Below are 81,323 nucleotides of genomic sequence, written 5' to 3'. Positions count from 1 at the left end.
ATTTCTCCCGCCTGGACGGACAGTAGTCGGACAACTTCCACTCTCCGGCTGGTTCGCCGGACTTTCTCTTAAACGCGCGCGACGGAACATTCCCGCAATTCACGTAAAATAACATTGAAAATGCTCATTATAGTACAGACCGATCTGTACGTTTCCGACCGGCCCTAGGTACGCTGCGCAGTGCTTTCGATCACGACGGCCATGTGCACCGATCAGTTGGCTCCCCCGGGATGCTCCAGCCCCATCAGGGTTCGAGAGCGGGTGGTCCTGCTGTGGCGTCAGGTGGCCGGTGGCTCGGGACGGGCTGCTCTGGAGTGGACGAGAGGCCGGGCCCGCTGCCAGTATCGATCTTGAGTGAGTCGGGGGCGTAGATGGTGGTGAGGGCGGCGAGGGTGATGAGGGTTTCGGTGCCGTCGAGGGTGATCCAGGGGTGGTCGGAGAGGATGCGGCGCAGGGTGTGTGGGGATTGGGTGACGGCGGCGGAGAGGGCGGCGGCGTTGACGTGGAGGGTGCCGTGGCGGGGGTCATGGAGGTGAAGGGTGCCGTCAGCGGTGTCGGTGAGCGTGGGGGTGCGCCAGGCTGGGCCTGCTGCTGTGGCGGCGTCGGCTGCGGGGTCGGTGCGGTGGAGGCCGGGTAGTTCGTCGACGGCCTCCGGTAGGTGGCGCTGGATGAGGTACTGGGCGCGGTCGTGGTGGGGGTAGGTGCCGGGGAGGCGGAGGAGTTGGGTGATGGTGGCTGCGCCGTCGCGGGTGGCGGTGCGGTAGGCGTCGGTGAGCCAGGTCTGTTCGTGGTCGCTGATCGGGTCGCCTCCGCCGAGGGTGCCGGTGGGGTTGAGGAGGGCCCGGTGGGTGGCGAGGTTCTGGGCGGCGAGGCCGCTGCGTTCGGCGATTTCGGGCAGGAGGAGGGCGGCGCGGCGTATGCCGTCGAGGGCGTGGCGTAGGTCGTGGTGGGTGGGGGTCGGGGTGAGGCGGGTGGTGCCGGAGAGGGAGCGTCCGAGGGTGCGGACGAGGTCGGGGAGCTGGTGGCCGTCGATGCCGCGGGAGGTGGTCTGGCCGAGGGCGGTGCGGATGGTGCGCCAGGTGCGGGCGGTCTGCGCGGCCTGTTCGCCGGCGCGGTCGAGGCGGGCGCGGGTGGGGCCGCGGGTGAGGGTGGCGGCGCGGCGGGTGAGGGTGTGGGTGCGGTCGCTGATGCCGAGTGCGAGGTGGCTGAGGGCGAGGAGGGCCTGGTGGCTGATGAGGGCGTCGGGTTGGCTGAGCTGGTGGAGCAGTCGGCGTAGGTGGTGGATGGTGCGTTCGAGCGGGGGTGCGGCGGGGTCGCCGAGGAGCGGGCCGAGCAGGTCGAGTGTGTGGTCGCCGGTGCGGTCGAGGTGTTCGCGGGACATGCGGATGGGGCTGGCCAGCGCGGCGAGCCGGGTGAGGATCTGGGCGGCGGGGATGACGGCGGGGGCGTTCGTCTGGAACGGGGCGAGTAGGGGTGGGATGGCGCGGGCGCCGAGGGCGGCGGCGAGGGTGATGTCGGTGAGTCGGGTCATGGCGCCGCGGACGGCGACGGGGTCGCCGAGGAGGACGGCGTCGAGGCTTTGGTGGGCTCCGTGGCGGTCGATGTGGGAGGCGAGCAGGTCGTGGGCGGCGCCGAGGGTGTCGGCGGCGCGGTGCCAGGGGGTGCGGCCGGGGGTGGGCTGGGCGTAGAGCTGGTCGGCGATCAGTGTGGTGGTGACGAGGCGGTTGACGAAGGGCGTGAGGCGGCCTCGGCCGCCGAAGGGGGCGTCGAGGAGTTTGCTGTGGCGGCCGGCGGTGGCGAACAGGCGGCCGATGCCGTCGGCGTGGTCGAGGATGTCGCTCAGGCGGGCGCTGGGTCGTGGTGGGCGGGTGGCGGCTGCGGTGGCGATGCGGGCTGTTTCGTTGGTGAGGGTGCCGTAGGTGAGCGGTTCACGCATCGCTCGGCGCTGTCGAGGTGTGCCGGGTCATCGCCGTGCTCGGCCGGGCGGTAGGCGGTCCGGTGGGCGGATCTCCGTCGGTGGGGCGGGCTGCCGCCGGTTCTGGGACGGCGGCGGGGTTTCCGTGGCGGCATTGAGGCCGAGGGCGTCGAGCAGGTCGATGGTGCGGACGCGGTAGAGGCGGCCGTAGCGGCGGACCGGGCAGGGGAACTCGTCGGCGCGGACCAGGTCGTAGGCGAGGGTGCGGCCGATGGTGAACAGCTTCGCCGCGCTGGGGAGGTCGACGACGGGTGGCAGGCGTTGGAGCCGTGCGGTGTGCCAGGCGGCCCAGGCGGGTCGGTCGAGGCCGAGGGTGTCGAGGATGTCGGCGGTCCGCACGCGGTAGAGGCGGCCGTAGCGGCGGATCGGGCAGGGGAACTCCCCTGTCTGGGCGAGTTCGTAGGCGAGGGTGCGGCCGATGCCGAAGAACGGCGCCGTGGAGGGCAGGTCGTGGACGAGGGGCAGGCGTCGGAGGCTGTCGGGGGAAGCCGTCGGGTTCATGGATCTTCTTCCGGAGGGGTGATGTTCGTACGGGACATCGCCAGCGGGCCTGAGGGCGGCCGGCTGCGCTCGGTCGACTGGTCGGCCGTGGTGATCAGAGGGCTGGCGGTGCCGGCCCTGGCCAGGGCCGCAGTTCGAGCGGCGTGATGTCCACCGCTGCCCGAGGTGGTGTCCGCCGGATGTCGTCGACCGGCGCCGACTCCGGACGATCCAGGGGCGCCGCAGAGCTGACCTGCGGCGAGGGCGGAGTCGGGTGGGGGCCTGCTCGTGGTGTGGCGGGGAGGCGGAGCCGCTCGGGGTCGACGACGAGTGCTCGGCGGAGCACGCGGTCGGGGAAGCGGACGAGGAAGGCGACGGCGCGACTGGGGTGCGGGGTTATAGGCCAGCCGGCGAATTGGGCGTGGGCTTCGCGGGAGGCTTCACCGAGGAGCTGCCGTACCTGCGTGGCGTCGGCGGCGGCCGGGTCCCAGCGGAAGGTCCGGGCGTCGAGGTCGACGTCCGAGGGGGCGACGCGGTGCAGCGCGTCCGCGAGGGCGGTGCCGTCGCCGTGCGCGAGGCGGGTGCGGACCTCGTCGGTCATCGCGGCGGGGAGGGCGCGTTCGACGACTTCGCGGTGGTGGCGTTCGTCGGGGGTTCCCAGCAGCCATCCGTTGCGGTCGCAGATCGCTTTCAAGGCCGTGTCGGTGAGGTCGACGGGGTGGGCTGGGGGTGGGAAACGGCGGCCGAGTTCGCGCAGGTCGGCGAGGCGTAGGTTCCCGGGTCCGCGCAGGGCGAGCTGTGCGGCGAGGGTGGGGTGCGAGGTGTGCAGGACGCCGAGGGCGAGTAGGACGGCGTCGCTGCCGCCGCGTCCGGCGCCGGCGCGGGCGAGCCAGCGGCGGCCTTCGGTGGCGGTGCGGACGGTGGCGTCCAGGTCGCCGAGGGCGTGCCGGATGCCGTGCCAGCCGAGGAGGTCGGTGCGCTCGGGCTGGAGGGCGGCGTCGGGTCCGTGGACCGTCGCGGGCATGGTGAGGATCGCCTCGACGGGGATCCCGTGGCGCAGCGCGTTCGCGACCATCCAGAGGCGGGGAAGGTCGGGGTCCGAGAACGCTGCGATGTCGCGCAGGTGGGCGCGGGCGAGATAGGTGTCGAGCGCCAGCGGGAGGTTCGCCCGGGACAGGGCGTCCAGGCTGGGTCTTCCGCGGGCGTCGGCGGCCCGCCGCCCGGTGCGAGGGCTGTCGCTGGTGGCGCCCAGGCCGCGGGCGATGAGGGTGCCCACGCCGTGCGCGACCCCGAGAAGCGTGCTGGGATCCAGATGGTGGTCGTGGGCTATGCGGTGGATGGCCGCGAGCTGCGCGCGGGCCGGCTGCCCCCGTGTCGCCGCCGCGGTCTCGTGAAGTAAGGCGAGGAGCGCCGCGGGCGGCGCGGTCGGTCGCAGCGGGGTCGGGCGTGGGAGGCGGCGCAGCTCGTTGATGATGTCGGTGGCGCGGCGGCGGACGTCCCGCTGGCGGGTGAGCGCCGGCGGGGTGTGCGCAGGCCACATGCTCGCCACCTGGCCGAGACCAAGGGTGCGGTCGTGGACCGTACTGGCGCCAACGCGGCGGGGTCTGGTGCCTGTCCACGGCGACCGGGCGCGGGCGAGGTCCCGCTGCCCGCGCGGGCCACCCTGACGGTCGAAGAAACCGTGGTCACGCCGCCCGAACTCGGTGCTGTCGGCGTCACGCGAGACGGCTCGGCCCGGCGGTGGAGTGTCGTCGCCGCTCATGAGCTGTCCGGAGTGCCGGGTGACTGGGTGGCCGCGCGGTCACGAGCGAGTCGGTGGGCGCGGATCCACGCGGCGGCGGCCAGCTCCCTGGGTTCCGGTTCGGCGCCGCTGTGCACGAGGAGCCAGCCGTCCGCCAGCTCACGTACCTCGAAGACCACGCCGGCGGTCCGCAGCGCCACGACTCCGCGGTGCGCGAGCCAGGCAAGAAGCCGGGAGGCTGCTTGTGCCCTCGCAAGATGGCGTTCGACCGCCCACGCGGCCACGACGATCATCGGGTCGGGATCGCCGTCAAGCTGCACGGGGACGCGCAGAACGATGGGGCGGGCGAGGACGCTGACGTCCCAGGCGGGCTCGGGGGTGGTCATGGTGGTCCGTCCAGGTCAGGTCCGGTGGGCGGCGGAGCGGCCGCCGACGGCGCTGGCGGTGGCGGCGCGGCCGGCGAGGGGGCTGACGGTGAGGGGGCTGGCGATGGTGGGCGCGGCGGCGCGGACGTGTGGATGGTGGGTAGGTCGGGCAGGTGCAGGGCGGCGAGTGCCGCGAGGGTGGCGGGGGGTTCGTTGCCGTCGACGCCGAGGTTCAGCGGCCGCAGGGCGCGCAGCAGGTCGTCGGTACGGAGGGTCAGCGCGGCGGCCAGGTCGTCGGAGTCGACGTGGAGCCAGCCATAACGGGGATCGCTGACGGTCGCGGTATCGCCGTGCCAGGTCACCGACACCGATGCGGGCGGCTGGGCGGGTTCCCGCCAGGCGTGGTCCCTCCCGGGGTGGGTGTCGAGCCTGCCCGCCGGGCCGCGGTTGGCCGCGGCATTCTCCGCTCCCTGGGACCAGACCTGGGCGGCGAGGGCGTGCTGGGCGGCGGCGTAGGCGGCGGGCAGGGTGGGGTGCGGGCCGTGCAGGACCAGCGCTCCGCGTTCGACCGCGTGCAGGTACCCCCACCAGTCGACGACGTGGACGGCGGACGGCGGTGACACGTTCGGCTCGGCGGCCGGCGCGGGTTCGACGGTGAGCTGAGGTCGGGTGACCGCTCGGAATCCGACGACGTCGCCGAGGTCGATGATCTGTGGAAGCTGAACCCCGCGGCCGTGCGGCCCGCGCTCCCAGTACACGAACGCCCATCCGTTCGCCGCGGTCGGTTCGGGCCAGAAGGTGGCCACGTGGACCGCGGCGCCGGGTGGGGGCGTCATCGGCATGTCGAGGAGCAGCCCGCTGGGGTGCAGGCGAGCCACCTTGAGTCGCGGCCCGGCAAGATCGGCCGTCCGGGACCTGGCCGGAGGGGGTGTGCTCACAGATCCAGGTCCCCCCACGAGTCGAAGTCCGGCGTGTCGGGAAGCTCGGGAAGGCTCGGAGGCGGCGGCTCCGCGGTGCCGAACGGATCCAGGGCGGGGAGATGGCCGGGGAGTCCGTCTGCTGGGACGACGTCGACGGCGGCGGACGGCGTGTCGGGATCGAGGAGCCGGTCGGGAGAGTGCAGCTCCTGGCGGACGAGAGCCGCCGGGACCATGCGTCCGCTGTAGGGCATCATGGCGATCTCACGGAGCGTGACGAGAATCTCGCCGGGGACCAGCGCGACGCCCGCCGCCGCACGCGCTTCGAGCAGCCGGTCGACGGTCGGCCAGGCGGTGCCGCTCAGCGGAATCACGTCGTCGACGTCAAGCCGGTAGGAGGCTCCGCGGTTGTTGTCGGGCTCGACGTCGTAGACGAGCAGTCCATCGTCGTCGACCGCGCGCAGGACCCGGCCACGGTCGAAGCGGGGATCGTCGACGGAGGCGACGGTCGCACCGAAGGTGAGGACGACTGGCCCGCCCTGGCCCTCGATCGCGGTGTCCTTCGCCGCCAACGTGTCCCGCACCCGCGTGCCCTCGGCGTACCGCAGGTAGTCGGGATTGCGGTATCCGGGATGGCCGGGCAGGTCGGCGACGTCCGGGCGCCACAGGTAGCCCGTCGTCCGGCCGTTCCGCACGACCGGGCCGCGGACAACTCCCGTCGCGGCCATCCCACCCTGGAGGTCGACGCGGACCCGGCTGCCCGGCGAATACGGCGGGGCCAGGCCGAGGGTCCGCAGCGCCAGGCGTTCCCGCTGGACGTCCAGGAAGCTCTGCTGCACGTACGTCAGGTCGCGGGGATCGCGCGGGCGATCGAGAGCCTGGCGGATCACCTCACGGACAGCGTCGTCCGACCCGCCAGCCAGCTCCGACGGGATCGTGACGTCGTCGCCGGCGAAGACAACCCTGTCCCCCAGGCAGATCCGGTAGGTGAGCTGTAGCGGTTCAGAGTCGAGGACCGGATTGTCGCGGTACGCGCCGACGATCTCGACCATGTAAGGCTCGTGCTGCCAGGAACGCAGGGGCCGGTCGGAGTGCATCCTCCGGCCATAGGTGGTCTGAAATCCGCCGGCGTTCACCCAGCTGGCCCGCCATGGCTGGTCCGCCGGGTCGAGACCGACGTCCACCAGCAGCTGGCCCTGGGCGGCCCGCCAGCCGCCGTCCGGCCAGGGCAGCACCAGATCATCGCGGGGCTGGCCATGGTGCAGCAGTCCTTCGACCGTCGCCGGGAGCCGGAACCCGAGCGTCTGCTCGAGGTCCCACACGGTGCGGCGGACCGCGGTGACCACCAGGTCAGCCGATGCGTTGTCGGCGTTCCAGCGGACCAGCTGCGCGGTCACGGAGCCGGCACCGTCGGCTTCCCTGGTGGGGAGGAACCGCCACCAGCCACTGGGCACCGTGATCCGCACCGGCGCGCGGTCGGCGGCGAACGCCCGGTAGGCGCGCGGGTCCTCGGAGTCGCGGCTGCTCACCCGCCCACCTCCGGCACGCCAGGGCCAAGATCCGCAATGGGCAGCGACGACCCGGACGGCAGGGGACCCGACGGAGAGGCGAGCGGCTCGTCGGGGTGCGCGCCGAGGACGGGTGGCGCAGGCAGCAGGCTGGCGCGCACGGCCAACGCGGGACTCACGAATCCGCCACGCACGTTTCCGCCGGGGCCGCCGTGGCCGCCCAGAGGCCAGGCGGCGTCAGGTATCCACTGGTAGGACCGTGCCGTCCCGTCGCTGCCCGGGACCGCGAAGGCGACCGTGCCGGTGAGCAGCCGCCCGTCGGGCAGCAGCACCTCGACCCGCTCGCCCGCTCGGAACGGCCCCGGGTTCTCCGCGACCAGGCTGAGCAGCTCGTCGCGGCGGCGAAGAACAGTCTCCTGACCTGTATTCAGGGGCAGGTCGTCGTCGGGGCTGGTCAGCATCGCGATCAGCCCACGGATCGTGTTGCTGCTGCGCACTTCAAGGTCTGCGGGCACCTCGATGTCGTCGCCGGCCGCCAACACCTGGCCGTTCAGCGACAACCGGTAGACCAGCTCCCGCCGGCCGTCGCGCACCACCTCGCCGGCCGCGACGACGTCCAACCGGAAGACGCTGGAGGGATCCTCGAGACCGCCCTGCTCCCACCGCAGCAGCACGTCCGACCGTGCCAGCGACGCTGCGTAGGTACACGGCGGTGCCCCGGGCACGCGAACCAGATCCGACGCCCGCGGTGCCCGGGACTCGTCGATGCTCGGTCGATCCGCCCCTCGCGCCGCGACCAGGACATCGCCGACCATCACCCCCAGCGGCATGGTGACGGTCTGCGCGCGCAGCGCCCGATGCACGTCCTCGCCGAACGGGACGCCGAGCGCCGCTTCCAGCTCCCAGCTCGACGCGGCCGTGACCGTGTACGCCGCGATGTCGAACAGCGCACGGTTCGGCTCGGTCGGCCGGTGCACGGCCACGCACAGCCGGGTCGCCGGGTCCAGGCCGATCAGCCACTCCCCCGACGGCGTCCCCACCCCGACAACCCGCCGGCGGCCATCACGATCTCGACCATGCCCCTGGTCGCCACTGAGGTGGCTGTCACCGTGCGGGTCGCTCGCCGCCCGGGGCACGTCGAACCGCGTCCGGGGGAGCGTGGAGGTTCGCGCCGGATGCGCGAGACCGGCACGGTGAACTACGGCAGTGGACATCCAGCGGCGCGTCCAGAACCCGGTCTCCGGCGACCCAAGCACTGGCTTCGCAGGCCGCGAGGCGGTCGCGATGACGGCGATCATCCACCGGCTCCGCGCCGGTCATGCCAGCGTCGCCACGCCCGGCTCATCGTTGCGGCCAGCGTCGAATGGCTCTGCGGATACAGGGCCCACGGGCGGCGGACGTCGCCCTGGTCCTGCCATGGGTCCGGCTCGCCGTTGGCCAGCGCGCGCAGGGCCGGGTCGCGGAACCAGTACCGTCCGTGCAGGTGGATCGGTGGCAGGGTGTTGTGGAGCAGCAGCGCCTGGCCGGGCAGGACTTGGCGCAGCAGGTGCGCGGGGAGCAGCTCCAGTCTGGTGGGCGCGTCGTTGATGCCCTGCCGTCCGCCGCCCGGCGCGTTGTCGCTGGACACGCTGCGCGCGACGATGTGTTCCTGCCCGAGCAGGGAGGCGGCGTAGTCCAGCGTTGACTTGTCCGACAGCCCGGAGAAGAAGACCTTCGTGACCGCGTTCGACACGACCACGTCGGCCTTGTTGCCGTAGGCGGCGTCGATCTGCGACTTCGACTGGTAGACGAGCATCAGCTGAATGCCCATGCCCGCGCAGGTGGAGATACGGCCGGGCAGGTTCTTCATCGGCCAGTTCCCCGCCTCGTCGATCACGACGAGCAGCGGCGGATCCAGCGGACGGTCCGTCGCCCCGACCCGGGCGTACACCGACCGGATCAGATCATCGATCAGGCCTCCGAGCACCGGCGCCAACCGCTCGGCGCCGTCGAGGTCCGCACAGAGGTAGACGGTGTTCGCGCGTCGCTGATGGGGGTCCGCGAGCAGGTCAGGTTCGTCGACAGGGTCGTCTCCGATGGTGGGGATCGGGGTGTCGGGCTGTTCGTCGAGCAGCCAGTCCAGGTCGATGTCGGAACCGTCCGCGGAGCGGCGCACCGACGGCTCCTGCCACGGGCGGACCATCTGACGGGCCACCAGGAAGATCGACGAGATCTGCTTCGGGTCCGTCTTCCACACCGCGGTCAACCCGGCCAGCACCTGCTCGCCGTCCGCCCTGATCATCGGGTCCGCGTGGCGGGCGAACGCCTGCGCGAAGCGCATCACGCCGTCGCGATCCATGCCCGTCACCCAGCCGACCACCGCGCCCATGCCGAGCCCGGCCGTGGCCGCCACCCAGAACAGCAGCCCGAGCAGGTCCTCCCCCGCGGCCGTCCAGAAGCTCATGTCCGACCCGGACGACGTCCAGTCGGTACCGTTCGCGAGCGACCGGGCCGCCAGCCGCGCCCCCGCCAGGTCCACGGACTCCGCCAGCGGCGACCACGACGCCGCCACCTGTCCGGTGATCCCGGTCGGGTCGAAGACCCGCACCTCACCCAACGCCCGCCGCCGGCGGATGGTCGCGGCCAGCAGATCGTTCTTCACCGACAGGGCGATCAGCGGCCCCTCCCACTCCAGGATCGCCGGCACCGCCAGCGCCGCCGTCTTCCCGCACCGCGACGGGCCGATGACCAGCACCGCACCCCGATCCCCACGACGCCGGACGACCGCGCGCCGTAGCAGCCGCGGCACCGACTCATCCACCGGAAGGGATGCGTCCTCGGTCGCGAGCAGCCTGGTGACCGGGCCGTAGCGGGCCCGGCCGAGGATCACCCGGCCACGCGTCGGCCGGCGGACCCACATCGACGCGCTCTCCCACAGCCGGGCGAACCGCGCCTCCGGATCCAGCCCCATCCGCCGCCGCCGCGCCACCCCGACCTCGCCCTGCAGCAGCAGATACAGCACGGCGCTGACCAGCAGCGCCCCGGCCACCGGCAGCGCGGTCCCGAACCAGTAGCCGGTGGGTCCCGGCAGCACCCACCGCTCATCCGCGGGCCAGGCCAGCGCCGGATCGTCGGAGTGCAGGACCAGTAGCGGTATCGCCAGGATCGTCGCACCCGGGCCGACCGACATCGGCGCGTGCGCCCCGAACAACAACGCCGCGACCTGCGCGCCCGCCCACACCCCGCCGACCAGCGGCGCGACCATGGCAACCAGGACCAGCGCCTTGGGATTGGCCAGCCAACTGCCATCCCACTCGCTCGGCGGAGTCACGACGCCCCGCTTCCGGAGTCGGTCTCCCGGACGACGACGTCCAGACGGGACAGCTCGGGGAGAAGAGCGGCGCGCAGCGCGCGCACCGCCGCGTTCCGGCGCAGCCGCACCGCGCGATCACTGATCCCCGCGCGTGTCGCGACCTGCGTCTGGGTCAGGCCGACCAGCGCCAGGTCCGCCAGCAACCGCAGCTGGGCCGGGTCCACCCCGCTGGCGACGCCCTCGGCGAGGACGTCGAGCAGCTCGGCGCTCGCGCCCCGGCGAAACGAGCCGACGGCCGGTCGTCCGTCCAGCTCAACCGGCGTGTCCGGCAGCAGGTCCCAGCAAACCGTGGCCCGCTCGATCCGCGGCCGGTATCCGAACACCCGGTAGACGGCGTCCAACACCACGTTCACGGCGATCTTGCGTGGCCGGCGGTCCAACGGAAACGAGCAGATCACCAACCACGCGGCCCCCACCAGCTCGGTCAACACCTCACCGAACCCCGTGGTCTCCCCCGCCGGTCCGAGGTGCGTCGCGCCACGTGCCCGACGGGCCTTCGTCGCGGCCTGCACGGTCAACGCCGGCATCACCCGCTCCAGCACGACCCGCGCCGCCGCCCGGTCCCCCGCCCGGGCGAACGCGATCAGCGCCGCCAGCCGCCCATCCGCCACCGGCACGGCCACGGCCCGATCCCGACCGCACGCCGCCAGCACCTCAACGACCGACCCGCAGTGCCCCGCCAGAAGCGGATCACCCGACCAGCGACGAAGCCCCGCCGCCGCCTCCGGCCCGACCGACCAGCTCTCCCAATCCCGCTGCCAGCGCCGAAGCGCCACCGCCCGCGGCTCAAACCGCCCGCGACCAGCCTCCGAAGACCTGTGACTCGACATGGCACCCGACGGTCCGAACCCGCACCATCCACCACGTCATCGCCGCCGTCATCGCCCACGTCATCGCGACACCGTCCCCATCGGCGACGTCATCGGCTGTGTCCTGACTCGCAGCGCGTCCACGACACCCATGATCACCAGCACTCCGGTCGATCCGCAGATTCGCCCAGCCACAGCGACACACGATCGGACTACTGCCCGCGGGGGTCCTTAAGCGTGAGCAGCAGAATGGAGCCGTCAGGCGCGGCAGCATGGGCGCTGTCGTCTGAGCTTTTAGCAGAGGGCGAGTAGCTGCCTGCGTGTTGCTCTTCGGCGAACTCGGCCTGCGCCTCGACGACGTGCTGGATCCGATCCGACCCAATCTGGCGAAATTCGCCCCGATCCGCTTCCATCCGATCCAACGTGATCATGGCTTCGTAGACGGACGCTCGGATCGCGTAGGTCACCCACAAAGTCCGAAGACCAAAGGGAACCGGGAAGCTGGTTCCCAGCGCGGAACCGTACGGGGTTTCGTATCGGACGGGCTCCCCGCCGGAACGCGGCTGGTCCCGCGTATCCCCTGGGGCCCAACGAGAGGCCAGGCCCGGGTCTCCGCAGAAGTCGGCGAGCGTCGACAGCGCGCCACGCAGCGACCGATCAAGGAGTTCCCCGAGAATCGGGTCGCCAGACCGGTAGATGCCCACGTCGACTCGCCCGTATGGATCTGCGAGCGTGCTCGGGTCAGCTACAGGTAGGCATTCGAGCGCCTTGTAAAGAACCTGATCGCTGGACGTGATGGTACTCACCGCCAGGCCAGTGCGGGCACAGCCGGCGACTGTGGCGGCGCCAAGCTGTTCCACGGCGGAGGCAAGCTGTTTGTCGGCGCGCTTGCCGTCGATCGTGCCCTTGCATTCGAGAACACGGACGTAGTGACACCCGAGAGACGGATCATATGCGTGGATCAGGTAGTCGGGACGCCGCGATCTGTTTCCTGCGCTCTTCGATTGGAGCTTGAGCAAGCAGGATTCAAGCGCTACATCGACATCGATGATGTTGATCGCGCCATGTGCGATGCCGGAGTGGCGGAGCCAGTGCCGGGCGAGGAGGACACCGAAGCCGATACCGAGATCCTCGGAGGCGACGCTACGCTGGCGGCCGACGATCGCCTGTCCAGCGGGGCTGACCCGCAACGCCTTCTGGCCCGATGCCTCCTCGCTTGAGGTCTCAAAGAAGCCGAGATAGCGCAGCAATCCCCACCACAGATACATGCCGAGGACGTCACGTCGGTAGCGAGGTCGGGTCGCGACCGCGAGCTGGAGCAGCGCATCGACGGGGCGTAGACGGGGCAGCGCTTCCGGATTGTCGAGTCCAGCTGCGGGGACGATGACAGCCGCGGTCCTGCCGGGATCTTTAATCCGCTCGACAAGCGCCTTGTCGCTCCGTCCCGGAAACTCGACTTCTGTGTTAGCAATCCGCAGAGCGTCGCCAAGATTCACGGCTCAATGATGACATCCGCGGTTTTCGTCCCCGCAACAGGATGCCCCGAGCATCGCAGTCTTGAGACGACCGACCCCGGGTCGACCTCCCCGAGTGGCCGCCGTCTCATCCCAGCGCCATCGCTCTGTGGGGAGTTCGCCCGGCGAGACGTCAGGGCGCAACCATGCGACCGCGCGGCGACCTGACGCGCGACTCGGCGGTCAGCTGGGATGGGTCGCGCCAAGGGGCAGTTGTAGGTCTCCGGCGAGGAGGTGGGGGGCGAGCAATTCCTGAAGGCGTGCGGTGACCTCGCCGATTTGGCGGTGAAGCGCGGTCACGTCGTCGCAGCTGGCGAGGGCGTCGACGATGGCCTGTTGGGTGTGGAGGGGCGGCAGGGGGATGGTGAGTCGGCGGAGGCTGTCGGCGCTGATCGCGCGCAGCGCGGCCCCGCTGCTGCGGCGGGTCAGTTCGTCCTGCACCGTGCGCTGCCCGAGGTAGTAGTGCAGGTAGTCGGCCCTCAGGTCGGCGCTGGGCCGCAGCCTCGTCAGGGAGGTTCCGAACGCCCATCCGTGCTGGCCGGGTCCCACGACAGCCCGGTATCCCAGGCCTTCGATCCGGCTGAAGACCAGGTCGCCCGGCTGCAGCAGGTACTGCGTCAACTGCTTCTGGGCCGTCTGCAGGTCGATCGTGTCGAGGCCGCTCGTCGCGATGCGGTGCGCCTTGATATCCGAGGGCCGCAGCAGCGGGACAGCGTCTTGCTGCTCGCTTCGGAGAAGCCGCTTGTTGCCGGACGGCCCAGTCTTCACCTCGCACACGTCTCCGAGCGGTAGTGACGGCCATCCGTCCGCTGTGGTAGAAGCTGGTGTCAGCCCCATGAGTATCTCGGCGAGCGCGAGGTCCGCGACCTGGGCGCGCCACTGGAGCTCGGTCAGCTCGTCGCGCAGCTCGCCGATCTTCAGTGTGATGTCCCCGCTGTCTGGCACGAGCAGCGGCAGAATCGGGAAGTGGACTTTGGGGTCCAGCCGGTCCTCGCGAGCCTTGATCTCATCCCGGGTCGCGGTAGTCGCCGTCCCGGCCTGCCCGTTGTAGCTGCCGGGTGGGTTCGCCATCCATTCGTGGTAGGCGCTGACGATCGTGGCGTGCTCGTCGTCGCTGAGCTGGGCCCGTCTGCGTTCGGCGGCCGGTCCGGTCCCCATGCGGCTGGCATCGATGAACAGCACCTCGTCGCGGCCAGGATTGCTGGGGCGGGCGAGTATCCAGAGGCTCACGCCCACCGTGGTCGCATGGAAGAGGTTTCTCGGTAGGTCGATCACGCAGCTGACCATCCCCCCGTCGATCATGCGGCTGCGGATGTCCCATTGCTGCCGTTGCCGGTGGTCCGTTCCGGATGCGGCGCTGTTGGGCATGAAGACGGCGGCGCGACCCCCGTCGTCGAGCAGTGACAGACAGTGCTGGAGCCAGGCGAAGTTGCCGTTGTGCCGTGGTGGCTGTCCGAACTCCCAGCGGGATGCCTCGACGGACTCTCCTCCCCAGCTCGACTGGTTGAAGGGCGGGTTCGTCAGGACGACGTCGAAAACCCGGCCTCCCGCCGAGCCGTGCCGCATGAGCGGGTTCTCCGGTCCTCCGCCGAGGTCGACAGAGATCCCGTGAATGCCGGCGATCAGCCGCGTCATCCGCCAGGAGTGGGTGCCCCGGGCCCGGCCGAGCAGGACGGGTCCGGGCTCGGCAGCATCGGTCTGCCCGCCACGGGCGCGCAGGCCCGCAGCAATCAGCAGCTCACCGGAGCCACAACAGGGATCGTAGATCCGGTCGCGTAGCTTTGGCGCGAGCAGGTCGGCGACCAGGTTCGTGATGGTCGGCGGGGTGACGAAATCGGTGTCGGTCCGGTCACGCTCCCCAGCGTCCTCCCCAAGTGCATACCGGCAGATGGCCGGTGCGATCTCCACACCCGTGACCCCGCCTCGGTGCAGCCTGCCGATGGCCTGTTCCAGCGACCTGACCGTGGGCGCGATCGACCTGGCTGGCAGTTGGCCGCCGAGGACGTCATCGACGAGGTCGGCGAGGTCGCCGGTGCGGACCTGGTCGGCCCGCGTGACCGCGTCGAGGCGGGCCGGGGCTTCTCGTGCCGAGGCGCTGCGCAGCGGGGCCCAGTCCTGTGGGTTCACCTGACGCAGCCAGACCAGGGTCAACAGACGCTCCGCCCAGCTGCCGATGCTCGCGGTCTCCCAGATCGTTGACATCTGCTGCCGCAGCGGGGAGAGCAACCGCCCGGTATCCACGTCCCGAACAGGAACGCGTGCAGCACCAGGCGCCGGGGGGAGCCGGAACGACGCGCGGAAGCGGTCACCGAACGTGGAACCTGGCATTTCCTCCGGCCGCAGGCGCGGGCGGTCGATCGCGCGCGTGTCCAGCCAGGCCGCGACCTCGACCGCGGAGAACCGCAGCGGGCTGCTCCAACCCACCTGAGGCGGAAAACCGTCATGCCGCTGGCGCCAAGTGCTGACCGCCTGCACCGTCACCCCTGCTGCCCAGGCGATCTCATCGCGAGATACCAGCAGCTCACCGTGATCCGCGCTCATCGACCCTCACCACGCCGCGAGCGAAGCAGCCGCGCCAGTCGACGGGTGCGAGCGTCACTACCGACCACCCAGGTGAGAAATCCGACGACAGTCACGGCGACGAACACCAGCGCCACCGCGACAGCCAGCGACTGGCTCCACCCGATTCCCAACGCAGCTGGCGCCGACCGCAGCATCCGCCCATGTCCGGGCCCCTGTGCCACCCGCCCTCGCAGCGGCCACCGCGACCCCGGCGCCCCCGAACCCGTTGATCTCATACGGGCAACAGTCGCAGACCACGTTCGCGAGGTCCAGTGCGTAGCGTTCATACGCCAGAACTGTTTCCTCCACGACTCCCGTATCCGCCGACAGCGCCAACCTGTCCGAGCCAGTCTCGACGCCGCATCAAGGTGCGACCGGTAGATCCACGGCCGCGGCAGACGGCCCGTCGGCCGCTCCCACCCGACCGTGTCGGCCCGCCCGCTGGACCGAGCCATCGACCCGACGGCGGAGACTACCGAACGGGAGAACGATTCTGTCACGTCCCGTTGCCATAGGTGGATAGTTTGTGACCGTGGCTGGGGTTCCTGCGGAGGTCGCCGCTGAGCTGGCGCGGTTGCGGGTGGAGAACGCCCGCCTGCTGCGTCTGCTCCAGCTCACGCCGCAGCAGGCCGCGCCGCCCGGCCCGGCGCAGGCCGGTCTGTTCGAGGCGCCGCCGGGGCCGGTGCACAACCAGTCTCCGCCGGCGGCGAAGGTGGCGTTCTTCGGGGCGTTGTTCGCCGCCCGCACCGACGTGTACGCGATCCGGTTCGACAACTCGCGCACCGGCCGATCGGGCTGGGTCCCCGCGGTGCGGGGAGGATGGCGCAAAGGCGTCCGGCATGAGGACCGTGACTACCTCCCCCTCACCGCGGACGTTCTGGCCGCCCACCTGACAGGAGAGGTGCACGTCGGCCTGTATCCGCTGCTCGACGGCGACCGGTGCGCGTGGCTCGCGGCGGACTTCGACGGCACGGAGGCGATGTTCGACGCGCTGATGTACGTCAAGGCCGGCCGCGCGGCCGGCATGCCCGTCGCGTTGGAGGTCTCCCGTTCCGGCACCGGCGCGCACGCCTGGGTGTTCTTCACCTCGCCGGTTCCCGCGGAGGCCGCCCGCCGCCTCGGCACCGGGTTGCTGCGCGAGGCGATGGCGCTCCGCGGCCGGCTGAGCCTGGCCAGCTACGACCGGTTGTTTCCCTCCCAGGACCTGCTTCCCGCCGGCGGCATGGGCAACCTGATCGCCGCACCGCTGTTCAAACCGGCCCGGCGCAACGGCGCAACCGTCTTCCTCGACCTCGCCACCCTCGAACCCCACCCCGACCAGTGGGCCTACCTGTCCACCCTCGGCCGCGTCACGCCCCAGGAACTCCGGCGGGCCATCGACCGCACCGGCAAGGTCGCCGTGGCCGGCGAGGTGACCACACTCGTCTCCCCCACCTCGACCGCGACCCGGCCCGCCGCCGCCCGCGTCCTGCACGCCCGGCTCGGCGCCGGCATCCGGATCGAACAGTCCGAACTCACCCCAGGACTGGCCGCGACCCTGCGGCACGCCGCCTGCCTGCACAACCCCCTGTTCCACGAACGGCAGCGGATGCGCGGCTCCACCTACGGCATCCCCCGGTTCCTGCACAACCACGACGAAACCACAGACGGCGCCCTCATCCTGCCCCGCGGCATGCTCCCCACCGTCACCTCGCTGACCGAGCAGGCCGGCAGCCAGCTGGACCTCACCGACGAACGCGCGGCCGGCACCACCCACGACTTCACCTGCACCGCCACGCTCACCGCCGCCCAGCACGACGCCGTCGCCGACCTGGTCGCACACGACCTCGGCGTCCTCGTCGCACCTCCGGGGTCCGGCAAGACCGTGATCGCCTGCGCGGTCATCGCCGCCCACCAGACATCCACGCTGATCCTCGTCGACCGCAAGACGCTCGCCGACCAGTGGCGAACCCGCATCGCCGAGTTCCTCGAGACGAAGGCCGGTCAGCTCGGCGGCGGCCGCAGCAAACTACGCGGAAGCATCGACATCGTCACCCTGCAGACCCTCGCCCGCCGTCAGGACATCGCCGAGCTCACCGCCGGCTACGGCCTCGTCGTCGCCGACGAATGCCACCACATACCAGCGGCCGCCTTCACCCACGCCGTCAAACAGATCCCCGCCCGCCGCTGGCTCGGCCTGACCGCCACCCCCTACCGGCGCGACAAACTCGACGACCTCATCAGCCTGCACCTCGGCCCCGTCCGCCACACCATGAGCGGCCCACGCACGGCAGGCGACGGAATCCCCACACTGCCGGGCACCGCCCCCGACCGCCGACCCGAACCGGTACTCCGCGTCCATCCCACCGGCTACCACTACACCGGCGACGCCGACCCGTCCGCCCCAGGCGGAATGACCCGGATCTACCGCGACCTGATCGCGGACGACCAGCGCACCCGCCAGATCATCGCCGACGTCACCACCGCGCTCGGCCAGGGCCGCCACTGCCTGGTCCTCACCACCTGGACCGCCCACCTCACGGCACTCGCCGACGCGCTGCGCGACCAAGGCCACGACCCGGTCGTGCTCCGCGGCGGCATGGGCGCGACAGACCGCGCCGCTGCGCTCGCCCGGCTCCAGCCACAGCCCGGCGGACCACCCCTGCTCGTCGTGGCCACCGGCCCCTATGCCGGCGAGGGGTTCGACTGCCCCGCGCTGGACACCCTCTTCCTCGCCGCCCCTGTGTCCTTCAAAGGACGCCTCGTCCAGTACGCCGGCCGCATCCTGCGGTCCCATGACGGCAAGACCACCGCCGAGGTGCACGACTACCACGACGAACTCACCGCCGTGCTCGCCGCCTCACTCGCCAGACGCGCTCCCGGCTACACCAGCCTCGGCTTTCCCGACCCCAGGCGCCTCCCCCACACCCCCAGCGCGCGCCTGCCCGCCCAATCGATCAGTCCGATCGTCGGACAGCAACAACCAACCACGGGATCCTGATAGCAGCCAGACGCACACCGTGACAGCCATGGGAGAGCTGGCCAGGCCAGCGCACCACCCACGGGGATGAGGTCGCCGTGACGCAGCCTTTCGACCCGGCCGCCCAGGTCGGGGACAACACCAGCCCAGGACGCGTCGCCGGTTCTCCTCCCCCGTCCCAGGTCGCGCTGTTCGTGGACTTCGAGAACCTGGTCCTCGGCGCCGGCCGCGGACTACCCGGGCACGCCGCGGACCCAGTCCCCACCGCTGCCCTGACCTGGCTGTGCCGCGGCTACGGCAACGCCTCGATCCGCCGCGCCTACGCCGACTGGGGCCAGTACCAGTTCGGCCGTTACCAGGAGGCTCTCGCGACCAACGGCGTCGACCTCGTCCAGATCGCCCGCTTCGGCGCCGCCCACAAGAACGCTGCCGACGTCCGCATGGCCGTCGACGCCATGGAAACCCTCATCACCCACCCCGCCGTCGCCGTCTTCGTCCTCGTCACCGGCGACAGCGACTTCTCTCCTCTCGTCCACCGGCTCCGCGAGTTCGGCAAGCACGTCGTCGGCGTCGGCACCGAAGCCAACACCAGCTCCCGCCTGGTCGCCGTCTGCTCCGAATACAAGTTCTGGGGCACCCTCGTCGCCGACGTCGACCCCACCGCCCGCGCCGCCGTCGAAGCCGTCTTCGACATCACCACCGCCGAACAGCTCCTCATCCGCGCGTTCGACAGCATCCCCACCGACACGCCCACCGCCGGCACCGTGAAGAACAAGATGCTCACGCTCGACCCCGCCTTCGACGAACGGAACTACGGATGTCGCCGCTTCCGCGACTTCCTCGCCCGCCTCCCCCACCGCGTCCGCACCGTCGGCCAGTCCGGCGCCGACATCACCATCCAACTCACCGAGGCCCCCACCCCCACCAGCCCTGCCCGAGCGTGACGTGAGCCGCCGGAAGATCCAGAAGTGATTTCTGCTCCGCCTTCCGGACGCGGCCGTGCCTGTTCACACAACTCCGGTAACCCCTTCTGCTCCATAAGGAGGCAGCGAGGTGACGACAGTCGACCGTGAGGCCGTTCTCGACCGCACCGACCTCGCCGCCCTCGCCACCGAGATCTGCGGCGAGCCGCAGGGCCTGGGCCGCAGTGCACGCTGGCACTGCCCGAACCCTGCCCATCCCGATGAACACCCCTCCATGGGCATCTACCAGGGATTCCAGGGCCGTTGGCGGTGGAAATGCCACGCCTGTGGAGAAGGCGGCACCGCCGTCGACCTACTTACCTCGGGCGCCGGCATGACTGTGCGCGAGGCGCTCCTGGACCTCGCTGACCGGGCCGGTATCATCCCCCGCCAGCCGCCCATCAGATCACCCATGCGGCCAGCAATCCCACCTGCGCCCACGCCGCTCGTCCCACCGCCGCCTCCCGCCCGGCCGAGCCCCGCGGTCAACGAGCTGGTCAGCGCCGCGGCCGATCTCCTCTGGCAACCGGTCGCCGCCGGCGCGCGCCGCTACCTGCACGGACGCGGCTTCGCCGACGAGCTCCTCATCGCCAACCGAATCGGCTTCGACCCCGGGCCCCGCCAGCTCCCCCGCCCTAACGGGCTGCCCCACGCAGGGCCCGGCATCGTCTTCCCGGTCCTCCACCCAGAAGACCACCGGCCGGTCTACTACCAGATCCGCTACCTGCGTCCTGGTCAGCGCCGCTATGACCAGCCCTCCCAGGGCCTCGCCCCCAACCCGAAACTCGCCCACCTGTTCACCGCCGGCCCGGCCGTGCCAGGGATGACGATCGTCTGCGAAGGATTCCCCGACGCTCTCACCGCCGCCCACTGCGGATTCGCCACCGTCGCACTCCTCGGCACCGCCCACGCGAGCGCCACAGGCGCCCCCTCCCTCGTGAGCCGTCTCATCGAGGAACGCCCCGAGTCCGCGTTCGTCGTCTGCTTCGACGACGACACGACCCTGAACCCGGACAAGCTGCCCGCCGGGCAGAACGCCGCCATCCACCTCGCCGACGCACTCGCGCACCACGGGCAGATCGTTCTCAACATCCAGACCCCCGCCGGGATCAAGGACCTCAACGCCTGGTGGCAGCAGAACCCCGACGCCGTCCGCGCCGCCTTCCGCAGCTTTCCCGCGCTTCTCGGACGGCCGGCCCTCGCCCCTCAGGGAGCCGGGCCCCGGCCTGCCAGGCCGTCGCTGGACTATCCAGACGCGCCGGAGAGCGTTGGGAAGGCCTCGCATCGCGCCGGCTCCCCCGACACGATCAGCCCATCGCTCGCGAATCCGACCGTCTGACCAGGGCCTATGGCGTCGACGTAATGTTCGCCGCCCCCGATGATCGCACCCGCCGCGTTGAAGCAGGCGATGCTGACATACACCTGGTGCACCGGCTGCTGGTAGTGGCTCACCACCTCACCCAGCACCTTCGCCGAATGGCTCGCGACGCTGCCCTGGAGATGTACACCGACCGCGGCGAAGGTGGAGTTCGGATGCGTGTCCTTCTCCGCCAGGTTCTCCAACGGGTTCACCGTCGCCACGACCTTGCCGATCTGCGACCCCGCGGGAACCTCGACCTGCGTGCCCACGACCATGCGGGTACCGGTACGCATGATCGGCGCGGACGTGCTCGACTGCCCGATCACCGAACCCGCCGGATCGTAGACAGCGAACGACGCCGTCAGCGCCGTGACCATCGGCGTTCCATTGGTGACCACGGTCGCCGCCCAGACGTAGTCCGGCAGACCCATGCTGGCGTCCGACCGCGAGACCCCGAACCCGGTCTCCCCGGAGACGAGCTTGCCGCTCGACGCCGCCGCCGTCGACCCCGCACCGCCCTCCGCCTGGCCCGGCGGCAGACTGGCCGCGCCGCCGCTGCCACTGCCGCAACCGCCGATCAGTGCCGCCACCACCACGCACACCATTGGCATGGTCCAACCCCTGCGCATCGCCACGCTCCCCCCAGCGTTGATCGAGGCCAGATCCTCGCACAGGCATCGATGACCCTCTTCGCCTGGTCATGATCGTCGACGGCAATCCACCGAGACCCGGCTCGAGAACCCTGTACGCATCTCCGTGCGCTCTTGCGGGCCTCGTAGTGAATCAACATTCTGAACAAAGACATCGAGGCGTCGAAGAGCGCGAACTGCCGCCGGGGAGGCTCGCCTGCAAAGCGGGCCCCACGCGTGGATGACATGCTGTGTCGGCTCTGTTCGAGGTTCCGCTGCAGGCGCGGGCGTGGGCGGAAGGGGTCTCGGCGGTGGCGGTGGCGAGGTGGTCGGGCCGGGAGACGCGAGCGCTGCGTGAGGCGCGGCGGATGAGTGTCCGCGCCTTCGCCGCGCATCTCGGGGTGGCTGCCGCGTCGGTGTCGAACTGGGAGCGGCGAGGCCTCAGGATTCGGCTGCGGGACGAGACCCAGGAGATCCTCGATCGGGATCTCGGCCTGGCGGATACGCAGACCCGTGCGCGGTTCGATGCCGCCCTGGCCGGCTCGCTCGTCGGCAGTGCTGACGCGCCGACGCCCGTCTTCGGCCTCGCCCTGGCTCTGTCGGATTCCTCGGGCGTCGCGGAGCCGGACCACGCCACGCCTGGCGATCTCAGCATCGCCGGGAAAGTCGAGGTGACGCCGACGCCACCAGACCTGGGTGGTGAAGAGAGCGTCGCCGAGGTGCTGGGGCGGATGCATCGTCGAGGCCGCAGCGTGGATCCGGATGTCGTCCGGCAGTTGCGCGATGACGTTCTCGGCGTCGTCTCGCGGTATGAGGAGCTGGACCACGCCGACTTCGTTTCCGAGCTGCGCAGTCAGCGGGCCTGGCTCGAGGCGCTCATCGAGGAGTGTGGTCGGCCGGCGCAGCGCAGGGATCTGACTGGCATTGCGTGCGCGGCGTCCGGCGTGCTCGGCTACGTGGCGGTCGGGCGGGGCCGGTTCGCGCTGGCCAGGGCATACAGTGCGGAGGCGTTCCAACTCGGCGAGTTCGCCGAACGGCCGGACCTGATGGCGTGGGCTCGCGGCCTCCAGAGCTTCTGCGCCTATTACCAACAGGACTACACCGCGGCGGCGGAGCTGGCCTTCGATGGCCTGCGCCACGCCGTGGGCGGACCGCAGGTCGTGCGGCTCGCCGTCAACGGGGCGGCCCGGGCGATCGGCAGGCTTGGGGACGCCCAAGGAGTGCATCGCCTGGTCGGACAGGCACAGGACATGCTCACCGGCCAGGAGGTGCCGCCGGGGATCGTCTCCAGCATCAGCTTCGGCTGTTACAGCGAGGCGCAGGTGGCGAGCAACGCGGCCACCGCCTACCTGTCGCTGGGAATGCCGGAGAAGGTACGGCACCATCTTGATGTGGCCCTGCCCGACATCAGCGCCTCCGGTTCGCCGTGGAGCCGCGCGCTGGTCACGATCGATCTGGCTACGGCGGTGGCACAGTCCCGCGAGGCTGATCTCGACCAGGCCTGCGGGCTCGTGCTGACCGCGCTGGAGACCGCGAGGGGACGGCCGGTCGTCTCGATCCAGCAGCGCGCCGCCGAGTTCGTCGAGGTCGCCGCGCAACGGTGGGAACACGCCAGTGAGCTGGACGTCATCAGGGACGCGTTGGCCCACGCGGGGGCAGGGGCGGCGGGTGTCTGATCGCGCCGACCTTCCCGTCGCGGGAGGCGACACCGGCAGTAGTCCGGCTGACGGGTTCTGGCTGCTGGACCGCCTGCATAACCACTGGGCCCGCCCCGGCGAAGACCGTACCTGGCAGTGGTATCTGACCTTCGAGGACAGTCCGGACCTCCACAACCTCACCGCGCGCTGCCAGGACGCGGTCACCTGCGGCTTCTACGACCTGGTCTCGCCCGACGTCCTGCACCTGACTCTCGGCCGGGTCGCGACAGCCAGGGAGATCAGCGGCGAGCAGCTCAGCGCGGTCGCCGCGACGGCCGGCCGGGCCTGTGCCGCCCTGAGCCCGTTCGAGATCGCGGTCGGCGCTCTGGGCGGGACCGCGGGTGCTCTCGGGTTCGCGGTCGCGCCGTCCCGGCCACTCCGCCAGCTTCACGAGACGCTCCGCGCGGCCACCCGGGCGGCCCTGCCCGAGCTCCTCCCGATGAGCCGCCCATTCGTGCCGCACGTGACCATCGCCTACTGCAACACCGACGACGTCCCGGCGGCCCACGCCCACGCCATCGTGAAACGCCTGCGCGATCTTCCGCCCGCCGCGGCGACCGTCACTGCGGCCGTGCTCGTGGACCTGGAGCGGCGCGAACGCGCCTATGTCTGGCGCCCCGTCGCCAGAATCCCGCTGACGGCCTGAGGTCGCGCCCGCGCGACGTCCCTCGCGAGCGGCCGATCCGGCGTAGGCGGGCCTTCCTCCGGGCGGGTCGAAGACGAGGACAAGACCGGTACGCGGCCCGCTACCCACCGGCGGTCACCCACGGAAAGATCTCATTTACATCCGGCAGGCGCGTAGGGCGTACTCCGTGACGGTTGTCTCTCGTTACGCCCGGGCCTGCCCTGTCCGAAGGGAGCTCTCATGTCCACCACGACGTCGCCCTCGCTGCCCGCCATCGCGCCCCCCGCCACGGCGGGTGGGAGCGAGGACTTCCGCCTCGACGTACGGATCGTCGAGCGCGGGCCGGTCGCGTCGGTGCTGCTGGGTGACACCGACGACGGCTGCGACACGGTGCGCGGCAGCGACTGCTGACGTGTCATGCGGCCCGTCCCGGGATCAACCCGGGACGGGCCCGCCGTACAGGTGGTGCCGGGCGAGACGACGGGAAGGTGGTGACGGTCCGGTGGACAGGCACGGCTGGTACCGGCCGGTCGACGCGGCGCTGCTGCGCGCGAGCGTGGGCATCAACCCTGACGAAATCCCGAGCTGGCCCGATGGCGACGACATCCGCAGCGGCCCCGACGCAGATGCCTGGCGGGCGTGGATAGGCGAGGTCTGGGCGATCGGCACGGTGGCCGATGCGGTGGCGGTGGCGAGCCCGATGCTGGCGGACCGGGTGGCGGCGGTGCGGGCCGGCGAGGTCGTCGAGGTGACGCGGTTGCGGCGGATCGCGGTGTCGCTCGCCGGTTACCTCGTTCGGGTAGGCGGACGGGCGACGCCCTTCGGCCTGTTCGCGGGAGTCGCACCGCTGCGTTTCGGCACGCCCACCCGATGCCTGGGGTTGGAGCCGGTCGAGGGGCATCAGCCAGCGGTGCGAGCCGATGCCGCATGGCTGGCGGCGGTGATCACCTCGTTGGAGTCCGCGTCCAGCCTCCTGGACCGGTTGACGGTGGTGGCCAACGATCTCGCCGAGGTGCGGGGCGACCGGATCGTCGTGTCCGGGCCGGCGCCCGCGGAGGCACTCTCGGCGTCACCCACGAAAGCCTCTGACAGCATTGCCTCAGGCCAACGCACCGTATCGCTTCGCTTCACGGCGCCGGTGCGGCTCGCGCTGCAGGCCACGCGGTCCCCCGTTACGGTCGCCGACCTGGTCAGGGTGCTCGCCGCAGACTTCCCCGAGGCGGGGACGGCCGAGGCGCGTGCGCTGGTCGAGACGTTGGTGAGGGCCGGCGCGCTGATCACCAGTCTGCGTCCGTCGTTGACCACGGTCGACGGACTCGGCCACGTGATCGCCGACTTGGCGGCGCCGCGGGCAGGTGACATGCCAGGGCCGGAGACCGCTCAGGTAGCTGGCGAATTGACGGCCATCCACCGCGCGCTGGCACCTCGGCTCCTTGCGGCGGAACGCTCCGAGAGGGCCGGTCTGACGGATCGGATGCGCGCGCTCGCCGACGTCGACGGTTCGCTGCTCGCGGTGGACCTGCGGCTCGGGGATGACGTCATCCTGCCGAGCGGCATCGCTGCGGAGGCGGCATCGGCGGCGAGTGCGCTGGTCCGGCTCAGTCCGCATCCCGAGGGCCCACCGGCCTTGCGGGACTACCACCGCCGTTTCCTGGAACGGTTCGGGCCAGGGGCGGTCGTGCCGGTCTCCCAGCTCGTCTCGCTGACCACGGGACTGGGGTATCCCGATCGAGATCTTTCGGCGGGCCACGGACGTCAGACGGCGCGCGGCGCGCGGGACGAGTGGCTGCTGGCCCTGGTCCAGCAGGCGGGCTTGGATGACGTGCGCGAGGTGGTGCTGGATGACAGCACGATCGACCGGCACGCACCCAGGACGCCCGCCCCGATGTACACGGGCGGTCACCTCTCCGCACCACGCCTGCCATCACATCTGGATCTGTGCGTGCAGGTGCTGGCGACCTCGGCCACCGCGATGGAGGACGGGGACTTCCGGCTTCGGGTGACCGGGATCGGCCAGTCCGCGGTGGCGACCAGCGGCCGGTTCCTCCCGCTGCTCTCCGGCGCCGACCGTGCTCGACTCGTCGAGGCGTACGTCTCGTTGCCTGGGGCGGTGCGCGGCGCGCTGCCGGCGCAGGTGTCGTTTCCACCGTGCCGGGCCCGGGCCGGCAATGTTCTGGCTGTCCCCCGGGTCCTGCCCGTGACCATCAGCGTCGGTGAACATCCGGGCCACGCGTCCGGCGACCTACATCTTGACGATCTTGGCGTCACGGCGGACCTGAACCGGATGTATCTGCTGTCGCTGTCACGGCGGCGGGTGGTGGAACCCATGCTCGTGTGCGCCGCCGCGCGCCAGGCCGTGCCGCCGCTGGCTCTGCTTCTAGTGGATGTCGCCCGCGCCACGTCGGCCGCCGTGGGCCTGTTCGACTGGGCCGCCGCCGGTCTGCCTTTCCTGCCCAGGCTGCGTTACCGACGCACCATCCTCGCCCCGGCCCGCTGGCGCGTACCGCGAGCGACGCTGCCCGACGCGAACGCGCCGCTCCCAGCCTGGATGGCCGCGGCCGACGAGCTACGCAAGCGGTTACGACTCCCCGAGGCGATCACCATCGGTACCGCGGATCGCCAGCTTCGGCTGCAGCTGGCGGAGTCGATGGACGTCGAACTCCTCCGCGCACACGTACGCGGTCTTGACCAGGAACATGCCAGGAAGGACGCGATGGTGACCCTGACCGAGGCGCCCGCCGACGCCGAGCTCGGCTGGTGCTCCGGGCGCGCCCACGAAGTGCTCATCCCGATGGCGAGCACGGCGACACCCGGACGCGCCCCCCAGATCCTGGACCGGTCAGGACCGCTACCGCTGGTCAACCAGCACGACGACGTACTGCCGGGCGCGCAGCTGCTCTACGCGAAGGTCTATGGCGATCCGGACGGATTCACCGCGATCCTGGTGGAGCACCTTTCCGCGCTGCTCGCGGAGTGGGACACCACGCCAGGATGCTGGTTCGTCCGCTACCAGGACCCGAGACCTCACCTGCGGATCCGCGTACGGACCACCGACTACGGTGGCGCCGCCGCCCGCACCGGCGCCTGGGTGGCAGAGCTACGCGGTCACGGCCTCGCCGACACGCTCACCTTGGACACCTACCGCCCCGAGCCGGCCCGTTACGGCCGCGGTGCTGCCTCGGCCGCCGCCGAGACGTTGTTCGCCGCCGACTCCGCCGCCGCAATCGGCGAACTCGCAGCCTCCACCACGATGGACACAGTCGCACAGCAGGCGATGACGGCGGCCAGCCTCGCGGATCTCGCCGGTGCGATCCTGGGCAGTCGAGCCGCCGGGATGGCCTGGCTGCTCGACCAGCGTGAGAGCGGCGGAGCTGGACCGGTGGATCGCGAGACGCGACGTCAGGCGCTCCGTCTCTCGGCCGCCTATCCCGATCTCGACGCCACCGCTCCCCCGGCATCGGCCCTCGCGGAACGCATGGCCGCGGTGGCGGCGGCCTGGCGGGCACGCCGAGACGCCGCGATCGCCTACGCCGATCTTCTGCGGGCCGACCAGGCGGGCGTCACGCCGGCCGGGGTGGTCGGATCGCTGCTGCATCTGCATCACAACCGGATCCACGGGCCCGGCGCGGAAGCCGAAGCCCGCACCCATCGGCTCGCCCGCGCGATCGCTCTCGCCGACGCCGCCGGGGCGCGACGATGATGCAGCCCGCCCCCTCCCAGCTCGACCTACCGCGCCTGCGCCCCGGCGACGCCGAGCGGGCGCGCACGCTCGCGGCGCGCATCGCGAACGAGCTCGCCACCCCGCCGACCTTCGGGAGCCTCGACCGCGCCCCGAGCGCCACACGATGGCATCACCAGTCCCTGTCCAAAGGCGCGCCCGGCATCGCGCTCCTCCACGCGCTGCACGCACACTCCGACCACCGCAGCGAGGTGGTGCATCGATGGTTGCGCCACGCGACTGGCAGCGATGGTCTCAGCGTCGGGCCGGGCGCTGGTCTGTGGTTCGGTGCCCCGGCTCTCGCCTTCGCCATCGCGATGACCTCGCCGGAGCGATATCCAGATGCGCTCGCGACCCTGGACGCTGCCGTCACCACGCTCACCGAGACCCGCCTCGCAGCGGCCCGGACACGCATCCGCGACGCGCGCCGGCCCCGACTCGCCGAGTTCGACGTCGTCCGCGGAATGTCCGGCCTCGGCGCGTACCTCCTGCGCCGTGACCCGGCGGCCCCGCTCCTCCGCGAGGTTCTGGCCTACCTGGTCACGCTGACCCGGCCACTGCGCGCCGCTCGCGACGCCGCCGGACCCGGCGCTCCGGGCTGGTGGAGCAGCGACCCGCCTCCCGGCAGGTCCACCGACAGCGGCGGTCACGCCAACCTTGGAATGGCCCACGGCATCGCCGGCCCGCTCGTCTTGCTCGCCCTGGCCGTCCGGGCGGGCGTGACCGTTCCCGGGCAGGCCGAGGCCATCGATCAGATCATCGACTGGCTCGACGCCTGGCGCCAGAACACGTCCGCCGCTCCATGGTGGCCCGAGCAGCTGACCGTCGCGGACCTGCGAGCCGGCCGACCCGCGCAGGCCAAGCCCGGCCGACCATCGTGGTGCTACGGCCTGCCCGGACTCGCCCGCGCCCAACAGCTCGCCGCCATTGCCCGTCGCGATCGCATCCGGCAGGTCATCGCGGAGGACATCCTGACCGCCTGTCTGCGCGACGCCACCCATCTCGCCCGGCTCACCGATCTGACCCTCTGCCATGGCTGGGCAGGCATGACGCTGACCGCCTGGATGGCCGCCGCCGACAGCGCCACCACCAGCGGGCTCGCCGCGCTGCTCCCCGACCTGACCCACGCGTTCCTCAACCACGCCTTTCGCGACCCCGCCGCGGACAGCGCCCACCCGGCGTCCGACACCTCGCCCCCTGGGCTCATCGATGGCCGCGCCGGCATCGCGCTCGTCGCCCACACCTTCGCCGAGTCCGCCAGCGACCAGCTCCCCGCCTGGCCCTCCTGCCTGCTGCTCATCTGACCCGCCGACGACAGGACACCCCCATGACCACACCCCCGATCAGCAGCTGGCGTCAGCTCAACCTCTCCTGCACCGACTGGCAGGCCGCCGAACGGATGGCCTCGACGCACCTGCGGCCCCTGCTCGCCGACGCCGAACACGCCGGAACCGTCGACGCCTGGTGGTTCGTGCGCAAGGGTGACGTCTGGCGGCTCAGGCTCCGCCCCGCCCTCGGGACGACGGCCAGTCAGCTCGCCGAAACCCTCCTCGGCGCCGGCGCCGTCCAGTCGTGGACCGAAGTCCGCTACGAGCCCGAAACCCACGCGTTCGGCGGCGCCGTCGGCATGAACCTCGCGCACGACCTGTTCAGCGCCGACAGCCGACACCTGCTCGACCACCTCGCCGGCGCCGGCCCGCGGCTTCGTCGCGAGCTGCCCATCGTGCTCGCCAGCAGGCTCCTGCGCGCCGCTGGCCTTGACCAGTACGAGCAGGCTGACTGCTGGACCCACCTCGCCGCCCACCGCACACCGACCACCGCCGCCACCGAACCGAGCCGGCAGACACTCCTGGAGCTCCGCAGCCTCCTCACCGCCGGCGCCGACAGCCCCACAAGCCCCCTGAGCTCCACCCCGGGTTGGCCCGTCGCCTTCGAGCACCTGGGCCGCAGCCTCGCCGCGCTCGCCGCCGCCGGGTCGCTGACCCGTGGCCTTCGCGCCGTCCTCACCCACCACCTCCTGTTCTTGTTCAACCGGCACGGCGTCAGCGCCGCCGATCAACACACCCTCGCCGCCGCCGCCAGCTCGCTCGTCTTCGGCCCAGCCGACACCGTCGCCAGCAGGTCCGAGACCGTCGACCCGAGCACAGGCAAGCTCGAGGACTTCACCGACGACGGCGGTAGCGTTCGCACCGCCGAGTCCGCCGACGGCGAGGAGCCGCGGGCGACGACCCTCCGCAACGCCCTCACCGACTACATCGCGAGCTTCCAGACGTTCCGTACGCCTCAGATCGAAGCGGCGTTTCGGACCGTGCCGCGCCACCGGTTCCTCCCAGGCATCGACCTGGACGTCGCCTACGGACGCAAGCCGATCGTCACCCGGCGCGCCGCGGACGGCACCTCCCTGTCCTCCGCCTCCAGTCCGAAACTCGTCGCGACGATGCTCGAACAGCTCACCCCCCAGCACGGCGACCGCGTCCTGGAGATCGGCACCGCGACCGGCATCAACGCCGCCCTGCTCGCCGAACTCGTCGGCGACACCGGCGAGGTCGTCACGATCGAACTCGACGACGACCTCGCCGCCAGCGCGGCCGACCATCTACGCGCCTCCGGCTATCCGGAGGTCACCGTCGTCTGCGGCGACGGCGGCCTTGGCCACCCCGATCGGGCCACCTATGACGGACTGATCGTCACCGCGGAGGCGACCGACATCACCCCAGCCTGGTGGGATCAGCTACGCCTGGGCGGGCGCGCCGTCATCCCACTGCGGCTCCACGGCAGCGGCCTGGCCCGCGCCATCGCCTTCAAATACCAGGCCCCCGGCCACATGACCAGCACCTCCGCTGTCGTCTGCGGCTTCGTCCCTATGCGCGGCGGCACCGAACACCACTCCGGCCACGTCCGCCTCGCCGACGACGTCATCCTCAAGATCGACGCGACCGAGACGGAGGATCACCCCGCGCTCACCGAGGCGCTCCACCACCCGCGGCGGCGACAGTGGACCGGCATCCACGTCCGTCACGACGAACCCGCCGAACACCTCGACCTCTGGCTCGCCACCGCCACCGACCGCCCCTTCGGCCGGCTGTCCGTCAGCACGGCCGCGCGCGCCGCCGGCCTCGCCGACCCCGCGCTGCGCTGGGGCGGAGCCGCCCTCCACAACGGCGACAGCCTCGCCTACCTCACCGCCCGCGAACCAAACGATGACGCTCTCGAACTCGGCATCACCGCCCACGGCCCGAACAGCGACAAGCTCACCGCCCACCTCGCCGAACTGCTCGACATCTGGGCAGGACAACGGCCCAGCCAGCCCACGATCGCCGCGTACCGTGACACCACGCTGGCGCCCGCGGACAGCGGCGCGACGCACATCCGGCGTCCCCACACGCTGTTCACGATCAACTGGTGAGCAGCATGACCGCCATCCACAACAGCAACATCCTGTGCGAGACCACCGCGCCGGCCTCTCAGCCCGACCATCCTCCGGATCACCGCCACCGTCCCGAGCCACCGGCCAAACGGCAGCGAGAGGCGGTTCTCCGTATCCTCTCGCAGCGCTTTCCCTTGCTTCCACGGCCGAAGCCCCCGTGCGGATCCCTCACCGCACGCCTCGACCGACTACGCCAGAAAGCAGCCGCCGCCGGCGAGCAGGACGACAACGCCCTCCTCCACGCCGCCGAAGCGCTCAACCTCGCCGCGCTCATCGCCAGCGACTGCGCCATGCCGACCCTCGCCCGCGACCTGTGCTGGCGACAGATCTACCTCTTCGCCACCGGCCCCGGACCCTACGAACCGGCGACCGCGAAACTCGCCCTGCAACCCCTCATCAACCTCGCCCGCCTCCACGCCCGCGACGGCAGCCCCAACACCGCCTACCACCTGCACGAGGCACTCCTGCGCGCCGCCCGCTCCCGCGGCGACCTCCACATCGACGGCCACCTCGTCCCCCTCAGCACCCTCATCGCCGACAGCGACGACCACGCCGCGCTCGTCCAATGGCTGTGGACCGTTCTGCTCTCCAGCGGCCTGCACGCCCTCTGCGCTGCCGGCCGCTGGTCCGACGCCCACCAGCACGCGGCACACCACAACGGCATCGGTCAGCGACTCCTCGACGGCCGCCAAATCGCCATCATCGACCACGCCATCACAGGCCGGCACGCCGACGCCGAAGACCTGCTCGACGGCAGCGAGACCGCGGAGGAATGGGAGCATGGAATCGCCACGTCGATACGCGTTCTCACCCGCATCCTCGCCGGCCACAACGTCGAGCGCCTCGCCGCGACGATGACCGCCGCCTACCTCGCGCTCAACCCCGACCCCCGAACTACCACCTTCCGCCTCCGACTGGGACTGACCGTCGCGGACCTCGTCCACACCTCCCACCAGACCCCACCGCCCATCGCCCTCGAAGAGCAGCTTCTCGACGACGCCTGTCACGACGCCTATCTGGCCCGCGATCTCCTCGCCGCCCAGTCTCACGTCTCGCTTCCCACCGCCGTCCGCCGCCAGGCTCACGACGCCGTCCACCGGGCCAGCCTCGGAACACCCCTGCCAGCCGCCGACCTTGCCACGCTGATGAAAGCCGTACGCCGAAGCGAAACCGCCCTCGCCACCCAGCTTCAGCGTCCCTGACAACCTCTTCGAGTCGCCAGCCTGATTCTGGGGACCGATACGGGAGAATGGCGAGATGGCGCTTCACCAGGTGGCGGGCTGCGACGACCTCGCGACGTGCCCCGGCGTTTTCGTCGAGGGAGACGATGTTGTCGTGCAGGGCTACCAGATCAGCACCGACACCCGCGCGCAGCTCACCCTCGCGGCCAACGAGACCGCCGTGCGGCTCCCCCGCCAGCTCATCCTCGACGCGGCCGCCCGCCTGAGCGAGGGCGTATGACACCCGCCGAGCTCATGGCGCTCTACGGCAGCTTCACCGCCGAAGCGATCCGCCTCGAATCCCGCCAGTACTACGAGGTGCCCGGCGACACCGACCGCCAGCGCGCCTACCGCGAGGGACACCCCCTGCCGGACCGTCCCGCGAAGACCGCGACCGTCCAGATCATCCGCGACGCCGTCGCCGCCGGAAAGACCTTCGGCCGCGTCCACATCGTCGACGAGCCGTTGAGCGACTACGTCCGCTACGAACTCGACGCCGCCTACCCCGAGAACGTCGCCGCCGGCGAACAGGTCTGGATCGTCGACCGCGCCAGCCACCCCGACCTGGCACCGGTCCAGCGGGACTTCGTCCTGTTCGACCGCGGAACCGACCACGCCAGCGTCATCTGGTACGACTACACCCCTGACGGCACCCTCACCGGCTACACCCCCGGCACCCCGACCGACCTGGCCGCCTGCACCGAACTGCTCGGCCTCGCCCGCACCCACGCCCTGCCCCTGGCCGACTACATGACCACCCGATTCAGGACATCCCACTGATCCACGCATGACCGGTTTCGGCACCCCCGCCCTGCGCGAACGTCTCGGACGCTCGCTCGGCCGCCTACGCGCCGCAACCGGACTGTCCCAACCCCAGCTCGCCCGCCAGCTCGGCTGGTCACAGCCCAAGATCAGCCGCGTCGAAGCCGGGAAACAGCGCGTCACCCTCACCGACGTCGACCAGTGGTGCCAGGCCACCGGCGCCACCGAGGCGCAACGCGACGAGCTGCGCACCCTCGCCGAAGAAGCCCTCCTCGGCCCCACCTCCTGGGAAGCCGCCGGCGACCCCGCCGCCCTGCGCCACAGCACCGCCGAGGTCGAAGCCAAAGCCGGCCTCATCCGCGGCTACCAGCCCGCCATCCTCCCCGGCCTGCTCCAGACCGCCAGCTACGCCCGCCACGTCCTGTCCGCCGGACCCGACGGCCCACCCCCCGACCTCGCCGAACGCGTCCTCGCCCGCCTCGAACGCCAACGCATCCTCTACGACACCACCAAACGCCTCGAATTCGTCATCCCCGAAGCCGTCCTCCGCTGGCCCTTCGGCCCACCCGCCGAACACACCGAACAACTCGCCCGCCTCGGCGAAATCCTCCACCGCCCCAACGTCGACCTGCGCATCCTGCCGCTGAGCGCCGCACCCGTCTGGCGCACCAGCGGCTTCGTCCTGTTCGAAGACCTCCCCGACACCGACCCCTTCGTCCACCTCGAACTCCTCACCCGACCCATCACCATCGACGACCCCACCCAGGTCGACACCTACCGCCGCGCGTTCCTTCAACTCCAGAAGGCATCAGCGTCCGACAGGCAAACCGAGAGTCTGATCACTGGGGCGAGCGCGGGCAGACTATGACCCGACCGCCGCGATCGCGACTCCGGCGATCGCCGCCAAAGCAATACACAAAGTGAGCGCCGCACGGCCGCCAGCGCGCACGGCGGTCGAGAATGAGGCGCCGTCGGCGCGGTGCAGAATTCCCGCGAGCAGCCCGGCGATGAAGCACAGCGAGGTCGCCAAGAGCGACACGAGCACCGCAAGAATCATGGTGGGCATCTTCACCCAGCCCCCCTTCTCCAAGATCTCCTCGCTGGGGAGGGTGCGACTCAGTCCCACCCTCTCGTCGCATCCCCTGCACCCTCGCCGGTGACAGCACTCCGTCCGTCCGCAGCGCTACGGCGAGCAGTCGGCCAGGCGATCAGCTCGGCTTGACGCAGTACCGAATCGTCACCCAAACGGCTCAACGATGATGCCTCCCGTCGTTCTTGGCGACCGTGTGCCTCTTGGAGAGGTCGGCTGGCCCGTACCGAATGGATCTACCACTGTTCCCGTCGCGGAAGGCGGCTTCGGCGTCACAGTGCGAGTTGCCCTGTTTGTGCCGGATGACCTCGGCTGCGCCAGGGGCGACGTCACTGACGGCGGGGGTGTCGAGGTCGACGGCCGAGGCGGCAAAGTCGGCGGCGAGGGTGGCGACGACGTCGACGACGGCGAGGACGACGCAGGCAACGACGACGGCGAGGACGAGAACGAGGACGACCGCAGCGGAGACGGCGACGGATGACCCTCTGGCGATGCACCCCTCGGGAGAAGGAACACGCCAGCGAGACCGCTCGACGCCAGCGTCATGGCGGCGAGGCTTGGCGCCACGTAGCGCCACCAGTTAGATCTACGCACGTCGGCGCTAGCGTCCCCGCCAGAGCGATCTCGAAGTAAGTCGCCGGCGTGGGCCGCCTCAAGCTTGCCGGTGGCCGGCACCGCCACTCCCCACACCTTCTCCGGCAGGTGCAACGGCATCCCGGTCGCGGCAAGCCAGTCGGGGCCGTGCACCGAGACGGACGCGACGGCGAGGTCACAGGCGAAGGCTTCGGCGTCAGGATGGCGATCTCCGGGAGTCTTGCAGAGCGCGCGCATCACGACGGCAGCGAGCGGCTCAGCCACATCCGGTGGTGGTGGCGGCATGGTGGACAGCGTCTGCTGCCACATCAGCGGTACCGACTCCGCACGCTCGAACGGCGGCTGGCCGGCCAGCAGGTGGTACAGGAGTACTCCAAGCGCGTACAGATCGGTAGCCGGCCCGAGGCGCCCTCCGATGATCTGCTCGGGCGCCATGTACATCGGGGTGCCGAGCTGCCCAGTTCCCGTGACGCCGCTACCCGAGAAGATGCGCGCGATCCCGAAGTCGGCGACCTTCGGACAGCCGGCCGCATCGAAGATCACATTGTCCATCTTGATGTCCCGGTGCAGCACGCCCTGGGCGTGTGCGTGCGACAGCGCCGCCGCAACCGCAAGTCCCGCCGCGCAGGCCTGCGGCTGCGTCAAGGTCCGCCGGCGCCGGGTCAGGGTGCCGCCGGTCAGGAGCTCCATCACGATCAGCCCGAGACCGTCGGTCTCCTGGTAGTCGAAGACCCGCACGATGTGCGGATGGTCGAAGCCCGCAAGGATCCGGGCCTCCTCAGCGAACCCCGAGACCGCAGTCGACTCGCTGGCGACCATCTTGATCGCGACGTCACGCTTGAGCTTGCGGTGCCGGGCGGTGATGACCATTCCGTAGGCCCCAGCACCCATCGGATGGCCGAGCGTGTAGCCCGGCAGCGCCGCGGCCACCCGTTCCTGCTCGTCGAGCAGCTCCGCCGGCTTGCGCCACCCCCGCGCCACCCTGCCCCCTCATACTGGCCCGCGCCTCACCGATCGCCTGAGGTGGAGCATGTCACACAGGAGCACACAAGTGGTCACGCAGGGGGACGCCCGCGTGACACATGGGAGGATCGGGCTCTGAGCCTGACACGGGCACTTTGTCGGTGATGTCCACCAAAGCGCGGCGGGGCTTCTTTCTCTCCTACACCTCGGCGAAGCGGTTCCCAGGCGTCGGACCGAGCCCCGGCTGCGAGGACGCAGGCGGGGGAAGTGATCACGGCAGCCAGAGCGCGCGCTAGACCTGTTTTCCGCACGTGCGTGCGGTGGGACAGCTGCTTGATCTCTTGACTGGATCGCGTCGGGCTGATCGCGATCTGTAGTGACGGCTCTGGAACGGTTCGGGGCTGTGTCGGTCATCGCGGGTTACGGGCCGCCGAGCGTCGAGAAGCCGCTCGGCGCGCTCCCTGTCGTGCGTGACTACCTGGCCCGCCTCGATCTGGCGGGCACGATCGACCGGCTCGCTCCGATGCGCGAGGACGTCGGCCGGGTCAGCCACGGGCAGGTCATCGCCGCGCTGGTTGGCAACCGGCTGACGTCGCCGACCCCGCTGTCGCACGTCGTGGCGTGGGCGCGGGAGTGGGCGGTCGAGGAGATGTTCGACCTCCCCCCGGACGCGCTCAACGACGACAGGGTCGGCCGGGCGCTCGACGCGCTCGCCCCGGTCTGCGAGCAGGTCGTCGGTTCGGTCGGCGCGGCGGCGATCGCCGCGTTCGGCCTCGACGTGTCCCGGATGCACTGGGACATGACCTCGATCTCGCTCTACGGCGACTATTCCGAGATCGACGGCGACTACGCCGCCCCGAAGTACGGGCACCCGAAGGACCGCCGGCCCGACCTCAAGCAGGTCCAGGCGGGCCTGGCGACCAGCGGCGACGGCGGGGTCCCGCTGGTCCACCGGGCCTACGACGGCGGCGCCGGCGAGGTCTCCCAGGTGACCGGCGCGCTGCGCGCCCTCGTCGAGCTCGCCGGCCCACGGCCGTTCCTGCTGGTCGGGGACACGAAGCTCGTCTCCTACGGGAACCTGGCCGCGCTGACCTCCACGCCCGGGGTCACGTTCCTCGCGCCGGCCCCGAAGACGGTCGTGCCCGCCGACGTCCTCGCTGCCCAGGACTGGGCCACCGCCACGATCATCGAGTTCGTCGCGGCCCGGGACCGGGACAGGCCGGTCCACGAGCGGGCCAGCTACCGTGCCCGCGAGGGCGTGACCGTACTGCGCGGGCCGCGGAAGAAGGACCCGCCGGTCACCGTGCGCACGGTGTTCATCTGGTCGTCGGCGAACAACCAGGCCGCGAAGAAGGCCCGCGCCCTGAAGCTGGACCGCGCCCGCGAGGCCCTCGACACCCTCACCCGCGCCGCGGGCAGCCACCATCTCTACCGCACCGAGGCCCAGGTGAAGGCCCGCCTGGCGTTCCTTGCGACGAAACACCGGGTCTCCCGCTACCTGACCGCCACGACCAGCGTCGACCCGGACACCGGGAAACCCGCCCTGGCCTGGCAGTTCAACCAGGCCGTCCTGGACGCCGAGGCCGCCACCGACGGCTGGTACGCCCTGCTGACCAACCTGGACGACAGCGTCGGCCCCGCCGAGGTCCTCGCTCGCTACAAGGGCCAAGAGGTCTCCGAACGCCGCTACGGCGCGTTCAAGGGCCCGCTCGCGGTCGCGCCGATGTACCTGCGCTCCAACCAGCGCATCCACGCCCTCATCCACGTGATCTGCCTGGCCCTGCACGTCTTCTCGCTCATCGAGCGCCAGGCCCGCCTCGGCGCGGGCCCCGACGGGAAGATCCCCGGCCTCTACGCCGGTCGTCCCGCCCGCCCCACCGGGGCACTCATCCTCGCCACCCTCAACAGGCTGCGCCTCGTGCCCGCGCAGGGCGACCGACCCGCCTACATCCCCCGCCCACCACACCTGCACCAGCACCTCCTCGACATCCTCGGCGTCGACCCAACCCGACCACCTTGATCGACAATCGGGCCGGTCAACGCATCGAAACCCCATGTGCGAAAGACGGGACTAGAGCGCTCCCGGCGGCTGACCTGCATGCATGGCGGTGTTGGTGTCCGCGAGGGCCCATTCGTCGTCGGTGATGTGGTGATCGACGAGGGCGCTGTGGGGGCCGATGCGCCAGAGGGCGGTGAAGGGTGGGAGGTCGCCGAGAATGGCGGCTTCGGTGCTGGTCAGGCCCATGGTGGCGAGGAGGTGGCCGACCTGTTCGGGGTTCTGGTGGAGGAAGACCCGGACGGAGGTGGTGTTGAGAAGGCCTTCGGCGATGCTGGCGGTGGCGCTTCCAATGTCGACCTGGGACTGCAGGTCGGCGATGGCGTGGGTGATCAGGATGTTCGCGGCGCCCCACTGGCGTCCAAGGCGCCACTGGTCCTGGAGGAATCTGACGATGGCGAGGTCGTCGAGGGCGATCCACGCCTCGTCGAGGATCGTGACCTTGTGCTGGTGGGTCTGGCCGTACATGACGGCCTGGAGCCAGCCGGCGGCGGCGGTGAGGACGAGGCGCAGTGCTCGGCGGTGGGTGAGCAGGGCGGACAGGTCGAGGATCAGGCCGGGGGCGTCGTCCCAGAGGCCGGGGGTTGTGGGGCCGTCGCAGATGCCGCGCAGGTCCTGCTCGAGCATGGTGGCGCAGGCGTCGAGCAGAGGGCGGCGGCGGTCGAGGAGTTCGGCGTGGGTGGTGTCGAGGTCGGCGGCGAGCGTCTGGTTCGGGTGGGCGAGGAGCCGGCGAACGTCCAGGAGGGTCGGGGTGGCCGTCTGCCGGTTGGTGAGGTGGCGGGCGACGGCGGTGAGCAGGCGTTGTTCGCTGACGGGCAGGTCGGCCTGGCCAAGGGCGACGGTGAGCAGGGCTGTGAGCACGGCGGCCCGGCGAGCGGTCTGATCGTCGAGCCCGGAGTCGGCGGGGGTTGCCAAGGGGATGCCGGGTCCGACGTCGAGCGGGTTGACGCGCAGGTCGCCGCCGGGGCGTAGGCGCAGGGTCGCGAAGCCCAGGCGATCACCGAGGAGGGTCCACTCACCCTTGGGGTCGATGACGGCGGTGAACCGGGGCCGGCCGCGCAGGGCGGACAGCGCGGCGGCGCGGTGGACGTAGGACTTGACGATCGCGGACTTGCCGTAGGCGCCGGCGCCGGAGACGACCATGTTCGGGCCCTGGATCAGCCCGGCTTCGTAGGCGTCGATGATGTCGAAGTGGAAGGCGCCGCCGGCAAGGCGGTTCGCGCCGAGGAAGACACCGTGTTCTCCGAGGCCGGCCTCGATCGACCAGGGGTTCGCCACACACAGGTGTGCGGTGGTGGCGACGTTCCAGGGCAACGTCAGGCGCCCGCCGCCTCGCCACCCGCGGCGCCCGCGTCCTCGGTTGCCTCGGGCGGGAATGTCAGGCATCAGGGGGCTCCGGTGGCGGACTGGCGGGGCACGAGGCCGAACGGGAGGGTCGCGGCCCAGGCACGGTGGTGACGGCCGTGCAGGGGGCGCAGGTCGACGATGCCGCAGCGGGCGGCCAGGTCAACGATCGCGGCGCAGGCGTCGTCGAGCTCGTCGCGGCTGGGCGCGGCCACGTCGATCAGGCCGAGGTAGGCGTACTCGGGATAGCCGGCGCTGAGTTCGGCGTCGCGGCGGTCGATGTCGTCGTGGGCCTGGGCGAGGCCGACGGGGACGCGGACCGCGTGCCGGTCCCGCAGGTGCACGGCCGTGTCGATGGAGACGGTCTCGCTGTTGATGCGCCGCCGGGACGCCCTCCATGGCACGGGTCGCATCGCGACGGTGAGGGTGCGCACGCACGGCACCTCATGCAGCAGTGGATCGAGCCAGCCGGGATGCAGCGCGCCCGTCGGCCAGCCGGCTATCCAGAACACCCGATGCCAGGTCGCACCAATCCGCATCGCGTCCCACCAGACCTGTGTCCCGAGCCCGTCCAGCGGCACCCGACGGCGGCGACGCGCAGGGCGAGCCTCCGCGAGTCGGGCACGAGCCGCGAGCCCCGGGACGGAGACCGCTTCCTTCGACGCGTCCAGTCCGAGTCCCGGCCCGGTGTCTGTGAGGCTCGGCGGGACGGCGTGGTCGAGAAGGGTGTCGTGCAGATCGGCGGCGCTCAGGATGGCGTGAACGCGCAGGCTGGCGGCGCCACACCGCGCGGCCAACGCGTCCGCGGCGGCGAGCGCGATCATCCGCGGATCGGCACGGCGATCTCCCCGCATCGGGCGCACCGTCAGCCACAGACGAAGGTCATGACGGGCGAGGAACGGCGCCGCCTCGGCGAGCGTCTGGCGATACGCCCGCACCTGCTCCGCCGACGAGCGCGCCTTCGCGCGTGACCGCGCTCCCGACGTTGCGGCCTCCCCCGGCCGCAGAAGCGTCTGGGCAGGTATCGCGATGGCGGTTCCCGGTCCGGACTGCACGGTCCAGCCGAGGTGGACAACTGGCGTCTCGCGCGCGAACTGGGTAAGCACCCGCGCCCACTCGACGACGCGACGGTCCCGGCCCGCGCCGTCAAGCAGCCCGAACGGGCCACCTCGCACATCAAGGACCGCGGTGATCGTCCCATTCCGGCGATCAAGGATGAGGCCGGGGGCTTCCCCGGTCCGCGTCGAAACACCGGCCTGGCCCGGCGCCGTCGCCAGTTCAACCGATGGCGGAAGGCCAGGCAGATCCGGCCGACTGGGCTCCCTCTTGCCCTCGCCTCGTGCGCCGCGCGTATCGATCAGGAAGGCGATGACGACGGGCAGCAGGTGGACGAGGGGTTCGCCGCCGGTCCGCATGAACGCGAGCAGCAGGCAGAGCATGAGCACCCCGGCTCCCGCGACTGTGCCAGCACCAGCGCCGAGCACCGCTGGGCCGATGGCGACGCTGCCGGCTCCGATACCGAGCAGGACCACCTGAGGCACGCTCGCTCCGAACAGCGCCGTCCCCGCCCGGCGAGGCACAAGGTGATATCCAGACCCGCTCATGTCCCAGGCCGATCGCCAGCTGGTGTCGCCGCCCCGCCCGGTGCGGTGGGTCGAGTGCGTGGCCGGCGTCGCCAGCCCGGCGGCGTGCCGGGCACCTGAGGCTGCGAGCGCCCACCGCCGTCGGCGGCTGGCGTCCCTGTCGGACGGGCCGGTCCCTCGCTGTCCGACGCACCCGAGGGCGCCTGCGGATCGCCTGATGCCGCGCGCGGACGGGCTGACCCTCCAGGTGTCCCGGGACCAGGTCGGCCTGGCTGCCCCGCCGGGCCCGGCGGCCCGCTGCGGCCGGTGGACCCCGCCGACGTGTGAGCCCGATCAGCGCCCCTCGGAGACGGCTGGCGCTGCGCGTCGGCCCTCGTCTGACGGCCACCCACGTCGGAGCGACCGCGTTGATCGCCGGTCGACGCGGGGCCATCGTTTCCCCCTCCGCCCCCGCCTGGCCCGCCATCGCCGGGTGTCGGTACTGGCTGCGGTGGTCCGGCCTCGGGCGGCCGGCGACGCACGTTCCGCTGTCGCCCCGGGTCCGGCAGACTCCGTGGCTGGCCTGGATTGCCCGGGCCCGGAGGATCCGATCCGCCGGGCCCGTCCCCCTGCGGAAGCCCGTTCCCTCGACCGCCGCCGTTTCGTCCCCCGAGGCCGCCCCGGCCCCCGCCAAGACCACCTCGGCCGGCGAGCGCCTGCGCCCAGTAGGCGCTCTGGGCGACCTGCATCGCGCCTCTGAACGGCGCGCGGGACACGCCCTGGGCGACCGCGTACGCTTCCGCGATCGGAATCAGCCGCCACACCACGAACGGCATGAACACCGCGACCCCGAGCACCGCCATGCCGGTGAGGTACCGACCCCACCCTCCCGGAGTCAGCCGATGCTGATCCTGCGCGATCAGATCGACGCCGATCCGAAGCGCGACGAAGATCGCCGGTTTCGCGAAGGCGATGGCCACCGTCATCTTCACCATCTGGCCTGCGGACGGCCGCGCCGCAGGCATCGTCATTCCGGCGAACGACAGCGGTGCCAACGCCGTCACGATCATCGTGAGTGCATTCTGCACCACGAGCTCAAGATATATCAGCACAATGGCCAGGAACACCATCATGGTAACCATCAGGCCGGCGATGTCACGCGACGGGGGCAGCGAGACGATGTCTTCGATCTTCTTGACGCTGTCCTTTCCGGGAAGGATCGCGTAGGCGATCACGTCCGTCAAGGTCACGAGCTTGTCGACGAACCAGGGGAATACCAGTATCGCGAGCACCGCGAAGGCAAGATCCCGCACGATCCGCGCGAGCGCCTGCCCCGGTTCCCCCGACAACACGGCCGCCGCCACCCCCAGCGCGGTCGCCCCGACGAGCAGCAGGCACGAGACCGACGCCACCGTCTGGTAGGCGCCGCCCTTACCGACGAAGAACGCGGCTCCCACCTCAGGCCGTGTGGAGGTTGTGAAGAAGTCACCGACCAGCGCCTTCGCCTGCTCCCCCAGGGAGTCGACGAGCACGCCGATGATGATCTTGACGCCAGCCTCGCTGATCGCGAGCGTACCTTGCCGAAAGAAATCAAGAAAGATCACTCCATCGTCTCCACGCCAATGCTGTTCACGCGGCCCATCTCGCGCGGATACAGCGGGAGAACAAAGAAGATGGCATGATTCATGGCGTGTTTCACTGAGCCAGCCACGAGATCAGGTCGGGCGCGTAGACGATGATGATCGCTCCGCCTCCCCCACCGAGGAGCATCGCCGTTCCTCGAATGCCCGATGGCGCGGACCCGGTCACCTTTCCTATTCCCAGCGCCGCGCCACCGATGATGGCGACAGCGACGCAGCACACCAACGCGAGCTGCGACAGGGTGTCGAGCAGGCCCATGATGCGTTCCTTCGCCGGCAGGTCATGCCAGTCGGGCGTGACCTCGATCGGCTGCGGTATCCGCGACGTCTCCGTCGGCGTCGGCGTCGGATCGGCCAGGATCAGCACCGACGCGCCTCTGGCGATCACCGGTCCGGCCCCGGCAGTCCGCACCGGCTCCACCGCAGCGGACGCCGGCACGCCGACGCCGACAAGCAGGCCGGCAGTGATCGCAAGCGCCACCACGCCCGATCGCCACCACGAGGGCAGGTGCGATCGCGGGCGGCCTCCGCGTCGACGGCGCCGTGATCTGCCACGTCGATTGATCATCAACGCCTCCGGGAGTGCGTGGAACATTCGCACTCCGGCTGTGTGAATCAGCGCGCGTGAACCGGAAGCCGCTCGGGCTACCACCTCCGCCTGGGTTGCGGCCGACGACGTCTGATCGCCGGAGGCGCACCCCCGCTGACTTCGCTCAGCTGGCGAAACGCTCGTCCGGGCGCTGGCCGGGTTGGCGGAGAAGGGCGCGGTAGAGCCTCTCGATGTCGGGGTCCGTGACGCCGTCCCAGAGGGGATCGGCGTGCTCTGCGCGTAAGTAGGCGTCGTATTCGGCGCGGACGGCGCTGCGGTCGCCGGCCGCGGCGTAGGCGCGCAGGCGCTGACCGAACAGGCCCGGGTGCGCGGGTAGCAGGGCCAGGCCTCGGCGCGTGGTGCCGAGCACGGCGGCCGTATCGCCGCGGGCGAGGTGATGGTCGGCGAGCAGGAGCGCGGCGCGCACGGCGGTGGTGGTGAGCTGGGAGCCGAGTTCGGCGTCGAGCCAGGGCTGACGGGCGGGCGTGCCGCGGACGAGGCCGAGCCCGTCGGTGAGCGCGGCGATGGCGATCTCGGGATGGTCGCGGTGCGCCTCGGCGTGTTCGACGTAGCCGTGCAGGAGATCGAGGTCGGTGATGACGGCAGGGTCGAGGGTGATCGTGGTGCGGCGGGTCGGGAGCCACTGCCGGGCCTGCTCGCCGGCGACGCTGGCGAGCAGGCTGCGGGCCCGACCGAGCTGGTTGTTGATGGAGCGGGCCTGGGCGCCGGTCGGCCAGATCGCGGCCTCGAGGTCGGTGCGGGTGCGGCCGCGGTGGGTCGCGAGCCAGGCGAGGACCTCCAGGGTGCGTTCCCGCACGAGTTCCGGGGGTGGCCTGCGTCCGTCGCGGGCGACGATGGTCAGCGGCCCGAGCAGACCGATCATGACCTGCCAGTCGGGGCCGGTGTAGGGCTCAGGGTCCGCCTCGACGGGTGGCACCGGGATCGTTTGGGGTGGCTGGCCGACATCCTCAACGGCGAGGTGGAGGTCACGCAGTTCGTCTGCGGCCAGTTGTGCGGGTACGACGCGCAGACCAAGCGGGTCGAGTCTCCAGACGGGCTCTCCACCGACCTCTCCGGCGCCGTCGTAGACCAGACGCCACGAGTCCTCGTCGATCTGGCCTGATTCTGGGAGCAGGTCGGTCACGATGGCGAGGCCTTGTCCGCCCCCGCCCGTGAGTTCGGCCAGATCGTTGCTGGCCTGTCGGTTGTCAGCGCTGGAGTGAAGGCGCATCGTGACGGCCGCGGTCGCCTCCCAGGTGATCGTCGGGGCAGCCGCGCGGGCGGTGAACGTGGAGGGATAGCCGGCGAGGGCGAGCTCGTCGTGCAGTCTCTCCAGGCCAGGGGTGATCTGCTCGACAAGATCGGGAAGATCCTCGGCGATCACGACCTGGTCCTCGGCGAGCAGTCCAAGGGGGTCGAAGCCGATCACCTCGACGCGGGCTCCCCCGGCCAGGGGAGACAACGCCAACGTGGCCAGCAGCGCGCGGCCCAGCGCGCGGGTTCCTTCCCCTCCGGCGCCACCGGGATCGATATGGAGAACGCCCAGGGCTTCCAGGTCGACGTACAGCTCCGCGCCGTCGGCGTCGCTGCCGAGCTGGACGAGGAGCGGACAGGGTGACGGCATCCCAGGCAGCGGCGGGACCGGCGCGGCGGCGGGCAGGATCCAGATTCGGCCGTCGGCGTCCGCCTCCCACGGAGACGGCGGGTAAGGATGAGGATCGCGAAGGTAGACGTCGATGGTGTCGTCCGGTCGAACGAGCACAACGAGCGGTTCGGGACCGCTGACGACGGCGACGGACTTGGCGGTGGCGGCGGGGACGCTCTGGAGCGCGAGTGCGCGCAGGGCCATGTCGAGGCGGGCAAGCCCCTCGGAGTCGGCGTTTGCGAGGACCGCGGCATGCAGTGCGGCGGTTCGTGGGGCCGGCGGGGGCGGCGCGCTGCGCTGGCCGACGGTCAGGTCACGGCGGTGACGCCGCGCGCTGATCGTGGCCGCGACCGCGGCAGTGAGCATGCCGGCGGCCCCGACCCAGATCGGGACAAGCTCCGGCCTGCTCGTGTGGCGGCTCTGGCCACGGTCGACGGGACCTGGCGAGAGCTGCGGCGCGGGCCTGAGTGATCCGGGCGCCAGCAGGGTGGGCCGCACGATCGCCGGTGGGCTTGAACCTTTCGGAGTCGACGTTGGCCTTTCGCCGCTCCGCGAGGGGGGCGTGCTTGGCGTCCCTGCGGGTGCGGACTGTGCGCCGCCGGCCTCGGGCGGCACGGTTGGAGCGGAGGTACCGGCCGATGTCGCGAGCGTGGGTAGCCGCAGGGTCATTCCTGGATTGAGGATGTTCGGGTCGTGGAGGTGTCGCCCGTCGGCATCCGTGGCGCCTTCGTTGGCGCGGAAGACCTGCCCGACCAGCGACGAGAGAACACCTCTCCGAGCCGTCGGGTAACCGGTCCGGACGATGCTCCACAGCGTCTCGCCGGGACGAACAGCATGTGTGCTCTCGATCGGCGCGAGCACACCCGGGCCGGATCGGCCCGCGTCGCCGGTGGCCGCCGCACCCCCGACGGTCGCGCTCGCCGGAACCGGCGGGCGATACGCCCCGGGCGCGGCCGGACCGGCAGCGAGAGCAGCCCGGGACGAGAGCAGCCCGAAGACCAGTGAGGCGAGCGCCACCCAGCGCGCCGTCGCGCGCCGCAGAGAGCGCGGCGCGGGCGGGCGCCATCCGACGCGCGCGCCGGGGCGGGCGCGACCGCGTGCGAACTCGGCCTCGGCGCGGCGCTGGCTGCGGAGGAGCTGCGCGAGCACCTCCGTCGCGATGCAGAGGCTCAGATACGCCCAGACGAGCCAGGCCAGCGCGGCGATGCCGTTGGGGAGGAGGTCGGGGTCGAGATAGCCCCGGCTGGCCAGCATCGCCCACCGACTCGGCTCCCAGGTGCCCGGCAGCGGATTCCCGCGCCAGGTAGCAAGGAAGGCCGGCACGGCGAGCAGGAAGAGGAGCAGGCTGAGCAGAGCACCGAAGCCGAGCAACGCCTGCCCTGCCGAACGCGCGACACCGGAGTGTCCGCCCGCCCGGCGGCGATGGGCCGGCCCACGGCGACGGGCCGGCCCACGGCCCGGCGGCGCCCCGGATCCGAGCTGGTGATCCACCGGGTGCGTGGGATGGCGTATGGCGCTGCGCTGGGGCATGGCGGGCGCTCCGCTGGATTACGGGCCGCGCAGGGCGACGGCGGACCGGGTCTGGACAACCGTTGCGCCGTTGCGACCGGAGACGGCGAGCAGGACATAGGTGATGTGGGTCTGGACGGTGACCGTCACGGTGTCGGCGGCGACGGAGACCACGCCGCCCACACCATGGCGATCGAGGTAGGCACGGGTGGCCGCCGTGGCCGCGGCGGGATCGAGGACAGGCGCGCCGGCGCGCAGACTGGTCGGCGCTATCTGCTGCGCGCCGACGCGCGCGGCCTTGCCCGCGAGGTCGGAGGCGTCGGCGTTGGCGTACAGGACCCGGCCGGTGTCGACGAGCAGGCCGGCCAGGAGAACCGCTCCGGCGAACAGCACCGCCAGCAGCAGGCTGACCGACCCGCTATCACGGTACGAATCCGATCGGGAGACGGTCATGATCGGTCCGGCAGGCCGCCGCGGTACCGATCGATGACCTCGTCGCTGCTCGCCTCCGCCGTCCGCGAGGGGCCGAGGACGACGCGGATGCGGCACCGGACGGTGACCGCAATGATCCCGCCGGCGCCGAACTCACTGACATCCACGGCGACGTTCTCGCTGTCCGCCGCGCAGGCGCCACCGGCCAGCACGCGGCGCGCGACCGCGTCGGCCTGCTGCCGGGCAGCGTCGGACGTCGCCGCGAGCGACGCGGCTCGTGCGGCTTCCCGGGCCGCGTCCCGGACACCGCTGCGGGCCTGCTCGGTCTGGAAAGCGACCACGACGATCGCCACCGCCAGCAGGAAGATCGCCCATCCGGCGGCGAACTCGACTGCATAAGACCCCCGATCCCGGCAGTCCGGCTGCGGCTGCGGCTGCGGCTGCGGCTGCGGCTCACCGTGGGGCATGGGCCTGCAGCACGAACCGCAGCCGCGGCCCGCTGGCGGACCGGGTCACGGACGTGCCAAGGATCGAGGTGACGGTCACAGCGACCCTCACCTGCTCCGGTCCGACCTGCATCGACGTCGTCACGCTCCTGATCGAGCGGGTGGAGGTAGCGAGGCGGCCCGCGACGGCCGCCGCGTCGTTCTCCGTTCCGTCCGGGCTCTGCAGGATCTCCAGGGCACGTTGCGCGGAGGCGTCCGCGGCCTGGACAGCGAGCCATCGCACGCCCAGCGCGAGGGTGACGACGAGCAGGACGAGGACACCGCCGAGCACGAGCACGAGCTCCACCGGGCTACTGCCGGCATCGGCGCGCCGGCGCGCGGCGCGGATGCGTGTCGTTGGCATCGTGCCGCCTACTGGCAGGTGGTGGGATCGGCGCTGGTGCAGATGTGCTGGGCGATGCTGGTCGCCTTCCCCCGCAGAATTATGATCACCGCCACTGCGATCACCACGAGGCCGAGCGTGATGACCACGGTCGACAGCGCGTCGCCTCGATCGCGGTCGTCTTTCGCGCTTCGCAGTGGCAGATCCGTCCACCACAGGTGTGCCTGGGTCAGGAGGACACCGAGTCGGCGCATCGTCGTCACCATCCTTTCGATCTGTCTGCTGGATTCCGTGTCGTCTGGTCCGCGCCTCGGACCGGCATCTCGAGCGGCCGGCGGCCCGTTCCGCTGGGCGTCGACGTCCGGCCGCGGCCGGCTAGTCCGTAGGGGCGGGGCGGGTGTCATGGGGTCGGGTCGATGCCGGTGAGGATCGCCAGGAGCGGAACGGTGAGAAAGGCGACGAAGGCCAGCGCCACGACGACCGCCGGCAGCTCCATGGCCGCGTCCGCGGTGGAGGAGGCCAGGCGCGCCTGCGCGCCTTCGACCGCCCGCATGTGGGCGCTCTTGCTGCGCAGCGCGAGCACAGGAGACGCGCCGCGCAGGGCCGAGCTGACTGTCAGCCGAAGCTCGGCGAACTCCGCCACCGGCACCTGCCGGGCGAGCCGTTCCAGGCCAGCGTCGGGCGGCGACTGCCGGGCTCGCGCCCACCGCAGGGCACCGCGGATCTGCGCGAACGCCCAGCCGTGGCCGGTATCGGCGGCCGTCTGCAGCGCGGAGTGCAGCGGTAGGCCGCCGACCAGCAGGATCCGGACCAGATCAAGGTAGGCGGCCACCGCCAGCCGCGCCTCCTGCCGCCGCGCGTTTGCCCGGCGCCGCAGCGGCCGGTCCGCCCACCCGAGCCCGATCAGTCCCGCGAGGGCACCGCCCAGGGGCAGCGCCATCACAGGCACAGCCAGCCCGTTCACCACCGCGGCCAGGTCCAGCGCGACCATCGCACTCCCCGCGAGCGACACACGGATGACCCTGGTGACAAGGTGCGAGGCAGGATCGACGTCGAGGATCTCAAGATCGTCGGCGAGGAGTATCCGCCGGGACCGTTCCGGCCCCGCCACCCGGATGACTCCCCTGGTGACCGCTTCGGCCCACCGCCCGCCCGTTGCGATGCCGGTCTGCCGGCCGCCTGGCATCGGCCTCGCGTACAGGCTCCGCACGAGGGCGTAGAGGCCGGCGCCAGCGAGCGCGCCGCAGAGCGCCGAGACCGCGCCGCTGTCGAAGGTCCCGCTCATGGCTCGTCCCTGAAGAAGTCAGGGACCGGACCGGGCCGTGACATCCGAAGCAGGGCACGCATCGCCAGGCCCACGCATCCCGCGAGCAGGACGACGATCACCTGCCCCCACGCGGTGCGGTAGGGAGCGAGCATCACAGGCCACAGCGCCAGAACCACGACCACCGAGGCGGCGAACATGCCGAGGATGAGCGCCATGGACCGGCGGTAGCGCGCCCGAGCGGCATGCAGATCGCGCAGCACGGCGACCCGGTGCCGCGTCGACTCGACCTGGTCGGCCATGAGCCGGGCGAGGTCGCCCGCGCCTCGCCGGTAGGTCAGCGAGAGGACGGTGACGATCTCGCCGACGAGCGGGTGGGGCACTGCGGCCCGAAAGCCGGCCAGCGCCACCGGAAGCGGTTCCCGGTCGAGACAGACTCGCAGCCGGCGAAGCGGCTCGGCGAGCGCGGTCGGAGGCAGCTGGCAGGAAGCGAGGACGGCCGCTCGCAGCGGCTGCCCGGCGTCAAGTTCCTGGCGTACTGTCTCGCCCCAGGTCGCCGCTGCCTCGCCGAGCTCGTTCAGCTCGGCCACCTTGGGCTCCCTGCGCATGTCCTGCATCAGCGCACCAACACCGAGACCCACAACGGCCAGCACCGGCACTCCGGCGGCCACGCCGAGCACCAGGCCGACAAGACCGCCGCCGGCCACCGGCCACAGGAGCTCCGGACGCCGTCTCACCCGCTCGACCTCCCCAGGCCGGGTATCCGGTCTCCGGGTCGGTGCAGCAATGCCGGCCCTGGCCGACCGCGTCCGACCGCCGCCAACGGATCTTTTCCACAGTTGAGTGATGAGCAGCAGCCACAGACCCAGTCCGGCGAGTGCCCCGGCGAGCGCCTCGACGAGGGGGCGCAGCTGCGCGTTCACCAGGCCGCCCTCGTGCGGCGGCGGGGGTCGATCACCATCGGGTCGACTCCGGCGGACCGCAACTTCGCCGCCAGCGGATCGGAGAAGTCCAGGTCCGTGCGCACCGCCCGACCGGTTCGCGGCCCCCACCGCCACAGTTCGGCCGAGGTCACCCGACCCTCACGAACCTCGCCCACTTCCCGCACGCTCGTGACCAGCCTCTGGCCGTCCACGCTCGCGACGTGCACGATCAGGTCAATCGTGGAGGCGATCGTCTCCAGCACCGCCGGCTCCGGCACACGCTGCGCCTCGAACGCGGCGTAGGTCCGCAGCCGGGCGACGACGTCGGCGGCGCTCGGCGCGTGAATGGTCGTCGCGACACCCTGCGCGATGCCCTGGCCAACCGCCAGCAGCAGCGGCAGAACGCCGCCGTCCGGACGGAGCTCGCCAAGTAGCACCCGATGCGGCGTCTGGCGCCGCAGGTCTTCCGCGAGATAGCGCGCCATCGAGTACTCCCCGCGGCCATCGACATTGCGCTCGCGGGCCTCGAACTCGACCAGGTTGCGGAACCGTCCCCGATCCAGGCGGAGCTCCTGCTCGTCCTCCACCGTGACAACCCGGTCGAGGACCGACGGCTGCGGTGTCGCGTTGGCCCACGCCCGCAGCAGCGTCGTCTTCCCCGCCCCCGTCCCCCCGGAGATGATCAGGCCGAATGGTTGCCGCAGCGCCGCAGCACCGGCGAGGAGGTCGGCGAGGTCCGCGCCGATCATGCCGACATCAGCGAGGCCGGTCAGGGTGTCCAGACCGGGCGAGAACAGGCGGCAGTCGATATGGGTCACGCGTGTCACCCGCGACACCGCATGCACCCGCACGCCGTTCGGTAGCCGGAACCGCACGGACGGGTTGCTCTCGTCGAACCGCCGCCCGGCCGCAGCGGCGTGCTCCGCGACCCACTCGAACGCCTGGGCGTCACTAACGAACGGGGACCGCCCTTCAATCCGGTCACCACTGCCCCGCTCCGTGAGCACCAGGTTCTCCGCGCCGTTGACCTCCACGTCGGAGAACCGGTCCGCCACGAGGAGAGGCCCGAGCGGCCCGAGCGGGGAGTGGGCCTGCCGGACGCGTAGCCGCACCTCGTTCTCTCCGGCCGCGTCGAGCTGGGAGCCGTCCGACGCGCCGCGCCGGAGCTCGGCCAGCTCGCGGGCAAGCAGCTCCTCAGCGAGCGCCGCCCGCTCCACGGTCGTGAACCGCCGGCCACGGCGACGTCCCACCGCTACCTCACGTTGCACTGCGGCGTTGATCGACTCGGCAGCCGTCTCGACGAGATCGACCTCGTTGCCCTGCCCGGAGGCATCAGGCCCAGAGCGGATGCCAGCCGAGGGCGTCGCCTGCGCCATCACCTACTCCCCTCTCCGCCGCCGATGCCGAGGAGGCGAACGCCGTGCTCAGACATCGCCGCCGACTCCACAGCCCCCACGGCCTGCTCCGGCAGGGTGAGGTAGACGACGATCGCCTCCGGGCGGCTCCCTTCCGCCTGCGATCGCACGCCCGCGACGTGCGCATCGCGGACGAGCACCGCCGCCTGGCCGGTCACCGGATCCGTCCCCAGCACGCCCACGACGTCCCCCGGACGAACCGAGGCCCCAGGCAGGCCCTCCGGCGGGACCGTCACCCCGATCGTCGCCTGCCCGGCGGGCACCGCCACCGAGCCGACCATCTCCGGGCTGAGCAGGGTGCCGGCCGGCAGATCCAGCAGCACGGGTCGCCCCACGAGTGCGCCGCGCGCCAGCTGCGGAGACGCCAGACGAACCGGGCCGCCACGCGCGTCCACCGCCACCACCGCAAGGTCCGCCGGTGTCACGACCGCGCCGCGCGCCAGCGGACGGGCCAGCGCCACGACGTCCATCCGGTGCGGGCCGTCCGGGGACAGCCACAGGGCGCCGGCCGCGCCGAGAAGCATGAGCAGCAGCGCCGCCGCCGCGCTCCCCCACCGTCGGCGCGGCGCGGCGCGCTGCGGGAATGAGTCGAGCTCGTCCGGAAGCCATTCCTGATCGGTGGGTTCCGGTCGGCCGGTCATCGCCCTGCCCTTTCGACCGCTTCGATTTCCCGGACGACGACCGGCACCTGCGTCTTCGTCGTGAGGCCGGCGAGGTCGCCATGGTCGCCGTTGCTCGCGGCCCAGGTCACCGTCCAGTCGACGGCCAGGGTCGCCGGCCAGGCCTGGCCATCCGGCGCGACGGTAGAGGCACTTCGGTAGGTGTAGGAGCAGGCCGGCGGCCGGGAGGGCTCGGGCATGCCAGGGACGAACACGGGCCCCGGCCCAGCACAGGAGACCGACGGCGAGCCGTCGCCCGGGTCGAACCGCAGCACGGTCGGCGTCGCGGTCACGGTCACCGACGCGCCCGGGACCTGCGCTGACACGGACACTGTCGACCACTGCCCCGGCACGGCGAACCACAGCGGCAGCCGCGCCACCGCCCCCACCGTCAGGTCCGGCGAGAAGCGACCACGCGGTGCCGGAAGACGGCGCCGAACCTCCGACGCCACCGACGCCACCGCGTCGCCGACCCGCGCAGTTCGCAGCCACTGCCACGTGACGATCTGGTCGCCGCAGACCCGCGCGTACAGCCGGGACCGGCTACCGTCCGGCTCGACGCGATCGATCGCGATCAAATGGGTCGATTCCGGTCGCAGCTTCAGCAACTGGTCGGCAGCCGCATAACCGGCCTGCCAGTGGCACGCAACCGCAGCCGCGGTTTCGCGCGCCCTGGTCGGACTCCGGCCAGGGTCCGCGGCTTCCACCGAGCCGACTATGCTGCGGCTCGCCTGATCGGCGTCAGCGGAACCGCGTACGTCGCCTTCTCCACCTGTCCAGCCCAGCGCGGCGGCGTACGCCGTCGGAGAGAGAAGAACCATCAAACACAGGACGGCACCGGCCATCACGAACGCTTTGATGGCGGGCATCCGTCTCGCCCCTCCCACGTGTTCAGGACCTGCGCCGCGTCAATCTGCCACGTGTCACGTTTCACCCAGGTGAAAAGCGTCCGCTGGCTCAGCGGCACATCGTCGACGACGATCTCCGACCCGTCAGGCGCCTTCTGCCGCGCGTCGAAGATGACGCCGTCGTCAAACCCGCAGACCGTCGCCACCACGCGTTCCGGATCGGCCGCGACGGCGTCGATCTTCTCGATCACATAACGGTTCTCCAGACCGGAGCGGGCGGCGAACCCACTGTCCGCGAGATAGCGCAGCCAGGCACGGACTCGGCGGGCCGGTTCGCCGGACGCCGTATAGCTGGCCAGCAGGCCCTCGACTCCACGTTGATCGCCGGGATGCGCGACAGCGACCTGGAACGACTGGTAGTACCTTTCCTGCGCCGCCGTGATCTCCCGAAGCACGGCAGTCGCCGGATCCGACGCGCTGGGCAGCGAGGTGGACGGCAGGAGCTGGCGCGGTACGGCCGTGCCAGCCGACGTGGGAGTGAGCACGCCCTTACTTACATCGGGCCCGCCCCGTGCGCCCCCGCAGGCACTGAGCGAGACGAAAAGGAACAGGACAACAGCAGCTGGCAACGGACAGACGAGACGGGAACAGGGACTCGCAGACATCGGGACCTCCGGAAGACGAACTCCGGCGATGAGCGGATCCACGGGCCCGGCTGCACGTCAACCATCACGACTGACGCCACGCCAGATCCCCGAAGATCCGAGAGAATATACGGCCGCACGTTGACCACCCGGCAACCATGAGACACCGCTCGGCCGCGCAGCCAGCCTCCCCTCACACCTCGCGCGATCCGGCACTATTCTGATGAGCTCCGGTACACACAGACGTTGATACCACAGCCCACTGACAGCGAAAAACCGTCGACAACCATAACCGCAAAGAAAAGAAAGGAAGGTGATGGCAGTCCGTGATACCCGGCGAGGATCACACCGGCGCGGCCCACGACGCGACCGTCGCGACGCGTGCGAACCGACCTATCGATAGAAGCAGCGCCGCCAGCCCGGGCACCGGGCCACCGACGGCATCGACCAACCCAGGGAGTCGATCATGACTCACATCCCCAGCCCCCTGTTCACAGCAGGTGGGGGGCACGCCACGGTCACCCTGCAGAACCATCCCTCAGCCCTGCCGGGCGAGCCGACCCTGCTGCTCAGTGTCACCTCGCCGCGCACCGGCATCGCGACCGCACACCTGTCCCCACGGGACGCCCGAGCCCTCCTCGCAGCCCTTCACGCACACCTCGCCGCACCCAGCACCGACAGTGATGGTGATATGCATCACAGCAATCTCGGTCACCGGCCCCCCACCACCCACACCGACGACCTCGACCCCTGGGGTGGCCACGCCCCAGGCCCCGCCTACGTCACCGACCCCGGCCCGCTCGACATCGACCCCGCCCAGACAGCCCTCACCCATGCGACCCGCGAACGCGATCACGCCGCCACAAGGTTCGCCCGCGTCCACTGTCATCACGCCGCCCACACGGTCATCCGCGCCTTCCCGACCGCCGCATGGATCACCGTCGACGTCATCTCCACCGACCACGGCAACCCCCAGGCGATCCTCCACGCCGTCCTCGACCTGGCCGGCCTTCCCCTCGCTGATCAGGCCAACACCGACCCCCGGTTCCGCCCGGTCGCGGACGCGGTCAACCTCGCACTCCAGACCGCCCTGACGATCAACCCGAACCTCTTCACCTGGTCCGGCCGCCGCAGCCTGCACCTCAGCCACCACGCCACCTGGTAGACCACCATGCCCCTGATCACCGGCACGCCCACCCCCTCCTCGGCAGGCCTGATCGGCACGATCAGCCCGCCAACGACATCCACACCGCCGGCCCCCGGCACGAAGTCCGACGGTGGCTCGCCGCGCCACGCCGCGCCACATGAACGCGCCGAGCATCCGACTCCCCCGCACTCCCCCACCACCGACAGCCGCCCATCAGAAGAAACGCAGGCATCGACACCGGGGGCGTCTCCAACGCCGCGCGCCGACCGCGCGAGCCGCACCGGCTTCACGCCCCCCACCGTGCCAGCGCGTCCACCTACCCCGCCCGCACGAGCCGCCGGCGCGGTCACCGCCGCAGCAAAGCCGCGGCGCCAGGACCCGACAGCTCCGGGCCACAGATCGCGATGGCGAACAGGCGACTTCTGGATCCGCCTCGCTACCGTCACCGCCGTTCTCGGCGTCGCCGGCATCGCCGCCGTCGTCAGCTACCGCCACATGCGCGCCGTCGCGATCCTCCACGGCGAGGACCCCACCAACTCGGCGATCATCCCGCTCTCCGTCGACGGCCTGATCGTCGCCGCCTCCATGACCATGCTCGCCGACAGCCGCGCCCACCGACGCCGCTCCTGGCTCGCGTACACCCTGCTCGCCCTCGCCTCCGCGGCCAGCCTCGCCGCCAACGTCATGCACGCCCAACCCGACCTCGCCGCCCGCGTCATCGCCGCCTGGCCCAGCGCCGCGCTCATCGGCGCCTACGAACTCCTCACCGCCCAGATCCGCGCCGCCGTCAGCGCCACCGCGCCGCAGCGCTCACGTGTCTCGGTCGCGCCGGCCGACTCACCGGCGGGGTCCGAGGATCCGTCACACGCGCAGCCTGCCGACTCAACGGTCGGCAGCCCCGTGGCTGACTCCTCTAAGACGGCGGACGAGATCGGCCGGCCCAGCCCGCAGCCGGCGAAGCCAGGCTCGAAGAAGGAAAGGCTCGCGCAGCTCCTCGCCGACCTCTCCCCTGACGACCCGAGATCCGTCTACGCCCTCGCCAAGGACCTCGCCCCCCTCATCGGCCTCCATGAGGGCACCGCCCGCCGCTACATCCCTCACCTGCGGCTATGAAGCGGGTGGGGGTGACCGGGCCCATGTTGGAGTATCAGGCGATCGGGCCTCTCGCCTGGATCAACCCGCTTCCAACGGCCAACCAAGCATTGCCGAAGGCATCAGGCGGATGGGGTGCCTGGCTTACCCACCGCAGCGGTTCCCCTACGATGCTCGGTCACTACGGGGAAATCGGGGGATACACGATGAGACGAATGATTGGCCTTCTGGCGACACTGACTGCCTCCGCGATCTTGATCTCCGGCTGCGGGTCGTCGGCCGGCGAATCCGCTGCCCCCGCGGCTGGCGGCGCAGGGGCGTCCGCAGCCTCGGTCAGCGAAGGCGGAGCCAGCCAGCCCGCGCTGGAGGCAGCGGTCAGGGCGTACTCGGACGCCTACCTGACCGGGCAGGGTTCGGCCGCGTACGGGCTCCTCTCCGAGCGGTGCCAGCAGCGCATCAACCAGGCGGAGTTCACCGGCCTGACTCAGGCGGCACGTGTGCAGTACGGCAGCCAGCCCATTGCGGCGCTCACGGTGGACAGCCTCGCCGGCACGCTGGCCCGCGTCACCTACACCTATCCGACATCTGCGATCAACCAGCAGTCGGAACCCTGGGTGTTCGAGAAGGGCACCTGGCGCCAGGATGACTGCTGACCTTCGCCTGGCGAACGGACGCCACGAGGCCCGCGTGTCCGCCTAGGCATGCATCGCGCGATGCAATCCTCTTCGGCGACGCTGCTCGCCCTCAGAGGTCAAACGTGGGGGCATATGCCCTGCTCAGGGCCCGAATCTGATCGTAGCCAGCGGCTGCGGTGGGGTCCGTGGGCCGGCCGCCGACCGCGCGCCGCAGAGGGTTGGTTTCCTCCGCGGCACTGGCCGGCGTGCCGTAGGGCAGGCCAAGTTCACAATGGCGGAAGCGCTCGACGATCTCGGCCCTGTTGTCCCACCCAGCGGCGCCGGATTCGGCGGAGGAACGGTCGCCGAGGACTCCTGTCAGGTATTCGGTGGGTTCGATGGCGGCCCGGAAGATCGCGCGGGCGATCTGCTGCTCCAGGGCTGCCTCGATCAGCGCGAGCGCATCCTGCGCTCCGGCTGCCGGCCCGGTGTTGTCGGACGGATCGACGTCGCCGAGCGGCGCCGGCGTCGCACTGGCTGCCGCCGCCGTTCGCAGAAGGCGGCGGCGCTCGGCGGCGAGCTGGGCGGTGGGTCGCCGGGCCAGGTGGTGGATCTCGCAGGTGCGGAGGACGTCGACGAGTTCCTGCCAGTCCTCGTGGGCGGGTCGCGGCGGTGGGAGGAGATAGTCGGTGGGGCTCAGCCCCTCCTGCTCGCAGAAGTCGGTGACCCGGTGGTCCAGCACGGCGGCGCCGGTGCGCACTGTCGTCTGTTCGTGGCTGGTGAGGGCGGCCAGGAGCGTGTCGGGGTGGTGGCCGTGGTCGAGGAGGGCATGGATGCCGGCGATCGCGCGCGCTCGAGGTACCCGTTCGGCCTGACCATGCATACGGGCGCGAGACCGGTGGCGAGGCAGTCCGTCGGACCAGGCGCGTGCGATGCGCACCGCCTGGTCATGCTGCAGCATCCACTGCGTTCGCAGGGTTCCGGCCGGCTCAGGCCCGGACGGCGGCGGTCCGGGGTCGTCTGCGGGGCCGGCCTGCTGGTGTCGGGCGTGGTAGACGGCGAGGCCACCCACGGCCCGGTCCCACAGGATGCGTTCGCCGCCGTCATCGGGTCGCGGTCCGAGGCGAGCGACCAGGGCGGCGGGTGGGTTGGCGACGGCAGCCGCGGCGAGGGCGGCCTCGGCGGCGAGTTCGGCGCGGCGGGCCACTGGGGGCGCTACGGGGTCAGCGCCGAGGGCCGCGTCGGCGCGTTCGGGCGCGGTGCGGCGCGGATTCGGCGCCGTCGGCGCGGGCATGTCGTTGGTTCGCGCCGCGCCGCTGTGGTGCCCGCCGGCCGGGGCGCCGTCGCTGGGCGAGTGAGGTCGGGTGGCGCGGTGCGCGTCGGGCGAGGTGGGCGCGGGGAGTCGGGCGAGGTCGGCCAGGGTGTGGGAGCGGCGCAGCCGGTGGGCCGCATGGGCGAGTGGGTCGAACTCGCGCGCCAGGCGCTTGGTGCGGGACTGGGCGAGGTGTTCCCCGAGGCGTTCCAGGGGGCCGGTCGGGTCGCGCAGCACGGGTAGCCAGTCTTCTTCGTCGAGGTCGGCTTCGAGGTCGGGGCGGCGGATGACGTAGGCCGCGAGGTCGGTTCGGGCGCGGGAGAGCATGACGTAGAGGCCGGCGCGGCTGGTGTCGTCGGGTGCGACGGCGCGTGCGGTGGGCATCGAGGATCCCTCGGCTTTCGCGGCGGTGATCGCGTAGGCGTAGCCGAGGCCGCCGTCGCGGCCGTCGGTGAAGCGGTGGGTGAGGTACGTCCACGGCACCCGCACGCGGCCTTTGCCTGGGAAGTGCGCGGTGAGGGCTTGTCGGTCGGGGTGGTCAGGGTCGGGGTGGACGTCGACGATGCGGCCGACGGTGCCGGTGCGGATGTAGGCGGAGGCGGGCTTGCCGTCGGGGATGAGGGTGTGGCCGGCCTGGGTCAGGGTGATGACCTCGTCGCCGGCCTGGAACTCCCGGCCGGCAACGGTCAGGACCGGGCCGGTCAGGGAGCCGTCAGCGGCGAGCCGGGCGCGGGCGGCGCGGGCGAGGAGATCGACGTCGCGGGTCCGCTCTGCCATCATGTGCAGCGGTGCGGGTCGGGGCCGCGCCGGTCCCCCCGAGCGGCGTCGTCCCCGGTCCCCCGCCTGCCCTTCGCTGACGCCCGCCCCTCCGGCGCTTGCCGTGTCGCGGGGTGCAGTGGCCGTGTCGTGCAGAGCGGCGCGTTCGGCATGCCAGTCGTTGACGACCTGGTCGAGGAGGGCCTCGCGGGAGTCGAACAGGCGGATGCGACCGGCGGCGGCCAGCATCTCGAGCGCCTTGCGCGCCGACGCGCCGGTGTCGGCGCGAAGGGCGCCGAGCGCGGCGCGGACCGGCGCGAGCGCCGCGCCGGCCTGACGGTGCAGCGCGCCGAGCGCCGGCACGTCCGGGGTGACGGTGACGAGGTGCGCGTACCAGCCGCCGGCACCCACCGAGCCGAGCTGGGCGGGGTCGCCGAGCAGGATCACGACCGTCCCGGTCTGGGTGGCGTAGCGCAGCAGGCGCGCGGCGTCGCGGGTGGAGACCTGGGTGGCCTCGTCGACGATGAGCACGCTGCCGGCCGTCCACACCTGGCTCGGGTTGTCGGTGTGGTCGAGCAGCGTGAGCCAGCCGGACACGACCCGTCCGGGGACGGCGATCCGGTCGGTGAGTTCCTCGGTCTGCCGGCCCCCGTGCGCGGTCGCGAACACCGTGCCGCCCGATGCCTGCACGATCCGGGTGAGCAGACGCATCGCCTCGGTCTTACCGGAGCCCGCCGGTCCGACGACCGGCCGCACCAGATCCCCCGAGCTGAGCAGTCGCCGCACAAGCGTGACCTGCTCCGCCGCCAGCAACGGCCCGGTAGACGCGCCTTCGGGCCGTGCGGCCTCGCCTGGGCTCCCTGCTGCCGCGGAGCCGCCCGATGGCAGTGGCTGGCAGGCGTCGGCAAGGTGTGCCTCGAGCGTCGCCTGATCGACAAGAATCCGGGGCGGCGCACCGGCGTCGACCCGTCCCTGCCGGCACAGGGCCAGGACCGTGTCCTCGGCCTCCAGGAGTTCCTGCGTCGTGTACACCGGCGCGGGTGCCCTGCGTGCCCGGGACGTGTCGTGCCCAAGCAGGACAACGCGTCTGTCCGCGAGCACCTGGTCGGCGAGCTGCTCGATCTGCTCGGCCGGCAGGCGGTCCACGGCCCAGGACGCGACCTGCCGCACGACCGCCTGCCGATCAAATGTCGCGTTGTGCTCGGTCAGCCCGGTCGGGCCGGTCAGCGTCTCGCACAGTTCGGCCACGTCGTCGCTGCTGACCGAGGACGGGCGATCCGGGGCGGCTGTGGCGAGACTGCGAATCCCTTCCGGCGTCCACCCCGCGGCCGTCAGCCGCTCAAGCTGGATGCGGCGAACCTGTGCGTCGGCGAGAACTTTCTTCGCCGCCCGGGAACCGCGCTGCGCGGCCGCGGCCGTCACTCCGCCCGGGGTCATCCCCTCCGCGACAAGTTGGGCGTACTCGGCCTGAACCTCGCCGTGCCGCGTGGAGAACGCGGCCAGGAGCTCCTGCGGGAACGCGGCAAGCTCGGCGACTCCGTTGCGCACCGGCCCCCAGCGCAGGCCCCGCCGTCGGGTCAGCTCGTGGCGTAGCGCCGCCGCGCCCACATAGCCGGCCGTCTTCACGTGGGCGAGGAACTCCTCACCGTCCAACGCCCGCCAGTCCACCATGGGCCGGCCCTCGCCATCGACTGCCGGCCGGCCGTGCTCGTCAATGTCGGGAACGGCGATCGCGTTGACCACGATGGAGTGCACATGAAGATGCGCCTCGTCGCTGCGCGACACCTCATGCAGATAGGACGCCACCGCCAACCCGAGGCCGGGACGATTCCGCCCATTGATCGTGCCGACCGCCGCGTGACGTTCGAGATAGCCGAGCATCGCGTCCACGCCTACGTCCATTGCCGCGGCCACATCCCGGCGGATCTCCTCGTCGCCGAAGGCCCGCAGCAGCGAGATCGCCTTGGGCGCCGAGGCCGTCACGTCGTATCCCAGCACCACCGCCGGAGGCACCCTCTCAGCACGGAACCGATCCACCTCCGCCGCGCTCACCACCCACCGCCCGGTACCCGCCTCTTTAATCGCCGCCAGGTGAGGACCCCGGCTCGTGACGGCCTCACCAGAAGCGGAACCCTCCGGCCAGCCCGCGCCGAACCCATCCGCATCCGCCGAACTCCTGTCTGTGGTGCGGACGGCCAACTGGCGCAGATAGGCCGCGCTCACACCAATGCGCCGCGCGGCCTCTTCCAAGGTCAACAATTCATTTCCTGCCCCGACCCGGGGCCCGCGATCTCCCGCTGACAGCGCGCGCCCCGCGGAGCCCGAGGCCGCCAGCAACGGCCGTTCGGTCACCGCATGCTCGCCGCGCAGCAACCGCTCCAGCTCAACCCCTGACACCGGCCGCCCCGCAGCCAGCCCCACCAGCTCTGCCGCCGACCCCCGCGCACGCCCGGGCGCCAGCCCCTCGCCGTAGTACCGGCGCAACGGAGACATCTCCCGTGGCTGCCCACCCTCCACATAGGCACTCACCGCCCGCGCAGCCCGGGCAAGATCCGACCCACTGCGCGCCCGAAGTGTCAGCACCTTCACCGTAGCGATCATGAAAAGTGCCCCCGGCAGTGAGCTCGCGGCTGCCGACGGCAAACAGTCGCGCCGAAGACCAACGCCCGCGCGCACGGCAGATCAGGGAACCACCGTGGCCGCAGTGAGCACTGGCGATGACCTCCGCGGACACCTCCGACGCGACATCCCGGCCGTCACGCGCACGCCAGCACACGGCAGCACGGTCCCGCGCCGCAGACCGGGCGCCACCCACCGCACACCCGAGATCGACACCGCCCACGCCAGACGCCCACCACAGACATCGACACCAGCAGACAGGCGAACAGGCGGAACCGTCGGACCACCGTCAACCAGACAGGAACCAGGCACGACGCGCCGGCCTACAGGTAAAGATTCCGATCAAGAAGGGCGGGTCTCATGGCGTCGCGCGGCGACACCCAGGAACACACCAAGAATTCGTACCGCATTTCTACAACAAAAAGAATCCAGAAGGAGGGAGATAGGGAGCTCGAGGAAATACAGCGAGTGGACCTAAGCGCACACCAATACAGAGAGCACGATCTCTAAGGAAACGGCCAGGACAGTTGGAAGATCCCACCCAATTTCACGTCGCGCGAGATAGAATTAGAGTGCGGTCCGGGAATCGTGAACCATTACCCGACGGGGATGGACAATGCAATCTGACGTCGCGCTCGACAAGATCCGCAAGTTGCTGGCGATGGCCGAGGCCGAAGGGATCACGGACGAGGCCCGCGAAAGCTACAACCAGAAGGCGACGGAGCTCATCGCCCGCTACGGCATCGACCAGGCGCGCCTCGACGCCAGCAAGAAGCGCCCCACGTCGGCCGGCGACGTACTCATCACCATCGACGCACCGTACGCCCTGGACAAGCTCGGAATCATGTGCGCCGTCGCCTTCCCCCTCGGCTGCCGGATCGTGTCGAGAAAGAGCACCACACCCGGACGCCCCGGCCAGGAAGCCCACCTGTTCGGAATGGCCGCCGACCTCGACCGCACCCAGATCCTCTTCACCTCCCTGCTCGTCCAGGCCACGTTCGGTCTCGCCGCCACCCCCCTGCCCACCGGCGAGGACCCCCGCGCCTTCCGCCGAAGCTGGCTCGCGGGCTTCGCCAACGCCGTCAGCCGGCGCCTCACCGCCGCCGAGAGAGCGGCGAAGGCACGCGCCGCCCAGGAGGACAGCACCACCACCGGCCCCTCCACCGCGCTCGTCCTCGCCGACCGCGCCGCCCTCGTGGAACGTCGCGTCGCCGACGCCTACCCCAGGCTTCGCAGCGCGCGAACCCGCCAGCTCTCCGGCTCCGGACGCCGCGAGGGCTACCGCGCCGGCGAACGCGCCGACCTCGGCGGCACCCGCCTGACCACCACCCGCCGCCCCGTCCTCGGCAGCTAACTCCCAAACGCACACCCGAAGGGCCGGCCCACTCCCACCGGGAGGCGCCGGCCCTTCGCTATGCCACGGCGTCTGAAGCGCCACCTGAAGCCCCTCCGCAGGCCGCCGGCGAAGGCGGCCCGTGGCGAGCTGGGCGCAACCAGCCGAGACGCAGTCGGCCGCACCCGTCACCAAGAGCGAACTACACCCCGAGAAAAGCACGACACCCGGCGTCACCAACCTCCGTCGGCACATATGGAGCTTGCACTACGCGCAAGCTCCCAGGAACCACGACTGGCCGTTGAGAACGGCCTGCCGTGCGCCCGCGTGACGCGAGCACGGCAGGCCTCTCACCGAGCTGCGCGCTCCCACGGAAGATCAAGCGCCGAGGAGCATCAGTTCTTCGGGGGCGGCTCCCGGAAGACGAGGGTCACCTCGACGTCACCGAAGTGTTCGGTGAAGCGAGCGTCCACCGGCAGCGTGGCCAGCGCCGCGGACACCTGCGCCACCGTCGCGTCGGGATCAACCGTCAGCCCGTGATCTACCACTGGCGCGTGGACGATCGTCGCCACGCGAACAGGCTGCGACGAGAGAAGCGGACCACCGATCGGATCAGGGATCGGGTCGAAATTCATGATCTACGGCCTCCTGGTAACCAGGGCCCGCCGCCAACCTTCGCGACCGGCGGGACCGTCAGTGACGCACACCATCCGGCGCAGTCGTCAATTGACAACCATCCCCCTTCACCCCCAGGTTGTCAATTGACAACTCTCTATGATCACCTCGTGGCACCGCCGGTGATGGGAACCCGCGAAGTCGCCGACCGCCTCGGCGTCTCCCGCCAGTACGTCCTCCGGCTGCTACGAGACGACCCCGCCTTCCCCCGACCGATAGCCGAGCTGTCCGCCGGCCTCATCTGGAACACCAGCGACATCGAGGCCTACGCCGCCACTCGCAGAAAAGATCGTGGCGCCCCCTCTTGATCACACTGTGAATCGAACCCGGGTGCATGCCGGGCCCGGCCCGCGCCTCGACCAGACGGTCAGGCACGCGGCACTTGGCCCTTCCACAAGAGACATCGCCATCGCATCCGCCAGCCTCGGAACCCGAAGCGGTTCGCCGTCTCTCGGTACCTTCCGAACCCAAAACCGACATAACCGGGCAGAATCACTGCCATCTTGCGGACGCGCCGGGAACAGGCGTCCGAAATATGCTGCTCGGGCAGGGCAGCGTCGGGCGTCCGCGCCCGACGAGGGTCACAACGTCCTGGGCGACGCCGCCGCGAGTAGCCCTCAGGAGCAGCGCCGGACGCCAGACTGCCGCACATCCTGCAATGAAATCTCGAGGAGCAGCTGGGCAAGCTGGGCGTGGACGACACGGACCAGGACGACTTGCAATGCGATGCGTGCATCAGCCTGGCCGCTGCCGCGATGACTTCCGTGAGGTCCTTGGCGGTGTCCTTGCCTCCGATCTTGTCGCCCATGACGGAGACAAGGCCACCAGCAAGGTCTGCGGCAGCGCTACCCGATTCCGGCGCGCCAGGGTCCGCGACGGGGGAGCGGAGTCGAACGGAGTGTGGGAACAGCGACGGGTCTCCCAGAAGCGCCGGCCATTCGCTGGGTTCGGCGAATGGCGTCTCGGTAGGGGAGGCAGTCCGGTTGATCCCACCGGAGACCCCGCCCGTCATTACGCCGGACGTCGCGCGGCTGCTGCTGCGTATCCTGTACGCAGCACGGGCCAGTCGCCGCTCCTCCGAGACCCGTCGGGCACGGGGTGGGCCGCCCCGCGGCGCATCGACCTGATCGGTCTGCGTCCGACCACCCCGAAAGGCAGAGCCCATGATCCGGTTTGCCTTCTACGGCCGAGTGTCCACCGAGGACCAGCAGGACCCGGAAGCGTCGCGCAGCTGGCAGCTCGGGCGGGCCCGCGCCCTCACCGACGGCCACGGGCAGGTCGCCACCGAATACTTCGACGTAGGCCAGTCCCGTTCCCTGCCCTGGAAGCGTCGCCCAGAGGCCGCGCGTCTGCTTCAGGACCTCCCGCATTCCGACCGTGGATTCGACGCGGTGGTCATCGGCGAGCCGCACCGGGCGTTCTACGGCAACCAGTACGGCCTGACCATGCCCGTCTTCGAGCACTACGGAGTCACCCTGTGGGTTCCAGAAGTCGGCGGGCCCATCGACCCCGCCTCCGAGGCCCACGATCTGATCATGTCCGTGTTCGGGGGCATGTCCAAGGGCGAACGAAACCGAATCAAGATTCGGGTGCGGTCCGCGATGCAGTCCCAGGCCAAGGTCGAAGGCCGCTATCTCGGTGGACGGCCTCCCTACGGCTACCGTCTCGCCGACGCCGGTCCCCATCCCAACCCGGCAAAGGCCGCCGACGGCAAGCGTCTCCACGTCCTGGAGAAGGACCCGGTCACGGCACCCGTCGTGGAGCGGATCTTCCGCTGGTACCTGGGCGGCATGGGGTTCTTTCTGATCGCCCAGACACTGACCGACGAGGACATCCCCTCGCCATCGGCCTACGACCGGGCCCGTAACCGGCACCGCACCGGCATCGCCTGGTCGAAGGGCGCGGTGCAGGCCATCCTCGCGAACCCGCGCTACACCGGCTACCAGGTCTGGAACAAGCAGCACAAGGCCGAGGTCCTTCTCGACGTTGACGACGTCGCTCTCGGCTACGAGACCAAGCTGAAGTGGAACGAACGGGAGCAGTGGGTCTGGTCCGACCGGCCCGCCCACCCCGCCATCATCGACAGGGCGACCTTCACCGCAGTCCAGGAACGCCGCGCCCGCCGAGGGCCCAGCTCCGACCGGCCGAAGGTCCGTGCCGCGCACCCCTACGCCCTGCGCAGCCTGCTGGTTCACCATCAGTGCGGCCGACGGATGCAGGGCACCTGGAACCATGGGCACGCCCACTACCGTTGCCGCTACCCGCAGGAATACGCGATCGCCAACCTGATCGACCATCCGCTGGCGGTCTACCTCCGTGAGGACGCGATCCTCCCCGACCTCGACGCCTGGCTGGCCAGCGCCTTCGACCCGCAGCGGCTCACGGCCACCCTGGACGCGCTCGTAGCCCAACAGCCCGAGGAGACGACCGCCCTGACCGACCCGATCCGCCGGACGATCGCCGCCTGCGACCGCAGGCTCGCCCAACACCGTGCCGCCCTCGAAGCCGGCGCCGACCCCATCCTCGTGACCGGGTGGATCAACGAGACCCAGGCCGAACGCGCCACGGCCGTGGCCGCCCTCGCACGGGCCGGAGCCCGCACGAAGACCACACCGCCTCGCCTCACCCGTCAGGAGATCAAGAACATCGTCGAAGGCCTCGGAGAGATCATCGACGTCATCCGCGCGGCAGAGGCAGCCGACAAAGCGGAGATCTATGGCCAACTCGGGCTGCGTCTAAGCTACGACCACGAGACCCATGTGGTCTCGGCTGAGGTCTCACCGAGGTCATCGGTGGGCCTACTGGCTGTGTCCGAGGGGGGACTTGAACCCCCACGCCCGATAAAGGGCACTAGCACCTCAAGCTAGCGCGTCTGCCATTCCGCCACCCGGACAGGTGGTAGCGGGGTGTCTCACCCGCGTACGACTGCGATGTTACACGGTCGGACAGGGTGCTTGTCGCTACCCTCGACCACCGGCAGATCAAGAGCAACCGTGTGTCCCGTGGGGGCCTGGCAGCAGGCGTGGACGACCACGTCGAACGGTTACTGGTGGCGGACCAGCGCTTCGCCCGGAGGGCGGGACCCGCGGGTGTCCGGGGTGGGGTAGGCGAGGACGTCACTGGTGACGGTGACCCGGACCTCGCTGCCGGGTTCGGGTAGCTCCGTGCCGCTGAGGCGGGCGGTGATCGGGAGCCCGTCGGGGTGCAGGGTCAGTCGCACCGCGGCGTCGTGGCCGTAGTAGCTGATCTCCCGTACGGTCGCTGTGGGCCCGTCGCCGTCGTGGCGCAGGCGGAGCTGCTCGGGGCGGACGAGGACCTCGGCCGGGCCGGTGACGCTGGGCGTGCGAACGACGAGGGTGCCCAGTGCGCACCTCGCCTTGCCGTCGATGACGTCGGCGGGCAGCAGGACGGCCTCGCCGAGGAAGCGCGCGATCCCGGCATCACGTGGCTGCCGGTAGACGGTGGCAGGCCGGTCGATCTGGACCAGGCGCCCGTCGCGCATGATGGCGACCTGGTCGGCCATGGACAGCGCTTCGGCCTGGTCGTGGGTGACCAGGACCGCCGTGGCCCCGGCGGCGCGCAGCGCGGCGGCGACGGCGCGGCGGGTGTCGTCCCGTCGGCGGGCGTCGAGCGCGCTGAACGGTTCGTCGAGCAGCACGAGGTCGGGTTCCGGTGCCAGTGCTCGGGCCAGGGCGACCCGCTGCTGCTGGCCGCCGGACAGCTCGTGCGGGTTGCGGCCGGCGATCTCCCGGTCGAGCCCGACGAGGTCGAGCAGCTCCCGTAGCCGGTGCCCGGACCGCCGCTCGCGCCGGGAAAGACCGAACGCGATGTTGGCGGCCACGCTCTGGTGCGGGAACAGGGCGCCTTCCTGGGGCACGTAGCCGATCCGCCTGCGCTGCGGCGGCACCGAGCGCCCGCCGGCGAACACGGTCTGCTCGCCGAGGGTGATGGTGCCGGTGTCGGGGTCGGCGAACCCGGCGATCAGCCGCAGCAGGGTGGTCTTGCCACAGCCGGAGGGGCCGAGGATCGCGGTGAGGCCACGGGCGGGGGCGTCCAGGTCGACCCCGTGGAGCACCCGGGTCGTCCCGAACGACTTCGTGACGCCCTGCACGGTCAGTGCTGTCATCCGGAGGACGCCCTCCTCATGTCACGGGTCAGAAGGTAGGTGGCCGGTGTCGACAGCAGCACCATCACGGCGGCATAGGGCGCGGCCTCGCCGTAGGCGAGACCGTCGCTGCTGGCCCAGAACCGGGTAGCCAGGGTCTGGGTACCGGTCGGGGCGAGCAGCAGCGTCGCGGTCAGTTCGGTCACGACCGCGATGAACACCAGCGCCGCCCCCACGCCGAGTCCGGGCGCGGTCAGCGGGATCGTGACCCGGCGCAGGCCGGCCATCGCGGACAGGCCAAGGCTTCGCGCGACGTCGTCGAGCACTGGGGGCGCCTGGGCGAGCGCGGCCCGCACACCCACCACGGCGCGCGGCAGGAACAGGATCGCGTAGGCCGCCGTCAGCAGCGGAACCGTCTGGTACAGCGCTGGGACGACGCGGATGCTGATCGTCACCAGCGCCAGCGCCACCACGATTCCTGGCAGCGCGTTGCCGAAGTAGGTGCTGCGCTCGATGAGGGTGGCCAGCCGACCGGGGCGGCGCACGTCCAGCCAGGCCACCGGCAGCGCCAGCGCCACGGTCACCAGGGCGGCGGTGGCTCCGAGCCCGAGCGAGGTCGCCGCGGCCACCCCGAGCGGGCCGAAGGCCACGTGGCTGGTCGTGCCCTTGGCCAGCCAGTAGACGAGGCTGCCCAGCGGTACTCCGAGCGACAGCGCGGCCAGCAGCGCCAGCCCCGCCACGGCGGGCAGCGTCAGGGCGCCCAGCCGCACGCGGGGAGCGGGCCGGGCGGCGCCGGAGCCGACCCGCGCGTAGCGGGCGCGGCGGCGCAGCCGCAGCTCGGCGAGCAGGAGCAGCAGGCAGCAGGCCAGCAGCACAGCGGAGAGCATGTTGGCCGCGGGGCCGTTGAACGAGGACTGGTACTGCTCGTAGATCGCGACGGTGAAGGTCGGGAACCGCAGCATCTGCAGCGCGCCGAACTCGGCCAGCAGGTGCAGCCCCACGAGCAGGCAGCCACCCGCCAGTGCGGGGCGCAGCTGCGGCAGCACGACCCCCCAGAACACCCGCAGCGGACCGCGGCCCAGAGTGAAGGCACTTTCCTCCAGCGCGGGGTCGAGCCCGCGCAGGGCAGCCCCCACCGGCAGGTACACCAGCGGGAAGTACGACAGTGTCACGATCAGCAGCGCCCCGCCGTAGCCGCTCGCCCCCGGCAGCAGCGACACCCAGCCGTAGCTGTTGACAAAGGCGGGGATCGCCAGCGGGGCCACCAGCAGCACCCGCCACAGGCCCCGCCACGGCACCGTCGTGCGTTCCACCAGCCACGCCGTCGCTGTCCCGAGCACGGCGCAGGCCAGCACGCATCCGGCGATCAGGCGGCTGGTGTTCCACAGCAGCTCCGCGGTGCGGGGCCGCAGCACCAGCTGCCGGATCTCGGCCCAGCTCGAGGTCGCCACATAACTGGCGACGAACCCCAGCGGCAGCAGCACCAACAGCGCGACCAGGACCCCCAGTACGGGCACGGCTGACGGAATGCGCCCGTGGGCGAGGGCCAGCGCGCGCGGCAGGTCCTGGGCGACCTGCGGCGTGGCCGGATGTGCGTCAGTGGCCGGTTGAGCGTCGGTGGCCGGAACCGAGCTGGTCAGAGCAGCCCCGCCTTCTGCATCAGCGTGACCACCTCGGGCCCGTTGAGCTTGGCCGGGTCCACCTCGGGCGGATCGAGCACACTGATCGGCCTGAGCACCGAGTTGGTCACACTGGGCAGGAGTGGGTACTCCATCGCCTTGCTGGCGGCGAGCACCTTCTGGCCGGCCTCGCTGGTCAGGTACGCCAGGAACTGCTGGGCCTGCGGCTGCTTCTTGCTGGAGGCCAGCACGCCCGCGCCCGAGGTGCTCAGGAACGCGCCCGGGTCCTGGTTGCCGAAGAACCTGAGCTCGGCGTTGCCGCTGGAGACGCCCCCCGCGGCGCGGTCCTTGTACCAGTAGTAGTGGTAGCTCACCCCGGCGGCGACCTCGCCGGAGTTGACGGCCTTGAGAATGGCGATGTTGTTGGAGTAGGCCTTGGCGTTCGCCTTGAGCCCGTCCAGCCACTGCCGCGTGGCCGTCTCGCCCCTGAGCGCGAGCACGGCGCTCACGATCGCCTGGAAGTCCGCTCCGGAGGGAGCGATGCCGACCCGGCCCCGCCACTGCGGCTGGGCGAGATCCATGATCGACACGGGGAGCTGCCCGGGGGCCAGCGCCTTGGTGTTGTAGACCAGCACGGTCGAGCGCGCGGCGAAGCCGACCCAGTTGTGGCTCGACGGCACGAACTTGCTCGGCACCTGGGCAACCGTCGCGGTGTCGACCCGGGCGAGCAGGCCCCTGCTGTCCGCCAGCCCCATCGCGGGCGAGTTCTCGGTCATGATCACGTCGGCCGGCGAGGCTTTGCCTTCCTGCACGATCTGGTTGGCCAGCTCCGCGTCGGCGCCGGGCCTGACGTTGACCTTGATCCCGGTCTGTTGCGTGAACCCGTCTGCCATCGCGCTGAGTAGCTCTCCGTGCGGAGCCCCATAGACGGTGAGCGCATTGCCGTCGGCTCCGGACCCGCCTCCGCAGGCAGCGAGCGCCGCACCCAGGGTCACGCTGAGTAGCACGGGCAGGGCCCGCCTCGACCGACGCATACGCTCCCTCTCCCTCGATTGTTAGCTCAGGTATACCTTAACCGGCATCACCGTGAAATGATCTCTAAAGCGGCATCTGACCTGCGCGTTCTGTGCCCTTCGCCACAGATCTACCGTTGATGTTCGGTTAGGTTAACCTACCCAATCGTTTCCCCTGGTTCCAGTGCCGACAGCTACCGGTAGATGCAGGTAGGAGTACTAAATCCGGTGTCGACGCCGCTCCTGTCACCCGCCGGACCCGCCGATGTCGAGGGCGCGGGCCGTGGAGTGCCGTTCGTGCGGGCGATCGCCCGGTACGGCAACCGGCCGGCGCTGGTCGACCCGGATGGATCTACGCTGAGTTACATCGAGCTCGCGGGGAGGGTCGGCGAGGTCGCCGAGCGGATCGGCCCCATCCGCCGGCTGGTGCTCGTCACCGGAAGTAACACCGTCGACGCCGTCGTCGCCTATCTGGCGGCCCTGCACGGTGGCCACCCCGTCCTGCTCGCCACCGACCACCAGCATCACGAGGCCCTCGTCGCACGCTACGACCCCGATGTCGTGGCCGGAGACGGGTCGGCCGTGGACGAGCGGCGCGCGGGGACGGCGCACCGGCTGCATCCCGACCTCGCGTTGCTGCTGTCCACCTCCGGCTCGACCGGCTCGGCGAAGCTGGTACGCCTCTCGCACGACAACGTGCAGGCGAACGCCACCGCGATCGGCGACTACCTGGACATCCGGAACACTGACCGCGCGGTGCTGTCGCTGCCCATCCACTACTGCTACGGCCTGTCGGTGCTCAACAGCAACCTGGCACGCGGCGCCGCCGTGCTGCTGACCGACCGATCGGTCGTCGAACCCGAGTTCTGGGCGATGTTCCGCGAGCACGGCGGCACCAGCCTGCACGGCGTCCCGTACACCTTCGACCTGCTCGACCGGGTCGGGTTCGGCCGGATGAGCCTGCCCAGCCTGCGGTACGTCACCCAGGCGGGTGGCCGACTCGCACCGGAACAGGTCGGCCGCTACGCCCGGCTGGCCGAGCGCGGCGGCTGGCGGTTCTTCGTCATGTACGGCCAGACCGAGGCCACCGCGCGCATGGCCTACCTGCCGCCCGAGCTGGCCCTGACCCACCCCACGACCATCGGCGTGCCGATCCCCGGTGGCGCGTTCGAGATCCGGCCCACCGGCGACGCCCCCGACGCCGGCGAACTGGTCTACCGCGGACCCAATGTCATGCTCGGCTATGCCGAACGCCCCGCCGACCTCGCCCTCGGGCGCACCGTCGACGTGCTCGCCACCGGCGACCTCGGCCGGCGACGCCCGGACGGGAGCTACGAGGTCACCGGGCGAGCGAACCGATTCTGCAAACTGTTCGGCCACCGCGTCGACCTCGACCATGTCGAGTGCCTCCTGCGCGAGCACGGCCACGACGCCGCGTGTACCGGCACCGAGGACACCCTCGTGGTCGCCGTGACCGGCCACGACGCCCGCTCCGCCCGGAACCTGCTGGCCACGCACCTGCCCGTGCCGCGGCGGCACATCCTCGTCCAGCCGGTGACCGAACTCCCCCGGCTCGGCAACGGCAAGATCGACTACCCCGCGCTGGCGCGGCTACCCGGGGCGCGGCGTGAGGGACCCTCGGCCGGGTCGGTGCGCCAGGTGTTCGCCACCGCCTTCCCCGGCGCCCCCATCACCGGCGACGACACGTTCGTCGACCTGGGCGGGGACTCCCTGTCATACGTGGCGGTGTCACTGGACCTGGAACGGCTCATCGGCCGCGTCCCGCCGAGCTGGCCCACGACCCCGGTGCGCGACCTCGAAGCGCTCCGGCCGCGGCACCGGCGCCTGCCACGCGTGGAGACCACGATCGTGCTCCGCGCGGTCGCGATCACGCTCGTGGCCGCCAACCACATCGGGGCCTTCCATCTGCTTGGCGGCGCCCACCTGATGCTGGCCGTCTCCGGCTGGACCTTCGCCCGCTTCGCCCTCGCTCCGGCCGGTCCGGCGGCGCGCCGCATCCTGCGCGGCGCGGCCCGGATCGCGATCCCCGCCATGCTCTGGATCGGGTACCGCGTCCTGGTCAGCGACGACGTCGGGTGGGACAACCTCCTGCTCGTCAACAGCTACCTGCACCGGTCCCCGGCCGCCGGCTACTGGTACATCGAGGTTCTTGTCCAGATCCTGCTCGTGCTGGGCGCAGCCGCCGCGATCCCGGCCGTGCGGCGGTTCGAGCGCCGCCGACCCTTCGCCGCCGCCGCCGTGGTGCTGGCCCTCGCCCTGGCCGCGAACCAGTTCGCCCAGGACCGCGACGACTTCCCCGAGCAGTTCTACACCGCGCACGGCGCGGCCTGGTTGTTCGTACTCGGCTGGCTCGCTCACCGCGCCGTGACCCGCACCCGCAGACTCGCCGTGCTCGCCCTGGTGCTGCTGCTGGTCCCCGGATACTTCACCAACCTGACTCGCGACACCATCGTCACCGCCGGCCTGCTCGCCATCGTCCTGCTTCCGACGATCGCCCTGCCGCGGCCCGCTGCCCGCGTGGCCGGGCTGCTCGCCAGCGCATCGCTCGCGATCTACCTGACCCACTACGCGATCTACCCGGCGCTCCTGCCGCACCTGCCCCCGCCCGTCGTGCTCCTCGTCTGCCTCGCCGCCGGAACCGGCGCCTGGGCCGCCGGCCCGGCCCTGCTCACGCAGATACGGCCGCGGGGCGCGACCGCCCGGCCGCGGTGGCCGTCACGGGACACGGCGAACCGGTACCGGCTGCCGCGATCGCCGATGTCGTCACCAGCGGAACCGGAAGGCACGGCCCAGCCGGTGGATCACCTGAACGGCGATGACACGTGGGCCGACGGGACGTCGAAGTAGCCGATCATGTCGGCTCCGCGGATGGCCAGGTCCCTGTCGGTGAAACCGTCAAGTCGTTCGGCGTCGCGCGCCAGCAGCGACGCCGCACCCCTGTCGACCAGCATCACGTAGATGCGAGTCGTGATTCCGGGATAGCCCGGGTAACCCACGATGCCGCGCGGTCCGCGAAAGCAGAGCTCGTCGGAGACGGTGAACACGTCCCCGGGGTAATAGCGGCCGTTACCCGGGTTGTGCCGGGGCGTCGAATCAGTCGTGGCCGGATCGGCCCAGCCGGCGCCGACGAGCTCCTTGCCGACCGGTACCGGCGTCGAAAGCCGGCCGCCCACCTCCAGCGCCGGATTCCAGGAGGCTTGGTACGTGTAGGAGGCCTCGATGACCCGGACGCCGTACTGGGTTGCGCCGCGCTGGTCGACGACGGTAGCCGCCGTCCGCAGTGGCAGGTTGAAGCAGCCGTGCGGGCCGGCCGCGGCCCGCGCGGCCGGCACCGCGGCCGGCGGCACGGTGCCGCCGCCGAACAGCAGCGCACCCAGACCGACACCGGCGCCGATCCCCACCCCCACAAGGCCGATCGCCGCCCCGAACAACGTCCTGACCGACACCGCCCGCCGCTGTCCGCCGGGCCGTTCCCCGTCTCGTTGCGGCCGGCCCTCGCGAGGTCGCGCCGGGACGGCTTCGGACGGGTAGGTCACGGACGGCCCGGTCACGGACGGGTCGGTCCCGGACAGGTCGGTCCCGGACGGGTCGGTCCCGGACGGGTCGGTCCCGGACGGGCCGGTCCCGGACGGGCCGGCTTCGGGCTCCTGCCCCACGGGCTCCTGCCCCAGGCCGGCCGTGCGCTGCAGCCGGTACCAGGCGGCCAGCCAGGCCGCGCTGCGGGCCGGGTCGAAGGCCTCGACGATCCGGGTCACCGAATGCTCGGTGAGCCGACGGCGCCGATTTCGCAGGTCGTTGATAGTGGTCTTGGACAGGCCGGTCCGTGACTCGACCGACCGGTCGTTGGACCTCCCCCACAGGCCGGTGATCGCTTCGTGCAGATCCTGGTAGCTGGATACCCCGTCCGGGCCCTGTGGCGGCGACTCGGCCATGTGCGACGTTTCCCCCGTGCGCGACATCGCTTCCGTTCGTTGGTGGTCTGCGGCTTTCACGTGAGCCGATTTCATGCGCAAGATTGTCCGTTTGATCCATTTTTATCCACTCGGACAGGTCTGCGTTCCCGCCGATCCGACTGTCCCGGGCGGACAGGACAGGACAACCGGTACCTATTGTGCCGCCGGACGCCGGCTGGGGGCACCGACATCCGGCTACGTTTTCCCCGGCCCGGTCGATCGGGGGCGGCCGGGCCGCCCTGATCGCCGTCTCGGTCACGCCGGGCGCCGAACGTCGAGGACGAGTGCGGCGCGGGGAGACGTCACGGCGACCGGCCAGATCTCTCACCTTCTCTTCATGCTTCGGGGGAGCAATGATTCGCATGCCTGCTCGACCGAGTTCGGCGCCCGTCGTGGGCCGTCTGACTCGGGGCACCGTCGCGTTGGTGGCGCTGCTCGCGGCTCTGGTGACAGTGGCCACCACCACGCCGGCCGATGCCGCGACCCGGTCCTGTTCAGGCCTTTCGGGGGATGGCTCCTACTCGCACCCCTACCGGCTCGGTACCGTCCGGGGCAGCATCGTCATCCGTCGGTGCCCACCGCTGACCTCAGGCGCCGGATACAACACGGCCTACTTCTCCTTCGCGCTGTCCTCGACGGCGCGGCCGACCTCCTATATCGGCGCCCGCTTCACGCTGGGACGCAATACCCGGTCCGCGGTGAATCCCCGCCTGCTGCGAGGCGCTCTGACCGTGATTCCCTCCAGCGCGGCGGAGTGGACCGGCTCCGGCCCGAACTACACCGGCCGTTACCTGTACCTAGCCCCGCTCGCCAGCGGCGGCAACCTGCGGGCCGGCGGGTACACGCTGGCCGTGGGGAAACTCGACAGCCCGCTGCGGTCGACCTCCACGCCTTCCTACGACCTGGTCCTCAAGATCCGCTGACCTGTCCGAGAGCCGATCCCACCCGACCAGAACGGCGTCGCGCCAACCATCGGCGCGGCGCCGTCTCTCGATGAGCCGCGAGATCGGGCAGGAACGCCTGCCTCAGGTGACCTCACGCCTGCCGACGGTCTCCGCCCATCGTCGAACTGGGCCCGGCCGGTCCAGGCTGTTCAGGGATCTTGGCGGTCGATGCGGTTTCGCCTGGGACGGCACGGTAAAAGAATGGTCATGGCTGCGAGCTGGCGACGTCGTCGACGCGAGAGGAAGCGGGCGGCGGCGAGCGCCGAGCCGCAGGATCTCACCCTCCATACGGCACCGCCGGCGCCCGCAGTCCTGGCCGCCCCCGGCAAGGGGCCGGCCGGGCGGCCGGCAGCGGCGTCCGGTGAAGGCACCGTCACCGGGGTATCGGCCGAGCTCGAGCGGCAGCCGCAGCTGCGGCCGCGGTCGTGGTTCGCGGTGCTGCGCCGCACGATCGGCGAGTTCCGCGGCGACGAGCTGCCCGACCGCGCGGCCGCGCTGACCTACTACGGCGTGCTCGCGGTCTTCCCCGCGCTCCTGGTGCTGGTCTCGACGCTCGGGTTCATCAGCCAGTCGGCGGCCGACACCATCCTCACCAACGTGCAGCAGCTCGCGCCGGGTTCGGCCCGCGACATCCTGCGCGACTCCGTCACGGGCATCCGCGCCAGCCCCGGTACCGGCAGCGTCCTCGCCGCGGTTGGTCTCGTCGGTGCGCTGTGGTCGTCGTCGAGCTACATCGCCGCGTTCATCCGGGCGGCGAACGTGGTCTACGACGTACCCGAGGGCCGTCCGGCCTGGAAGGTCGTGCCGTTGCGGCTGGCCGTCACGGTGCTGCTGGTGATCCTGCTCGCGGCCTGCACCGGCATCGTCGTCATCTCCGGCGGCCTCGCCGACCGGGTCGGCGACGTGCTCGGGCTCGACGTGCACTCGCTGCACGCCTGGTCGTACGTGAAATGGCCGATCCTCGCCGTGCTCGCGTCGATGGTCATCGCGTTGCTGTACTGGTCGACGCCGAACGTGCGGGGGCCGGGGTTCCGGTGGCTGACGCCGGGCAGCGCCCTCGCCGTGACGCTCTGGCTCGCCGCGTCCGCCGGCTTCGCGGTGTACGTGGCGAACTTCGGCTCGTACAACAAGACCTACGGGACGCTCGCCGGCGTCATCATCTTCCTGGTCTGGCTGTGGCTGTCGAACCTGTCAATCCTGCTCGGCCTGGAGCTGGACGCCGAGATCACCCGCGAGCGGGCCCTGCTGCGCGGCGTGCCGGCACACACCGAGCTGTACGCCCAGCCCCGCGACACCCGCACCTGGCGCCGCCGACGCACCCCCGGCGCCGGACAGTCCCACCAGCCAGGGCAGGCGCTCTCCCGCGAGACGCCGTGAACCGGCCGCGCTCGCGCATCGCCGCGGGCCGGTTCCCCGGATGACGGGCGGGGAACCGGCGGGCTGACGGCGGGGCGGGGGCCCTCAGGTGCAGCGGTCGACCAGGTGCCGGGTGCTTGTCGTCACCTCCGTGAGCAGGGCGGGCTGATAGGTGCCGGCGTCGCTGCGCAGCCGCAGGAAGCCGACGGCGGTGGTCACCCTCTCAAGGTCGGCGACGTACTCGCCGGCCGTGTCGAGCTGGCTGTACAGCTTCTCCTGGGACGGGACGAGCGCGCGGGAGAGCGTCGCGATCCCGTTCGGGCCGCTGTGGTCGGCCTGGGCGAGACGCAGCGTCTCGATCAGGTCGGGGGCCAGCTGCCGGCAGATGCCGGCGGTGAACGACGCCGCCTGGGGCAGCGGCGGCGCGGGCGGCGGGCCGTTGTCCGCGCAGCCCGCCGCCGCGGTGGCGAGGACGGCGATCAGGACAGCGGCCACGCCGGCGCGCGGAAATCGATTCATGGTGTCACCGCTCGTCGGTCAGTTCGATCCGGAGGTGGGCAGGCCGACGTAGGGGAACCAGCCCCGGAAACGCACGTCGGTTCCGTTCACCCCGTCGCCGAGTCCGGCGACGGCGGCCGGCGGGTTGGGCAGCAGGGCGCCTTCGACGGCCTGCAGGGAGATGTCGAGGACATCGTCGCCGAGGCGGCGTCCGTTCGGGTAACCGGCCTTGTCACCGCCGAGGACGCCGAGGCGGTTGGGTGCCGCGGTCGGTGGGATGGACATGTTCAGCCGCAGCTGCTCGGACGGCGCGATTCTCGCCCGGTCGGCGTCGGCGTTGAGGGTGTGTGCGTTCAGGTCGACGCCGACGTTGTCCTTGCTCACCCCGGTCAGGAACACCGCGGTCAGATCTCTGCGCGGGGCCGCCGGCGCGGGAATCCTGTAGATGGCCTGGATCAGCTTCGGCAGTTCGGGGTCGGTGACGAACTTCAGGAACTGCGCGTCGGTGCTCGGCGTGGAGGCGTTGAAGCGGTCCTTCTGGCCCACGGGTACGACGACCTCGTTGACGAGCGGGGAACCGAGCCGGGACACCTGCGACCAGCCGCCGAACGACATCCGCTGGCCGGAGCCGCCCGTCGGGCCGAGCAGCGCGGCGCCGCGGCGCTGGGTGCTGCTCCACACGCCGATCACCGGATTGCGCTTCTCGTCGCGGCGCAGGGCGAGCTCCGACCTGGGTACCTGCAGCACGATCGAGTTCACGTTGAATCCGGCGAGGGTGTCCTTGCCGACCTCGGACAGGTTGGCGCCGTAGAGCAGGTCGAACACCCGCAGGTCAACGAAGAACGGGTCGTCGGCCTGCCCGGCGAACGTCTTCGCGCCACCAGGCAGGGTGCGCAGCGTGGAGGTGCGCAGCGCGAGATAGTCCGGCATGGACGCGTTGCCGACGAACGACGGCGCCACCGGCACCTTGTCGGCGAGGGTGGTCGTCTTCCCGCCGGCGATCCGCTCGAGCCGGTAGGTCTGGCGGAAGTTCAGGTCGGGGTCGTTGAACGAGGTCACCTGCCCGGTGTTGTACAGGAACGTGTTCGGGTTGCGGTAGCTGCTGGTGAACGTCCAGCGGAAGGTGATGTCGGGCTTGGCGTCGCCGTCGTTGTCGACGTGGATGTCGTACTGGGCGTCGGTGGCGAACGGGTAGAAGTTCGGCCCGCCGGCCGGCTTCTGGAAGGGCGACCAGTTGGCGACGAGCGTCACGGACTTCGGGTCGTCCGGGCTGACGAAGGCGTAGGTGTCGGTGTTGTCGACCGTCGGGTCGGCGCTGATCAGTGGTGCCTCCCGGTGGCTGGACGCCTCGGCGGCGGTGGGCACGGCGGCGAGCGTGGCGGCCGTCATGCCCACGACCAGCGCGCCCGCGCCGACGATCCGGCGATGACGGCTGCGGCACCGGCGCGGCAGCCAGGCCCGAGGCGGACGGTCTCTGACGGCGCCTGGAGCGGGGCCAGCGCCGGCAGTGGGGCCAACGCCGGCAGTGGGGCCGGCCCCGGGCGTCAGTTCTCTCATGGTTCTCCCTGGAGTGGGGACCGGCCCTCGGGCGCGGTCTCGGTGATCGCCGATGGTTCGGCGCCGCGGGCGACCCGGATGTGTCGGATACCCGACACCCTTCGGCGCGGCCGGCGGTGATCCGTGCGCCGCCGCGGGCCGAACAACCGATGCCTGGCTGTCGGCCTGGCCGGTGGCCTGGCCGGTGACAGGCGGACATGGACGCGGACACGGGAGGACGGCCTTGGGATGGCGGTCATGACAGGGCTGCGGAGCACCAGGGCGCGCCGGATGCTGACGTTCGCCGTCCTGGCGGCGGTGCTCGGCCTGACGGGCAGCGCCGTGACGGTCAGCCGGCCGGAGGTCCGACTGGCCGCCACGTCCGCCGATGCCGGTCACGTGCCAGCGGCGATGACCGGACCCGCGGCTGGCCGCACGAGCAGCTCGGCGGCGCGCCTCCGTCCGGCTGAGCTGACGGACCAGACTGACCCGGCGGGTGCGTCCGTCGCGGGTCTGCAGGACCGGCTTGGACGGGTACCGCGGGACTGGACGAGCTGGGCCGCGCTCGGCCTGGCCTACGTCGAGCAGGCCCGGCTGCGCGGCGATCCGACCTCCTATCCGCGCGCGGACGGCGCGTTCGCCCGTTCGCTGGCGCTGCGGGCGGACAACGATCCCGCGCTCGCGGGACGGGCGGCGCTCGCCGCGGCGCGCCACGACTTCCCCGCCGCGCTGCGCGACGCGGACCATGCCCTGGCCGCCAACCCGTACAACGCGACCGCGCACGGCATCCGCTTCGACGCCCTCGTCGAACTCGGGCGCTATCCCGAGGCCTGGCAGGCCGCGCAGGCCGCGGTCGATCTCCGTCCCGATGTGGGATCCCTGGTCAGGGCCGCGTACGCGGAGGAGCTGCGCGGACAGACCGACGAGGCGGCCAGCCTGCTGCGCCGTGTCCTCGCCGACGCCACCTCCCCCGCCGACATCACGTTCGCCTCCTTCCACCTGGGGGAACTGGCTCGCCAGCGCGGCGACCTCGACGGCGCGGCCGTCGCCTACGCGACGGGACTCGCCCACGACCCGTCGTCGGTGCAGCTGCTGGTGGGACGCGCCCGGCTGGCCGCCGCCCGCGGGCAGACCACCGCCGCCCTGGCGGACTACGGCGTCGCCGCGACCCGCAGTCCCCAGCCGTGGATCGTCGCCGAGTACGGCGAACTGCTCGAGGCGTCGGGCCGGCCCGACGAAGCGAGACGGCAGTACGACCTGGTGCGCACCACGGCGGCACTGTTTCGCGCCCAGGGCGTCGAGGTGGACGTCGACCTGGCGCTGTTCGAGTCCGACCACGGTGATCCGGCCGCGGCACTGGCCGCGCTGACGCCCGCGCCGGGCGCCGCACCGCATCGCGCCGGCGTCTTCGTCGACGACGCGCGCGGCTGGGCGCTGCACCGCCTCGGCCGGGACCGTGAGGCGCTGGCGTCCGCGAACGCGGCGCTCGCGCTGGGGCTGCACCGAGCGCTGTTCTCGTATCACCGCGGCGAGATCCGCGCCGCTCTCGGCCAGCCCGCCGGGGCGATCACCGATCTGCGCTCGGCGCTGGCCATGGACCCGCATTTCTCCCCGCGGCACTCCCCGCGGGCGCGCACCCTGCTCGCCTCCCTCGAGGCGGCACGCCGATGAGCCGGGAACCGCGTCCGCGCCGGCGCCTGGGCCGTGCCGGTGTGCTGGCAGTGGCCGTGGCGGTGTTCGTCCTGACCGCCGGCGGGTCCGCGTCGGCGCATCCGCTGGGGAACTTCACCGTCAACACCGCCAGCGTGCTGCGGGTGGGCGTCACACAGATCCGCGTGGACGTGGTCGTCGACGCCGCCGAGATCCCGACCGCCCAGCTGCGCCCGGACGTCGACCGGCTCGGTGCCCAGCGCTGGCAGCGGGCCGAGTGCGCCCGCACCGCCGGTCAGGCTGCCCTGGCCCTCGACGGCCACCGTCTCGCCCTGGCCGTGACCGGCACCTCGGTCACGTTCCCCGCCGGCGCCGGCGGGCTGGCGACGACCCGCCTGGTATGCCGCTACGCCGCCACCACGGCTCCTGCTGCCGGCGGCACGGCGGGGGCGGCACGGACGGTCCGGTACGCGCTGACCGCCTACACCGATCGGATCGGGTGGCGGGAGACGGTCGCCCTCGGGGACGGCGCGACGGTGATCGCCTCGGACGTTCCCGACCGCTCGACGACCGCGCTGCTCACCCGGTATCCCACGGATCCCCTGGCGCGCGGCTCGGACGTCACCCGCGCCAACGTCACCGTGCGCCTCGGCGGCCCGCCGGCCCCGGACCTGATCTCCGGCCCCCCGGCCAGCACCGCCGACACGTCCAGTACAGGGCAGCGCGGGCCGGCTGACGCGACTGCGAGCCGACGGGTGGGCGGCGGATTGTCCGGCTGGTTGGACGGGTTGGTCCGGCGCACCTCACTGTCCCTCGGCGTCGCTCTGCTCGCGCTGCTCGCCGCGGTCGTGCTGGGCACGGCGCACGCCTTCGCCCCCGGGCACGGGAAGACGGTGATGGCGGCCCGGATCGTCGGCGGTTCGGTGACGCGCCGGCAGCTGGCCCTCACCGCCGCGGCGGTGACCCTCACCCACACGTGTGGCGTGCTGGTCCTCGCGCTCGTGCTGTCGGCGTCCAGCGGCTTCGCGCCGGAGCGCGTGTACCCCTGGCTCGGCGTGGCGAGCGGGCTGCTCATGGTCGGCGTCGGCGCGGGCCTGCTGCGCTCACGCCTGGCCCGCGGCTCCCCCGGCCTCGACCTCCCCGGCCACGAGCACCCCCACCGCGACCACGACCACCCCGACGACCACGACCACGACCACGACCACCATCCCGAGCACAGCCATCCCGAGCAAGGCCATCCCGAGCACAGCCATTCCGGCCACGACCATCCAGGCCGGGACAACGGCCACACCCACACCCACGATCACGGCCGTCGCCATGATCACCGCCACGCCCACGAGCACAGCCACACGCGCGGGCACAGCCACACGCGCGGGCGTGGGCGTCGCGAGGGGGTCGCGCACGCTCACGGGGGGCGTTGGCATACGCACCCCGCCGTGACGGAGGCGCCGTCACTGCGTGGGCTGGTCGCCGCCGGGTTCGCCGGTGGGATGGTGCCGACGCCGTCGGCCGTGATCGTGCTGCTCGGGGCGGTGGCGCTGGGGCGGGCGTGGTTCGGGGTGCTGCTGGTCCTGGCCTACGGCACTGGGATGGCGGTGACCCTGGTCGGCGTGGGATTCCTGCTCGATCGCACCATCATCCCGCTGCTGCGCCGGGCGCAGGCCTTGGTCCCCGGGTTCACCGCGAGCCTGCGCTGGGCGCCGGTGGCGAGCGCGGCCGTAATCATCATCGTGGGGGCAGCCGTGGCTCTGCGCGCCGGTGGTCAGGTTCTCCCTCCCCCATGACCCGCGTTGATCGAACGACGGCGGCCCCCTGCGTTACTATCCCGATCGTGCGTGATCCGGCCAAACCGGCAGAAGTCCCGCACCCGGCCGCCTCGGCACGCCCATCACCCGCGTCGCCGCCACCTCCGTCGTCCTCGGGTGGCGAGATCGTCGAGTTGCACGGCCGGCTGGTATCCGGTGATCCTGCGGCGCTCGCTGAGGTGCACGAGCGCTACGCTCCCTACCTGCTCGCCGTCGCCATGCGAGTGACCCGGGACGCCCATGCCACCCGGGATGTGCTGCAGGAGGTCCTGGTCGCCTTCTGGCAGCATCCGTTGCGTTTCGATCCGTGCCGCGGCGAGCTGCGCACCTGGCTCGCGGTGCTCACGCACCGGCGTGCCGTCGACTGGGTGCGCCGGGAGACCGCGCGGCGGCCCACCGAACGGGTCGCCCTGGCCCTCGTCGAACGCGCCGCCGAGGCGCCGGCCGACAGCGAGCTGCTCGCGCGCGAGAACACGGCCGCGGTACGCGCCGCCGTCGCCGCACTCCCCCCGCAGCAGCGTGAGGTGGTGCAGCTGGCGTACTACACGCGACTGACCTAGCCCTGTCTTCCGCACGTTCGTGTGGTGAGACAGCTACGTGGTTGATTGTTCGGATCGGGTCGGGTTGATCGGGATCCGTGGTGGCGGGTCTGGGACTGTTCGTGGCTGTGTCGGTTGTGGCGGGTTAC

At 71.4% G+C, this 81,323-nt stretch carries 62 protein-coding genes, 1 tRNA gene and 1 pseudogene; 26 read left to right on the top strand and 38 right to left on the bottom strand.

Features of this window, described 5'->3' with window-relative positions:
• Positions 1 to 244 precede the first annotated feature (244 nt).
• The 11 genes from AC6EXY_RS17540 to AC6EXY_RS17490 all read right to left on the bottom strand — a co-directional run bounded on the left by AC6EXY_RS17540 (position 245) and on the right by AC6EXY_RS17490 (position 15,202).
• Positions 245 to 1,936: a hypothetical protein gene (locus AC6EXY_RS17540; RefSeq protein WP_499818324.1), complete on the bottom strand. Its 1,692-nt coding sequence runs from the start codon at positions 1,934 to 1,936 to the stop codon at positions 245 to 247.
• Positions 1,937 to 1,963: 27 nt separating this feature from the next.
• A complete protein-coding gene (locus AC6EXY_RS17535) occupies positions 1,964 to 2,476 on the bottom strand; it encodes a DNA-binding protein (RefSeq protein WP_243407783.1) in 513 nt (170 codons plus the stop codon).
• Between the two features lie 94 nt (positions 2,477 to 2,570).
• Positions 2,571 to 4,217, bottom strand: a complete 1,647-nt coding sequence (locus tag AC6EXY_RS17530) for a hypothetical protein (protein WP_101833160.1) — start codon at positions 4,215 to 4,217, stop codon at positions 2,571 to 2,573.
• On the bottom strand, positions 4,214 to 4,582 hold the full coding sequence (locus AC6EXY_RS17525) for a hypothetical protein (RefSeq protein ID WP_101833159.1): 369 nt from the start codon (positions 4,580 to 4,582) through the stop codon (positions 4,214 to 4,216). Before AC6EXY_RS17525 ends, AC6EXY_RS17530 begins: the two co-directional genes overlap by 4 nt.
• Positions 4,579 to 5,499 (bottom strand): hypothetical protein, encoded by a 921-nt coding sequence (locus AC6EXY_RS17520; protein WP_499818325.1) that lies wholly within the window; start codon positions 5,497 to 5,499, stop codon positions 4,579 to 4,581. The genes AC6EXY_RS17525 and AC6EXY_RS17520 overlap by 4 nt, the downstream gene beginning before the upstream one ends.
• Positions 5,496 to 7,007 carry a hypothetical protein gene (locus tag AC6EXY_RS17515; RefSeq protein WP_499818326.1) on the bottom strand — a complete coding sequence of 504 codons (1,512 nt, stop codon included), beginning with the start codon at positions 7,005 to 7,007 and terminating at the stop codon, positions 5,496 to 5,498. Before AC6EXY_RS17515 ends, AC6EXY_RS17520 begins: the two co-directional genes overlap by 4 nt.
• Complete coding sequence (locus AC6EXY_RS17510; protein WP_499818327.1) at positions 7,004 to 8,026, bottom strand: hypothetical protein; 1,023 nt, start codon at positions 8,024 to 8,026, stop codon at positions 7,004 to 7,006. The genes AC6EXY_RS17515 and AC6EXY_RS17510 overlap by 4 nt, the downstream gene beginning before the upstream one ends.
• Positions 8,027 to 8,280: 254 nt before the next feature.
• On the bottom strand, positions 8,281 to 10,296 hold the full coding sequence (locus tag AC6EXY_RS17505; RefSeq protein ID WP_499818328.1) for a type IV secretory system conjugative DNA transfer family protein: 2,016 nt from the start codon (positions 10,294 to 10,296) through the stop codon (positions 8,281 to 8,283).
• On the bottom strand, positions 10,293 to 10,961 hold the full coding sequence (locus tag AC6EXY_RS17500) for a hypothetical protein (protein WP_499818329.1): 669 nt from the start codon (positions 10,959 to 10,961) through the stop codon (positions 10,293 to 10,295). The genes AC6EXY_RS17505 and AC6EXY_RS17500 overlap by 4 nt, the downstream gene beginning before the upstream one ends.
• A 398-nt stretch (positions 10,962 to 11,359) precedes the next feature.
• On the bottom strand, positions 11,360 to 12,643 hold the full coding sequence (locus tag AC6EXY_RS17495) for a hypothetical protein (protein WP_499818330.1): 1,284 nt from the start codon (positions 12,641 to 12,643) through the stop codon (positions 11,360 to 11,362).
• Positions 12,644 to 12,844: 201 nt separating this feature from the next.
• Positions 12,845 to 15,202 (bottom strand): N-6 DNA methylase, encoded by a 2,358-nt coding sequence (locus tag AC6EXY_RS17490; protein WP_499818331.1) that lies wholly within the window; start codon positions 15,200 to 15,202, stop codon positions 12,845 to 12,847.
• Between the two features lie 547 nt (positions 15,203 to 15,749).
• On the opposite strand from AC6EXY_RS17490, the gene AC6EXY_RS17485 reads away from it, so the two are divergent.
• From AC6EXY_RS17485 to AC6EXY_RS17475, 3 genes are all read left to right on the top strand, one after another.
• The gene (locus tag AC6EXY_RS17485; RefSeq protein ID WP_499842368.1) at positions 15,750 to 18,203 is read left to right on the top strand and encodes a TOTE conflict system archaeo-eukaryotic primase domain-containing protein; all 2,454 of its coding nucleotides are present in this window, start codon (positions 15,750 to 15,752) and stop codon (positions 18,201 to 18,203) included.
• A gap of 77 nt (positions 18,204 to 18,280) precedes the next feature.
• Complete coding sequence (locus AC6EXY_RS17480) at positions 18,281 to 19,126, top strand: NYN domain-containing protein (RefSeq protein WP_499818333.1); 846 nt, start codon at positions 18,281 to 18,283, stop codon at positions 19,124 to 19,126.
• Positions 19,127 to 19,235: 109 nt separating this feature from the next.
• On the top strand, positions 19,236 to 20,483 hold the full coding sequence (locus AC6EXY_RS17475; RefSeq protein ID WP_499818334.1) for a toprim domain-containing protein: 1,248 nt from the start codon (positions 19,236 to 19,238) through the stop codon (positions 20,481 to 20,483).
• Here the strand turns inward: AC6EXY_RS17475 and AC6EXY_RS17470 are convergent.
• On the bottom strand, positions 20,390 to 21,115 hold the full coding sequence (locus tag AC6EXY_RS17470; RefSeq protein ID WP_499818335.1) for an FxLYD domain-containing protein: 726 nt from the start codon (positions 21,113 to 21,115) through the stop codon (positions 20,390 to 20,392). The two genes, AC6EXY_RS17475 and AC6EXY_RS17470, sit on opposite strands and share 94 nt — an antisense overlap.
• A 269-nt stretch (positions 21,116 to 21,384) precedes the next feature.
• Between AC6EXY_RS17470 and AC6EXY_RS17465 the strand changes: the two genes are divergently transcribed.
• From AC6EXY_RS17465 to AC6EXY_RS17420, 10 genes are all read left to right on the top strand, one after another.
• Positions 21,385 to 22,809, top strand: a complete 1,425-nt coding sequence (locus tag AC6EXY_RS17465) for an NsdA family TPR-like regulatory protein (protein WP_499818336.1) — start codon at positions 21,385 to 21,387, stop codon at positions 22,807 to 22,809.
• Positions 22,802 to 23,476, top strand: a complete 675-nt coding sequence (locus AC6EXY_RS17460; RefSeq protein WP_499818337.1) for a 2'-5' RNA ligase family protein — start codon at positions 22,802 to 22,804, stop codon at positions 23,474 to 23,476. Before AC6EXY_RS17465 ends, AC6EXY_RS17460 begins: the two co-directional genes overlap by 8 nt.
• Positions 23,477 to 23,695: 219 nt before the next feature.
• A complete protein-coding gene (locus tag AC6EXY_RS17455; RefSeq protein ID WP_499818338.1) occupies positions 23,696 to 23,866 on the top strand; it encodes an FxLD family lanthipeptide in 171 nt (56 codons plus the stop codon).
• Between the two features lie 91 nt (positions 23,867 to 23,957).
• Entirely contained in the window at positions 23,958 to 27,155 is a 3,198-nt protein-coding gene (locus tag AC6EXY_RS17450) for a lantibiotic dehydratase (protein ID WP_499818339.1), read from the top strand.
• Positions 27,152 to 28,477, top strand: coding sequence for a lanthionine synthetase C family protein (locus AC6EXY_RS17445; RefSeq protein ID WP_499818340.1), 1,326 nt, complete (start codon positions 27,152 to 27,154; stop codon positions 28,475 to 28,477). Before AC6EXY_RS17450 ends, AC6EXY_RS17445 begins: the two co-directional genes overlap by 4 nt.
• A 23-nt stretch (positions 28,478 to 28,500) precedes the next feature.
• Positions 28,501 to 30,579: a methyltransferase, FxLD system gene (fxlM, locus tag AC6EXY_RS17440; protein ID WP_499818341.1), complete on the top strand. Its 2,079-nt coding sequence runs from the start codon at positions 28,501 to 28,503 to the stop codon at positions 30,577 to 30,579.
• The gene (locus AC6EXY_RS17435; RefSeq protein ID WP_499818342.1) at positions 30,576 to 31,802 is read left to right on the top strand and encodes a hypothetical protein; all 1,227 of its coding nucleotides are present in this window, start codon (positions 30,576 to 30,578) and stop codon (positions 31,800 to 31,802) included. The genes fxlM and AC6EXY_RS17435 overlap by 4 nt, the downstream gene beginning before the upstream one ends.
• A 55-nt stretch (positions 31,803 to 31,857) precedes the next feature.
• The gene (locus tag AC6EXY_RS17430) at positions 31,858 to 32,061 is read left to right on the top strand and encodes a hypothetical protein (RefSeq protein ID WP_499818343.1); all 204 of its coding nucleotides are present in this window, start codon (positions 31,858 to 31,860) and stop codon (positions 32,059 to 32,061) included.
• Entirely contained in the window at positions 32,058 to 32,600 is a 543-nt protein-coding gene (locus AC6EXY_RS17425; protein ID WP_499818344.1) for a DUF6879 family protein, read from the top strand. The genes AC6EXY_RS17430 and AC6EXY_RS17425 overlap by 4 nt, the downstream gene beginning before the upstream one ends.
• A gap of 7 nt (positions 32,601 to 32,607) precedes the next feature.
• Positions 32,608 to 33,450 carry a helix-turn-helix domain-containing protein gene (locus AC6EXY_RS17420; protein WP_499818345.1) on the top strand — a complete coding sequence of 281 codons (843 nt, stop codon included), beginning with the start codon at positions 32,608 to 32,610 and terminating at the stop codon, positions 33,448 to 33,450.
• Here AC6EXY_RS17420 and AC6EXY_RS17415 read toward each other — a convergent pair.
• Together AC6EXY_RS17415 and AC6EXY_RS17410 are read right to left on the bottom strand one after the other, a co-directional pair.
• Positions 33,445 to 33,654, bottom strand: coding sequence for a hypothetical protein (locus AC6EXY_RS17415; protein WP_499818346.1), 210 nt, complete (start codon positions 33,652 to 33,654; stop codon positions 33,445 to 33,447). The genes AC6EXY_RS17420 and AC6EXY_RS17415 overlap by 6 nt on opposite strands.
• Before the next feature lie 165 nt (positions 33,655 to 33,819).
• Complete coding sequence (locus tag AC6EXY_RS17410; protein WP_499818347.1) at positions 33,820 to 35,196, bottom strand: serine/threonine-protein kinase; 1,377 nt, start codon at positions 35,194 to 35,196, stop codon at positions 33,820 to 33,822.
• Between the two features lie 436 nt (positions 35,197 to 35,632).
• On the opposite strand from AC6EXY_RS17410, the gene AC6EXY_RS17405 reads away from it, so the two are divergent.
• A complete protein-coding gene (locus AC6EXY_RS17405; protein ID WP_499818348.1) occupies positions 35,633 to 37,249 on the top strand; it encodes an IS1634 family transposase in 1,617 nt (538 codons plus the stop codon).
• Positions 37,250 to 37,300: 51 nt separating this feature from the next.
• Here the strand turns inward: AC6EXY_RS17405 and AC6EXY_RS17400 are convergent, their stop codons facing one another.
• From AC6EXY_RS17400 to AC6EXY_RS17330, 15 genes are all read right to left on the bottom strand, one after another.
• On the bottom strand, positions 37,301 to 38,671 hold the full coding sequence (locus tag AC6EXY_RS17400) for a putative type IV secretion/conjugal transfer ATPase (RefSeq protein ID WP_499818349.1): 1,371 nt from the start codon (positions 38,669 to 38,671) through the stop codon (positions 37,301 to 37,303).
• Complete coding sequence (locus tag AC6EXY_RS17395; protein ID WP_499818350.1) at positions 38,671 to 40,233, bottom strand: SCO6880 family protein; 1,563 nt, start codon at positions 40,231 to 40,233, stop codon at positions 38,671 to 38,673. Before AC6EXY_RS17395 ends, AC6EXY_RS17400 begins: the two co-directional genes overlap by 1 nt.
• The gene (locus AC6EXY_RS17390) at positions 40,230 to 41,795 is read right to left on the bottom strand and encodes a hypothetical protein (protein WP_499818351.1); all 1,566 of its coding nucleotides are present in this window, start codon (positions 41,793 to 41,795) and stop codon (positions 40,230 to 40,232) included. The genes AC6EXY_RS17395 and AC6EXY_RS17390 overlap by 4 nt, the downstream gene beginning before the upstream one ends.
• A 91-nt stretch (positions 41,796 to 41,886) precedes the next feature.
• A complete protein-coding gene (locus tag AC6EXY_RS17385; protein WP_499818352.1) occupies positions 41,887 to 42,315 on the bottom strand; it encodes a hypothetical protein in 429 nt (142 codons plus the stop codon).
• Between the two features lie 229 nt (positions 42,316 to 42,544).
• On the bottom strand, positions 42,545 to 45,595 hold the full coding sequence (locus tag AC6EXY_RS17380) for an AfsR/SARP family transcriptional regulator (RefSeq protein WP_499818353.1): 3,051 nt from the start codon (positions 45,593 to 45,595) through the stop codon (positions 42,545 to 42,547).
• Positions 45,596 to 45,613: 18 nt separating this feature from the next.
• Positions 45,614 to 46,027: a pilus assembly protein TadG-related protein gene (locus AC6EXY_RS17375; RefSeq protein WP_499818354.1), complete on the bottom strand. Its 414-nt coding sequence runs from the start codon at positions 46,025 to 46,027 to the stop codon at positions 45,614 to 45,616.
• Complete coding sequence (locus tag AC6EXY_RS17370) at positions 46,024 to 46,473, bottom strand: hypothetical protein (protein ID WP_499818355.1); 450 nt, start codon at positions 46,471 to 46,473, stop codon at positions 46,024 to 46,026. Before AC6EXY_RS17370 ends, AC6EXY_RS17375 begins: the two co-directional genes overlap by 4 nt.
• Positions 46,460 to 46,855 (bottom strand): hypothetical protein, encoded by a 396-nt coding sequence (locus AC6EXY_RS17365; RefSeq protein WP_133150888.1) that lies wholly within the window; start codon positions 46,853 to 46,855, stop codon positions 46,460 to 46,462. The genes AC6EXY_RS17370 and AC6EXY_RS17365 overlap by 14 nt, the downstream gene beginning before the upstream one ends.
• Before the next feature lie 8 nt (positions 46,856 to 46,863).
• Positions 46,864 to 47,088, bottom strand: coding sequence for a hypothetical protein (locus tag AC6EXY_RS17360; RefSeq protein WP_243408106.1), 225 nt, complete (start codon positions 47,086 to 47,088; stop codon positions 46,864 to 46,866).
• 146 nt (positions 47,089 to 47,234) lie between these two features.
• Complete coding sequence (locus AC6EXY_RS17355; RefSeq protein ID WP_101835800.1) at positions 47,235 to 48,119, bottom strand: type II secretion system F family protein; 885 nt, start codon at positions 48,117 to 48,119, stop codon at positions 47,235 to 47,237.
• Positions 48,116 to 49,021, bottom strand: a complete 906-nt coding sequence (locus tag AC6EXY_RS17350; RefSeq protein WP_499818356.1) for a type II secretion system F family protein — start codon at positions 49,019 to 49,021, stop codon at positions 48,116 to 48,118. The genes AC6EXY_RS17355 and AC6EXY_RS17350 overlap by 4 nt, the downstream gene beginning before the upstream one ends.
• The gene (locus AC6EXY_RS17345) at positions 49,018 to 50,397 is read right to left on the bottom strand and encodes an ATPase, T2SS/T4P/T4SS family (RefSeq protein WP_499818357.1); all 1,380 of its coding nucleotides are present in this window, start codon (positions 50,395 to 50,397) and stop codon (positions 49,018 to 49,020) included. The genes AC6EXY_RS17350 and AC6EXY_RS17345 overlap by 4 nt, the downstream gene beginning before the upstream one ends.
• Positions 50,397 to 51,077, bottom strand: a complete 681-nt coding sequence (locus AC6EXY_RS17340; protein ID WP_101835795.1) for an SAF domain-containing protein — start codon at positions 51,075 to 51,077, stop codon at positions 50,397 to 50,399. Before AC6EXY_RS17340 ends, AC6EXY_RS17345 begins: the two co-directional genes overlap by 1 nt.
• Entirely contained in the window at positions 51,074 to 51,673 is a 600-nt protein-coding gene (locus tag AC6EXY_RS17335) for a hypothetical protein (protein ID WP_243408105.1), read from the bottom strand. The genes AC6EXY_RS17340 and AC6EXY_RS17335 overlap by 4 nt, the downstream gene beginning before the upstream one ends.
• A 266-nt stretch (positions 51,674 to 51,939) precedes the next feature.
• The gene (locus AC6EXY_RS17330; protein ID WP_499842367.1) at positions 51,940 to 52,650 is read right to left on the bottom strand and encodes a hypothetical protein; all 711 of its coding nucleotides are present in this window, start codon (positions 52,648 to 52,650) and stop codon (positions 51,940 to 51,942) included.
• A gap of 403 nt (positions 52,651 to 53,053) precedes the next feature.
• On the opposite strand from AC6EXY_RS17330, the gene AC6EXY_RS17325 reads away from it, so the two are divergent.
• From AC6EXY_RS17325 to AC6EXY_RS17315, 3 genes are all read left to right on the top strand, one after another.
• Positions 53,054 to 53,752: a hypothetical protein gene (locus tag AC6EXY_RS17325; protein WP_499818719.1), complete on the top strand. Its 699-nt coding sequence runs from the start codon at positions 53,054 to 53,056 to the stop codon at positions 53,750 to 53,752.
• 6 nt (positions 53,753 to 53,758) lie between these two features.
• Entirely contained in the window at positions 53,759 to 54,847 is a 1,089-nt protein-coding gene (locus AC6EXY_RS17320; RefSeq protein ID WP_499818720.1) for a DUF2637 domain-containing protein, read from the top strand.
• Between the two features lie 194 nt (positions 54,848 to 55,041).
• Complete coding sequence (locus AC6EXY_RS17315; protein ID WP_499818721.1) at positions 55,042 to 55,479, top strand: hypothetical protein; 438 nt, start codon at positions 55,042 to 55,044, stop codon at positions 55,477 to 55,479.
• A 91-nt stretch (positions 55,480 to 55,570) separates the two neighbouring features.
• Here the strand turns inward: AC6EXY_RS17315 and mobF are convergent, their stop codons facing one another.
• Positions 55,571 to 60,109, bottom strand: coding sequence for a MobF family relaxase (gene mobF / locus AC6EXY_RS17310; protein ID WP_499818722.1), 4,539 nt, complete (start codon positions 60,107 to 60,109; stop codon positions 55,571 to 55,573).
• Between the two features lie 634 nt (positions 60,110 to 60,743).
• Between mobF and AC6EXY_RS17305 the strand changes: the two genes are divergently transcribed.
• A complete protein-coding gene (locus tag AC6EXY_RS17305; RefSeq protein WP_499818723.1) occupies positions 60,744 to 61,481 on the top strand; it encodes a DUF2786 domain-containing protein in 738 nt (245 codons plus the stop codon).
• Between the two features lie 374 nt (positions 61,482 to 61,855).
• On the opposite strand, the gene AC6EXY_RS17300 is transcribed toward AC6EXY_RS17305, so the two are convergent.
• Complete coding sequence (locus AC6EXY_RS17300; RefSeq protein WP_499818724.1) at positions 61,856 to 62,095, bottom strand: hypothetical protein; 240 nt, start codon at positions 62,093 to 62,095, stop codon at positions 61,856 to 61,858.
• Positions 62,096 to 62,221: 126 nt separating this feature from the next.
• On the opposite strand from AC6EXY_RS17300, the gene AC6EXY_RS17295 reads away from it, so the two are divergent.
• Both AC6EXY_RS17295 and AC6EXY_RS17290 read left to right on the top strand, forming a co-directional pair.
• Positions 62,222 to 62,443 carry a helix-turn-helix transcriptional regulator gene (locus AC6EXY_RS17295; protein ID WP_499818725.1) on the top strand — a complete coding sequence of 74 codons (222 nt, stop codon included), beginning with the start codon at positions 62,222 to 62,224 and terminating at the stop codon, positions 62,441 to 62,443.
• Positions 62,444 to 63,298: 855 nt separating this feature from the next.
• A pseudogene (locus AC6EXY_RS17290) lies at positions 63,299 to 64,201 on the top strand (recombinase family protein); the annotation flags it as partial.
• 742 nt (positions 64,202 to 64,943) lie between these two features.
• Here AC6EXY_RS17290 and AC6EXY_RS17285 read toward each other — a convergent pair.
• The 4 genes from AC6EXY_RS17285 to AC6EXY_RS17270 all read right to left on the bottom strand — a co-directional run bounded on the left by AC6EXY_RS17285 (position 64,944) and on the right by AC6EXY_RS17270 (position 68,893).
• Positions 64,944 to 65,028 (bottom strand) — tRNA-Leu (locus AC6EXY_RS17285).
• Between the two features lie 150 nt (positions 65,029 to 65,178).
• The gene (locus AC6EXY_RS17280; protein WP_101831557.1) at positions 65,179 to 66,261 is read right to left on the bottom strand and encodes an ABC transporter ATP-binding protein; all 1,083 of its coding nucleotides are present in this window, start codon (positions 66,259 to 66,261) and stop codon (positions 65,179 to 65,181) included.
• Positions 66,258 to 67,757 (bottom strand): ABC transporter permease, encoded by a 1,500-nt coding sequence (locus AC6EXY_RS17275; RefSeq protein ID WP_499818726.1) that lies wholly within the window; start codon positions 67,755 to 67,757, stop codon positions 66,258 to 66,260. Before AC6EXY_RS17275 ends, AC6EXY_RS17280 begins: the two co-directional genes overlap by 4 nt.
• A 119-nt stretch (positions 67,758 to 67,876) precedes the next feature.
• Positions 67,877 to 68,893, bottom strand: coding sequence for an iron ABC transporter substrate-binding protein (locus tag AC6EXY_RS17270; protein ID WP_101831558.1), 1,017 nt, complete (start codon positions 68,891 to 68,893; stop codon positions 67,877 to 67,879).
• 207 nt (positions 68,894 to 69,100) lie between these two features.
• Here AC6EXY_RS17270 and AC6EXY_RS17265 point away from each other — a divergent pair, with 207 nt between their 5' ends.
• Positions 69,101 to 71,740, top strand: a complete 2,640-nt coding sequence (locus tag AC6EXY_RS17265; RefSeq protein WP_207770270.1) for an AMP-binding protein — start codon at positions 69,101 to 69,103, stop codon at positions 71,738 to 71,740.
• On the opposite strand, the gene AC6EXY_RS17260 is transcribed toward AC6EXY_RS17265, so the two are convergent.
• Positions 71,695 to 72,852 (bottom strand): XRE family transcriptional regulator, encoded by a 1,158-nt coding sequence (locus AC6EXY_RS17260; RefSeq protein WP_499842366.1) that lies wholly within the window; start codon positions 72,850 to 72,852, stop codon positions 71,695 to 71,697. The genes AC6EXY_RS17265 and AC6EXY_RS17260 overlap by 46 nt on opposite strands.
• Before the next feature lie 386 nt (positions 72,853 to 73,238).
• Between AC6EXY_RS17260 and AC6EXY_RS17255 the strand changes: the two genes are divergently transcribed.
• Both AC6EXY_RS17255 and AC6EXY_RS17250 read left to right on the top strand, forming a co-directional pair.
• The gene (locus AC6EXY_RS17255; RefSeq protein WP_499842365.1) at positions 73,239 to 73,769 is read left to right on the top strand and encodes a hypothetical protein; all 531 of its coding nucleotides are present in this window, start codon (positions 73,239 to 73,241) and stop codon (positions 73,767 to 73,769) included.
• Between the two features lie 228 nt (positions 73,770 to 73,997).
• Positions 73,998 to 75,167 carry a YihY/virulence factor BrkB family protein gene (locus tag AC6EXY_RS17250; RefSeq protein ID WP_101831594.1) on the top strand — a complete coding sequence of 390 codons (1,170 nt, stop codon included), beginning with the start codon at positions 73,998 to 74,000 and terminating at the stop codon, positions 75,165 to 75,167.
• An 84-nt stretch (positions 75,168 to 75,251) separates the two neighbouring features.
• Here AC6EXY_RS17250 and AC6EXY_RS17245 read toward each other — a convergent pair whose 3' ends face one another.
• On the bottom strand, positions 75,252 to 75,665 hold the full coding sequence (locus AC6EXY_RS17245) for a hypothetical protein (RefSeq protein ID WP_101831562.1): 414 nt from the start codon (positions 75,663 to 75,665) through the stop codon (positions 75,252 to 75,254).
• An 18-nt stretch (positions 75,666 to 75,683) separates the two neighbouring features.
• On the bottom strand, positions 75,684 to 77,033 hold the full coding sequence (locus AC6EXY_RS17240; protein ID WP_243407451.1) for a DUF4331 domain-containing protein: 1,350 nt from the start codon (positions 77,031 to 77,033) through the stop codon (positions 75,684 to 75,686).
• Positions 77,034 to 77,438: 405 nt separating this feature from the next.
• On the opposite strand from AC6EXY_RS17240, the gene AC6EXY_RS17235 reads away from it, so the two are divergent.
• From AC6EXY_RS17235 to AC6EXY_RS17225, 3 genes are all read left to right on the top strand, one after another.
• Positions 77,439 to 78,851: a tetratricopeptide repeat protein gene (locus AC6EXY_RS17235; RefSeq protein WP_243407452.1), complete on the top strand. Its 1,413-nt coding sequence runs from the start codon at positions 77,439 to 77,441 to the stop codon at positions 78,849 to 78,851.
• Positions 78,848 to 80,614 carry a nickel/cobalt transporter gene (locus AC6EXY_RS17230; protein WP_499818958.1) on the top strand — a complete coding sequence of 589 codons (1,767 nt, stop codon included), beginning with the start codon at positions 78,848 to 78,850 and terminating at the stop codon, positions 80,612 to 80,614. The genes AC6EXY_RS17235 and AC6EXY_RS17230 overlap by 4 nt, the downstream gene beginning before the upstream one ends.
• A 200-nt stretch (positions 80,615 to 80,814) precedes the next feature.
• Positions 80,815 to 81,195: an RNA polymerase sigma factor gene (locus AC6EXY_RS17225; RefSeq protein WP_499842364.1), complete on the top strand. Its 381-nt coding sequence runs from the start codon at positions 80,815 to 80,817 to the stop codon at positions 81,193 to 81,195.
• Positions 81,196 to 81,323: the final 128 nt, after the last annotated feature.

The organism is Frankia sp. RB5, assembly GCF_059816245.1.
Note: the sequence above shows the minus strand (reverse complement) of the source record. Positions and strands in the feature narration are given on the sequence as shown.

Bases quoted from the DNA above. Each gene is read 5' to 3' on its own strand.
- AC6EXY_RS17260 (WP_499842366.1), bottom strand. From the start codon at position 72,852: ATGTCGCGCACGGGGGAAACGTCGCACATGGCCGAGTCGCCGCCACAG.
- AC6EXY_RS17235 (WP_243407452.1), top strand. From the start codon at position 77,439: ATGACAGGGCTGCGGAGCACCAGGGCGCGCCGGATGCTGACGTTCGCC.
- AC6EXY_RS17530 (WP_101833160.1), bottom strand. From the start codon at position 4,217: ATGAGCGGCGACGACACTCCACCGCCGGGCCGAGCCGTCTCGCGTGAC.
- AC6EXY_RS17445 (WP_499818340.1), top strand. From the start codon at position 27,152: ATGATGCAGCCCGCCCCCTCCCAGCTCGACCTACCGCGCCTGCGCCCC.
- AC6EXY_RS17365 (WP_133150888.1), bottom strand. From the start codon at position 46,855: ATGCCAACGACACGCATCCGCGCCGCGCGCCGGCGCGCCGATGCCGGC.
- AC6EXY_RS17430 (WP_499818343.1), top strand. From the start codon at position 31,858: ATGGCGCTTCACCAGGTGGCGGGCTGCGACGACCTCGCGACGTGCCCC.
- AC6EXY_RS17245 (WP_101831562.1), bottom strand. From the start codon at position 75,665: ATGAATCGATTTCCGCGCGCCGGCGTGGCCGCTGTCCTGATCGCCGTC.
- AC6EXY_RS17305 (WP_499818723.1), top strand. From the start codon at position 60,744: ATGCAATCTGACGTCGCGCTCGACAAGATCCGCAAGTTGCTGGCGATG.
- AC6EXY_RS17355 (WP_101835800.1), bottom strand. From the start codon at position 48,119: ATGAGCGGGACCTTCGACAGCGGCGCGGTCTCGGCGCTCTGCGGCGCG.
- AC6EXY_RS17370 (WP_499818355.1), bottom strand. From the start codon at position 46,473: ATGCCCCACGGTGAGCCGCAGCCGCAGCCGCAGCCGCAGCCGCAGCCG.
- AC6EXY_RS17395 (WP_499818350.1), bottom strand. From the start codon at position 40,233: ATGAGCGGGTCTGGATATCACCTTGTGCCTCGCCGGGCGGGGACGGCG.
- AC6EXY_RS17455 (WP_499818338.1), top strand. From the start codon at position 23,696: ATGTCCACCACGACGTCGCCCTCGCTGCCCGCCATCGCGCCCCCCGCC.
- AC6EXY_RS17300 (WP_499818724.1), bottom strand. From the start codon at position 62,095: ATGAATTTCGACCCGATCCCTGATCCGATCGGTGGTCCGCTTCTCTCG.
- AC6EXY_RS17270 (WP_101831558.1), bottom strand. From the start codon at position 68,893: ATGCGTCGGTCGAGGCGGGCCCTGCCCGTGCTACTCAGCGTGACCCTG.
- AC6EXY_RS17470 (WP_499818335.1), bottom strand. From the start codon at position 21,115: ATGCCAATGGTGTGCGTGGTGGTGGCGGCACTGATCGGCGGTTGCGGC.
- AC6EXY_RS17325 (WP_499818719.1), top strand. From the start codon at position 53,054: ATGACTCACATCCCCAGCCCCCTGTTCACAGCAGGTGGGGGGCACGCC.
- AC6EXY_RS17280 (WP_101831557.1), bottom strand. From the start codon at position 66,261: ATGACAGCACTGACCGTGCAGGGCGTCACGAAGTCGTTCGGGACGACC.
- AC6EXY_RS17250 (WP_101831594.1), top strand. From the start codon at position 73,998: ATGGCTGCGAGCTGGCGACGTCGTCGACGCGAGAGGAAGCGGGCGGCG.
- AC6EXY_RS17535 (WP_243407783.1), bottom strand. From the start codon at position 2,476: ATGAACCCGACGGCTTCCCCCGACAGCCTCCGACGCCTGCCCCTCGTC.
- AC6EXY_RS17375 (WP_499818354.1), bottom strand. From the start codon at position 46,027: ATGACCGTCTCCCGATCGGATTCGTACCGTGATAGCGGGTCGGTCAGC.
- AC6EXY_RS17315 (WP_499818721.1), top strand. From the start codon at position 55,042: ATGATTGGCCTTCTGGCGACACTGACTGCCTCCGCGATCTTGATCTCC.
- AC6EXY_RS17240 (WP_243407451.1), bottom strand. From the start codon at position 77,033: ATGACGGCCGCCACGCTCGCCGCCGTGCCCACCGCCGCCGAGGCGTCC.
- AC6EXY_RS17320 (WP_499818720.1), top strand. From the start codon at position 53,759: ATGCCCCTGATCACCGGCACGCCCACCCCCTCCTCGGCAGGCCTGATC.
- AC6EXY_RS17490 (WP_499818331.1), bottom strand. From the start codon at position 15,202: ATGAGCGCGGATCACGGTGAGCTGCTGGTATCTCGCGATGAGATCGCC.
- AC6EXY_RS17380 (WP_499818353.1), bottom strand. From the start codon at position 45,595: ATGCCCCAGCGCAGCGCCATACGCCATCCCACGCACCCGGTGGATCAC.
- AC6EXY_RS17400 (WP_499818349.1), bottom strand. From the start codon at position 38,671: ATGCCTGACATTCCCGCCCGAGGCAACCGAGGACGCGGGCGCCGCGGG.
- AC6EXY_RS17340 (WP_101835795.1), bottom strand. From the start codon at position 51,077: ATGACCGGCCGACCGGAACCCACCGATCAGGAATGGCTTCCGGACGAG.
- AC6EXY_RS17425 (WP_499818344.1), top strand. From the start codon at position 32,058: ATGACACCCGCCGAGCTCATGGCGCTCTACGGCAGCTTCACCGCCGAA.
- fxlM (WP_499818341.1), top strand. From the start codon at position 28,501: ATGACCACACCCCCGATCAGCAGCTGGCGTCAGCTCAACCTCTCCTGC.
- AC6EXY_RS17345 (WP_499818357.1), bottom strand. From the start codon at position 50,397: ATGGCGCAGGCGACGCCCTCGGCTGGCATCCGCTCTGGGCCTGATGCC.
- AC6EXY_RS17525 (WP_101833159.1), bottom strand. From the start codon at position 4,582: ATGACCACCCCCGAGCCCGCCTGGGACGTCAGCGTCCTCGCCCGCCCC.
- AC6EXY_RS17420 (WP_499818345.1), top strand. From the start codon at position 32,608: ATGACCGGTTTCGGCACCCCCGCCCTGCGCGAACGTCTCGGACGCTCG.
- AC6EXY_RS17360 (WP_243408106.1), bottom strand. From the start codon at position 47,088: ATGCGCCGACTCGGTGTCCTCCTGACCCAGGCACACCTGTGGTGGACG.
- AC6EXY_RS17540 (WP_499818324.1), bottom strand. From the start codon at position 1,936: ATGCGTGAACCGCTCACCTACGGCACCCTCACCAACGAAACAGCCCGC.
- mobF (WP_499818722.1), bottom strand. From the start codon at position 60,109: ATGATCGCTACGGTGAAGGTGCTGACACTTCGGGCGCGCAGTGGGTCG.
- AC6EXY_RS17230 (WP_499818958.1), top strand. From the start codon at position 78,848: ATGAGCCGGGAACCGCGTCCGCGCCGGCGCCTGGGCCGTGCCGGTGTG.